A 112,108-nucleotide genomic window follows, 5' to 3' on the forward strand; every position below is an offset into this window, starting at 1 on the left:
CCGCCAGCGCCGACGTCGCCCCCGCGGCCGACGGCGGGGAGTACTACAGCATTTCGCCGGACGATACGCTTCAGGTCGGTCTGACGCGGCTGCTGAGCATCGATCACACCACACTGCCCGTGGTGGAGGGCGACGACGTGGTCGGGTACCTCACCGAAGAGCACGTCCGGTCGTACTTCGACTCCGCGGGGGAGCCGTAAGATGGCCGGCGTCGTCTCGACGTCCCTGAGCGGCATCAGGTACCTGCTCGATCACCTCCCGGAGTTCTGGCAGCTCCTGGCGGAGCATATGGTCTTGGTCATCGTCTCGGAGATGATCGCGGTATCGCTCGCGATCCCGCTCGGGGTGATCGCGGCTCGCCACGAGAAGCTGAAGAGCCCCATCCTCTCGGTCGGGAACGTGGCACAGACGGTGCCGCCGCTGGCCGTGATCGCGCTGATGTTCCCGATCCTGGGGCTCGGCTTTCTGCCCTCGTTCGTGGCGCTGTTTATCTACGCGCTGCTTCCGGTGATGGTCAACACGATCACGGGGCTGGAAAGCGTCGAAGAGGGGACGATCAACGCGGCCAAAGGGATGGGAATGACCCGGAACGAGCGGCTGACGAAAATCAGATTCCCGCTGGCCCTGCCGGTCATCTTCGCCGGCATTCGGACGAGCACCGTGATCAACGTCGGAACGGCGTACCTGGCGTTCTTCATCGGCGGCGGCGGGCTGGGTGCCTGGGTCATCAGCGGCATCAATCTATTCAATATGCCACAGGTGTTCGCCGGGGCGATCTCCGGCGCAGTACTGGCGATCTCGTTGGACCTGATCCTGGCGGCGGTCGAAAGCCGACTCGGAAACACCGGTCCGGCGTCTGCGCAGGTCGCCGCCTGATCCTCGACGTGGCTTTAATTTGATGGTTTGAAAATAGATATTTTTGTTATCGTATCATTTAGTGTAGGATTTCTTGTCCAGTCAATTTTAGAATTACTTCCATATTAGAGCAACTGAAGCCAATTGAACTTGACGTCCAAAAATAACTATTTTATTATTGATTATTAATCGCAGGCAGAATAAACGCGAAATGACTGACCGAAATTCGCGGAAATGACGGCCCCCACTTATACACGTGTGGTATTCCTCTCTCACCTCTTTCCATATCTGTCGAATGTAATGCGATATGACGCGATGGGACGATGATCGTGTCGAAATACACGGTGTTAGTGCCGACATCACCGACGAAACGAACGCATTACCGACGAAATATTTTACCGACCCTGGCGTCCACGAGATGGAAAAAGACCAGATTTTCGGACGGTACTGGGTGTACGCGGGCCACGAAAATCTGATCCCGGAGCGGGGCGACTACTTCACCCGAACTATCGCCGACAGACAGATAATCGTCACCCGCGACGACGGGGGAGACGTCCGTGCGTTCTACAACGTCTGTGCGCATCGTGGCTCGAAGATGCTCGACGACACGCCGATGACGGATCCGGGGAGTCTCAACCGGATCACCTGCCCCTACCACCTCTGGGCGTACGAACTCGACGGCGACCTCGCGAGCACTCCCGAGAGCTTCGAGGAGGCCACTCTCAATCCCGACCTCGACGACGACGACGCCGTCCCCGAACTCGACTCGGAGGCCAACGGACTGCTGGAAGTCACTACGGACTCGATCGGGCCGCTAGTCTTCGTCAACTTCGCCGACGACCCGGACCTCTCGCTCGCGGAGCAGGCCGGAGAGATGAAGACGGAACTCGAAGCGCTTCCGCTCGGGGAATACGAACACGCTCGCCGCTACGTCTCCGAGGTCGAATGCAACTGGAAGGCGTTCGGCGGGAACTACTCGGAGTGTGACCACTGCCATCCGAACCATCAGGACTGGGTGACGGGCCTCGAACTCAGAGACTCCGAACTCGAACTCAACGACTACCACTGGGTGCTCCACTACAAACACAAAGAGGACGTGGACGACGAGATGCGCATCCACCCCGAGCACGAGGCGAAGTTCTACTACTTCTGGCCGAACTTCACGGTCAATATGTACGGGACTGCCGACGGCTACGGAACGTACATCATCGACCCCATCGACGAGGGCCGGTTCCAGCTCATCGCGGACTACTACTTCCGCGACGCAGACCTCTCCGAGGAGGAAGAGCAGTTCGTGCAGACGAGCCGGAAGCTCCAGGAGGAGGACTTCGAGTTGGTCGAACGGCAGTACGAGGGCCTCAAGTCGGGTGCGCTCGGGCAGGGCCAGCTCGGTCCGAACGAACACACGGTTCACAAACTTCACCGGCTCGCACAAGATGCCTACAACGCCTGAAGGAATGGCCGCACAGAGCACCCGAGCGGGCGTCGTCACGTGTCCCGACTGTGACCTTTCGGTGCCGATCGACGACCCCAACGAAGCAATCGAACTGCATCGACGACACGCGAGCGTCACCGCTCACAGCGTCGTCTGGAAGAGCGTCGGAATCGATGCCGCCGTCTCCGAAGCAGATGTGACTGGGGCGCTCTACGAACTCGAAGACGCGTATCCCGACGGCGTTCCGTTCGGGACTCTCACCGCATCGCTCGCTGATCACGGTATTTCGATCGGGGAAACGCTTGAGATCGTGTCCGATCTCCGAATGGACGGAAAGATCTACGAACCGCGAGACGATCACATACTGTCGGTTTGAGTGAGTTTCTCTACGCATTATTTCGTTTTCGGAGACAGCGTTCCAGTGCGAAACTACACCATACGAAGGTGGAGTTCCGGGAGTTTTACTGCCCGAACTGTGCCACGCGCGACGACTGAAATCGCAAAGGAGGATCAGACCTGATCGCAGACTTCCGACTGTAGGTGGCCTGCTTCGTGATCTCTGTCATCACTCGGAATCAGACAGAACCGGTTTTATTATCAGTAATACATTATTTATTGTGTTCATAAATTATAATTATTTATATATTTGGTAATTATTCCCCATTACTATTCCTAATTCGAGAAAATAGTGGCGGATTGGGTCCTAAAGGCCGATAGCCTCAACGTTCAAAATCCGGCCATTAACACACGTTTCGATCCTCAATGACAGATTAATCTACGATCATCCTGACCCGTGCTGTTCAGAATTTGGGAGATGAGCAGTGTTTATCTCCAGACCGATTCGATCAGTTTTGCTGCTAAATAATTTCTAATTGATATAATTAGAATATTGGTGTTTACCGTTAAATTCGCTTCGAAGAACTTACCGCCAACGTAGGTGCAGTCTCATGGACACCACCAGGTCGGTATGCTGATATGCCGGGGCCATTCACACGAGGACGATGTGGCCTTGGGGACACGCAGCGGTTGGGTATTTGCTGTATGCCTCGTTCACGTATCTCTCTGATCGGGAAGCTCCGAGCGACGTCGCGACGGTCGTGTTAGCAATCGGGACTCAGTTACCGGACCTGATCGACAAGCCGTTGGCGTATTCTGTACAGGTACTCCCTGAGGGGCGCTCGCTCGCGCATTCGGTGCTGTTTGCGGTACCGCTTTGTCTTCTCGTCTGGCGGGTCGCACGATCGGCCGAACAGTGGCAGGCATTCGGCATTGGGTACGGATCGCATCTGATAGCCGATAGTTACAATTTCATCCTGGCGGGGCGATTTGAGATGGTGACGTTTCTGCTATGGCCGGTATTGCCATCTCCCGATTATCCGACCCAAAGCTTCGCTGGCCACTGGGTACGACTGTTCGAGTCGATAACATCGGTATCGATCAACGGTGCGATACGCGGAGAGTTGCCGGGAGTCGTCTATCAGGGCCTACTCGCTGTCAGTATCGGAATTCTGTGGTGGTCTCACGGGAGACCCGGGACGCAGTGGGCGTATCGGTGGCTCCAGAATCAAGTCTCGTAAGCCCCATACTCAGTAAATTTGGAGAATAGCGAAGAACCACAGAGAGACGAACATCAGACTCGCTCGATTCCAGTACCGGCCGCATACAGATCGATGTCGTCTAATTTCGGACGAGCCAGAACAGCAGCCCGAGTGATTCGCGGAGCGTAACTCCAGCAGCGAACACGTACACTGTCTCCAACGGCAGCGGAAGAAAGTCGATAGTCGCGATAGCCAGCGACATCACCAAGGCCATTCCGACCCACCCGATAGCAAACCGTCGATCCGCACTCGTGGACTGTGCGCCCAGCGTGGCCATACCTATGCTACAGGAGACACCATCAAATAATTTGATCCGATGATTCGAGTCGGCATCTGTGAGTTGTGGATGGGACTAGACGTCGATTACGAGAACCACTCTGTGTACTCATCACACTGGCGGCATTCGGCCTGTGTAAGCCACTCTTCGCCCTGGTCGTGTTGCCAAGGCGGGACACGCGCGATTCGTATCGACAGAGATCCGCACTCAGGGCACCCAGCGGGGGGATTTCCGGCCATACTGGATTGTTCGGGTCAACTCGAATAGTTGTCTCTCAGACGGCTCTATTGAATCCGCATACAGCGACGGGATTCACTGTTTGATGGCTCGTTCGACGTTGTAGACTGCCGCGGCGAGAGTGATCTCTCGGAACTGACGGTACCAAGCACGCGCTCGGACGGCGGAGCCGTACGAGCGCTTGATCACCGAATTCACGGTCTCACAGACCGAACGCTGATTGTAGAGTTCATCTTTGATCCGCGCGTTGTGCGCGTGGTCGTAGGGTGCAAAGACGCGGTGTTTAATCAACGGTCTCACGCCTTCTGAGCGAAGTTCTTTTCGAAAGCTCATATCGTCGTAACCCTTGTCGGCGGCGAGGCTCCGCAGGTCGCCCTGCGGAACGCAGGCGACCTGCGGGCCGACGTTCGTCCCGTTCGGCCACTTCGTGCTACAGTGAACGTCGATAACCGCGCCCTGCTCGGTATCGACGAGGAACGTCGCTTGGACGGTCTGTACCTCACGATCACAGCGGCTGAGATAGTGACTCGACGCCTGACGGCGGTCGAAGTAGGTAGCGTCGATGGCAGCGTGTCCCGACTGATCGAGCTGCTCCGACGAGAGTCGGAGCAGCTCACGCCAGATACGCATCGGAGCTCGGTCAAACGACTTACAGAGCGCCGACGGGCCGGGGAACTCGCCGCGCTCTAAGACGAGCGCGGCTCGTACCCGCTCCATCTCTTCAGCCCAGTCAAGGACTTCTTCGAGTGTCGCTTCCATATGGAGCCGGAGAAAATGCAAGACAGCGTGCTTCCAGCCGGCAACTCCGTTGCCGGCAGGATCGCTGATCTGCATCAGCGCAGCATCAGTAAGTTTTCGTGCTATCGAGACGGCTTGTTTGACGAAGCGGAAGAGGGTCTTCTGCACAAAGGCACTTCTTCCGCTTCATCTCAATCGTTCTGACGACTTACCCCGACGCAGTCCGTGGATTCAATAGAGCCCTCTCAGACATTAGCATAAATATAGTCACGGCACACGCCCGTATGTATGAAATTTTATATTTATAATGTTATAAAAGAAGTGACTGACGAGAGAAAGACTGTGACGATCGTTCACTTTACTGATCCTCTGAATCGGCCTCGGTAGTCAATCGTGATACGCTGGGTCCGATGTGGTGTTCATATTCTCCTCCGAACCGGGGCGAACAAGTAGATAGTCCTGCTTAGCTTCGATCCGGTCGGCCGGGACGAGGAGCTGTCCGTCGTCGATTTCGTGGAATCCGCCGGCCCCACCGTTGTGTCCTCCTAACCGGAGGTATTCGAGGTGCCCTGTTTTTGGGTCTATCGTGATAGTCTTGACTCTGCCGAGTTCCGTACCTTCGGTCGTCATTACCTCACAGTCGCGGAGGGTGGATACGAGGACCGATCCCATAGTCGAAGATGGATTCGTCTCCGCTTAACATTCAAGATAGATGAAATCATCACTGTACCAATGATCATCCTACGTATCAATACTAGTCTCGTGAATAGCTACCACAACGCTAGAGTCAATGTCTCGGAATTCGTCGTTTAAGATGCAGAAATCACTCGGCTCCGACTCACTCGATCCCGGCACGGATCTCGCGGACGACAGAGAGGATTGATCGCCACTGTGCAGCCGACCCAGGGACTCTTTCGTCGGCGCTTGCGGTCCGGTCCATAATCGCTGTCTGTACGGACTCCGGATCGTCGATCCGCCGAAACTGCAGATCATCCCCGCCCGCGACTTCAACGGTGACGGTCCCGTACCCGAAAGCCGATCCGGTGATGGATCGACTATACCCCGTGTTCTGGACTTTCTGCAGTCCGACTCGGCGGACGGTGCGACCGGCCACGCCGCGTTTCAGCCAGAGCGCCCGCGTCGTGAGCAGGTACTCGGTACGTTTCACTCGGAGGAGAGCCCACGCTATCAGGCCGATACCGGGGACGACGCCGACGACCGCTCGTGGGTCCGCGAACACCGTCGCTGCGGCCGCGAGAGCGCACACCACGACCCCGACACCGACACCAGGGAGCGCAGCCGAAATACGTGGCTGTCCTGCCCAGACGATGCTCTCGTCGCCGCGGCGGAACCACCAGTCGTCGCTCATCGCTCCTCAGTGGCTGATCCGTCACCGGAGTTCTGTACCCCGGCAACTGAGGTGTCACCCTCGTCGTCGCTCAGTTCCCGACGGATCGCCCGGAGTTCGTGGAGAATCTCGTCCAGTACGTCGTCGGCGTGGGCTCCCGCATCCGTGTCGCCTTGCTCTCGGTCGTCGACCTCCCTTGCGATCAGTTCCTGCACCGACGCCGGATCCGGGATGCTGCGAAACTTGAGTTCGACGCCCGACCCACCGGCTGTGCTGACATCGACCGAGCCGTAGCCGAACGACGAACCGAGGGCCGACTGCGAGTAGGAGATGTTCTGCACCTTGTCGAAGCCGATCTGTTGTACGTCCCGCGAGAGGATCCCGCGCTTGCTGTAGAGCCCGCGGTTCGTGACGACGTAGTTCGTGTTCGTGTACTGGAGGTACGAACCGACGAGGATCGGAATCCCAACGAGGACCAGCGAGAGCGGGATCCCGATGATGAACGCAGGAACGATACTGTACTTGTGGGGCGTACTCGCCCATTGAATCGATTCGCCATCCTCGAGTGTGAGCCAGTCGAGGTCGAGGTCACCTGTATCAGCCGAATCGGGCTTCGGCGTGTCCTGGAGGGCGGCATCGGACATATGTCCAGGAACATAGCCGAGTCACAAAACCATAGCGGCTTGCGAAGTAGCGATCGAAGCGGGATCTCCGCTGAGCGGCCGAGCAACGGTCGCTACTACGATCCGATTTCGTTCCCAACGAGCGATGAGAACCGGACGGTATGTGGCCTCTCTGAAGAGGTCGTCCCCGATGTATAAGGTAACTCCAAGCGGTGCAGACGAATATGGTTGCGGCGGTAAGGACGATCTTCGGGGTGATTCTATTTGTTTGCTCCTTGTGGTTCGGCTACCGAGCGATCACTGCCGGGATGCTTTACCAATCGATGGCGGCATCCGAAGACGGGATTCCATCAACGCTCGTCGATGGCGAGACAGTCGCCATAGAAGGAACAGTAAACGTCAGGGACTCACCGCCGCTAAGTGATCTTTTTGAGATTGACGCGGAGGGCCCGATCGGTGCATACGTGTGGCGACTCAAGGAATCCGAGTCGTATAATTACAATCTCGATGCCGACGAGTCCGGAGCGGATACGAATATGATCACGTATGCGTCCGGGATTGAGTCTGGAACGTTTGCCGTCGACGACGGTCGTCGCGAGATTCGGATCGACACGGACTGGCTAGCCGAGACCCACGACAGCGACGACATCACGACCGCGTCTCCGGACTGGACGGTAACGACTCGGCTGTCGAAGCGGAGCTGGAGGTCCCAGTACATCCACCTGGAGGACCACTGGATCGTCAACCCCGTTGCCGAAGTGGACGGCTTCGATGCAGACGCCGCCGACGAGAGCCTAGACGACGAGTACGTTGAGGCGAAAGCGATCCTCGACGGCGAGACGCTGGCCGTCTGCGGGGAAGTCACGGTCGAGCAGGGCACTCCCGTGCTCCAAGGCAGCGACGAGACGCCGCTGGTACTTTCCGATCAGGGGTTTGATGCATTCGGCGGGAGGCTTCGTCGGCAGAGCCTGAAGTACGGACTGGCCGCGGGTGGATGTGCGGTCATCGCCAGCCTCGCGTTGGTAAGCGGACTGGGAATTGGATGAAACGCGCCGATGTCAGTTGCTCAGCAATGCGATCTGGAGGCGCGGCACACGGAGACGAGGGACTTTCTGTGTCACCCTGAAAACCGACATCTGCTATATCGGAAGTACGTGGAGCAGTATCTCGTGGACTGAGACGGTCCAAACCATCGCGTGTGTGACCGCCGTGACCGCGAGGTTCTCCGTGCGTTCGTACGCGTAGCCCCACGCTAACCCCGGAAGTATCGTATCGATCCCCCAGTAGAGGCTGCCGCCGAAACTCACGCCCTGGGTCATCAGTCCGACGAGGAAATGCAGCACACCGAACAACAGGCCGGCAAAAACCACGACGCCCAGCGTGTCGAAGGCGGCGCGAAGCCGACCTTGAATGAGTCCCCGGTAGACGAGCTCTTCCGCCGGTGCAGCGAACAGATACATCCCAACGAACGCGACCGGCCAGAGCAGGGGCCGGGTCTCCAAGGCGAGTTCTTCCATCCCGGTTCCCGGCTGTGGATGGGGAAGTCCGACCGCAGCTAACACCGGTGGGAGCACGACTCCCTGGGCCGCAAAGAGGAGCGGCAGCCCGATGATCCAGCCGACGTCTTCGAGTGTCGGCCGGCGGACCTTCACGTACCGCTCCCAGTCCCCCTGCCACGCCAGGTACGCAGCGGCGAAGCCGGCGAAGCCGACTTGGATGTAGTTCCCCTGGAGCACCCGAACGACAGGTGACGCAGCGAGATCGAGTATCGACACGAGACCGTTCGTCGAGATGACGCCGATGAGTCCGGCGAGCAGCGCGCCGACGGTGATTCCGAGTCCAGCGACGACCGCACGAGCCTGGCGTCCGCGTCTCGTCTCCAACGCGACCGAAAGGTCGGACGAAAGGCTCACGGCGAATCACGCCTCGATACGACGGCCGAGCCGTTCGAGAGGCGCTGCCTACGGAGGGACGGCGACCAGTCCCGGTGGTCAAGGCCTGACGTCGGGGAGTGGAGGGCTGACATAGTTGCTCCGTAGCGATCAGGAATGCAGGGTGATTTCGCGCGATATCTCGTATCCACCGCGGGACGGGTGGTCGGGTACGGCTTGTTGGGAGGGCACATCCACGACTCGAATAGGAGCGAGAAAAGTGTACCTCAGACTGAAAAATTGGTTTTAGACAGTCTGGAGCCGCTGGCCGTGGGTCACGAGTCGGGAGCTGTGCGAAGCCGGTCGATACGATCCCCGAGCGCGACCTTGACCGAGAGCGGATTCGGAATGCGCCGTCGTGTTGGCTCCAGGGTATGCGCGTCGGCGTACTCGGAGAGCGCATCGGCAACGGTCACCCGTCCGACCTGCTCGGCAGCGTACTCGTCTGCGGCACGAATTTGCCGTCGGGCGAGCCAAAAGCCGACGACGATCGATCCGAGTGCGAGCCCGAGTAACGGCCACCGGGGGCCGATGCCGCTGACGGACGCGGTCAGAGAGATGCCGGCCACGAGAACCGTCCCGACCCTGATCTCGAAGACGTGGGTTCGAAGTTTCCCGGCTTCAATCGCTAGCAGCGCTGCGGCGGTCTCGTCGTCGAAAGCGTCGAGAAACGTGCTCGTCACGAAGAGCCGCCGGTAGGTCGGCGGCCCGCGGACGAGCGTTTCCGCTCTCTCCTCGTTCTCGGTGTCGAGAAGCCGTACGTCTCGAACGGTGAGTCCGGCGCGGTCGCAGAGTCGCGCCACTCGATCTGCAGTGTCCCCCGTTGGCTTCGACGTCGAGCGAAGGACAGCAATCACCCACGGTGCCGCGTACAGCATCCCGACCAGGAGCGCTGCGATCCCGACGGCAAGGACGAGCGGTGAGGACTCGATCGTGAGGACTTGGAGTGGAGCCAGCACGACGGTGAGAAGCGCGCTGACGCCGATCACGTACCGCGTCATCTTCCAGATCGACGTACTGGTGGCGAGGTCGACGTCGCGCACGTCCCGGATGCCCCGTACCGTGGGGAGATACGAGACGATCCAGACACACCCGGCCGCGAGGAACGTGACGAAATCAGCGAGAACTCCTGTCACAATGCCCGGAGCGGCGGGCAGCGGTGTGAGGACGGCGGCGCCGAACCCGGTGAGGGCGAACACGGCGTAGGCGAGCAGCGTGTACGGGAAGAGGACGGCTGCGTACAGCAGTCGGTACTTTCCGACGGGGTTCCCGAGGCGGCGAACGACAGCACTCCCGGTCGCTCCGAGGAGACCGCCGACGATCGCGAGTCCCACGAGCGCGGCAATCGCAACACTGACTGAGGGCGGCGTCGTTTGGAGGGCAGCCATAGCTGCGTGTTGCCGAAACACGCACTAAAATCATCGCGTCGTACGGCGAAACGCCGACTGAGGATCGCGTCGGTCGGACAGATGCAGTTTTCACTCTCCCGGATTTTTAATACATCACTGACCGAACTACTTCCTATGCCCTCCACCACTCGACGACACACCTCGCCTCCACTCACGGGAAGTGGCAGACACCGAGCGACTTGTGGTCCGGTAGCACGCTCGATGTGCGACACTCCCCGGCTTGTTCGTGACCACTCGACTGGAGGTCAGTCGGGATGACCTCGAAATACCGACGCGGATTCGAGATCACCCGCGACAGCCTCCGCATCTTCACCCAGCGACCGACGCTTCTGGTCCTTCCGGCGTTGAGCCTGCTCGCTGTCGGGAGTGCCTTCGCCGTCCTCGGCGCGATCGTCGTCCAGCGAGGCCTCGTCGCGTCGCTGCTGACCAACGACCTCTACAAGTACGGCGCGTTGTTCTGTGCGATCGCGATCTCCTCGAGCGTGGCGACGTTTTTCAACGCCGCGGTGGTACACTGCGCGGCGCAACTGTTCGACGGGAACCCGACATCGGTTCGGGATGGTCTCGCTGCGGCGTGGGGCGCGCGCCGGCAGATCGCCCTGTGGGCAGTCACCGCTGCCACGCTCGGGACGGTCTTGTACATCCTCGATGAGAAGTTCGGCGTGGTCGGAAGCCTGACGCGGATGGTGTTCGATCTCGCGTGGGCGCTCCTGACGTTCTTCATCGTGCCGGTCATCGTCCTCGACGAGCGACGGAGCCTGCGTCGGCAACTCCGCCGGAGCGGGTCGCTCTTCCGGGATACGTGGGGCGAAAGCGTCTCCGCCACGCTCGGGGTGAGTTTCGCCTTCCTGCTCGTTGCGCTCCCCGGCGTCGCGCTGGCTGCGGCTGGCTACTTCGCTCTCGATGGCGCGGTCGCCGCCGGCGCGCTCGTCGCTGGCGGCGGGATCGTCGTTGCGGCTATTGTCGGTTCGCAGACGGTGTCCGCGGTCGTCCGGACCGCGCTGTATCGCTACGCGACGACGGGTGCGCAAGTCGGCCCGTTCGACGCTCGGGACCCGGACGCGGTCTTTCCCGACGGCTGACGATGCCGATCTACGACCGTCGCTCCTCCGCAGAGTACGAGATCGTCGATCGCTGGGACGGCGGGATCGGATGGCTCGCACACCCTGACGAATTGGTTTTTGGACAAGGATCCGATACAGGCCCTAAATAGATTAAATCTGGTTTTGATACTCCAGTCGATCTAATATGTGACACCGGTAAGTGGGAGATGCGATGGTCCTCGTCTCCGCGTTCAAAGACGGATACACTGCCCTCCGATCGAATCCGATCCTGCTCGTCGCCGGTCTCCTCGTGGGGGTCGGAAGCCAACTCCAGTACGTCGAGCACCTGACCGATTCACCGGTGGTCTCCGCAGGCGCATCGCTCGCGTGGCTGGTCGTGTTCCCGTTCGTACTCGGTGGCTTCCTCGGAACCGCCCGCGCCGCCGTCGAAGGGACAGACGCCTCGGTCTCTCAGTTCGTTACTGCCGGACGGACGCATTATCTCACGCTGCTACTCGGCACTGTGGCGTTCGTGCTTCTCGTTCTCGGAACGGTCTTCGGGCTCGGGTTCGCTGGACTCGTTCTCGGAATCGGATCGATCGCCCTCGGAGCGATTCACGAAATGGCCGCCTTCGCCGCCGGCGTCGTCTCGCTACTCCTCTGGCTGGTGGCCGTCCTTGCCGTCATAATGTTCGTCCAGTTTTACGATGCCGCGATCGTCATCGAAGACCAGGGCGTCGTTGACTCGTTCCGCAGAAGTGTCGGGCTCGTCCGCTCGAACCTCAAAAGCGTAGCCGGATTCTCGCTAGCGTGGCTCGTGCTGATGAACGGCTTCCTCGTCCCCGAGTACGTGCTGCAATTGCTGCTGACGGATGCGGGGGTGACGGCCGTATTACCGATCGGCCGCGGGATTCCGACCGTCGTCCTACTCCCGATCGGAGTCGTCCTGTCGGCGGTCGGCTTCGCGTACTTTTATACCGTGTATACGGCGTACTACCTGCGCTTGATCGCCATCTCACCCATCACGACCGAATCAGTATGATTACTCACTAACAACTACGTACGATGGTCTCGAAGAGTCACTAATCAGCGCCGACTCACAGCCCCCAAAGCACCAAACACACCGATGCCACGACTCCTGCCAACCCAAACGGACGCAACAGTGGAACGAAGCGACACCCCTGCCGTGTTGAGTCTCGACGACGAGGCGACGAGGGACGTGATCGAAGCGCTGTCGTCGGAGACCGCCTACGAGATCTTCCAGTTGCTCAACGAAACGCCGGCGACGCCGGCGCGGATCGCCGAGGACCTCGACCAGAGCGTCCAGAACGTTCACTACCACCTGCGGAACCTCGAATCGGCCGGCGTGATCGAAGTCACCGACACGTGCTACTCGGAGAAGGGTCGCGAGATGAGCGTGTACGTCGTCTCTGAAGATCCGACGCTGCTCTTTCTCGGCACCGAGGACGACCGACCGAGCCTCAAACGCGCGTTCAAGTCCTTCGCCTCGCTCCTGGGGCCACCATCGATCCTGCTTGCCGCTGGTGAATCGGTCTCGCACTTCATCACTGGGGAATGAGTCGTACCGAGACACCGATTCGAAGAGCTTCTACCGTCGACGAGACAACGTCGTGTGACGTGGTACCGACGATCAAGATCCGAGACGACGTCGACGGGTGTGGGTGCCTCGAATGCCGGAACGTCGAGACGACCACCACCAATCGGACCGTCCTCGACGCTCTCGTCTGGTCTATTGGCTTGTTTCGGTCGTACCCGTCGATCGTCGTCTTCGCCGGCGTGATCATCCTCGCTAATCGACTCCTCGAAACGGACGCCGTCACCGCACTCCCGACGCCCGCAGTCGGCGTGGTCGAAGCCGTGACGGCGTTCGCGTTTATCATCTCGATTCGCGCCTACGTGGGCACGATCGTCGCCGGCGAACTGACCGGCGAGGCAGTCACGATACGTGAAGGGCTGCGTCGAAGCGGTGCCCGGACACCGGCGTTAGTCGGTCTCGTCCTGCTCGTCGTATGTTCCGTGATGATGATTCCATTCTTCCTGTCGCTGCCACTCGTGCTTCTGGCCGGCGTTCTTCCGGTCAACCCGGTGGAAGCGGTCGGATTTCCCCTCGTTGCAGCCGTCGGTGGAATTTTTTTCGTAGTACCGTTTCTGCTGCTCATTTTCAAATTCTGGTTCGCCCCCGAGGCGTGCGTCATCGGGGAGTACGGCCCGATCGAATCACTACGGGTGAGCTGGCGCATCACGACGAACTACCGCGGGAAGTTCCTGCTCCTCGTCGCGATCGCGATCGGGAGTGCGCTCAGTCTCTACCTGCCAACAGTCCTACCCGAAGTGGGGACGGGGGTGACTCCGATGGAACCCGTACTACGTGGGGTCTCATCAAGCGTCAGTGAACTTCTCTCGATCGTCTGGGCAAGTGCGTACGCGCACATCTACGTCCAGGGCGTCGTTTCGTGACGACTTCCCAGAGGAGGGAGGGATCTGCGATCTGCACCGGTCCTTCACGTCGACTTAGACTCACCCATCCCAGCCATCATTCAAGCAGTTGAAGGCCACCCGTGCAGCCGAGATCCTACTCGACCGCATACGTGACGCCTCTTCGAGGTGTTGCGTGGACTGATCGTCTTGGCGGGGCTGCTCAAAGGTTCCCGTTGACGATATCGGCCACGCGCTGGCGGTCGAACAGCTGTTCGTCGGCCGGAATTTCGGGATAGGGATTCCCGTCGACGTAGCCCGGCCACTCGCCGAACTGGTCCGGATAGAGCTGTTTGGCCGTCATCTCCAGTTGGAAGAGGTTCATAATCGGCCCCTGGTAGCGTGCGCCCTGGGCGTACACCTCGCCGTTCCGAACCGCACTGAGCTCCGATGCGACGGCGTCGGCTTCCAGCCCTGCACGGATGTCTGCGATGCTGTAGCTCGATGCCAGCGTGAACAGCACGAGGACCACGTCCGGATCTGCGTCGAGCATCGCCTCGTAGTCGACCTGGGTCTGCGGCCCCTCGAACTCGGTGTCGCCGAAGGCGTCGATGGCGCCGAGTGGCTGGGTGTGGGCGTTCAGGAATCCGTCGGCGTTGAGATGATACACCCAGAACGTGTCGTCCTGCCCCTTGAACGTCAACGCGACCGAGGGGCGTTCGCTTTCCGGGGGCAGCCCTGCTTCGATCTCGGACCGCATCGACGAGTGAATCTCCCGAAGCGCACGCGCACGGTCGCCGGCACGGAACACTTGCGCGGCGCGCTCGTAGATCCCCCACAGCGAGTAGTACTCGTAGTCCTCGGCCCACGCTTCCGGTGGATCGCGTCGACGGTCGCTGTAGTAGTTGCCGAACCACGGCCCGATTTGGGTCCGGATCTCTACCACGTCGTCCCGGCTGAGGGTCTCCAGGGTCGACGCGTACGCCGGATCCGAGAGGTGGACGTCGCTGTCGAGTTCGTAGAATCCCTCCTTGCCGAGGTTCCACGAGTCGGTCAGCCCTTCGTACTCGAAGCTGACGCCGTCCAGCCGGTCGTAGAAGTGGTTCATCAGCGTCCCGTGGTAGTCCGGATAGTAGATCGAATTGATGGCGTCGGCGGCCCCGGACGCGATGGCCATATCCGCGCCATACGGGAGCCCGGTGTAGACCGACTCCGGAACGGCCTCGAACTCGACTTCGCCCATCGGCGCCATCGACACGGTGTAGCCGTCGCCGGCTCCAGCCTCGGTCGTGGTGTCGGCCGTCGCCTCAGTCTCGGGAGTCGCGGACGCTGTGTTCGTCGCCGGTGTCGCCTCGGATTCGGATTCGGATTCAGACTGACTCGAACACCCAGCGATCAGTCCACTGCCGACGACTGCCGCGCCGTACTTCATATAGTCACGTCGCGTCGGTGCGTGATTCGAATTGGCGTCGCCGTCGCTCATACTCAGATTTCTCCGTTGATGATGTCCGCAACGCGCTGCCGATCGAACAGCTGCTGGCTTTCCGGCGTCTCTGTCGCGCCTTGGAACTCCCCGAAGGCGTCGGGGTAAATTTGCTGTGCCGCGTTCTCCAGTTGGAAGAGATTGAAAATCGGGCCCTGCATCGGCGTCCCGCCGACGTACACGCGGTCGTTCTGAATCGCGGTGAGCTCTTTGCCGACCGGATGGTCCTCCAGCGCGAGCAACGCGTCGAACCGTTCGGAGGGCTCGATATCCCAGTGGTGGATGATCACGTCCGGGTCGATTTCGAGCATCTCTTCGAGGTCGATCGCGCTGTAGTTCCGCGCGTACGTCTTGTCGCTGTCAGCGAACGCGCCGTTGGGCTCCAGCGGGCGGTAGTGCGCTTTCGCGAATCCGGGGCCGTTGATCTCGTACGTCCCGAAGGATCTCTCGCTCGGGTTGTACACGACCAGCGCGACGGTCGGCCGCTCGCTCCGGGGCGGGAGCCGCTCCTGGATCTCTGTGACCATCCCGTCGTGGACCTCCCGGAGCTTCGCTCCGCGGTTCGCCACCCGGTAGACCTGGCTGATCTTCTCCGCGAGCTCCCACAGGGAGTAGTACTGATACGCCTCCCGGCACTCGCCCTCGGGTGGCTGGCTGTGCGCCCGACTGAATCGGTTGGCGAAGAAGGGCGCGACGTTGTCCGCCACCTCCTCGAAGTCTCCCTCGTCCCACCCGGAGTCGAAGGAGAGCCACCGGCACGGGTCGAGGTGGTGGATGTCGGCGTCCAGTTCGTAGAACAGTTCCTTCGGGAGGCCGTCGCTCCACAGACCGGTGAGGTCGTCCGTATCGAACTCGACGCCCGGGAGTTCGTCGTAGAACCCCGTGAAGTACCCGCCGGGACGGCCAGACGCGATGAGCCGATCTTGCTGTCCGATGGCCACGAGGTGGTCCGCCCACACGTCGTCGAAAATGACCGCCGTCTCGGGTACGGCGTCGAACGTGACCTCCCCCATCGGAGCCATCCTCACCGAGTAGCCTCCCTCGTCCGCTGCCGTCTCCGTCGTCGATTCCGACTCGAACCCGTCTTCTGTGCTCGCCTCGGACGGCGTCGGCTCGGTCCCAGAGCCGCCCGTACACCCGGCGAGTAATCCGCCGCCGATGACTGCCCCTCCGAACTTCACGTACTCTCGCCGCGTCGGTGCCGCCTGGCCGTCGGAGTCGTCTGACATACTTTTAGGCTAGCCTAAAAAATTTAGTGGTTCCGGTTTTAGGATTGCCTAAATTATCGCTCGAAGCGACTCCCCGAATCTGGTGAGGCACGCATCGAGTATCACGAGGGTCAGTTGTCCGCCTCGTTCGAGTGACGTTCGGCCTCGATCTCGCGCGCCGCATCGAGGATGAGGTCGTCGTCGATGTGATCGAGCAAGCGCCGCTGTCCGCGCAGACCACGCGCCGCGATCTGGTCCTCCGAGAGGTACGTCTCGAACCGCCGGTCGATATCTCGCTCTCGCAACGCGACGCGACGGTCCTCGTCTAAGTCGTGATCGGCAGGGAGCCGCTCGTCGAACCACTCGCGCCACCGGTCACGATCCCTCCACTCGCCGTCGAGCGTGGACTCCTCCCGCATCCAGTCGTAATGGTCGGCGACCCTCTCTGGATAGCCGCGTTCTTTGCGGAGGTCCTCGATCACCCGAAGCCCGACGCGGGCCCCGCGTCCGGCAGCCACAATGGCCTGTCTGTCGGCTTCACTCGACGGTGAGGCGACGTATAGTCCCTCGACGGGGGTCGTGCCGTCGTGGTCGGCGTAGTCGCCGTCGAAGGTCTCGCGTGTCTCGCCGTCGTGTTCGTATTCCTCGAACATCGCCGCGTCGTCGTCGAGGCCGCGCAGATACTCACCATCGTAGCGCGTCGCGGCGACGACGCGCCGAGCCGTGAGGACGTCGCCCTCCTGCGGTTCGACGAGAAGTCCCTCGGCGTCGTCGACGCGCTCGACCGACTCGACGAGGTCGGGAACGATCTCACAGCCCGTCTCCGCTGCGTGGTCGTGCATCAGCTCGTACAGCGTCTCGATGTCGATGCCCGCCGGGAAGCCGAGGTAGTTCTCGAGGTGGGCACACCGTTGGATCGAGGACCGTCCGCAATCGAAGATGACCGTATCGAGCCCGTAGCGGGCGCAGAATATGCCCGCCGAACAGCCCGCCGGTCCTCCGCCGACGACGACCACGTCGCGGTCGCACTCGTGTGTTGGTTCGAGGTCCGTTCGGCTCATATCCAGGTGGCGACTCTACTGATACTGCGGATGCGCTGGCGGTCAGACTGGAATTCGGCCATATTTTTAGGCCAACCTAAATAATCAAAAGCGTTCCGGAACGTATAACGGCCGAAATTAGCGGGGCGCCCCGCACTGCGGACACATCGGTGGTCCCCCCTCGGGCAGATCGAGCCCGCAGTGCGGACACGACCCGTCGTCCGAGGCAGTCATTTCCTCGACCACGTCGTCGATCTCGTCTCGGATCGATGCGATCGTGCCCACCTCGTCGGGAGCCTCGCCGGACTGCTCGGGAGCGAGCTGCTGTCGGCAGAACGACAGCCGGTCGATCAAGAAGGCCGGTGGGTCCTCGTGGTCGGTCTCGATATCGTCGAGAGATCGGTCCCACTCAACGCTCACCGGGGACGTTGCGAGTAACCCGATCGCTTCGGCCGCTCGCCCCACCACGTACGGGTTCGCATCGTCGAGTCGCGCTTGGAGCGGTCCCGCTGCTCCGGCCAGTTTATCAGGATATGCACACCCGACAACGACCAGGGCCGTACAGAGATAATACCGGACGAGTTCGGCCTCGTCATCGAGGTGTTCGGCGAGCGAGGACGCGTGGTGGCGGAGTCGATTCGGATCGCCGAGCGCCACGTGTGCCAGTGCCTTCGCGAGCTTCTCTTTGACCTCCGGTTCGTCGAACGCCAGTCCGAGACGGAGGTCGGCGAGCGTCTCCGGGTCGGCGACTTCGTCGGGCGCCTCGATCGCGACGTATCCGAGCGCCTCGGCGCAACGCGCCCGGACGAAGTAGAACTCGTCCTCGTCCGCAAGACGCCCAGCGAGCGCGTCGACAGCGGAGAGGACGACCGCCGGCTCCGACGCGCTCAACGCGACGAACAGTTTCGCCGCCGTCAGCCTGACAGCGCGGTCATCATCGGTCAAGAACGCCGAACACTGGTCGGCGAGGTCCTGGAAGGAGTGTGGCCGCTCTTCAGCTATCTCCCGAGCCGCCCGCAACGCGTGCTTGCGAGTTTCAGCGTCAGCCGTACCGAGCCGATCGAGACACGTGGCCGCCTTCTCGTGGTTCGCTTCCTCGAGAACGGTCCTCAGGCGGTCGGGCGTTGGTGGCTGGTCTGGATCACTCATCGACGTAATTGGGTATGGGATTGACTTCCACGACGGGTCGCTTCAATCCGGTGGTTCCACCCAACCCGGGGGATCTCTACGGGGTATCCATCGAAGAACGACGCATCGAAAAAGAACGAATCGAGGTCGTTAGGATTCGACCGCGTTCTGGGAATCGAGGTCCTCGCCTCCTTCCTCCAACAACGCTTCGGCCTTCTCTCGGTCCTCGGGATAGCCGACGTCCACGCGCCAGCCGTCCAGCCGAATCGCGTCGATCGTCCGTCCGCTCTGAATCAACAGGTCGATCGCCTCCGAGATCTCGTACTCGCCCCGATTCGAGGGTTGCACCAGATGACACGCGTGGAAAATCGCCGGCGTGAACGTATAGAAGCCAGTCATCACTAGATTCGATGGCGGATCCTCGGGCTTTTCGACCACGTCGGTGATCTCGCCGTATTTGTTCGTATCACAGACGCCGTATCGGCTTGCATCTTCCCAGGGCACCTCCTCGACGAGGAACGCCGCATCGGCCCGATCCTCGCGCTGGCGTCGAACGACGTCCTCCAAGTTCGCCTGGAAGATGTTGTCCCCGAGCATCAGCATAAAGTCGTCGTCGATGTGCTCTTCGACGGTCAGAAGCGCGTGTGCCAGTCCCTTCTGTTCGCGCTGGTGTGCGTACGTGATCGGGACGCCTTCGTACTCGTCGCCGTAGTGTTCGATGATTCTCTGTTTCAGGTAGCCCACGACGACCACCAGTTCGTCGGCCCCTAACTCGACGAGCTGATCGAAGCAGTGTGTCAAGATAGGTCGTCCCGCGACCTCGACTAGCCCTTTGGGCTTGTCCTCCGTCAGGGGCCGGAGCCGCGTTCCCTCGCCGGCCGCCAGCACTACGGCTTTCATTGTACACGACCGATTGCGACCTATCGTGATATCTTTTTTCACTCAGACGGCTGTCGTCTCTGAGAGGTTCGATATTCGAATATTCTACGGATCCGTACCAGTTAGTCACATCCTGTGTTCGAGACTGAGATACGTCGGCTCGTCGTTGGCTCTTTTCGGAGACCTGACGAGAAAGTGGATATAATGAACGGGAATGGAACCTATGAAAACCGCGATCGGATCCGCTCGACGGTCTCCGAGTCGTGCGCCTCCGGTGTGAAGTAATAGCGCGCGACGGCGTCCCGTGCGGCGATGATGTCCTGGCTTCGATCGACGAAGCGACAGACGTCATCCACCGAAGCGTACTGAAGCATCAAGGAGATCGAATCGACGCTGACGACCGCCGGAGCGTTCTGGGGGACTCGTTTGAAGAATTTGACCAGTTCCAGGCCGATCTGGACCAGATCGCCGGGCTCGGAGACGTACGAAAACGTCGTCGAGAAGCCGAGCGAGTCACTGACGTCGCCGATAGCGCCAGCGTCGGGCACGGCGTAGCCGGTGTGGACGATCCCGATTTCGGCCGGGCCCTCCTCCGCGTGGTCGGACCACTGCTGAAGTCTGGCGGTAGGCGACCACACATAATCGATGTGGAAGGCCCACGTCTCTGGGGACAGCGCGGGAAGTATTTGGGCGAGGGCCTGGGAATCACCCCGGAGCGGCGTTCGTTCGATCAGGCGCACGTCCGGACCCTGTAAGTCGTTGACGGCCATTGATCTCACTACCGACTGTTGAACGTGTTAGGTAGATATACTGTTCGATTGGCTATCAAGTAACGTGGCAGCGACTGTCGTCAGAAGTCCCGTTCGATTCTTGGGGGGACTACTCTCCGGCCACGGCGCTGAGGAAGAACGCGTTAAAGATGGTCTGGATGCCGAGGACGATGGCCGTGAACGCGAGCACGTCACCGACGACCATCGGCAGTCTGGTGAAGCCAGTCTGTGCCCACTGGACGACCAGCCACCCGGCATACAGGAGGCCGGCGGTGTAGATCACGAGCCCGATAGTCGCGATGTGTTCGAGGTTCAGTTGCTCGATGAGCGCGTCGGTGATCGGATCGTTCGGTCGCTGGATCGGATCGCTGGCGACGGTCGCAAACACGCTCAGGCTCCCGACCTGATAGCCGACGAGGACGAAGAGCGAGCCCGCGATCGCCGAGTGGATCCCGAAGGAGACCCCCGAGATCGAGATATCAAGGAACGCCAGCATCATCACCATAACGCCGAGTGCGCCCATCACGGCCCCAGGGACCGAGAACAGGTAGCCCGGCGCGTTCAGGAGCATAAAGCGGACGTGCCGCCAGCCGTCCCGGAAACTGTCCAGCGTCGCGTCGCCTTCGCGTTCGTGGTAGGTGATGGGAATCTCCTCGATCGTGAGGTCGCGCGCGCCGGCTTCCATAATCATCTCGGAGGCGAACTCCATTCCCGTAGTGCTGAGGTCGAGCTCCGGCAGCATATCGGCTCGAAACGCCCGGAATCCCGAGTGCGCGTCACTGACGCCGGCGTCGTAGAAGAGATTCAAGAAGCGGGTGAGCAGCGGATTGCCGACGTACTGGTGCAACGCCGGCATCGCGCCCTCTTTGATTTCGCCGTCGAGTCGGCTCCCCATCACCATATCGGCGTCTCCGCGGACGACCGGATCCAGAAGTTTGGGGAACTGCTCGAAGTCGTATGTGGTGTCGGCGTCGCCGATGATGATGTAGTCGCCGCGACACCGCTCGAACGCGTATCGATAGGCGTACCCGTATCCCTGATCGTCGGGTTCGACGACGATCGCGCCCAGGTCCCGTGCGATCTCAGGCGTCCGGTCGGTCGAGTCGTCGCTGATGATCACCTCCGTGTGGTATCCCGATTCCCGTACCGCGTTCCGCACCCGTTGGATGCACTCTGCGATGCCGTCCTCTTCGTTCATCGTGGGCATCACGACGCTGACCGTCGGCGCGATGTCACTGTCTGGGCCGAGTAGGAGACTTTCGCCCTCTCTCTCGGGCCCGTCGATCGATTGGTTTCCTTGGATGGTTCGTGTAGAGGTCATCGTGGCCTCGTTGCCCGCTGTGCGGTGTGTTCCGAACGGAGGGCCCACCGCAATCCGCGACCCTCTATAGCGCGACTTCCCGACGCGCTACCCACAGGAAACATCGCCATTCTGGCTGAGAGCCTCCCTAAGAGGTACCGTACGCGGCGCCCCACTTGACCGCGAACACTCCAGATCCTGTGGTTCGCGTGTCACTACCGAAGTAGATACATTTCGGTCATAAAATACTTTCCTCGTGAGAAGATAACGAGTATAATCGATACTAGGGGATCATAACAGTCCTCTATAGATCGCTTCTAGACAGTAGTGACTCGAAAGCGCCGACATCGCTACGCTCCGCGAATAGCGTCACGTCAGCATAACGAGTACCTGCTGTCGAGAATGAATTTGAGGATACCGTTCACCATCGTCGCGTAGCCACCGGGCAAATCAATGAGATCCGGTGCGACTGATGTCTTACCCACGCCGCGTTCGAGGAGGGTCAGTTACACAAGACTTTTAATTTCCTCGCCAAATCATCTCGTACGGTTAACGGACGCCGCCCCGACGGGCGCCCGGGTAGGGGTACACGAGCGAACGTCGGCGCGCCGTCCGATGGACATTTTTCGAGAGCAAATCGAACAGCGGCAGTGCTGACACGCTAGAGCGTGATGTAGACCGCCGTGTACCCGAACAGCGCGATAGTGACGCCGCTCAGTGCGATCACTGCATACGAGAGACTGGCCCGTAGAAGGTGGGACCGCCCCGTCGACAATCGGCGGAAATTCCCGTCCCCGTCCGATGCGAGCAACGACCGCGCCCACGCGACGGCGCCACAGGCCAATCCGACCGCCAGGATCGAGAACACGAAGTGGTACGACACGTCGAGCGTCGGCGGGACCAACAGCAACGGCGCAACACTGTACGCCGCACCGAGGGTGACACTCCGATCGAAGACCGGGCCGACGGAGCCGTCGGTAAGCCGCACTACGACCAGGACGGCGAGCCAGATCGTCGCCAGTTCGACGGCGAACGCCCCCAAGAGGTGCAGCGTCGGATCGGCGTGCAGGGCCACGCGCCCGTCGAACACCGCCAGGCCAAACGGATACAGCAGTTCCGGAGGTTCGCCCGTGAACAGATCTCCCCACGGGTGAGTGGCGAGACCGATCACTGCCGCGGCCGCCAGTGCGCGCGGCGAGAGATCGGCGTACTGCCGCACGGCGGCCGCGAGCACGACGCCGGCGACGACGAACGCGCCCATCACGAAGCCGCCGAGCGCGCCGCTCACGGCCAGCGCGACGCCGACCAAGCCGATCAGTAACGCGACGCCGACGCTCCGGGCGAGTCGCGTGCGCCCGGCCTCGCCGGCGCGGAGCGTCGCCAGCGCGACGGCGGGGGCGACGACGGCCGCGACGACGAGCGAGTGGGTCATCGAGCGGTGGACGCGGTTCGCCGCACTCCAGAACGCGTCGGCGTCGGCAGCGGCGACGACCGCGGACCCGTCAACTGCGAACAGGGCGTACGCGACGTCGATATCGGGCAGGGCCGCGAAGGCGCCGGCCGCGACGCCGACCGCCAGAGCGCGGCGCGTCGGCCAGCCGCGCCACTCTGCGGCCAGAGCCGCGAGGGCGAACGCGAGCATCGCGTGGCCGACGAACACGCGTAATACTGCCGCGCTCAGCGAATATAAGCGACTCGCCCCGTTGCGAGCCGTGATATCACGCCGGGATCGACTCGGCGGCCGAGGCCACCACCGACTAAGTGACGGCAGCGCGATGCGGAAGTGATGGATACGCCAGCCGATATCCGCGAGGCGGTCCCGGCGTTCGACGACGTTCGGTATCTGAACACCGGCGCCAGCGGCCCCAGTCCCCGTCCCGTCGTGGAAGCCGCACAGGCGGCACTGGAAGCCCACGAGTGGGACGCCGCCGGCGATCCCGGGCCGTATCCCCACGCGTTCGAGCGGTACGACGAGGCCCGCGGCGACGTCGCCGCCTTCGTCGGCGCCGACGAAGACGAGATCGCGCTCACACAGAGCACCACCGACGGCATCAACCGCATCGCCTCGGCGATCGACTGGGAGCCCGGCGACGTGATCGTCCGCACCGATCTCGAACACCCCGCCGGAATCCTCCCGTGGCAGCGCCTCGAACGCGACGGCTGCGAGGTCCGGGTCGCGCCCACTATCGAGGGGCGCATCGATCGCGACGCCTACCGCGACGCCGTCGCCGACGCGAAGCTCGTGTGTCTGAGCGCGCTCACCTGGAACTACGGCACGCACCTCCCCGTCGCCGAACTCGTCGCGGACGCCCACGACGCGGGGGCGCGCGTCCTCGTCGACGCCGTGCAGGTCCCCGGACAGACCGATGTCGACGTCTCGGCGTGGGGCGCAGACGCCGTCGCGATGGCGAGTCACAAGTGGATGCTCGGGCTCTGGGGGGCCGGCTTCCTGTACGTGGACACGGATGCCGCACCCGACTTCCACCCCGGCCAGATCGGCTACCGCGGCATCGAGCGCTTCGACGACGCTAGCTACGAGCTCAAGCCCGGCGCGGCGCGGTTCGAGGTCGGCACCACGAGCCCCGCGCCGTACGCCGCGCTCTCGAAGTCGATCGACGTCCTCGAAGGCGTCGGTCTCGACACGATCGAGGCCCACATCCGTGAACTCGCCACGCGGTTCGTCGACCACGTCCCCGACGACCGGCTGATCAGCCCGGCGGAGCCGGAGTCGGGCCTCGTCACCGTCCGCGTCGACGACCCCGAGACCACCGTCGAGCGACTCAACGAGGAGTACAACGTCGCTATCAGATCGCTTCCGAATCCGGCGGGCGCCGTGCGCGCTTCGCTCCACGTGTACAACACCGCAGAAGACGTCGACCGACTCGTGACCGGCCTCGACGAAATCGGGTGGTGAGGCTCAGCGCTGCAGTACGGCCCGGATAAGCCGCCGCTCTTCGTCTTCGGTGACCTGCTCGGCGTCCATACACGCGTGGACGACCTTGTGGACGAACTCGGGATCGTCGAAGGGCGACGCCTCCGGGTCTTCGCGCTTGCTCTCCCGCTCGCCGGCGTCGGCTTCGATCGCGTCCAGCCGGCGTTCCACGGCCCCGAGCCGGTCTGAGAGTTCCTCCACGGCGTCGGTGAGTCGGTCGACATCTTCGGCAGCGATGTCTGGAGCGTGACTCGCTTCGGCCTCTGCGCCCGGTTCGGATATGGTGTCCGTGGTGGGGGTGCCATCCGGCTCCGAGGCGATCTCATCCGGCGATTCCGACGTCGCATCATCTTTCGCGATCTCCGCTTCGCGGGCGGAGTCCGCGTCCGTACTGGAATCATCCTTGTCTGTTGTTGAGGCACCGTCGTCGTCGGAACCGAAGAGGGCAGCCGTCAGCGACGCCCGATCAGCCCACTCGAAGCCGTCGATGTCGCGGATGCGGTTGCTCACCGTCGCGCGCGAGACGTCCAGAACGTCGGCGATTTCCTGCTGGGTCGCGGACGGATGCTCGTAGATGGCGCGCAGCGTCTCGCGGTCCTTCGCCGACAGCGAGTCCAAATCGACCCGGGCGGGTGTGGCCTCCGCGTCCGAGTGGCCGGACGCGTCGCCGTCCTGATTCGGGGTTTCGGATTCGGTGTCGTCCTCCGACTCGTCCACATCGCCGTCGGCTGGAGCGGGCATCGGCGGCGCCGGGTCGCCGTATTCTTCGAGGACGCGTTCGACCAGATCCGCCGATGCGCTCGGGACGCGCTCGGCGATGTCGGCGTACGACGCGTCCGGTTCGTCGGCCGCGAGATCGAGGATCCGCCGTTGACGGATCGACTTCGGAGCGTTCGATCGGTTGTGTGATTCACTCATCTGCCATCCCTATCCAGTTGGATAAGAAGTATTTACACTACATTAACAGTTCCGCGGTACGGGTGAACGTTGCCTGGTGGGCCGAACCAGAAGGGGAGCCGAATCGAGAACGAGAAGATCGACTATCAACCACGCGTGGGAGCGACCATCCGAGATGTACAGAATTCGTATATCAGGATAGAATTTATCACGACGGTCGCCCGGAGTTGGAGCCCGATTTCACCCGCGCGACGCCGGTGAAGTGATACGTCTCCCCGCTGTATCCCCTCGACAAGATGGCAGACAGTTCCGAGACCGTTCGGCTCCCGCTCGAACCGCTCCGGCGCCGGGTCGCCGACGCGACCGGCGAATCGGCCTCATTCGTCGAGCTCACGGGCGTCGACCTCACGGCGAACACCCTCGAAGTCACCTACACGATCCCCGACGAGGACGTGCCCGTCGTCGAGGTGATCGTCGAGGGGCCGAACGGCGAGACGGACACGACGCCGGTTCGGCTCGACGCGCCCGCCGGCTTGAGAGTCTACGGCGAACTCCTCCGTATCGAGTACGCCGGCCGCGACGCCGAGACCGACGAGATCCTCGTGTCGGTCTCCCACCGCCGCGGGGACAACTGGCACACGCTCCTCGGTTGCGGCCAGATGTGGGCCGTCCCGACCGAGCGAAACGGCGAGTCGATTTCGCTCACCTGCCACGTCGAGACCCCGTCGGTCCCCGAGGAGGAAGACGACGAACCGGATGCGGCAGTCGACGACGAACCCGAAGCCGACCAACCAAATGAACTCGATGCCGACTTCTCGGACGACGCGCGCGAGAGCGACGAGGGCGGCTTTTTGAGCGGTCTCGACTGATATCGCCGTTCGATAAATCGTATATCGAGATACGAAATTCCGTGACCGCACAAATGGATCGAAGCATCCCGGGCGGGAGCGGACGCATCATCTTACTTTTCCGATACAACTTTATCGAGTGAGCGGCGCCCGATACGTATGCAAGGAAAGCGGGTACTCGTCACCGGCGGTGCGGGGTTCATCGGATCGAACCTCGCCAATACGCTCGCGGCGGACAACCACGTCATCGCGCTCGACAACGGCTATCTCGGCACGCCCGCGAACCTCTCCGACGACGTGGAATACGTCGAAGCCGACGTCCTCGACGACGGCCTCCCGACGGACGTCGACGTCGTCTACCACCTCGCGGCGCTGTCCTCCCGACAGATGCTCGAAGAGAACCCCCGGCAGGGCGCACGGGTCAACATCGAGGGCTTCGTCAACGTCGTCGAGCAGGCTCGCGAGGACGGTTGTGACACCTTCGTATACGCCTCGACGTCGTCGGCGTACGGGAGTCGGACCGAACCGAGCCCCGAGGATATGGACCTCGAAGCGTCGACGGGCTACGACGCGTCGATGCTCGGGCGGGAGCGCTACGCGGAGTACTACAACGACTTCTACGACGACCTCTCGCTCGCGGGAACGCGGTTCTTCTCCGTCTATCAGGGCTACGGCGGCAACGAGGAACACAAAGGCGAGTACGCGAACACGGTGTCACAGTTCGCCGACAAGATCGCCAGCGGCGAGTCGCCGGTGCTGTGGGGCGACGGCACCCAGACGCGGGACTTCACGCACGTCGACGACATCGTCCGCGGTCTCGTTCGCACGGCCGAAGCGGAACTCGCCGGCGTCTACAACCTCGGGACGGGCGATCCGTACTCGTTCAACGAGATGGTCGAGATGATCAACGACGTCCTCGGGACCGACGTCGAACCGGAGTACGAGCCGATCCCGCTGGAGAACTACGTCCACGACACCTGCGCGGACATCACGCGGATCCGCGAGGCCACCGGCTGGGAGCCCCAGATCGACTTCGAGGAGGGCGTCCGGCGGGTGTGTGAGCCCTATTTAGACGACTGAGGCGCCGATCCGACCCTGTTGCGCTCGTCGTCGTCACCACACGCGGACGGCTGGCGTCCCGCAGTCCTCACAGAGGATCGCCGCGGAGTCCTTGTACTCTCCGACGTCGAGGTCGCCGTCGCAGTAGTGACAGTCCGCAGTCTCCATTCGATCGAGTAGCTGTTCGGGATCCCGCCGCGTCGACTCCTGATCCGACATACCTCGATCGTGGTGGGCAGTCGACATAATTCTACCTCCGAGACCGACGTCCGGCCCGGGCTATGCCGCTTCGTGCTCGGCGCGGAGTTCCTCGACGAGGCCCTGCGCCGCGCGACGGACCGCCTCGTCGCTGGACTGGCTCGGCTCCCAGCCGAGGGCCGAGAGCTTCTCGATCGACAGCCGCATCTTCGGCACGTCGCCCGTCCACCCGCGGTCGCCGCCCGTGTAGGTGTACTCGGGATCGAGGCCCATCTCGTCAGCGACGATGTCGGCGATGCGGTTGACCGACGTCGTCGTCCGCGTGCCGAGGTTGTAGATGTTCAGCGCCTCGTCGGCGTGTTCGACGACGTGGCAGATGGCGTCGACGCACTCCTCGACGTGGAGGTACGACTTCTCCTGGCGGCCGTCGCCGAGGATTTCGAGCGTCTCCGGATCTTCGAGGAGTTTCTCGATGAAGTCGGGGATGACGTTGCCGCGCTGGCGCGGCCCGACGATGTTGGCGAAGCGGAAGCACCACGCCGTCATCCCGTAGGAGTGCGCGTAGGTGGACAGCAGCGACTCGTCGGCGAGCTTCGACGCGCCGTAGATCGAGATCGGCTCCAGCGGCGCGTAGTCCTCGGGCGTCGGTCGCGGCGCCTCGCCGTAGACGGTCGACGACGAGGTGAAGACGACGTGCTCGACGCCGACCTCGTCTATCCGTTCGAGGACGTTGTAGGTCATCGCCGAATTCTCCTCGAACAGTTGGCGGGGCTTGTCGTAGTTGGTGTCGGTGTAGGCCGCGAGGTGGAACACGACGTCGACGTCGTCGGTGACGACGCGCGCGACGTCGGATTCGTCGGTCAGGTCGGCCTCGACGAACTCGACGCCGTCGGGAACGCGGTCGCGCGTCCCCTTCGAGAGGTCGTCGGCGACCACGACGTCGTTGTCGGCGCGGAGGTGGGCGGCGAGGTGCGACCCGATGAGGCCCGCACCGCCCGTCACGACCACGCGCTTTTCGGTCAGATCCATACCGGTAGTGTGAGAGAACCGAAAAAAGGGGTTGCGATGCGGCAGTGGATAGATCTCCCTGGGCTACGACCGCGTCGTGACGACCTCGACGGAGCGCGTCCGCGGCCCGTCGCTCTCGACGAACAGCACGGACTGCCACGTCCCGAGGTCCAGGGAGCCATCGGCGACCGGGATCGAGACGCTCTCGCCCAACAGCATCGCCCGCAGGTGCGCGTCGGCGTTGTCGTCGATGGCGTCGTGCTCGTAGCCGTCGCCGCGCGGGACGATCGAATCGAGCGCGCGCGTGAGGTCGGCGCGGAGCCGCGACTCGTTCTCGTTGACGACGACGCCCGCGGTCGTGTGCGGGACGAACACCGTACAGACGCCGCGTTCGACGTCCGCCGGGACCGCCGCCGCGACCTCGGCCGTCACGTCGCGGACGTCGACGCGTTCGCCCGTCTCGACTTGGAACGACATACCGGCCGTTTGCCACCCAGCGTGATGAGTGTTACCAGTGGTTTTAATCTCGTTTGACAACTCCAGGGGATATGACGCTTCACCTGCCGCGGCTCGGGCTCGGGACCTCGGATCTCGGGATCACACTCGGCGACGGTGACGACGACCCGGAGGAGTGTGTCACCGCGGTCGAGACGGCGCTCGATCTGGGCTACCGCCACGTCGACACGGCCCAGATGTACGGGAACGAACACCTGGTCGGAAAGGCCATCGAGCGGTCGGACGTCGGCCGCGACGAGGTCGTTCTCGCCACGAAAGTCCACCCGCAGAACCTCGCGTACGACGACGTCATCGAGACTACGAAGGAGAGCCTCGACAGACTGCGGACCGACTACGTGGACCTCCTCTACGTCCACTGGCCGATCGACGCGTACGATCCCGACGAGACGCTCCCCGCTTTCGATCGACTCCGCGAGGAGGGCTACATCGACCACGTCGGCGTGAGCAACTTCACCGTCGAGACGCTGGAGGTCGCCCGCGGGGTCCTGGACGCGCCGATCGCGGCGAACCAGATCCAGCTCCATCCGATGCTGCCGCCGACCGAGGGCGAGCGGGCCGAACTGCTCCCCTACGCCGCCGAACACGACATCGAGGTCGTGGCGTGGTCGCCGCTCGCACGGGGCGAGGCGCTCTCGCTGGCGCCGGTGCGGGCGGTCGCAGAGAAACACGGGGTGAGCCCGGCGCGCGTGATCCTGGCTTGGCTCTCGGATTTCGACGTGAGCGTGGTCGCGAAGGCCTCGACGCGCGACCACCTGGAGGACAACCTCGAAGCGCCGTCGCTGTCGCTCGACGACGAGGACGTCGAACGGATCGAGTCGATCGAGGAGCGAAAGCGGCTGTTCGACCGCGAGGACGCGCCCTGGAATCAATAGCTCGGCCGGCGCGGCGGGAACTGCCGGTCCGTCGGGAATACGGGCTGTTTGTGTCGAGTCAGCGATCGAATCCGTCAGTAACTGTCGAATAGACAGATGCACTCACGATACTGCATATTTTGGACATTCGTATTTCAAAATTCGAAATGAGAAAACAAATGGAGAAGACTTAACCGTATACCCGGTCTGTGTCTAATCGCAATGGCAAACGGTAAGGTTGATTTCTTCAACGACGCAGGCGGTTACGGCTTCATCTCTACGGACGACTCCGACGACGACGTGTTCTTCCACATGGAAGACGTTGGCGGCGAGGATCTGACCGAAGGGACGGATATTGACTTCGACATCGAACAGTCCCCCAAGGGACCGCGCGCGACGAACGTCGTCCGCAACTAACGTAGCGTTCGCGTCGCCGCGCGGCGACACGACGACACCACTTTTGCAGTAACTCAGCCGCAGAGAGGCGTCACGGGCGACCGTCCCGCCGATACGTACTGGATACGCACGAAGTGATTCGATGAGTGATTCGGACGAGGCCATCGACGACCGCGAAGCGCGCACCGAGAAACGGCCCGACCGATCGCGCCGCAATACTTCGAGCGCGCCCGATCAGTCGTCGCCCAGGACCCCCTCGGCGACGGCCATATCCTCGACGTCGGGGTCTTCCTCGGAGTGCCGGAGGACGAACCGCTTTCTGAGGATGTCGGCGGCGTAGATGACCGTCCCGACGATGATGAGGGTGTCTCCCGGCAGCCGCGCCCAGAACAGCGTCTGGATGATCGGCTGCTCGTAGAACGCGAGGCTACGCGCGGCCGCGTACGTCCCGGTGAAGGCCGTCTCCAGCTGGAGGAAGCCCACCGGGAGCACCGAGACGAACACCATCAGCGCGAGGCCGACGTTCCAGCACCAGAACGCCGCCCGGAGCCAGGAGCCGTCCCAGCGTGCCGGCTTGATGGCGATCTGGAGCATATACGCGACCATCCCCAGCGCGAGGAAGCCGAACGCGCCGAACATCGCCGCGTGGCCGTGGCCGACCGTGAGGTAGGTGCCGTGCTCGTAGTAGTTGATCAGCGGGAGGTTGATGAAGAACCCGAGCACGCCGGCGCCGACGAAGTTCCAGACGCCGCTGGCGACGATGAACATAAAGGGGATGCGGTAGGGGAACTCGCCCGCCGACATCGCGCGGTACTGGCCGAGCGCCTCATAGAGGATGAACACGAGCGGGATCAGCTCCAGCGTGGAGAAGACGCTCCCGATCGGGACCCACATATCGGGCATCCCGATCCACCAGTAGTGGTGGGAGACCCCGATGACGCCGGTGCCCATCACGAGGAGCGCCTGGAGCATCACGGCCTTCTCGGCGCTGCGGCGCGAGAGGAGGTTCATCGACACCAGCGTCAGGCCGACGATGGCGACGATGAAGAACTCGAAGGCGCCCTCGACCCACATATGGACGACCCACCACCGCCAGAACTCCGTGACAGCGATGTTCGTCGAGGGGGTAAAGAGGAAGCCCGCGGTGAACAGCAGGGCGATCGAGCCGCCGGCGTAGAGGATCATATGCGCGAGGCCGTACGGCGGCTCGCGGTCCAAGAGCGGCTTCAGCCCGCGGATCGCCAGCACCGCCCAGATGCCGAAGCCGGCGAGGATGCCGAACTGCCAGACCTTTCCGACTTCGAGGTATTCGAGGCCCTCGTTGCCGAGGAGCCACCACAGCTGGCCGTCGAAGTAGCCGTTGGCGCCGAGCCAGATGCCGCCGAGGCCGCCGACCACGACCACGACCAGCGCGCCCAGGAGGCCGTTCACGTAGGTGGACTGCCGCGTCGGCTCGTGGCCCGTCAGGAGCGGCGGGAGGAAGAGCCCGGCGCCGAGCCACGTCGTCGCGATCCAGAGGATCCCCAGATCGATGTGCCAGGTCTTCGCGATGGCGAAGGGGAGCAGCTGGAGGATGTGGACGCCGAAGACGCGTTCGATGCCGAAGAAGCCGGCGCGCTCGATGTAGAAGTGCGCCAGCAGGCCGCCCAAGAGGACCTGCGCGAGGAACAGCCCGGCGGCGATTGGAATGAACCGCAGGGCGGAGCGCTGGCTCGGGAAGACGCTCATCTCGCCGGGCTTCGGCACCGAGATGCCCTCGGCCTTCGGCTCCGGGAGTTCGACCGCGCGGTAGAGCCAGATGCCGGCGCCCGCGCCCGCGACGAGTAAGACCATCGCGATGACGCTCCAGGTCATCGCGGCGCCGGTGGCGTCGTTACCCGCGCCGGGCTGGTACGGCCAGTCGTTGGTGTAGGTGTGGCTGCCGCCCGGGCGCTCGGTGTGGGAGAACCACGCGGTCCACATCGCGAAGTCCGCGAACTGCCGCGCCTCCTCGGAGGACTCGATCATCCCCGCGGGGACGCCGCGGTCGTGTGAGCCGTCGTGGTAGCGCTGGACGTACTCCTGGCGGACCTGCCGGTGGGCGTACAGCTCGGCGGCGGAGTACTGGATCGCGCCCCCGTCGTAGCCCGAATCGAGCTCCTGTTCGACGACGTCGGCGACGGCAGCCTGCTCGGACGACGCGAGGTCGCCGTAGGCGCTCCCGTAGCGCTCCTGGGCGTAGTACTCCCGCATGTACTGGACCTTCAGGTCCAGGGCGTCGGCGGTGTAGTCGGTGCCGTAGTACGCGCCGTTGCCCAGGATCGAGCCGTGGTTCATCAGGCCGTTCTTCTGGAACACGCGCTTGCCTTCGCGGACCTGTTCGTCGGTGGCGACGACCTCGCCGTCGGGTCCGACGACCTCCTCGGGGATGGGCGGCGCCTCCTGATAGGCGAACCAGGCGCCCGCGCCCATCACGACGAGGTTGAACACGAACACGACGACGATCGCCTTCGCTATCGTCTTTCGTCTCAGCTTCATAGGTGACACTCTAGAGCGGACGTATCAAAATCCGGAACCCGGTTTTCGGATCCGGTCGGTCGGTCCGAATATGTTCGTTCTGCCCCGTTGCTCCGTTCGTTCCGTTCCTCAACGGAAACCGCGGGACGCCGTCAGCCCTCGTAGCCGGCGTACTCCATCAGCTGTGCGAAGATGTCCGTGTCCATCGCGGACTCGTAGACGACGCCGCCGAGCATCCCGCCGGGGTAGAAGCCGCCGTTCATCACGTGGTTCACCTTGTGGCAGTGCATCAGGTAGATGCCTGGGTCGGCGTCGGCGGTGAACTCGATGGTGTGCCGCTCGGCGGGGGCGACGTTCGTCACGTCCATCTCGTGGCGGGCGGCCTCCGGAATCGTCCCGCCGTCCTTTTCCACCCGCTGGAAGCGGTGATTGTGGATGTGCAGCGGGTGGCTCATATAGCCGCCGTTGACGAAGTGAACTCTCACTTGGTCGCCCTCGCTGACGATGATCGGCGAGCCGTCCTCGGGGTGGAGCGTCCGCGGCGCGCTCTTGCCGTTGACGGTGAAGACGTCGGGCTTGCGGTTCTGCGGGTCGTAGGTGGCGTCCTGGCCCGCGGCCATCCGCGAGAGCCGGGAGTCCCAGTCCTTGACCGTCATGAAGTACTCGCGGTCGGCGCGCTCGTAGCCCTTCGGATCGACGCGGAAGATGCCGAACATCCCCATCTCGACGTGCCGGTGGGTCTGGTAGTGGCAGTGGTACAGGTGCGTGCCGGGGACGTTCGCGGGGATGGTGTAGGTGTGCTTCTCGCCGGGACCGACGCGGATGCCGGTCGTCGTCGGGACGCCGTCGTCCTCCCAGGCCTTCCGGACGCCGTGGAAGTGGAGGGTATGGGGTCGCATTCCGTCGGTGTTGTCGAGGGTGACCTCCATGTCCTCGCCTTCGGTCGTCCGGAGGATCGGTCCGGGGACGCTGGGGTCGCCGTCGTCGGCCTGGAACGCCCACACGCGCGGCAGTTCCACGGGCCCGCCCATCGTCTCCAGCGGGTGGACGGCGTGGCGTGCGGGCGTCGACTTCAGCGTCACCGACCCGCCCTGCTCGTCGACGTCGACGACCTCCGGCGGACTCGTCGAGGGAACCGAACCATCCGTCGTCGCCTGATTCGCCGTCTGCGACGCCTGGACGCGCTCTTCGGTCGGGGCCGTACAGCCGGCGAGACCGAGCGCGCCGGCGGAGCCGGTGGCAGCGAGGAATTCGCGACGCGACATCGTCGAACCGGGTGCGCCTACGGGTGTGCTCATTACACTCGGTGCTGGGGGCCAGACGGCGGTATAAGGTGAACTCGCTTCCAGCCGGTCCGGACGGCGTCGAACATATTCGGAGGATCCGCGCGGGAGCTCTTTCGGGAATGGGTCCGAAGACGAAAGGAAACTACTTCCCGTCCGCGCGTGCGCTCCACGAGTAGACGGCGCACCGGCCCACGCGCGGTCGTGGCCGGCCGCGTCGACGCCCCGAGAATCGATGTCTTCGAACCCCCTCTCCGACGCGCTGACGCCCGATCCGGAGTCCGTCTTCGCCGCGCTCGCGGACCCGCAGTGTCGGGCGCTCCTCCGCGCGCTCGACCGGCCGAAGACGGCCACGGAGCTCGCAGACGCCGTCGAGATGCCGCGGTCGACGGCCTACGAGAAACTGCGCCGCCTCGCCGACGCCGGGCTCGTCCGGAAGCGGGAGACCGCAGATGAGGTCCGGTACGCGATCGACTTCGAGACGGTCGTCGTGCGCACCGACGACGACGATGACCTGTCGGTGTCTGTGTCCCGGCCCTCGAAGTCGGCCGCCGAGCAGCTGACCGGGATGTGGCGCGAGGTGCGGTCGGAAGCCAGCGGCGACTGATAATCACGGTGACGAGGCGTCGGCGGCTTCCGTGCGGACTTATGGGGCTGGCCGGGATTTTGGGAACTGATGGCCAGAGCCACTCTCGTTCTCGACCTCCCCGAGCAGGTGTGGGTCTCGACGCTCTCGCGGGAGTACCCCGACGCGGAGTTCACCGTCCTGGCGGCGATGCCCGCCGACGACACCGGCGTGGGGCTCGTCGAGATCTCCGCCGCGGACATCCAGGCGATCGTGGCGACGATCGACGGCTACGAGACCGTCTTCGACGTCACGGTGCTGGAGGCACAGCCCGACCGCGCGCTGGTGCAGTTCGAGACCACGGAGCCGCTCCTCCTCCGTTCGCTGAGCGAGGCCGGGATCCCGCTGGAGCTTCCGATCACCATCGTCGACGGCGAGGTCACCGTCGAGGTCACCGCCTCCCGGGAGCGCCTCTCGGAGCTCGGCGACCTCCTGGAGCAGTTCGGCATCCCCTTCGATCTCGTCTCCGTGACCCAATCTGTCGACACGCAGTCGCTCCTGACCACAGAGCAGCACGAGCTCCTGGAGACCGCGATCGAGGAGGGGTACTACGACACGCCCCGGACGTGTACGCTGACCGAACTGGCCGAGTCGGTCGGCCTCGCCAAGTCGACGACCAGCGAGAAGCTCCACCGCGCCGAGAGCAAGGTGATAAAGGAGTTCGTCGGCGCCGACGACGCGGAGTAGCGGCCGCCGCGAGAGCCGCCCCCCGGCCGATCAGCGGGACGCCGACCCCGGCCCGCTCGCCACTTCGCGTTCCGACAGCCGCCGCTCGACGCGCTCGACGGCGCGGGAGAGCGCCTCCAGCGCCGCGTCGCGCCCGTCGTCGACGAGGTCGCGCGAGGGGCTGGCCAACGACAGCGACCCGGCCACCTCGTCGAGGACGACGGGCATTCCGATGGCGTAGATCCCCGAGATATCCTGGCCGCGGTTGATCGCGTAGCCGCGCGAGCGGATCCGGTCGAGGTCGGTCCGCAGTTCGGCGGGCGTGACGCCGTCGCCGCTGGCGGCGGTCTCCACCAGGATCTCGTCGAGGCGGTCGTCGGGGAGGTACGCGAGGATCGCCTTGCCGGCGGCCGTCCGGGTGATGGGCGACCAGTCGCCGACGAGCAGGTCGGGGTTGTGCGTCGGGTTCGACCCCGCGCCGTTGACGAACATCAGCCGGCCGCCCTCCTCGATGGCGGCCCAGGCCGTCTCCCCGGTCCGATCCGCGAGGTCCCGCAGGGGCTGTTTGGCGGCGACGTAGAACGGCTGGCGGGACTTGACGACCGTGCCGACGTGGAACCACTGGTGGGAGAGCCGGTAGGTGCCGCCGTCGTTGATCGCGTAGCCGTGGGCGGCGAGCGTCTTGAGGTGGCGATGGGTCGTGCTCTTCGTGAGGTCGAGCCGCTCGGCGAGTTCGGTGACGCCGGCGGGGCCGCTCTCGGTCAGCGCCTCGACGATCCGCAGGAGCGTCTCGTCGGCGCCGACGAGGGATCCGTTCCCGCTCATATCACTGGAAGCGATCGGGGCTCGATAAATCCCCCGGCACGATCGGCGAGCCGTCCCACCACGCCGGGCTACGGGGCCCGCCGGTCGCCGACGTGGACGACGCCATCCTCGACGACGACCTCGTAGGTGGGCAAGACGATGTCGTCGTTGCCGAGGTGCTCGCCGGTCTCGATATCGTAGGACCACCCGTGCCACGGGCAGGAGATGACACACTCCTCGTCGGTGTAGGAGCGCTCGACGCGCTTGCCGGGCTCTTCGAACTCGCCGACGAGCTTGCGGTGGGTCTTCCCGCTACAGACCGGGCCGCCGTCGTGGAGGCAGTGGTTCTGCAGGGCGTAGAACTCGCCTTCGACCCGGAGGACGCCCACCTCGGCGCCGTCGATCTCGACGAACGCCCGGTCGCCGTCCTCGAAGTCGTCGGCGGGGCCGACCGCCACGAGGTCGCCGGCCGAATCGCCGCTCACAGGCCGAACACCTCCGCGGCGTTCTCGCCGAGGATGCCACGTTTCTCCGCCTCGGAGAGGAACGGCAGGTCGATGACCGTCGTCGGGCGGTCGTAGTCCCAGTGGGGGTAATCGGAGGCGAAGAGCAGTTGATCGGGGCCGACCATCTCGATGCACTTCCGGAGGTACTCGGGATCGGCGGAGACCTCCAGCGGCTGGGTGCCGTAGTAGAAGTCGGTGATGTACTCGCCGGGCTGTTTTTCGAGGAGCGGCGCCTCCTCGGGGCGCTTGAGGTATTCCTCGTCGAGCCGCGTCATCAGCGAGGGGAGGTACGTCACCCCCGACTCCATGAAGGAGATGTCGAGGTCGGGGAACTTCTCGGGGACGCCCTGGACGACGAGGCTGACGATCTGGGACATATTCGACTCCAGGAAGCCGAGCGTGTGAGTTTCGAGCATCTCTTGGTAGCCGCCGCGGACGTACTCGTCGAGGCCGGCGCCGCCGGTGTGGAACACCGCGGGCAGGCCCATATCCTCACAGCGCTCGTACAGCGGGTCGTACTTTCGATTTCCGAGCGGCGGCGTCGCGCCCGCGGTCACGAAGCAGGCGCCGACGTACTCCTCGCGGCCCTCGATCTCGTCGAGGATCTCCAGGGAGGCGTCGACGTCGTAGTATGGGATCGGCGCGAGGCCGAGGATGCCGTCGTCGGGGTCGAGCACCTCCTCGCTCATGTACTCGACGTAGGCCTTCGCGAAGGCGGCCTGGCGAGTGTCGTCGGCGGTGGTGCCCGCGCCGGCGAGGATGAGATGCGAGATCAGGAGCGTCTGGTCGACGCCGATGGCCTCCATCCCCTCGCGGATGCGCTCGGGCGTCTCGGGGTCGTCGGGGTACGAGGAGTGCTCGCGGGTGATCTTCCCGTGGGCCTGGCGGTCGCCGGTCGAGAAGGGGAAGAAGGAGCTGAGATTCTGCTTTGCGCCCTTCTCGTCGAAGTTGCTGCCCTCGAACTGGGTCTTCCAGGGCTCGTCCATGTACTCCGCGACGTCTTTGAACGACTCCATATAGTGGCAGTCGCAGTCGATCACGTGGTAGGCGTCGAGGTCGTCCGCGCGCCTCGGTTCCGCGTCGGGCTGAGACATACTCCTCACCTGCGATCAGTTGATATTAAAGACGTCGCAGCAACCGATCGATCGATTGTATCTGAAATCGTATGTAGATGCTGTACATCGATTATATCGAGACACATCGGGGATAGAATAGACTATCCCGTATTACGAGACAGTTTATATACAATGTCGGATCCCGAAACGGCGCCGGCCGTTTCGCGCAAGTGTCCCGTATCACGGGACGACTGAACCGCGGATCTGCGTCGCCGTCGGTTCGATTGTTACACTCCCTCCGGTCCGACTCGATTCGCGCATCCACCCGGCATCGAATCCCTTTTGACTGACCGGACAGTCAGTTCGAACAACGAGATGGAGCGCACAGTATGACCGAGGATACGCCGACCGAGATCCTGCACGCGACCCACAGCGCCGTGTGCAAGCACGGCTACGCGGACGTGACGATGCAGGACATCGCCGACGAGACGGACCTGTGCAAGGCGTCGCTCCACTACCACTACGACGGCAAGCACGACCTCCTCGTGGCGTATCTCGACCACCTCTACGACCAGTTCGAAGACCGCATCGCCGACCCGCCCGGCGACACCCCCGCAGCGCGCCTCCGCGGCCTCGTGGACGAGCTCCTCACCGAGCGCCCGGACGCGCCGGCCTTCCAGACCGCCCTGTTGGAAATCAAGGCCCAGTCCCCCTACGACGACGCCTTCCGCGAGCGGCTCCGCCGCTTCGACGACGCCTTCGCCGACGCCGTCCGCGAGGTCGTCGAAGCGGGCGTCGACGATGGGACCTTCCGCGCCGACGTCGACCCCGACGCGGTCGCGTCGTTCCTGACGACCCACGTCAACGGCGTCCAGACGCGCCACGTCGCCGTCGGCCACTCCCTCGACGAGGCGGCCGACGCCGTCGACGCCTACATCGACGAGGCGCTGCGGGCCGCCGCGGAGTCGTCCGCCGCGGGTCCGAAAGCCGAGGGCGTCGGCGCGGGAGGGGCGACCGAATGAGCCTGCTCGACCGCCTCGGATCGGTGTTCAAGGGGCCGGAGGAGCTGAACCTCACGAGCGGCGGCATCGGCAAGCCGCTCTTCTTCCTCTCGCTGCCGATCGTCATCACGAACCTCCTCCAGACCGCGTACAACCTCGCGGACACGTTCTGGCTCGGGCAATATAGTACAGAGGCGCTGGCGGCGATCAGCTTCGGGTTCCCGATGGTGTTCCTCCTGATCTCCCTCGGGATGGGACTGTCCGTCGCGGGCAGCGTCCTCGTCGCCCAACACGTCGGCGCCGGCGAGGAAGAGGAGGCCGAGTACGCCGCCTCCCAGACGGTGAGCTTCGCCACGATCGGCTCTGTCATCCTCGGCACGGTCGGCTTCCTCGCGGTCGGCCCGTTCATCCGCTTCCTCGGCGCGTCGCCGGACGTGCTGCCGCTCGCGACGAGCTACATGCAGGTGATCGCCGCCGGGCTGCCCTTTATGTTCGGCTTCTTCGTCTTCATCGCGCTGATGCGCGGCTACGGCGACACCGTCACGCCGATGCTCGTGATGTTCGGCTCGGTCGTCCTCAACATCGCCCTGGACCCGATCCTCATCTTCGGGTTCGACGGCAACCCCCTGTTCGGGATGCTCGGGCTCCAGGACCTGCAGGCGACGCTCTTTGCGATGACGGGCTACACCGGCTCGGGGATCACCGGCGCGGCCGTCGCGACCATCTTCTCGCGCGCGCTGGCGTTCCTCGTCGGCATCGCGGTGATGATCGAGGGCGTCCGCGGCGTCCGGATCCGGCCGAGCCAGATGCGCCCGGACTTCACCTACCTCCGCCGCCTGCTCGACATCGGGATCCCGGCCTCCGTCGAGGGGACGGGCCGCGCGCTGTCGGTGAACCTCCTGCTCATAGTCGTGGGGATGTTCCCGACGACCGTCGTCGCGGCCTACGGGATCGGCGTGCGGGTCTTTTCAGTTATTTTCCTTCCCGCGATCGCGGTCGCCCGCGGGGTCGAGACGATGACCGGCCAGAACATCGGCGCCGGAGAGCCCGACCGCGCCGGCCTGGCCGCGGACTTCGCCGCCAAGTGGACGCTCATCATCCTCACGGGCGTCGGGCTCGCCACGCTGCTTTTCACCCGGCCGATCGTGGCGATCTTCACCAACGACCCCGAGGTGATCCGCGTCGGCGCCGACTTCCTCAGCTACGTCGCGCCCACCTTCGGGTTCATCGGCGTGATGCGCTCGTACTCGGGGAGCTTCCGCGGCGCGGGGAAGACGCTCGTCGCGGCGGCGATCTCGGTGATAATGCTCGGGCTCATCAGGATCCCCGTCGCGTACGTCGCGTCGCTGTCGTACGGCTCGACGGGCATCTGGATGGCGTTCCCGATCTCGAACGTCGCCGGCGCGCTCATCGCGTACGCCTGGTACCGGCGGGGCTCCTGGCGGACAGGCTCTGTCCGACGCCCCGCGCCGGCCGACGACTGACGCGAAAAATCCCGGCGGTTACAGCGTGTCGTCGTCGATGTTGCCCGGATCCGACGCGGTGTCGAAGAGGTTGTTCTCCGCCCCGTCCATGAAGTCATCGCCGGGCTCGCTCTCGTCGACGACGTCGACGTTGTAGGCGTCGATGCCCATGCTGATCAGTTCCTCGGCGGCCTGTTCCTCGGAGACGAACTCCTCGTCGACTAGCTGCTCGAACTCCGAGAGGAGCTCGTCGGGGAGCGTGACTTCGACTATCGGCATTACCTCCGGGTTCGTCCTCCGGGTACTTGAGTGGCGGGCTTCACCCGGCGCGGCCGCCGCGGAGGGCTCGCGACTCAGAACGGCGCCTGCGGCCCGTATCCGGCCTCCTCCGACTCGCCGAGGTCGCCGAGATCGCCGAAGTCGCCGCCCTCACCGCGCCCCGGCGCGGGCTCGCCGCCCGCCGGCTCGCTCGGCACCGAGCCGACCGCCCGATACGTCTCTTCCAGCTCCCGCAGCTCCTCGTTGATCGACTCGGCCTCGTGGTGCATCGGGTGGACGCGCACTCGCACGATGTCGTACTCGTGGCGCTCCGAACAGCCGTTCCACGCGCGGAAGGCGCCGACGGCGAGCGTGTGGCTCTGCGGGCAGAACTCCGTCGTCGGCGTGAACTCCGCCCGCAGCGCGTCGCCGTCGCCCTCTGCGGCGTAGCGGAAGCCCGCGTCGGGGTGTCGCGTGTCGAGGTTCAGCCGCGCGAGGTTGTAGCCGAAGGTCATATCGTAGACGCCGCGGTCTTCGAACACCTCGCGCGTGAGCCGGTGGAAGGCGCGGTGGGCGTCGCCGTCGAGCACCGCGGCCTCTTCCAGGAACGGCCCCGGCTCGGGGTTGTGTTCGGGCACGAACGCGTCGTAGCCGTCGAAGTGGGCCGCGTCCGCGCCGCCGTCGCTGCCGCCGAACGGAGACGGGATTCCGACCATACCGTCGCTTCGATCCCCGGAGGGGTAGCCGTGGCCCCGAATACGTTCGTCCGGTGGCTACGTGTAGACGCGAACGACGTGGCCGCCGCAGCCGCACTGGTCGACGTACTCCCACTCGAGGTCGTCGTCCGCCGATTCGAGCGCGTCGTAGAGGTAGGACTCGGGATGGCCGTGGGCGCCGTGGGTCACGAGGTTCACGTGGTTGCCCGGCGCGGTGTGTTCGATCGCCGAGAGGGCCTGCTCGACGACGAGCGCGCGGTCCTCGGCGTGTTCGGGCCCTTCGAGGTTCGCCGACCAGGAGTTGTCGTGGACGCGGTCTGTCACCGGATCGGCGTCGAGGTCGTGTTCGTGTCCGTGCTCGTCGTCCGCGTCGGCCGTGTCTGTTGCCATACTCAACGGTAGCGGGCCGACGGGAGGGACGGTTTCGCCGAATATGTTCGATCGGTCCTACTCGGCGAGGAAGTCCAACTGCGCCGTCAGCTCCCGGCGCCGCTGGGCGCTGATCACGGTCGCATCGAGGAATGACCCGACCACCGCGACGTCGAGTTCGAACTCGGTTTCGGCCTCAACTCTCGTGCCCGCCTCCGTCTCGGTGACGTAGTAGCGGGTGATCATCTCCTCGAAGATGCCCTCGCGCTGGCGGTAGGCCAGTTCGGCGTCGGCGTCGCCGAGCAGTTCGAGGGTCAGTTCGATCCGGACGGGGCCGACCTCGTTGGCGAGGTGGAGGGTCGTTCCCTCGTGGGTCACCTCGTCGAACCCGGCAGCGCGCATAAACGGCCCGACGTCGGCCATCCGCGACCGGACGGTGGCGGCGTCCGTATCGAGGGTTCGATCGACGGCAACGCGGCGCATACTACTGCTTGGGGAGTTTCGCGACGAACTCCAGCGGGCCGCGGCGTTCGACCTCGTAGCCGTCGGCGTCGAAGGAGTCGACCTCCGCCTGCATCTCGTAGAAGAGGGGCTTTGGCTCGTGGTCGTTCACGAGCTCGAGGGTCTCGCCGCTGTCCAGTTCGGCGAACGCCTCGTGGATCTTCGGGTGGCGCTCGGCCGGCGGTACGTCTCTGAGATCGAGCGTCGTCGCTGCCATATCTACCACATCCCCGCCGACGGACGAACCCCTTTGGACGAATATGTTCGCCCGACGCGCGAGCGATCTGGAACCGCACTCCCGGATTATCCGTCGCAGGAACCATCTCCCGACTGTACTATGACCACGACTGGCACTTCCGCCGGCGGACGGAGCGGCAGCGAATCAGCGGCGGATTCCGACGACGGCGCGCCGCGGGTCTCACGCCGCGGGGCGCTTCGCGGACTGGGCGCGGCGGCTCTCGCCGGCGGCGCACTCGGCGGCGCGGCGACGGGCGTCTCCGCGCAGTCGGGCGGCGTCGAATCGTGGCTCTCGGACACCTCGAACTTCGACGGCGTCGTCGACCGGACCGGACAGTCCTCCGTGACCGTCGAGGTCGGCGTCGAGGCCAACGGCGGCGCCTTCGGCTTCGGCCCGGCCGCGATCCGCGTCTCCCCCGGGACGACGGTCTCCTGGGAGTGGACCGGAAACGGGAGCGCCCACAACGTCGTCGACGCCGACGGCGCCTTCGAGTCCGAACTCACGGACGCCGCGGGCCACACCTTCGAACACACCTTCTCCGAGACGGGAACGTACGCCTACTCCTGCACTCCGCACGAGGCGATGGGGATGAAAGGCGCCGTGATCGTCGAACGCGGCGGTGGCGGCTCCGGCGACGGCGACTCCGGGGACGGCGCCGACGCGGGACAGGACATCGACCCCGGCACGGGAGGCCTCCTCCTGGCGGGCGCGTTCGGCGTCGCGCTCGCGTCGCCGGGGCTGTTCGGCGCGTTCCTCTGGCTCACCGGCCGCGACGGCGACGCGCGGGACCCGGCGCCGGGTCGGCGCTGACCCACGGGCTACCGCTCGCCGCCGGCTTCTGCCTGGACTTCCGACCAGAGTTCCGAGAGCTGTTCGGCCGCAGACCGCGAGGGATCGCTGACCTCCAGTTCGAGTTCGCCGTCGGTCGCGCGGACGATCACCTCCTCGAAGTCCACCGCGTAGGTGGCCGCGTTCTCTCCCTCCTGTTTCCGGAGGAGCCCCGCGGTGACCATCCGTTCGAGCGCGCGGTAGGCCGTCCCGTTCGAGAGGTCGCAGTGCTCGGCGACCTCCGAGGCGGTCTGTGGCCGGTCCAGCGCGCGGAGGATAGCGCGACACGGCTCGCTCGTGAGCGCGTCGAATACGGGCCCGAGGTCGGGCTCCATCGCGTCCGAGAGCGGATTCGCACACATCGTATGATCGCAGCGGCGTGGTCAGTCGGCGGCGCGGTCCCCCTGTGCGACACGGCGGTCGCCGAAAGCGACGCGTCCTCGCCGTGCAGTCGGAGGTTACGGAGGGGAGGGGATGACTCCGTTCCCGAACACGTTCGCGTGTCCCATTGCGGACGTGGCGAGATATCCGGACGGCGCGCCGCATCGACGGAGCCCTCGGTGCGTGTGCGGACTGCTGTGGGCGAGATCGGGACACACGACGGAATTCGTTTGTCCACCGCAGACGGATTTCAGTCCGCACACATCGAATGAATATGTTCGCGTGGTTCTGTTCGGGATAGTAACCGCGCCCGCTTTATATGGAATACCGGTGCCATCGTCCAAGTGGGAGATGACGACCAATGTTCGACACTACTCGACGCCGGACGCTCGAATGGCTGGGGATCGGCGGCGCGGCCTCGCTCGCGGGGTGTTCGGGCGCCCCGACCGCTGAGACGGTCGAAGAGACCCAGGCGGCGACCGAACAGGCGACCTCGACGCCGAAGCCGACCGACGTCGACCGCGTCGCGGCGGATCCGACCGACATCCCGGGCCCGATCTCGCGCTCGGAGCCGGAGCACCACGACGTCACGCTGACCGTCGAGGAGGTCACCGCCGAGATCGAGGAGGGCGTGACGTTCTCCTTCATGACCTTCGACGGGCAGATCCCGGGGCCGATGATCCGCGTGCGCCAGGGCGATACGGTCTCGTTCACGATGGAGAACGCCCCCGAGAACGCGATGGGGCACAACGTCGACTTCCACGCGGTCTACGGGACCGGCGGCGGCAACATCGCCACCACCGCCGCGCCGGGCGAGGAGAACTCGATGGAGTTCAAGGCGATGTACCCCGGCGCCTACATCTACCACTGCGCCGTCGCGAACCTCGATTACCACATCTCCAGCGGGATGTTCGGGATGATCGTGGTCGAGCCCAAAGGGGGCCTGCCGGAGGTCGACCGGGAGTTCTACCTCGGGCAACACGAGATCTACACCGACAAGGCGGTCGGCGAGACGGGCCACCACGGCTTCAGTATGGAGAACATGGCCAACGAGCAGCCGACCTACGTGGTCTTCAACGGCGAGAAGTACCCGTTCACGCCCGACAAGTACGGCACCCTCACCGCGGAGCAGGGCGAGAAGGTCCGGGTGTTCCTCGTCGATGGCGGCCCGAACTACTCGTCGAACTTCCATCCGATCGGGAACGTCTGGTCGAAGGGCTACCGCGACGGTTCCCTAGAGCCGCCGGTCGAAAAACACCTCCAGACCGCGAAGGTCCCGCCGGGCAGCTGTTTCGTCGGCGAGATGGAGACTCCCGTCCCCGAGCGCATCAAGCTCGTCGACCACGCGCTCTCGCGCGTCGCCCGCCGCGGGCTCCTCGCGGAGATCGACGTCGAGGGCGACAAGCGGCCCGAGGTCTTCGACCCGAGCCCGGACACGCCCGCGAGTGAGGACGAGGAAGGGCCGATCTACTAACCCATCTTTCTCCGCCTCGGGTGCGCTTCGCGCACCACTCGGCGCAAAAAGCTGGACCGAAAAGCGTCCGACTCCGCCGCCTTCGGCGGCTCCGTCGGTGACCCGCTCGCTCGCGGATTTCGGGACGGCCTCTCTCATAGTGATTACTCTCGTCTCTTACCGCCGAACGCCACCCCCGGTAACGTCGTTCGGCGGTAAACAGTGAGAGCAATCACTATCAGAGTTCGACCTGAGCGTCGCTGAGAAGCTCCTGCTTGGCCCGTTTGGCCTCGGGTCCTTCGGCGACGAGACCGGGCGTGGCCGGGGCGTCGTCGAACCGATCCCGGTCCGGTCGGAGCGAGTCAAGCACCTCTTTGAACACCGGTCCCCGCCGCCCGGTCACGTGAACGAAGCCGCCGTACCGGCGCTCCGCGAACGGGGTCGCGTCGGGGTCCGGGAACGCCTCGTAGATGCAGTCGACGGCCTCGCGGATGTACTCGGCGGCTCGGTGCTGTGAGTGCTGACAGTCGCCGTAGAGCTGTTGGCGATGGCTGTCGTCGAGGTCGGCGTCGACGTGTGTGGCTGATTCGTATCGAACCCCCTCGCTGATCTCGCCGGAGAGGAAGCTGAGGTTCACGGTGACGCTGTCGGGGTAGCGCAGGATGACCAGAAAGAAAATCTGCTCGTCGACCGTGTAGCGCTCCTGAAGCCGGTAGTAACACTCCAGGTAGTACACCGCGAGCGCCCCGATCCAGTCGTCGCGCTCCCCGTCGACGTACGCGGTGGCGACGTCGTAGTAGTCCTCGCCGGCGACCTGGTGCAGGCGGTACTCGAAGCTCCGCTGCATCTCCTGGAGTTCGTCCTCGTACACCTCCGTGAGGGGAACGTCCGGGTCGTCCAGCAGTTCGCTCTTCCGCTCGCCGGCGGCCGCGATGCGCGACATATTCTCGTGGAGGTCCCGCTCGGCCTCCACGTCCGGGAGCGGAATCCGAACGGCCTGCTGGCGCAGGATCTCTTTCCCCGAATCGAATCGCGCGCGCCGTTCGGTCACACCGCTCGATAGACCGAGCGGCCGCATAACGGTTCACATTCGTCCGCCTCGTTCGCGTCGCCGGGCCGGAGCCGATCGACGAATCCGCGATCAGTCGGCGCCCGCGCGGCCGCTCGGCATCGCGCCCTCGTACCCGTCGGGGACGTACGCACACAGCGGGTCGCTCTCCAGCGGATCGCCGGTGTGGGCGAAAGCCCGCGAGCGACTCCCTCCGCAGATGTGGCGGAACTCGCAGGCGCCGCACTTCCCGCGGAGCGCGTCGGGATCGCGGAGCGACCGGAAGAGGTCGCTCTCGCGGTAGCGCTCGACGAGGCTGTCCGACCGGACGTTTCCGGCCGACTGCGGGAGGAACCCGGAGGGGTAGATGTCGCCGGTGTGGCTGACGAAGGCGAAGCCGTCGCCGGCGGTGATGCCGAGCCGGCGGCCGATCCCGTCGTCGCCGGGCGCGTCGCTGGCGTCGCGCTTGCGCTGGATGGCGACCCGGCGGTAGTGCGGCGCCTCGGTCGTCTTCACGCCGAACGGCGCCGACTCGCTCACCTCCGAGAGCCACGCCATCGTCTCTTCGGCGCGCTCCGGCGACACCGGATCCAGCACGCGGCCGCGACCGACGGGGACGAGGAAGAACACCGACCACAGCACTGCGCCGAGATCCGCGACCAGATCGCGGATGCTTTCCAGCTCGTCGACGGTCGCGGCGCAGACGGTGGTGTTGATCTGGAGCGGGACGCCGGCCTCCTGCGCGGCGCGGGCGGCCGCGACGGTCTGGGCGAAGCTCCCGGACTCCCCTCGGAAGTCGTCGTGGGCCTCGGCCGAGGCCCCGTCGATGCTCAGCGCGAGGCGCTCGATGCCCGCGTCGGCGAGGTCCGCGACGACGTCCGGCGTGAGCGAGTTCGTCCCGCTGGGCGTCAGCGTCATCCGAAGTCCGCGGTCGGTCCCGTACTCGACCAGTTCGAGGAGGTCCGAGCGCGCCAGCGGGTCGCCGCCGGAGAGGACGACGAGCTGGCCGTCGCCGAACGAGCGGGCCTCGTCGAGGAGGCGCTTGCCCTCCTCGGTGGTGAGCTCGTCGGGGTGGCGCTCCGGCCGGGCGTCCGCGCGGCAGTGATCGCACGCGAGGTCGCACGCCTGGGTCACCTCCCAGACGAGGACGAACGGCCGCCGGCTGGTGTCGATCGCGCTCGGGTCCGGCGGCCCTCCCGGTTGGCCGCCGCGCTCCCCTCGCTCGGGTGCGACACCGTCGGGGCGACCGCGGGATCCGCGCTCCGATGCGGCGTTCGGACCGTGGGACGGCGAGTCCGTGTCGGGCATAGGCGATCGTTCGATCCCGTCCCCCCAGGATCACACGCCGAACATCTTCGACCGACGGACCGAGGCCGGCGTGAGCGAACATCTTCGGCGTCGGATACCTACTCCGGCGGATCGAAACGTGGAGTATGCACCCCGAAACACACCTCGCGGAGTTCGACGCGCCGAGCGACCGGGCGATCGACTTCCTCGACGCGCGCGATCTGCCGCCGCCAGAGCCGCTCCAGGAGACGATGACGCGGCTCGCGGACCTCGACGGCGAGACGGTGTTCGTCCAACTGAACGACCGGGTGCCGCAGTTCCTGTTCCCGAAGCTCGACGAGCAGGGCGTCGCCTACGAGACGAAAGAGACCGACGACGGGGTCCTCACCGCGATCTGGGACCCCGACGAGGAGTAGCGGTCACCGGGTTTCGGCGCTCTTCGCCAGGACCAACAGCGCGGTGCTCGGCTCGTCGGCGACCGGCGAGATCTGCTGGTCGCCGTCGAACCGGGCGACGTCGCCCGCCTTCAGGGCGTGTGTCTCGCCGCCGAGCTCCAGCCGCAGCGCGCCCTCGAGGAGGTACAAAACGATCTCGCGGTCGGGATGGTCGTGCGGCGGGACGCGCTCGCCGGCGTCGAGGCTGAGTTTGACCGTCTTCGGCTCGCGGTCGGGGAAGACGTTCGCGTGCGGAGCGGCGTCCAGGTCGGGGAGGTGTTCGATTCGGGTCATCGGTCGGACTCCTCTTCGAGGGTCGGTTCGAACTCGTCGGCCGCGAGGCCGCGGCGGACCGGCTCGTGTTCCGCGTCGGTCGGCGGCGGCGCGGTGACGAGCAGCGCCTCCAGTCGCTCGTCGGCGGCGGCGCGGATCCCGCGGCGCGTCCCGGCCTCGATCGCGACGGCGTCGCCGGGGCCGACCGCGTGGGCCGTCTCGCCCTCGCGGACGGTGCCGCGCCCGGCCCGGACGTCGACGACGACGTCGCTGTCGGGCGCGTGGACCGGGATGTACTGGCCGGGCTCGAAGCGCGCGACGACGGCCTTCGCCGAGTCGCCGCGGAACGCCTCGGCCGCGTCGAAGCGCTCCTCGCGGTATCCGCCGGTGGCCTCGAAGTCGATTCGTGGCATCGGTCGGGAGAAGACGGTCTCGACCGATCGGTCTTTGCGCGAACATCTTCGTGTCGGGCCGCGCTGTGACGGGACATGTCACGGCGGACCGCACCGGGACGGTGGGGGCTACTCGGCGACGTAGGAGCGGTGCTCGCCGCGCGTGCGCTGATCGACGAACTGGTACCGCGTGGCGTCGCCGAACTCGCCGGCTGAGGAATCCTCGCCGTCCCAGTCGTACACCTCGTCGGCGCCGTAGCAGTCGTGGCTCGTGAAGAGCGTGACGAGCTCGCGGGGCAGCGACTCGCCCGCTTCGAGGTCGACGACGACGAGCCGGTCGGTGAAGCTCTTCGCCAGGAAGGCGTCGGCGACCGCCTCGTGTTGGCGCGCGCGCTCGACGAGTCGTTCCAGTTCGGCTTCCCGGTCGGTCATCACCGGAAGGAAGCGTGGCAGCGGCCTAACCCTGTCCGCGAACATATTCGCGCTCAGACACACGGGCTCACAGACGCTACCGACGCGTATGGGCGCGATCCCCGCCGACATCGAGACCGACACGCAGCCCCCGATGACGGTCCCCCTGCGGCACTTCGTCGTCGCGCTGGGGTTCCTGCTCGCGGGGGTCGTCCTCGGCGTGCTCGCGCCGCTGGGCGTCGCTCCCGGCCGGGCGACCCTCGCGCACGTCCACCTCCTGCTCGCCGGGTGGGTCTGCGTGACGATTATGGGCGCGATGACGCAGTTCGTCCCGGTGTGGTCGGGGACGGCGATCCACTCCGAGCGGCTCGCCGCGGCCCAGCTGTGGGGCGTCGGCGTCGGGCTCGCGGGGTTCGCGGGCAGTCTCCTCGTGAGCGCGTACCCCTGGCTGCCCGCGTTCGGAGCGGTCCTCTTGGCGGGCTTCTGGGTCTTCGTCTACAACCTCGGCCGGACGCTCCTGGGCGTGCGGCCGTGGGACGTCACCGAGCGGCACTTCGCGCTCGCGCTGGGCTTTCTCGTCGCCGTCACCGGCCTGGGACTGGCGCTCGCGGTCGGGTACGTCCGCCCGGTCTTCGCGGACGTGCCGGTCGTCCGGGGCGACGTGCGGGCCGCGCACGCGACGCTCGCGGTCTTCGGCGTCGTGTTGACGACGGTCTTCGGCGCGCTGTACCAGCTCGCGACGATGTTCACGCAGTCGGACCTCGACCGGCTGGACGCCCCGCTGCGGACCGTCGAGGAGGTCGGGTATCCGATCGGCGTGGTCGCGCTGGCCGGCGGGCGGCTCCTCGGGAGCCCGCTCGTGGGACGGCTCGGGGCGCTCCTGGTCGTCGCCGGCGTCGTCGCGATGGCGGTGATCCTGGGTCGCCGGCTCCGGCAGCGGACGGTCGAGTGGACGCCGATGCTCCGCCGCTACGGCGTGGCCGCGGCGGCGATGCTGCTGTGGGCCGTCCCGACCGCGCGGGCGTGGCTCCTCGCACCGCTCGACCCCGCCCACACGTTCGGCGCGCCCGCGGGCGTGCATCTCCTGCTGTTCGGCGTCGTCGGGTTCGTCGTCGCGGGGACGCTGTACCACGTCGTGCCGTTCATCGTCTGGGTCCACCGGTACAGCGACCGCCTCGGCTTCGAGGCCGTGCCGATGATCGACGACCTCTACGACGCCCGCCTCGCGCGTGTCGATCTCGCGGCGCTCGTCGCGGGCGCGGCGGCGCTGACGCTCGCGGAGTCGGGCGTGTTTGCGGCCCAGGCGGTCCCGTGGGCCGGGATGGGCATCGAGACCGGAACCGCGGCGGCGACGCTGTTCGGCGGCGTCGCGAGCGGCGTCGGGTTCGCGGGCTTCGCCGCGAACCTCGTCGGCGTCGTGCGCGAGCACGGGACCAAGTCGCTCGCGGGGCTCCTGCTTCCCGCGCTCGATCGCTCGGACGGGCCGGCTCAGTCGCGGCCAGTCGAGGAGCGGCCCGAGAACTGATATTTTCTCACGAGTCGCGATCGACTCCGGGCTCTGAGAGGCATCTGCGACTGAATCTTCCCGTTCGGTCGACCGGGAGCGACCTCGTCCGTCAGCCATCCTCCCACGCTTCACGCCGCCGCTGGTACTCCGGGTCGGACTCCACTCGGTCCAGGTACTCCCGATACACCTGCGAGATCCGGTACTTCTCCTCGTCGTACCACTGCTGGGGCTCGCGTTCGGTCCCGTCGTCGTCGTACTTCCGTCCGCCCGGGTACTTCGCGTACCGGAGGCTCCGCGTCCAGCCCATCTGGAGGTACTTCCGCGCCATATCCATCCCGACGAACTCCTCGCGCGCCTTGTACTCCCGAAACCGCTCGTAGATGGCTTCGGCTCCCTCCTCGGCGTCTTCGAGCGTTTTGATCCCCCACAGCGGCAGGAGTTCGTCCTTGTACGGCTGGACCTTGAACGCCCCCTCTTCGCCGCGGCCGATCTCGTACTCCTCGGGGTGCTCGCGGAAGTCGACGTCGTACTCGGGACCGTCGCTCATCGGTGCTGGCGAGCCGTAGGCGTCCTCGCCTGTTGACTCCACCGGCCGATTTCGGGTTCCTCTACCCTTTTATTCGCCGCGTCGAGAACGGGTGGTATGGCGGAGCGAATCAGGCTCGGGGCCGACGTCGGGGGGACCTTCACCGACGTGGTGCTGGCGACGGGCGACGAGCTCGTGACGGCGAAGGTCCCGAGCACCGAGGATCAGAGCGTCGGCGTCGTCGAGGGCGTCCGCAAGGCCTGCGACGCCGCGGGCGTCGATCCGGCCGACGTCGAGGAGTTCACCCACGCGATGACCGTCTCGGTCAACGCCCTCTTAGAGCGGGCGGGCGCGAAGACCGCGCTGGTCACGACCGAGGGCTTCCGCGACGTCCTGGAGATCGGGCGGCAGGACCGGCCCTCACTGTACGACCTCTCGGCGACGCGGCCCGAGCCGCTGGTCCCGCGGCGGCGACGCTTCGAGGTCGGAGAGCGCGCGGCGCCCGACGGCGTGACCGACCCGATCGAGGAGCACGAAGTGCGCGAGGTCGCCGCGCGGATCCGCGAGTGCGACGCCGAGAGCGTCGCCGTCTCGCTGTTGCACGCCTACGCGGATTCCGAAAACGAGGAGCGCGTCGTCGAGGTGCTGGAGGAGGAACTCGACGTCCCCGTCTCGGCCTCCCACGAGGTGCTCGCGGAGTTCCGCGAGTACGAGCGGACCTCCACCACCGTCGTCGACGCGTACGTGACGCCGGCGATCGACCGCTACCTCGGCCGGCTCGCCGAGCGCGCGGCCGACGCCGGACTCCCCGCGCCCCTCGTGATGCAGGCCAACGGCGGGATCGCGTCGGTCGAGACGGTGCGGGAGCACGCGGTCACGACGGCGATGTCGGGGCCGGCCGCCGGCGTGGTGGGCGCGAACGCCGCCGCGGGCGGCGTCCCCGACGAGCGCGGGCTGCGCGGCCTCGTCACGTTCGACATGGGCGGGACCTCCAGCGACGTGAGCCTGGTCCGCGACGGCGAGGCCGAACGCACCACCGACGCGGCGATCAACGGCCAGCCGATCCGGACGCCGATGGTCGACGTCACCACCGTCGGCGCGGGCGGCGGGTCGATCGCGTGGGTCGACGAGGGCGGCGCGCTCCGGGTGGGGCCGCGCTCGGCCGGCGCGGAGCCGGGCCCCGCCTGCTACGGCAAGGGCGGCACCGAGCCGACCGTCACTGACGCCAACCTCGTGCTCGGCTACATCGGCGAATCGACGGCGCTCGGCGGCGAACTCTCGCTCGACGCCGACGCCGCACACGACGCGCTCGCCGGGCTGGCAGAGGAGGCGGGACTCGCGGGCCCCGCCGCGGCCGCCCGCGGCGTCTACCGCGTCGCCAACGCGAATATGGCGCGGGCGATCCGCTCGGCGACGGTCGAGCGCGGCCACGACCCCCGGGAGTTCGGGCTCGTCGCGTTCGGCGGCGCCGGCCCGATGCACGCCGTCGCGCTCGCGGACGACCTCGGGATCGGAACGGTCGTCGTCCCGCTCACCTGCGGGGTGCTGTCCGCCTACGGCCTCCTCTCCGCCGACGAACAGCACGACGCCGTCCGGACTCACCGCGCGTCGCTCTCGGAGGTCGATCCCGAAGCGATCGAAGACCGATTCGCGGATCTCGAAGCCGCGGTCCTCGCGGACGCCCGCGACCCCGAGGCGGCGACCGTGCGGCGCCGCGCGGACCTCCGGTACGCCGGCCAGAGCTTCGAGCTCACCGTCGACGTCGGTGACGCCTTCGACCCCGAGTCGGTCCGGGAGCGGTTCCACGCGGCCCACACATCGACGTACGGCTACCGGATGGACGACCCCGTCGACCTCGTGAATCTCCGCGTCGCGGCGACCGCGGCGCGACCCGCGCCGCCGACGCGGTACGCGGCCGACGGCGAGGGCGCTCCCACCGAGACGCGGGAGGCCCGATTCGGCGACGGCGAGCGCTACGAGACGCCGGTGTACGACCGATCGGGGCTCGCGCCCGGGACGACCCTTGGCGGGCCGGCGGTGATCGAACAGGCCGAGAGCACCGCGGTCGTGCCGCCGGCGTGGGACGGGCGCGTCCGCGACGACGGCGCGCTGGTGCTCACCGAAGCGGACGACGCGGAGGCCGACCGATGAGCAGAGAGGAAGACGGAAACGCGGTCGATCCGGTGACCCTGGAGATCCTCCGGAACCGGCTGGAGGGGATCGCCGAGGAGATGGGCGAGGTGCTCATCCGCGGGGCGTACTCGCCGAACATCAAGGAACGCCAGGACTGCTCGACAGCGCTGTTCGACAGCGAGGGCCGGATGGTCGCCCAGGCCGAGCACATCCCGGTGCATCTGGGCGCGATGCCGCGCGCGGTCGAGGCCGTGATGGCGAAGGGCCCCGAGCCGGGCGACGTCTGGGCGCTGAACGACCCCTTCGAGGGCGGGACCCACCTCCCGGACGTCACGCTCGTCTCGCCGATCGCGCCCGACGTCGCGGGACGGCCCGAGAGCGGCGGGGAAATCGTCGGCTACGCGGTCTCGCGGGCGCACCACGCCGACGTCGGCGGGGCGACGCCGGGGAGTATGCCGGCTGGCGCGCGCGAGATCTACGAGGAGGGCCTGCGCATTCCCGGCGTCAGGCTCGTCCGCGACGGCGACCTCGTCGACGACGTCTTCGCGCTCCTCCTGGCGAACGTGCGCACGCCCGACGAGCGCCGCGCGGACGTCCGCGCCCAGCTCGCCGCGCACGAGCGCGCCGAGGACCGACTCGGGGATCTCCTGGCGCGCTCCGGGGATGTCGTCCGCGACGCCTTCGACGCCGTGATCGAGTACTCCCGCGATCGCATCGAGGCCGAACTCGACTCGATCCCCGACGGCGTCTACACCGCGCGCGACGTCCTGGAGGGCGACGGGACGGGCCCGGACCGCGACGTCGCGATCGAGGTGACCGTCACCGTCGACGGCGCGACCCTCAACGTCGACTTCGCGGGGACCGAAGAGCAGGTCCCCGGCAACGTGAACGCGCCGCTGTCGGTCGCCGAGAGCGCCGTGTACTTCGTCGTGCGCTGTCTGACCGACCCCGAGATCCCGCCGAATCAGGGGTGTTACGATCCCGTCTCCGTGTCGGCGCCCGAGGGCTCGCTCCTGAATCCGACCTCGCCCGCGGCAGTCGTCGGCGGCAACGTCGAGACCAGCCAGCGCGTCACAGACGTCGTGTTCGCGGCGCTCGCGGAGGCCGTTCCGGACCGCGCGCCGGCCCAGGGCCAGGGCACGATGAACAACCTCATCGTCGGCTCCCGCGAGGGCGGCTTCACGTACTACGAGACGATCGGCGGCGGCGCGGGCGCGACCCCGACGACCGACGGCATCGACGGCGTCCAGGTGGGGATGACAAACACCTTGAACACGCCCGTCGAGGTCCTGGAGGCCGAGTACCCGCTCTACGTCGAGCGCTACGCCCTCCGGCCGGGCACGGGCGGCGACGGCGCCCGCCGCGGCGGCCTCGGCCTCGAACGCGTGCTCACCGTCGAGCGCGACGCCACCGTCTCGCTCCTGACCGAACGGCGCCGCCACCGGCCCTCGGGCGTCGCCGGCGGCGGACCGGGCGCGCTCGGCGAAAATCTGGTCGACGGCGAGCCCGTGCCGGCGAAGACGACCGTCGACGTCGAAGCCGGGACGACGGTCACGGTTCGGACGCCCGGCGGCGGCGGACACGGCGATCCGGCCGACCGCGACCCCGACGCGCGCGAGGCGGATCGCCGCGACGGGAAGGCCGAGACCGAGACCGAGGAGTGACCACCGGGACCGAGCACCGCCGGAGCACGCTCGCCGGCACACCAACCCGAATACTCCGCCAGTCCGTCGAAGCGAGGCCGACACTCGTCCGGGGCGGCAACCGTTTTGGTCCCGCCGCGACACCCCCCGGTATGGATCTCGGACTCGACGGCAACGCCGCACTGGTGACGGCATCGAGCAGCGGCCTGGGGAAGGCCTCGGCGCGGGCGCTCGCCGCCGAAGGCGCGAACGTCGTGCTCAACGGCCGCGACGGGGACCGACTGTCGGAGGCGGTCGAAGACGTCCGCGCGGACGCCGCCGCGGACGCGACGGTCCTCGGCCACGCCGCCGACATCACTGACCCCGACGCGGTCGAAGAGCTGGTCGAGCGCCCGGTCGAGGAGTTCGGCCGGCTCGACCACCTCGTGACCTCCGCGGGCGGCCCCCCGGCGAAGCCCTTCCTGGAGACCTCAGACGAGGAGTGGTACGAGGCCTTCGACCTGCTGGTGATGAGCGTCGTCCGCACCGTTCGCGCGGCCGCGCCCCACCTCGCGGCCGACGGCGGCGGGACGGTCGTGACGATCGCCTCGGTGAGCGTCAAGGAGGCCGTCGACGACCTCGTGCTCTCGAACGCCGTCCGCGCGGGCGTGATCGGCCTGGAAAAGACGCTCTCGAAGGAACTCGCCCCGGAGATCCGGGCGAACGCCGTCCTCCCGGGAACTCACGAGACGCCGCGCGTCGAGACGCTGATCGAGAAGGGCGTCGAGTCGGGGAAGTACGACTCCTACGAGGCGGGGTTGGACGAGTGGGGCGGCGACATCCCGGCCGGCCGCATCGGCGAGCCGATGGACCTCGGGCGCGTGGTCGCGTTCCTCTCCTCGCCGCAGTCGTCGTACGTCTCCGGGACGGCGCTACCGATCGACGGCGGCGAGAGCTCGTCGAATCTGTAGTTTAGGCCGGAGTTCCCGCGTCGACGACGCCGACGAATCGGAACCCACGTTACGGTGGCCCCTCGACGTCGAGACGTGACCGAAGCGACGGCGACGACGGAGTCGGCGACCGAGATGACGGCCTACGCCCGGCGGATGCTCTACACCGTCTCACTGGGCTGGGCACTCCTCCAGACCGGGCGGTTTCTCCTCTCGCCGCTCCTGCCGACGATCATCCGCGACCTCGGGATCACGGAGGCGACTGCGGGGATCGCGCTGGCCATCTTCCAGGGCTCCTACGCGCTCGTCCAGTACCCGAGCGGCGAGTACTCCGACCGCTGGAACCGGACGACGCTGATCGTCCCCGGGCTCGTCGTCCTCGCGGTCGGCTTCGCGCTCTTCGGCCTCGCGCAGGGCATCGTGCTGTTCGTCGTCGCCTCCACGGTCGTCGGCGTCGGCAAGGGCCTGTTCGCCATCCCCTCGCGGGCGCTGCTCTCGGATCTCTTCACCGCGAACCGCGGGCGCGCCCTGGGGATCTACGCCGCCGGCACCGACATCGGCGGGCTGGTCTCCTCCGGCGTCGCCGTGCTCGCGCTGACGTACTTCACCTGGCGGACGCCGTTCTTCCCGGTCGCGATCGCGCTCGCCGTCGTCACCGTCGTCTACGCCACCGCGACGCGGGAGGGCTACCGCGTCGGGAGCGCGTCGCTGGACCTCGGCGGGACCGTCGGCCGACTCGTCCAGAGCACCCAGCAGCGGCGGACGCTCGTGGCGTTCACGCTGTTTTACTTCATGGTCGGCGGCTTCATCAACTTCGCACCCACCTACCTCGCGCAGGCGAAGGGCTTCAGCGAGAGCCTCGCCGGGCTGAGCTTCGGGATCGTCTTCGCGGTCGGCTTCGCCGTCAAGCCGGCCGCGGGCACTCTCGGCGACCGCTTCTCCCGGCGGGGGATCGCCGTCGCCGGCCTCCTGATCGCCGCGGCCGCGCTCGGAGGACTGCTCGTGGTCTCGACGAACCTCGCGATCTGGGTCGCGATCGGCGTGCTGGCGCTCGGCTACAAGACGGGCTTTCCCCTGGCGGACGCGATCATCATCGACGGCGCGCCCGACGACGGGATGGGCGCCGACCTCGGCGCGGCCAGGGCGCTGTTCCTGAGCGCGAACGCGCTCGGCCCGGCGTACGTCGGCGTCGTCGCCACCTACGCGAGCTACGACCTCGCCTTCGTCGGCTTCATCGCCTGCCTCGTCGTCGCGGCGGCGCTCTTGGTCGTGAGCGACTGATCGTGATTGCTCTCGTCTCGTCCCGCGGAATGCCGTCACCGCGGGGGTAGCGTTCGGCGGGAGACAGTGAGAGTAATCACTATGAGCGGAAGGGGACCTACCGCGTCGGCTCGGGCGCGCGCCAGGCCAGGCCGACGCCGACGACGGCGAGCGCGCCCGCGAGCAGGAACGCGAGGTCGAAGCCGAACCGGGAGACGACGGCGCCGCCCGCGATCGGCGAGAGGAACGCGCCGGCGAGGCCGACGCTCGTCTGGAACGCCACCGCGGTCGCGGCGACGCGCTCTGTGACCACCTCGCGGACGTACGTGAACGACAGCCCGAGCGTGAGCTGGATGGCGAACCCCGAGAGCAGCAAGGCGCCGACGAGGAGCGGCACCGACCCGAGGCGGGTGAAGACCAACACGAGCGGCGCCGCGAGCCCGAACGAGCCGAGGAGCACCGGCTGTCGCTGCCCGCCGAAGACGACGTCCGAGAGGAGCCCGCTGCTCACCCGCGAGAGCACGCCGACCGCGGGGAACAGCGACACCAGCAGTCCGCTGAGCGCCAGCGAGAGGCCGATCTCCTGATTCAGGTACGACGAGCCCCAGCTGTTCATAAACAGGTACAGCGCGTAGCTGAGAAAGCCGAGGACGCCGAGGTGCCAGACCGTCGGATTCCGCAGGACGGTTCCGAACTCCCGCAGCGACGGCGCGTCGCCGCGGGCGGCCCCGAGCCCGCGGCTCGACGGCCAAAAGAGCACGAGCCCCAGGAGCGCGACGCCGGTGAACGCCGGGAAGATCGCCGGCCAGCCGAACCGCGCCGCGATCACGGGCCCGGTCGCCTGCCCGACCGCGAAGCCGACGGGGCCGCTCGCGGTGAAGATCCCCACGGCCGTCGCGCGGATGTCCGGGCTCACGGCCCGACTGACGATGTCGATGCCGGCGTTCCAGACGACGACGTACGCCAGCCCGCCGACCGCCCGGGAGGCGATCACCGACCGGTAGGAGCCGCCGCGCGCCGCGATCCACCCCCAGACGCCCGCGACGAACAGCGCCAGCACCGCCAGCGCCATCACGCGCCGCGAGTCCGTCCGGTCGAGCACGACCCCCGCGGGGAGGCTCCCGACGACGGCGGTCCCGAACATCACGCCCACTAATAGCCCCGCGACGGTCGGGCCGATCCCGAGCGACTCCCGGATGAGCGGCGTCACGCTCGCCGGCACGATCTCGTAGGCCGCCAGGCTCACCGAGATGAGCCCCGCACCGGCCAGGAGTCCGTAGGTGCGCAGTTCCCACCCCGACTGCCGCGTCGCTGGCGACTCCGCCGGGTCGCGCGCTTCGGGTGGCGTGGTCATCGTCCCGACGTGCCGCCCGCCGGATATAGAAGGCAGCGATGTGACCGCAGTCCCGGAGATCCCGGACCGTGTGACGCCCTCTCGATCGTACGCTTTTGTACTCGCGCGCCCTACTGGCTGGCGATGGAACTCGTCTCCGTCGCTGCCCTCGCCGAGAACCGCGTGATCGGACGGAACGGCGAACTCCCTTGGGAGAGCATCCCCGCCGACAAGCGCCAGTACCGCGCCCGCGTCGCCGGCGCGCCGGTGATCCTCGGCCGCCGGACCTTCGAGTCGATGCTGGAGGATCTCCCCGGCAGCCACCAGATCGTCCTGAGCCGCAGCGAGCGCGACTTCGCGGTCCCGACCGCGTTCCGCGCGGGCGACGTCGACGACGCGGTCGCGATCGCCGAGGGCCTCGGCGCCGGGCGCGCGTACGTCCTCGGCGGCGCCGGCATCTACGACCTCTTCCAGCCGCACGTCGACCGGATGGTCCTCAGCCGCGTCCCCGGCGAGTACGACGGCGACGCGTGGTATCCCGAGTGGGACGCAGACGAGTGGGAGCTGGTGTCGCGGTCGGACGAACCGGGGTTCACGCTCGAAGAGTGGGTGCGGCGAGCGGCGTCGTAACGCCGCGTCAGGTACATACGAATCCGGGCCCAATTCGGAGTGATGACGACCGAAACGGCCACGTTCGGCGGCGGGTGCTTCTGGTGTACCGAGGCGGCGATGAAGGTCCTCGACGGCGTCAGCGCCGTCACCTCGGGCTACGCCGGCGGCGACGTCCAAAACCCCACCTACCGGCAGGTCTGCTCAGGGTCGACCGGCCACGCCGAGGTCGTCCAGGTCGAGTACGATCCCGAGGCGATCGGCTACGATCAGTTGCTGGAGGTGTTCTTCGCGACCCACGATCCCACGCAACTGAACCGCCAGGGCCCCGACGTCGGCACGCAGTACCGCTCGATCGTGCTCTACCACGACGACGAGCAGCGCCGGCAGGCCGAGGCGTACGTCGAGGCGCTCGATGCGGAGTACGACGACGACGTCGTGACCGAGATCGAGCCCTTAGAGCGCTTCTGGGCGGCCGAAGAATATCACCAGGACTACTTCGAGAAGAACCCCTCGGACGCCTACTGCCGGATGCACGCCCAGCCGAAGGTCGAGAAGGTGCGCGAGAAGTTCGCGGAACTGCTCGACGCCGAGGCCGCGACTTCGGACTGAGTCCGCGCCCGCGCCGGGGCCGCCGCGCGAACGCAGGCGGCGCTCACGCTTTCGGCAGGCGGATCCGGACGCTGTTGCCGCCGCGGTCGCTCTCATCGAAGAGCAATTCGCCGCCGTAGCTCTCGGCGACCCACTTCGCCAGCCACAGCCCCAGCCCGCTGCCGTGGTGGGTCTGTGTGGCCTCCAGATCCCCGGTGAGGATGTCGCGTTCGTCGGCCGGGATCTTCGGCGCGTCGTCCTCGACACGGATCTCCGCCCAGCCGGGGTCGAAGCGCAGGACCGACACGCGGACGAACGGTTCGGGCGCGGGGTTGTGCTCGATCGCGTTTTCGACGAGGCTGTTGACGGCCGAACTGAGGTGGCCGTTGCCGCGGACCCGCAGCTGGTCGGGCAGCTCGGCCGCGATGGTGGCCGACGGCGCCCGCTTGCGGTGGTCGTCGACGATGCGGTGGACGAGCGGCACGCTGTCGACCACGTTGGCGTCGTCGGTGGCCGACAGGACCGCGTCGATCTCGCCCGCCTCCCGCGACAGCGACGCCAGATTGTCGGCGGCGCGCTCGATCGTCGCCGCCGCGCCGGTCGTCTGCCCGGACCCCTCGGGGAGCTGATCCAGGAGGCGAGCGGTGTGGCCGAGGATGACGTTCGCCTCGTTGCGGAGGTTGTGTCGGAGCACCCGATTCAGGACCTGGAGGCGGTGTTGCTGTCGGACGAGGTCCGTGATGTCGGTGTAGACGGCGAAGCCGTCGATCGGCCGGTCGTCGCGTGCGTAGGGGATGCCGCGATAGAGGAACTCCCGGAGCCCGGTTTCGGTCTCGCGTTTCACCCGCTGGTAGTTGACCTCGCCCGTGCCCGTCTGCTCGTCGAGCCGCTCGGCCTCGTCGAGGAGCCACTCGGGGACGATCCAGTCGTTGAGGGAATCGCCGCAGATCGCCGCGGTGGCGTATCCGAAGATGTCCGCGAACGCCCGATTGACGTCCCGTACGATCGGTTCGCCGTCCACCAGCTCGAACTTGACGACCGCGTCCTGGACGTGTTCGATGAGGTGTTCGTAGGGGTCGTGGGCGACCGCGTCCGGCTCCCGGGGCTCCATCTATAGACGCCCAATTCGCGCTGTTCAGAATATATGTTTCGGAAGAGAATCAAATTTGATTTCAGCGTGTGAACTATTATTCGATACAATAGCCCTCATTCAGGAATTTCTGAGGAAAAATATCGAAAGATATGATCAGAGATCCGATCGTCCGCCGCGACGCCTACTCCTCGGAGAGCCGCCCGGGGGCCCACTCGCCGTCGAAGTCCTCGTGGAGGTACGGCCGGGCGCCCTCGCCGCTGTACGTCGCGACGAGCTGGCCGTCGCCCTCCAGGTGGTACTTGTACGTCGTCAGCCCGTCGAGGCCGACGGGCCCGCGTGCATGGGTCTTGCCCGTGCTGATGCCGACCTCCGCGCCGAGGCCGAAGCGGTAGCCGTCGGCGAAGCGGGTCGAGGCGTTGTGGAAGACGGAGGCGGCGTCGACGCCCCGCATGAACTTCTCGGCGTGCTCGGCGGTCTCGGTGAGGATCGACTCGGTGTGCTTCGAGCCGTGGGCGTTGACGTGGCGGATCGCCGCCTCCAGGGAGTCGACGACCTTCACCGCGAGGACGAGATCGCCGTACTCTGTTGTCCAGTCCTCGTCGGTGGCGGCGTCCATCTCGGCGATCTCGCGGGCGCGCTCGTCGCCGCGGAGTTCGACGCCGGCCTCGCGGTAGCGGTCGGCCATCGCGGGCAGGAACTCCTCGGCGACGGACTCGTGGACGAGCAGCGTCTCGACGGCGTTGCAGACCGCGGGGTACTGGACCTTCGCGTCGAAGGCGACGTCCTCGGCCATCGAGAGGTCCGCGTCGGCGTCGACGTAGACGTGACAGACGCCCTCGGTGTGGCCCAGGACGGGGATCGAGGTGTTGTCCTGGACGTACTCGACGAACGCCGAGCTCCCGCGGGGCATCAGGAGGTCGACCGCGTCGTCCCGCTCCAGGAGTGTCGCGACGTCCTCGCGGGCCTCGATGAGCTGGGCCCATCCCTCGGGCACCTCCTGGGCGGCCTCGCAGATGATCTCGTAGAGGACGCGGTTCGATTCGGCCGCCTCGCTGCCGCCCTTGAGGATGACCGCGTTGCCCGACTTGAGGCTGAGCGCGGCGATCTGCACCAGGGCGTCGGGGCGGGACTCGAAGACCGTGCCGAGGACGCCGATCGGGACCGACAGCTTGTACAGCTCCAGGCCCTCGTCGAGGCGGCGGGCTTCGAGGGTCTTCCCGAGGGGGTCCTCCTGGCCGGCGACGCTGCGGACCATCTCGGCGATACTCTCCAGTTTCGATTCGGAGAGCTTCAGCCGGTCGACGAACGCCTGGGTGTACTCGCCGGCTTCGAGGAGCTTCTCGGCCTCCTCGACGTCGGCGGCGTTGGCTTCGAGGATCTCCTCGCTGTGGGCCTCGATGGCGTCGGCGATCGCGTGCAGCGCGTCGTTGCGCGTCTTCTCGTCGAGGTTCGCGAGGTCCAGCGCCGCGGACTGTGCTTGCGTGATCTTGGTTTCTGTGTCGGTCATCGGCTGTTGTGAGAAGGTAGTCGGCGGACGGTCAATACCTGTTACGCTATCGTAGCGTTCGCACGTCTTCACTCACTCGATCACACGCTGGCGTGCGATCGGATGAGAAATCAGGTGCGAACGCTACGATATTCGCGGGCTATCTGTGGCTACTCGGGATCCTCGTGGCCGTTGATCGGCGTGAAGATGGTGCCGACCGCCTGCGCGGTCGCGACCTTCTCCAAGACGTCGGGCTCTGTCGAGCGCGCGATGATCGCCGGGATGCCGTGCTCGCTGACCCGGCGGGCGCCGCTCACCTTCGTCCGGATCCCGCCGAAGGAGCCGCTGGCGCTCGATTCGATGATGCGCTCGACCTCGTCGTAGTTCCGGCCGACGGCCTCGATCAGCTCCGCGTCGGCGTCGCGCTTTGGATTCCCGGTGTAGACGCCGTCGACGTCGGTGAGCGTCACGAGCAGATCGGCCCCGACGCCGATGGCGATCGACGAGGAGATCATATCGTTGTCGCCGATCCGGATCTCCTCGGTCGCGACGGCGTCGTTCTCGTTGACGATGGGGACGACGCCCCAGTCGAGCAGCGTCTCGACGGTGTTCTTGAAGTTCGTGAAGCGCTCGGGGTTCTCCAGGTCGTGTTCGGTCACGAGGATCTGGGCGACCGTGACGCCGTAGCGCTCGAAGCTCTCGGTGTAGCGCCGCATCAGGTGGCTCTGGCCGATCGTCGACAGCGCCTGGGACTCCTCGACGGTGTCGTCGCTGGCGAAGCCGGCGCGGCCCTTCCCGGCGCCGATCGCGCCCGAGGACACGAGGATGACCTCCTTGTCGCGCTCGATCAGGTCCGCGACATCGTCGACGAGCTTGTCGAGCTTCCCGTCGTCGAGATTCGAGGTCTCGTCGGTCAGGGAGTTGGTGCCGGCCTTGACGACGACACGGCCGGCCTCGGCCGCGAGCGTGCGGGCCCGGTCGATCTCCGCGTCCGCGACCGCGCCGCTCATTGCTCTCCGCCTTCGGCGTCGTCGGCCAGCTCCTCCGAGCGGCGCCGCGCGGCGGTCAGCGCGTCGCCGACGACTTCCTCGACGTCGCTGTTCCACAGCACGTCCATCCCCTCGATGGTGGTGCCGCCGGGCGAACAGACCGCGTCGATCAGCGTCTCGACGTCCCGATCGGAGCGGAGCACCGTCTCGGCCGCGCCCTTGAACGTCTGGGCCGCCAGCACCTCGGCGTTGTCGGGAGCGAGCCCCTCGTCGACGGCGCGGTCGGCCATCGCGCCCAGGAGGTAGAACACGAAGGCCGGGCCGCTGCCGTTGAGCGCCGTGGCGACGTGCATCAGGTCCTCGTCGATCACGACGTACTCGCCGAGGTCGTCGAGCATCTGCGCGACGTGTTCGTTCGGCTCGTCCCACGCGACCGCCGCGGCCATATTCCGCGTCTCGGCCGCGAGGTTCGGCATCACGCGGACGACCTCCGCGTCGGTCTCGGCGGAGACGACGGCCCGGGAGACGCCGGCCGCGATGGTGAGAAGCGTCCGGTCAGCGTCGAGTTCGAGGTCCTCCAAGACGAGCGGCACGATGTCGGGCTTGACCGCGAGCACGACGACGTCCGAATCCCGCACGTCGTCGAGGTCGGTGGTCGTCCGGTCGGCGTGCTGTTCGATCGCCTCGAAGGCCTCGGGGTCCACGTCGTAGGCCGTGATCCGGTAGCCGCCGGCCTCGGCGAGCCCCGTGATCAGGGCGCTCCCCATATTCCCGCAGCCGATGACGCTGACGTCGATCATTCTGTGTCCCACTACGCGATGCCGCCGATATACGAACTTTGGTTTCGGCCGGCGGCGCTCACATCCGCTTTCCGGCGTCGCGCGGAACGGCGACGCGCTCGCGGATCCCTCGGAGAAGCGCTCGCGACTCGGCTCGGAGGCCCGCAGTCACACCCGCGGTCGCAACCCTCATAATCCATAGTTCGAAACGTGCGCTCGGTGATGCTCCGATGACCTCGCCGCTCGAAGACCTCGGCTACCCGCTCGCGTTCCCGATCGAGGAGTCCGTCGCGGGGCTCGACGCCCCCGAACCCGCGCTCGGCCAGGCGCACCGCGCCCGCGTCCGCTCGCTCGGCGGGATGCAGAAGGAAGCGCTCGTGACAGACGCCCGCACGGGGACGACCTGGCGGCTCGCCAGCGACGAGGGCGAGTACCTCGAAGGCGACGACGTGGCGCCCGCGCCGCTGGCGCATATGACGACCGGGATGGTGAGCTCCTTCGCCAGCGAGATCCTCGCGCTCGCCGACGAGCGCGGTATCGACGTCCGCGACCTCGAAGTGACCCAGGACAGCTACTACACGATGACCGGCTCCGCGCTGGCGGGGACGATGACCGGCGGCGCACTCCCCGTCGATCTCGACGTGACCATCGACGCCGACGCCGACGAGGGGACGCTGCGGGACCTGGTCGGCGACGCCGTCCGGACCGCGCCAGTCTACGGCCTGATCGACGGCGTCCACGACAGCACGTTCACGCTCGTCGCGAACGGCGAGGAGGTCGAGCCCGATCGGGTGACGCGGCTCGACGGCCCCGTCGAAGCCGACCCCGAGGGCCTGTTCGAGTCGATCCCGCGGGACGCCGACGAGCGGCAACCGCCGATCGTCCACCGCACGGGGCGGGAGACCGAACCGCTCCCCGACGGCGACGAGAAGTACACGAGCGGCGCGGGCTCCAGCCTCTCCGAAGACCAAGACCGGATCCTCCACCTCCGCGGGACCTGCACGCTCCGAGCGGACGGCACGAAGCACGTCGCCGTCGAGCTGTTCAGCCCGATCGGGACGGTCTTCGAGTTCGTCTCGGACGACCCGCCGGGGCGCGGCGGCGAGGGACGCGCGCCCGATCCGATGACCTACGTCGCCGCCGGGATCGGCTTCTGCTTCATGACGCAGATGGGCCGCTACGCCGACATCGTCGACGCCGACCTGGACGCCTACCGGATCGTCCAGGACACCCACGTCGCCCGCGGCGACGCCGGCGGGAGCGGCGAGCGCACTCCCGCCCGGTCCGCGCCCGTGGAGACGCACGTCTTCGTCGACACCGGGGAAGACGAGTCGTTCGCGCGGGAACTGCTCGATATGTCCGAGCAGACGTGCTTCCTCCACGCACTCTGTCGGACCGACCTCGACGGCCCGAACGCGAATTTATCGGATTAATTATAAAATAAACCGAACGGCTCTCGGACGTACCCGTCGGCTCAGCGCACCTCGCAGGTGTCGATGCCGACGAGCGAGTACACGCCGCACCGACCCGTGAGTCCCGTCCCGAGCATCAGCAGCGCGACGATCCCGAGGACGAGCGAGAGGATCCCCGGGCCGGGAACGACGCTCCCGAGGATGCCGAGCGAGACGAGGCCGGCGAGCGCGCCGACGACGATCCGCACGATACTATCAGTCTGACCGACGTTTTTCTCCATACCGTAATATTGGAGCAAGCACACATAATTGTTCCTGCCGTTTCCGACTCACTCCCGGATCGCGCGGCGCCGCGATTCGATCAGGTCGAAGTCGCTCTCGGTGTCGCCCAGGACGAACAGCGCGTGGTAGCGGAGGTACGTCTGGGCCGGCACGCCCGCCAGCAGGCCGAAGGCGAGCATCGCCAGCACGAACACCGCGACGGCGACGGCGATGACGGCCCAGCCCGCGACCTCGGCGACGCTCAGGAGGCCGACGCCGACGAGGCCGACGACCCCGAGCGGGATGGCGGCGACGACCGCGACGAACACCGTGACGATGCTCACGGCGATGCCGATCGCGAGCTGGAGCACGAATCCGACCACGGCGTAGGCGGCGTACTGCTTCCACTGGCCCGAGAGCGTCGGCCAGAAACGCCGCCACGCGGAGAGCAGGCCGCGTTCTTCTTTGAGCATAATCGGGACGACGAACATCGTCGTGAACCCCGAGAGCAGGCCCGTGACGATCGAGACGACGAGGAACACCGGAATCGCCAGCAGGACTAACGCCACGGAAATCCCGCCGTATCCGAGGAACGCCGGACCGAAGACCGCGAAGGCGAGCGCCGCGAAGACGGCGAGCGACAGCAGCCCGACGACGAGGCGGAACCCGAACAGTCGGAGGCCGAGCCGCCAGTACCGGCTCCAGTAGGCCCGCACGCGGACGGTCTCTTTGCGCAGCGATTCGACGAAGACGAACTCCATCACCGACCCGACGAGCAGGAACGCGAGCACGACGAGCACGATCGCCGCGGCGATGGCGCCGATCAGGAACAGTTCGGCGCCGCCGGGGAGTGCCGCCTCGGGCGTGCCCGCGGGGACCGACGGCGCCTCGCCCCCGCTGGGGACGCCGCCCGTGGACTGGAAAGGGAACCCGACGCCGGAGCTCCCGACGAAGAACACCACGAGCGCCAACCGCGCCCACCGACCGAGGTCGAACGGCCACAGCAGGTCGCGGGCGGCGGCGCCGGCGTCGTCGACCGCATCGAGGGCGTACAGCGTCATCGACGGCCCTCCAGGGACCTGGCGGGGCGTCGGTCTGGCGGGGTGTCGCTACGACTCGGAGGGAGGGGACCAATTCTGCACATCGCGAGCGACATATCAGCACGAGTAAACAAAGTCGTTGCGGTCGCTACGGCGCCAGTCCACAGATCGGGGCCGCGGATCGAATCGAATCAGATCGGACAGTTCGGATCAGACCGGACCGAATCGAATCAGATCGGACAGTTCGGATCAGACCGGACCGAATCGAATCAGATCGGACAGTTCGGATCGATCAGATCGAGATCAGAACGATCGCGAGGACGCTGAAGAAGATGCCCGCCACCTTCCGCGGGGTGAGCGCCTCGTCGAACGCGACGATCCCGATCACCGAACTCACGACGATGAACAGGCCGTAGATCGGCACGACGATGCTCACCGGACCGAGCGCGAGCGCGCGGTAGTAGGTCAGGAGGCCGACGGTGAGGAGCACGCCGAGCGCGACGACGTGCGGCGTGTACCGGTGGCGGAGGTACGGCACCGGAGACTGGCCGCGGGAGGCCAAGGCGACGCCCACGACGACCAGGAGGACGGAGTTCGAGAGGAACACCGCCGGCGTGCTCGGGATCGTCTCCATCGCGATCTTCAGGAGCGGCGCCACCAGGCTGTAGGTGAGGAAGGCCAGGAGCGAAAAGCCCAGATACCGTCGCATATCACTCGGCCCCCGAACTCAGATAGACCGCGACGATCGCCGAGGCGATGCCGCCGATCCGCGTCGGCGTCACCGACTCCCCGAGAAAGAGGATGCCGATCACCGAGCTCCCGACGATGAACATCCCGTAGATCGGGACGACGACGCTCACCGGTCCGCGTTGCAGCGCGTAGTAGTACGAGAGGATGCCGACTCCGAGGAACACGCCGCCGACGTAGATGTAGCCCGCGCGGGGTTCGGCCACGTACGACAGCGGATTCAGGCCGGTCGCGACCATCACGCCGAGCGTGAGCACGAGGAAGACCGCGGTGGCGAGAAACAGCGAGACGGCCGGCGGGACCTCCTCTGTCACCTTGCTCGTCAGCGGTGCCAACGCCCCGTACGACACGAGGGCGACGATCACCCACGGGAGATAGTCCATAGGCGGCCATTTTCCCGTTCGGTATAACGGTGTTACGTCCGCGGCCGACCGGCGCTCAGTTGGGCGTCGTGACGCCGTCGGCGGGGCCGCCGGCCGACAGGTGGTCGAACGCCGCGATCGGCGCCGTGCCGTCGGTCCAGGCCAGCCGTCCGTCGACGGCGACCTCGAGGCCGTCGTAGGGTTCGAACCGCGCGGACGCCGAATCGAGGAACCGCCGCAGTTCGCCGCTTTCGGCGGTCTCGGCGTCGACGTAGGTGTTCGCGAAGGTGAGCCGTGCCGCCTCCGCCGAGAACCGCCACGCCTTCAGCTGGCCCGTGATGTCGTCGGCGCGGAACCCCCGCGAGGTCGACCCGTCCATCGCCTCGGGATAGCACCAGAGCGCGTCGGGCGAGTCGACGCGTCCGAGCATCGACGCCACGTAGTCGTTTCCGTCGGCGTATTGGCCGGTATCGGGACTCGGAGCGTCGATGATCGCCTTCGCGCAGGCGACGGCGTCGCCGTCGAAGAACGGGTGGACCGCGAGCACCGCGTCCGGCGAGACGGCGTACACCCGCTCCCGCCCGTAGATGTCGAAGTCGCCGTACCGCTCGGGCTCCGGCCACGGCGTTCGGGTCGCGGTCGTCGGCGTCCGCGTGGCCGACGCCGGGGAGCGATCGTCGCCCGTCAGGTCCGCCGCGAACGCGTCCGGATCGAACGAGCCGAAGGCGAGCGAGGCGACGTAGTCGAGGCCGAGGGTGGCGGACACCGCCTCGACGCCGTCGAACACCGCCGGAACCGGACGGCGCATCTGTCGCCGGAGCCGGTCGTAGGCGTTCGGATGCATCGCGTCTCGCCGGGCGCGGATCCCGTCGACGTCGAAGTACCGGACGCCGTACCCGTCCGGCAGCGGCGTCGCCGTCGGATCCGGGAGCCACTCTCCGAAGTCGACCTCGGCGCTCGAATCCGAATCGGGCGGCGTTGCGGGCGACGGCGACTCGGTCGCAGTCGCGGGCGAGCGAGAGGCGCCGAGACAGCCGGTCGTCGATGCGAGCGCGACGCCGCCGAGCGTGGCGGCTGCGGCTTCGAGGAGGGATCGTCGCGAGCGGGGCATAGGGACGGACGGCCGTACGCGGAGGAGAGGAAAAAACGTGCGCACCTCCGCGGTGCTGGACCGGGGGCCGCACCCACAATTGTTAGGCACCCGGGGCCGAATCCACAACGCACGATGCCCTCCACGAACGGCGACGCGGCGATCGAGGCGACCGACCTGCGGAAGGTCTACGGGTCGGCCGTCGCGCTCGACGGCGTCTCGCTGTCGATCCCGCCCGGGACGGTGTACGGCTTCCTCGGCCCCAACGGCGCCGGCAAGACCACGACGATGCGGATCCTCACGGGACTGACTCAGCCGACAGACGGGTCAGTCCGCGTCGTCGGCGTCGACGTCGGCGACCGCCGCGCGCTCGCCCCTCGCGTGGGCTACCTCCCGGAGACGCCGCCGCTCTACGAGGAGTTCAGCGCGCGCGAGCAGCTCGACTACGTGGCCGACCTCCGCGACATCCCCCCGTCGGTCGCCGACGAGCGGATCGAGCGCTACCTCGACCAGTTCGACCTGACCGACGACGCCGACAAGCGCATCGAGGCGTACTCCAAGGGGATGAAACAGAAGACCGCGTTCGTGCAGGCGGTCCTCCACGACCCCGACGTCCTCTTCCTCGACGAACCGACCTCGGGGCTCGATCCCCGGGCCGCGCGGCGGATCCGCGAGTCGATCGCGGGCTTCGCCGACGACGGGACGACGGTCTTCCTCTCGACGCACATCCTCTCTGTCGTCGAGGCGGTCGCCGACGAGGTGGGCGTGCTGCTCGACGGCCGCCTCGTCGCCGAGGGCACGCCCGAGGAACTCCAGTCGCGCGCCGAGACCGGCGAGTCGGGATCGCTGGAGGACGCCTTCCTCGCGGTCACGAGCGACGGCGCCGCAGACGTCGACGCGGCGTCCGCGTCCGCGGAGAGTCCGACGGCCGAGCCGCGATGACGCTCCGACGCGACGCCCGCCACGGCCTGCGGATCGCCCGCGCGGAGTTCCGCCGGAGCCTCCGCGCCTACTCGCGGGACTGGCGACGGCTCGTCGGCCTCGGCGTCTCCGTCCTCTTTTTCGGCGGTTACCTGCTGTTCTCGCTGCCGGCCGCGTTCGTCCTCGGACGGACGGCCAGATCGGTCGAGGCGATCCCGTTCCTCGGCCCCGCCGGGACGCTCCTCCCGCTCGGACTCGTCGGGATCGCGACGTTCCGAACGCTCGAACGGATCGGCAGCGCCGAGGGCGAGGCGCTGCTCCTCACGACGGTCCACCCGCGTGCGGTCGTGATCGGCCTCATCGGCGCGGAGCTCGGCCGGCTCGCCGCCTGGTTCGGCGTCCCGATCGCCGCGCTCGTCATCGCGTTCGCGGTCGGGCTCGGCACGCCCGTCGTCCTCCTGACGGCGGCGCTCGTCGCGATCCCGCTCCTCGCGTGGAGCGCCGTGTGGGGCTACGCCGTCGGGCTGGCCCTCCTCCGCGTCTTTCGCTGGCTGCCGACGTTCCGTCGGGTGCTGAAGGTCCTGGGCGTCGCGGCGTTGATCGCGGTAGTCCTCGGCTCCCAGGCCGTCGGGCAGCTCCTCGCCGAGGGATCGATCTCGGTTGGAGGGGTCCTCGCTGCGATCACGGTCGGCCCGCTGACGGAGTACGTCGCGCTCGCGGCACTCGGGACGCCGCTTCAGCGACCCCCCACGCTCGCCGCCGTCGCCGTGTTCGTCGGGCTCGTCGCGGCCGTGCCGATCGGGCTCGCCGTCGCGACCCGCCAGGCCTCGGCGCTGTGGTTCGGTGACGTGCCGGCCGACGGCGTGACGTCGCAGGCGACGGGTCGGGAGGGCGGGCTGTCCGTCCCGCGGCCGTTCGCCGCCGCGAAGAGCGGACGGATCGCGTGGCGTCACCTGGTCCGAGCCGTCCGGAAGCCCCAGGAGTTCAGCCACCTGGTGATGGTCGTCTTCTTCCTCGGACCGATCGGGACGACGGCCGTCCAGGGATCGAGTGGCGCGCTCGGCCCGCTCGCGGCCGGCGTGGGAGTCGGCCTCGGAGCGTACCTCGCCGGGGGCACCTTCGGGCTGAATCCGCTCGGCGACGATCGGCCGCAGTTCCCGCTGTTGCTCCTCAGCGGCACCGACGCCACGACGCTGGTGCGCGGGCGGCTCGCGGCGGGAGTCGCGCTCGGCCTCCCGTTCGCGCTCGGCCTCCCGGCCGTCGGCGTCGCGCTCGGCCTGCGCCCGGTCCGGGCCGTCGCGTTCGGCGCCCTCGGGGCCGGATCCGTTCTCGCCGCCGCGGCGTTCGCGCTGGGGCTCGGCGCCGCCTACCCCATCTACGAGGAGCGGGAGTTCTGGGGGACCGAGACGGTCGTGCCCTCGACGCTCGTGATGCTCGTCTACCTCGCGGTCGTCGGGATCGGCACGGCCATCGCCCTGATCGGTACGTGGTTCCTGCTCACCGGCGGCCTCGTCCCGACACCGGTGTTCGGCGTCGTCGCCGGAATCTATCTCCTGTTCACGGCCGGCGTCTCGTACGGATCGTACCGGTACGCGATCCGGCGGTACCGAAACTACCACCTCGAATGAGTCGGGCGACAGACTCAACCCCGAGGGCGGTCGCGTCCCGATATGGTCCCTTCCCGACGAACCCTCCTCCGTAGCGCGGCGGCGGCCGGACTGACCGCGGTCGCTGGCTGTGCGGCGCTCCCGTCGTTCGGCACCGACGACGCGGGGCCGGAGTACACCCTCACCGCCGACCGAATCGACGCCTCGCCGGTCGAACACGCCCTCTACGAACCCGACGAGGACGACCCGTTATTCGGCGCTCCCGCACGGACCGCACTCGATTCGATCCTCCCGGACGGCCGATACACGACCTACGGCTACGAGTCGCTACCCGCGGGCGCCTACGTGCGACACGACGGGATCTACTACCGGACGGAGTCGGTCGTCACCGGACGGGAACGGATGACGCGCCCGCTCGTCCGCGTCGAGGAGGTGGCCGAGGAGTCGGTGCCGGAGGACGCGGTCCTCGTCGACGACCTCGACCGGCCCAGCGCGCGAGTGGTGAAAATCCTCCACGCCAACGCGCAGACCGACGGCGAGTCGGGGTCCGCGGACCTGCTGCGCGGCGAAGCGTACGTGCTCCGCCGACCGGCCGAACTGGAGAGTAGACTCGCCTCCGACGACTTCGACGGGCGCGTCGTCACGATGACCGAGAGCGACACCTGGGCCTACCGGGTGCGGGTCACACGTCGGCCGATCCTCGAAACCGCCTACACCGCGCTGGCGATCGAGGTGGCGGACTCCGAATCGGCGTTCCGCGAGGTGGTCTTCGGATCACGGATCGACGCGGAACTGGCACCCGGCGACCTCGCTGGCGACGCGCGAGAGGTGCTCGAACGGTGCCTCTCCCGGGGGCGACACGCCGAGACCGCGCCGCTTTCGCCCGGTTTCGACGCGGTCCTCGAAGCGCTCGGAGTCGACACCGTCGAGACGGCCGCGACGGGACGGCTCCTCTGGTACGACGGCGAACTGTATCGATACGGGCTGTACGTCGACGAAGGCGAATAGTATGATATAGAACTATTACTGTAATTTACAGATAAAATTAGAGTCATCACAAACTGATTTTCTACACCAAATTGGGTTTTGGGGCCGTCTAAATCCACTTCAAAAATATCTTACAGAGATACCCAATATTAGATATTAAATAATATATTTGATAGTACTGCCACGAGCCAAGATCTGATCAGCTATCCGAGGCCGTTATACACCCATCAGACCAGTTCGACTTAATGAAACTGGTATGCATCCCGAATTTGGTATAAGTCAGTAGGGCCCGAGGAAGACCTCACTATCGGCCGCTACACTTATCAAATATTGCCGCCCACCGTCGTGAGATCGGGCGTATCTGCGGAGAGAGCAGAGAAAGAGAGTTCAGAGATCTCCTGATCGAACAACCACACCATTTCATAACAAGCGTACGCTTGTTAGTCGAATTGGCAACCGAGCTCAAACCACACCACAGTTTCGTTCAGTCGAACTAGACGTTAGGCCACCACTAGAAATTACACATTGGATTTCTTTTTCAGAATATTGTCGACTTTATGTTTTTATTCTCTGATTTGAGTTCTTTCTTGTGATTTTTCACTCCCGAAATCCAATCAATCCTCGGTTTCACACTCGACCATCGGTCTCGATCTCGTCCGACGATCCGATGCCAGGACTCTCGTGACACTCGATACCGATATCCCCGAGTCGTGTTATCTCGGCTCGTTATCGACCACTGAGTTCGATTCTGCGAAACTATTAATTGCCCACTCCGAGTTGTGTGGTGTAATGCCAGATGGCACACTCACAGTGGAGACGACGCAGACGTCCCTCGACATCCTGTCGACCATCCGGGACCGAGACGGCGCGAGGCTCCACGACATCGTCGAGGAACACGGGATCGCGAAGAGCACGGCGCACAAGCACCTGGTCACGCTCGAACAGGCCGGATTTCTCCGGAAGTCCGGTGACCGGTACCACATCGGATTCAAGTTCCTGAACTACGGCGAGTACGCCCGAGAGCAGTGGTACTGGTTCTCGGCGGTCAAAGGCGCCGTCGAGGAGCTCGCAAAGCGCACCGAAGAGGAGTGTGACTTCGTCGTCGACGACCACGGGCGCGTGATCACGATCGTGGAGTCCTACCACAAGTGGGCGAAGTACGAGGGCGACGAGGGATCGAAGCGCTACCGGGCGTACATGGGGACCTACTACCCGATGCACGCGACCGGCTCGGGCCTCGCGATCCTCTCGACGTACGCGCCCGAGCGGGTCGACGCCGTCGTCGACAAGTGGGGGATGCCCGAGCTCACAGACCAGACGATCACGTCCCGCGAGGAGCTGTTCGCCGAGCTGGACCGCGCCGAGGAGCGCGGCTACGCCGTCGGCGATCAGTACTACACCGAGGGACTCCGGAGCATCGGCAAGCCGGTGTTCGGCCCAGACGGTGCGGTCATCGGCGCCCTGAGCGTGTCGGGACCGACCTATCGGATCGACGGCTCCGTCCTCGATCGGGAGATCCCCCGCGCGCTGTCCGAGGTGGTCGAGTCCCTCGAAGCGGAGCTGGCGGCGACCGCGCCCGGCGCGTAGGAATCCGTAGAACAATAACTGGGAGGAGGCGCCGAAGGTCAGTAGGCGTCGCGTGCGACGTCCAGCAGGTCCTCGGCGTCGGCCTCGCGGGGGTTGTCGTGGATCTCGATCGTCTCCATCGATTTTTCCGCGATCTCTCGGAGGTCGTCCTCTTCGACGCCGAGTTCGCTGAGGCTCGACGGCAGGTCGACCTCGTCGATGAGGGATTCGACCGCCGCGACCGCCTCGTGTGCGGCCTCCGTCTCCGATAGCCCGGACGTGTCGACGCCCATCGCCTCGGCCACCTCCGCGTAGCGAGCGGGGTATGCTTCGAGGTTGTACCGCATCACTGGCGGGGTGAACACGGCGATCGCCTCGCCGTGCGGAATCTCGGGGTACATTCCACCGGTCACCTCCGCCAGCGAGTGGATCGCGCCGAAGCCCGCGAAGTTCTCACAGAAGCCCGCCATATGCGAGCCGAACAGGAGTTGCTCGCGCGCCTCCATCGCGCCCGACTCGTAGGCCTCGGGGAGGTACTCCGGCACGAGCCCCATCACGTGCCGCGTGTAGGGCTTGACCAACTCGGGCGCGCCCGCCGCGACGTGGTTTTCCAAGGCGTGGGAGAACGCGTCGAAGCCCGTCGCGGCGGTCTGTCGCGGCGGCAGCGACGCCGTCAGTTCCGGATCGACCAACGAGACGTCCGCGCCCAGGTAGGGCCCGTCCGGGTAGAGCGGCGGTTGGCCGATCGCCATCTTGAACTTCCGGTCCGGCGCGGTGATCACCGCCCAGTAGTCCACCTCGCTGCCGGTCCCCGCGGTCGTCGGAATCGTGATCAACGGGTGGGTGTGGTTCTCGATGCTCCCCGACGTGACGTCCTCGGGGACGTTCACCTCGTACTCCGAGAGGTCGCCCGAGTTGGTCTTCAGGAGCGTCGCGCATTTGGCCGTGTCGATGACGCTGCCGCCGCCGACCGCGACGACCACGTCGAACTCACCGGCCTCCAAGGTCTCTAGGGCGTCGTGGACCATCGCCGTGGTCGGGTTGGGCTCGACGTCGTCGTAGATCTCGTAGTCGATCCCCTCGGCTTCGAGGGAGGCTTCGACCCCGTCGAGTATCCCCGCGGCCCTGATTCCCTGATCGGTGACGACGAGGGCGGTCTCCCAGCCTTTCGCGGCGATCACCTCGCCCGTTCGCTCGCTCGTGCCGTTGCCGAACTCCACGGTGATCGGGAACGACAGCGAGTACTCCCCGAGACTCATCGTTTTGAGACCCGAGGGCGACCGTCCGTACACTCTGCACTAGACCGGTAGTCGCGGCTGTACTGTGGCATCCGTCCCCAAGTCGGAGCAGTCAGCATAAAAAAGAAAATGTAACAGAAATATTTGCCATAAGAGTCGGAAGCGCGACCGGAAGAAGATTTTTGCCCACGTGCCAGGGAGTGACAGTATGAGCAGTTCCCGATCAGGCGCGAGTCCAGTGATCGAGCGGCATCGCTCGAAACACGAGGAGGCGACGACCGACGTCGAATTCGGCGCGTGGATCGACGGCGAACTCCACACTCACGGACAGAAGAGGGAAGTCGAAGATCCCGTGACCGGCGAATCGATCGTCGAGATTCCACAAGGCGACACCGCAACCGTCGACAGCGCGGTCGAGGCCGCCTGGGACGCCTTCGAGCGCGAGTGGGAGGCCGCGAGCGTCCGCGACCGCTCGGCGCGCCTCTTCGAGTGGGCCGACGTCCTGGAAGACCACACTGAGGAACTCACGCTCTTGGAGTGTCTGGACTGCGGCAAGCCGATCTCGCAGGCTCGCGGAGAGGTCGAGGGCGCGATCGACACCCTAGAGTATTACGCGTCGGTCTGCCGGGCCCAGCGGGGAAGTGAGATTCCGGGCGGGGAGGACGTCCACCTCTACACGACCCAGGAGCCGTACGGAGTCGTCGGCCAGATCGTCCCCTGGAACTATCCCCTGTGGGCGGCCGCCTGGAAACTCGGCCCCGCGCTGGCGGCCGGCAACGCCTGCGTGCTCAAGCCCGCCAACGACACGCCGCTATCGACGCTTCGAGCGGCCCAACTCTCGGAGGGCATCTTCCCCGACGGCGTCCTCAACGTCGTCCCCGGCCCGGGGAGCGAGGTTGGGCAAGCCATAGCCGAACACGACGACATCAGAAAGATCTCTTTCACCGGGAGCACGGCCGTCGGCAGCGGCGTGATGCGCGCGGCCGCGGACCGAGTCGCGCCCGTCACCCTCGAACTCGGCGGCAAGTCCCCCTTCATCGTCTTCCCCGACGCGAATCTGGAGAAGGTCGTCGAGGCGGTGGCCGATGGGATCTTCTACAGCACGGGCGAGATCTGCGACGCGTTCTCGCGCGCGCTCGTCCACGAGTCCGTCGCCGAGGAGTTCACCGAGCGCTTCGTCGAGAAGGCCGAGTCCTACGTGCTGGGCGACCCCCTCGACGAAGAAACCACGATGGGCCCGCTGACCTCTCAGCGCCAGTTCGAGACCGTACGGGAGTACATCGAGACCGGTCGGGAAGAAGCGGACCTGCTCTGCGGCGGCGGGGTGCCCGACGATCCGGCACTCTCCGAGGGCTGGTACGTGGAACCGACGGTCTTCGGCGGCGTCACCAACGAGATGACGATCGCTCGCGAGGAGATCTTCGGGCCCGTCCAGACGATCCAGACCTTCTCCGAGTACGAGGAGGCGATCGACCTCGCCAACGACACCCAGTACGGCCTCGCCGCCGGCATCGGCACGGAGAAGACCTCCCTCGTCCACCAGACCGCGGACGATCTCGAAGCGGGCCTCGTCTACGTGAACGAGTACGGCCCGATTATGCCCGACGCGCCCTACGGCGGCTTCAAACAGTCAGGCTTCGGGAAGGACCTCGGGCTTGAGGCGTTAGATCACTACCAGCGACAGAAGAGCGTCTACGTCAACCTCGACCGGCCCGAACTCTGAATCGGACCGCTTTCCACCCAAGATTTTTATATCGCAATCGAGAGGTTGAGACCGCTTATGGGAGTCATCTCGTCGATCAAAGAGAAGCTCAATCAGGAGACGACCTCCGGCGAGGCGGCGGGAATGGAGAAGGACCCGGGCGTGACGCGGCTGTTCTTCGCGACGGACGTCCACGGATCGAGCGCCTGCTGGCGGAAGTTCGTCAACAGCGCGGACTTCTACGACGCCGACGTCCTGGTCCTCGGCGGCGACACGACAGGAAAGGCGATCTTCCCGATCGTCGACGAGGGCGACCGGTACACCTACACGCGCCAGGGCGACGAGCACACGATCGACGACGACGAGGAGCTCGATGAGTTCCTCGATTCGCTGGAGGACACCGGCTACTACCCGTACGTGATGGACGAAGCCGAGTACGAGCAGCTCCAGACCGCCGACGACGCCGAGGAACGGCAGAACGAGATATTCCTCACGAAGATGCAAGAGCGGATCCGCGAGTGGATCGAGTTCGCCGAGAGGAAACTGGACGACACGCCGGTGTACGCCTGCCCCGGCAACGACGACCCGTTCGAGATCGACGAGGTGTGGGAGTCCTCGGACGTCGTCGACCTCGTCGAGGGCGAGGTCGTCGACCTCCCGCAGGGGTACCAGATGGCGAGCACGGGGTGGACCCACCCGACGCCGTGGGACACCGACCGCGAGGAGCCCGAAGACGAACTCCGCGAGCGGATCGAGGGAATCGTCAGCGGCATCGACGACTACGACCGCGCGATTTTCAACTTCCACGAGCCGCCGTACGACTCCCAGCTCGACGAGGCGCCCGAACTCGACGAGGACCTCCGGCCGAAGTTCGGCGCGCAGTCGACAGAGCCCGTCGGCAGCGAGGCGATCCGAGAGATCATCGAGGAGTACCAGCCGCCGCTGTCGCTGCACGGCCACATCCACGAGTCCCGCGGGCACACGAAGATCGGCGACACCGACGCGATCAATCCGGGGAGCGTCTACTCGGAGGCGTCGCTCCAGGGGGCGATCGTCGACCTCCGGCCCGAAGTCGACGTCGTCGGCCTCGTGCGGGGATAGAACTAAATGCCGTCACGAGGTGCTACCACCTAGCAAGGTGATTCCGCCGTGAGCCAGACCGAACCGCTGTCGGATCCGATCGAAGAGGGCGAGCGAGTCATCGAGGCCGCGGACGACCGCGGGCTGACCGTGCGACTCATCGGCGGCACGGCGATCAATCGCCACGCCGAGACCGCCCGCGAGGAGCCGTTCAAACGCGGCTATCGCGACGTCGACTTCGTCGCCACCCGCGAGGAGGAAAGCGCGGTCGAAGAGATGATGGCCGACCTGGGCTACGAGGCGAACGAGCGCTTCAACACGATGCGGCGCTTCCGCCTGGAGTACTTCGATCCGGTCAACGAGCGCAAGGCCGACTACATCATCGACCGCTTCGACTTCTGCCACGCGTGGGACCTGCGCGAGCGGATCGACGTCGACTACCCCACCGTCCCCATCGAGGACCTGCTCCTCTCGAAGCTCCAGATCGTCGAGGTCAGCGACCGCGACGTCCGCGACATCCTCGCGATGCTCGCGGACCACCCGGTCGAGCCCGGGGACGATACCGAGAAGATCGACCCCGAGTACGTCGCCGACCGCTGCGGCAGCGACTGGGGGCTGTGGCGCACCGTGACCTACAGCCTCGACCGCGTCGAGGAGTACGTCGAAGACGAGGACCTGCCGATCGACGAGGGCGAACTCGCCGACAGGATCGACGCCCTCCGAACCGCGATCGACGACCACTCGAAGTCGCTGCGGTGGAAGCTCCGGTCGATCGTCGGCGAGCACAAGCAGTGGTACAAGCGGCCCGAGCTGGGCTGAGCCGGATTTTTTGATCTTCAAGTTGCGATCGCGACGCCCGTCTCGACGGCCTGTTTCGACTCCCTCGAGTAGCGGGTAGCGGATCGTCGGCTGAACGCGAACGGAGCGAGGAACCGCGAGAAAAAAGAACGGCGCGGCCGTCACCGACCGCGTCGGGCGCCGCTCAGTCCTGCGGGATCTCCGAGTGGAGGTTGTCGAGGTCGACGCCCTGCTGGGCGCGGTAGTACTTCATTCCGAAGTAGATGACCGCCGCCAGCAGGTAGAGGACGCCGAGGAACGTCATCGAGGTGACGTTGTTGAGCCCGTAGACGCTCTCGGTCGCCCAGAGGTAGAACACCGAAAGCAGGATCACGGTATAGACGCCGGCGACGATCGAGACCACCGGGACGCCGGCGATCTCGTACTTCGAGACCGGGTTCTTCGAGAACAGTTCGGGGCGGCGCCACGGGAACAGCAGGCACGCGATCGTCGTGCCGAAGAACGTGACCGCGATCGCGAACGTCGCCGCCAGCGTGAGCGTCTGGAAGCCCGGCGCGAAGAAGTAGATGACCGTCAGGATGGCCGCGGGCACGACCATCAGCAGGATGGCGTAGATCGGCGTGTTGTAGCGGCCCTTCACCTCGGAGAAGACCTCCGGGATGGTCCGGTCGAACGCCGTCGCGAAGATCACGCGGGTCGACGAGAGGAAGACGGTCCCGGACCACGCGAAGAACCACCCGCCCATCAGGATCGCCATCAGCTTCGCGAGGACGCCGTTGCCCATCGCGATGGCCGCGATCGTCGTCGGCGAGGAGAGCCACTGCTGGGCGCCCGCGCCGACGAAGTAGTTGTAGTTCAGCGCCTGGTAGAAGGTGTATCCGACCGCGGAGTCGAACAGCGGCCAGAGGACGATCGCCAGCGCGGCCGCGGCGAGGAGCGCGCCCTCGAAGACGCCGAACATCTTCTTGAACTCGCCCGCCTCGCGGACCTCACCGAACAGGGTCGAGCCCCAGACGGTCCACATTATCCAGAACAGCAGCATCGGGAAGAGCTTGTAGGACGCGCTCCAGTTGAGGTTCCACATCGGAGCGAAGCTCACCGACGTGCCCTCGATGATTCCGTTGTACGTGAGGTCCATCCCCCACGCGTTCATCTGGCCGTTGAACGCCGACTGGAACCCCGAGGGGTTCGTCGTGAGCAGCCCGCCCACGAAGATGAGCAGGCCCGCGACGCCGACGTAGAACAGCACCTGTTGGATCCGCGCGTACCACTTCATCCCGAGGCTGACGTAGATGAACGCGAAGGCGACCACGATCATCGACGAGGTGAACAGCCCGAGGCTGGAGTTCCAGAAGTTCGCCAGTTCGACGAACCCGAACAGCGCCGAGACCGGACCGAGCACCAGCCACGAGAGGATCGATCCGTAGATCGGTACCCACAGCCACAGGATGAACACCCAACCGGGCCACGAGAGGAAGAAGCCCCAGAACCCAGACAGCAAGCGGCTCTGCCAGACGTAGTCGCCGCCGACCCGCGGCATCGACGCCACGAGCGTCGCGTAGACCACGTTCTGGAGCGTGATCGCGACGACTGAGATGATGGTCGCCAAGATCGGGCTTCCCTGCGGGATGAACGCGTTGAACGTCCAGATGTAGAAGCCCAACGTGACGATGTTCACCGACAGGAACGCGTAGATTCCTGCGTCATACGAGGACCAGTCTCTGACTAGCCCCGTCGCTTCTCGGACGAATAGGGTATCGTCTCCTGACATGGCACACACCCGTGTTAGCAGTACTCACACAACTTCACTTAGTAGTACCGGTCGTCGGCGGGTCGAGCGCGGGGATCGACGGTCCGACTGAAGAACGACAGCAGACGGAGCCGACGGAGAAGCGTCGTGCCGGGCCCTACGCGTCCCGGCACAGGGCCGCGTGCTCGCAGTCGTCGATCACGACGCCGTCGACGCCGCGGTCGCGGAGCCGTTCGATCTCGGACGCGGACGTGGCCGTCCACGCGTTCACGTCGAAGCCGCGCGCGTGTGCGTCCGCCACGATGTCGGTCTCCAGACAGAGGCTCACGTGCGGATGCACGCTGGAACACGCGTGCTCGGCGGCGACGTCGAGGGCGGCCCCGACGTCGAACTCCGCGGGGGTCGTCTCCTCGGACGGGAGGAGCAGCGCCGTCTCGGCGCCCGCCTCGGCGGCCGCGGCGAGGTCGCTCGGGTGGAACGAGGAGACGAGCACGTCGTGGTCGTGGTCGGCGGCCGCCTCGGTCACCTCCCGGGCGACGTCCCGCGCTTTCAGTTCGAGATTCAGGCCGACCGCGGAGGGGACGACCTCGAAGAGCTCCCGCAGGAGCGGGATCTGTTCCCCGGTGCCGAGGACCGACGCCTCTCTGAGCTCCGACAGCGGCGTCTCGGCGACCACGCCGGTCGCGTCGGTGACGCGGTCGAGCGTCTCGTCGTGGAAGAGCACCAGCTCGCCGGACCCACAGCGCCGGACGTCCGTCTCGATCATATCGACGGCGGGCGCGGAGTTCCGGAACGCTTCGAGGGTGTTTTCGGGATACTGCGCCGGACAGCCCCGGTGGGCGATCGGACGCACCGATCAGGCCTCCGGCGTGTTCACGCGGTCCTCGCTGGCGGCCTCCCGCGGCGAGGAGTGATAGATCGCCTCGCCCGCCGAGTCGAACACGTGGAGCCGCTCCTCGTCGACCGTCAGCTCGACGACGTCGCCCGGCGCGATCGTGCTCCGCGCCTCGGCTTTGACGTGGAGTTCGTCGTCGCCGATGAGACAGTGCAGCAGCAGCGACTCGCCGAGCGGTTCGGTCACGCTCACCTCCGCCTCGAACGTCTGTGCGACGTCGTCGGCGTTCCGAGCGAGCGAGATGTCCTCGGGCCGGACGCCGAAGACCCCCGACGTCGGACGCTCAGTGAACGACTCGGGGTTCGGCAACGACAGCTCGAAGTTGTCGTGGACCGCGTCGACGCCCTCGTCGTCCCACCGGAGCGTGACCGGGACCGTGTTCATCGCGGGGCTCCCGATGAACTCCGCGACGAACCGCGTCTCCGGGTAGTCGTACAGCACCTGCGGCGGATCCACCTGCTCGATCCGGCCGTCGTTCAGCACGGCGACCCGATCGCCCAGGGTCATCGCCTCCGTCTGGTCGTGGGTCACATACAGCGTCGTCGCGTCGATCTCGCGGTGGAGCTGCAGCAGTTCGGCCCGCATCTGCACTCGGAGCTTCGCGTCGAGGTTGCTCAGCGGTTCGTCGAGCAGGAAGACGTCGGGCTCGCGGACGATGGCCCGTCCGATGGCGACGCGCTGTCGCTCACCGCCGGACAGTTCGCTCGGGCGGCGTTCGAGCAGCTCCGGAATGTCGAGGATGTCGGCCGCGTGCTGGACGCGCTGGTCGATCTCCTCGTCGGTGTAGTCGCTGACGGACTTCATCCCGAACTTCATATTCTCCGCGCCCGTCATATGCGGATAGAGCGCGTAGTTCTGGAACACCATCGCGATGCTGCGCTCTTTCGGCTCCAGGTCGTTCACGCGCCGGTCGCCGATCCGGAGTTCGCCGCTCGTGATGTCTTCGAGGCCGGCGATCATCCGGAGGGTGGTCGACTTCCCACACCCCGAAGGGCCGACGAGAACGAGGAACTCCCCGTCGTCGACGTCGAGGGAGATGTCGTCGACCGCCGTTACGTCGTCGAACTCTTTCGTGAGACCGTCGATGTGAATGTCAGACATATCGTATCACTTCTGTTGGATCGCGAGCGTTTCGAGGAGCGGCCGGTGCAGCACGATGAGCACGGCGAGCGGCGGCAACAGCGCGATCACCGCGCCGGCCATAATGATTCCCCAGCGGGTGAGCCCCGATTGCGAGGCCGCCTGGAGGAACCGAAGCCCGACCTGCACCACCTGTTTGCTCTGGTCGCTCATAATGATGAGCGGCCAGAGGTACTGATTCCACGCGTAGATGAAGGTGATCACCGAGACGCCGGCGATCATCCCTCTCGACATCGGGATCAGCACCTTCCAGAGGAACGTCAGCGGGCCGACGCCGTCGAGGTGGGCGTTCTCGACCAGCGAGTCGGGGATCGACATGAAGTGCTGGCGGAACAGGAAGACCGCCGTCGCGCTCGCGATGTACGGCCCGGTGATCGCCATCAGGGTGTTCCCCCACCCGAGCCGCGCCATCAGATCGAACAGCGGAACGATCCGGACCGGGACGGGCAACAGGAGCGTGAGCAGGATGAACATAAACACGGCGCGTTCGTAGGGGAGTCGGTAGTAGACGAGCGCCAGCGCCGCGAAGAGCGAGAGCGTCACCTTCCCGATGACGATGATCACGGACATCACGACCGAGTTGAGCATGTACTGCCCGAAGTTGTACTCGCCCAGGACCGTCCCGTAGTTGGAGAGCCCCTCGCTGCCGATGCCGACGTTGGTGATCTGATACACCTCGGTCGTGTTCTGGGTGCTCATAATCAGCGCCAAGAGCAGCGGGAGCCCCATCAGGAAGATCGACAGCACGAGCCCGCCGTGGATGAGTACCTGCTCGGTGTCGACGTCCTCGGGGAGGAGCCGTGCGAGCCCGGGCTCCGACGTGGACTGTGTCGCCATCTGTCACACCTCACGAACCGTGCGGGCTGGGATTCGGTCGGAACTCGACACGGGTCTGCGCTCCGATCGTCGACTCGGCTGTGGGTCTCTCTCCATCGTATCAGGCATAGGTGGTGTAGCTCTCGGACAGTCGCAGCTGGACGTACATCAGTATCGCCACGACGGCGAACAGCACGACCGACTCCGCGGACGCGAGACCGAGGTTACTAAACTCGAACGCGTCGCGGTACAGTTTGAAGATCAGCAGATTCGTTGCCTCGTTCGGGCCGCCGCTCGTCATCAGGTCGACGAGCGGGAACGTCTGGAAGAACGAGTAGATCGTGTTCATCACCACGAGGAAGACGAGCGTCGGCGACATCAGCGGGATGTACACCCGATACAGCATCTGCAGGTGGCCGACGCCGTCCAGTCGCGCAGATTCGGTCAGCGTCTCTGGAACGTTGTTCAACGCCGCGACCATAAATATGATATTGTACCCCAGCTGCTTCCAGATCGCCACGACCGCGACGACGGCGAACGCCTGCGGACCGTTCGTGAACCACTCCAAGGAGGTCCCGGTGAGTGCTTCCAACACGTAGGTGATGATACCCAGAGACGGGTGAAGGAGGAACAGGAGCACCGACGCGGCGACCGCCGTCGGGAGCGCGTACGGCCAGATCGCCGCGATCAGGTACGTCGACGACCCGACATCGACCTGGAAGAGGAGGTACGCGACGAACAGCGACGCCGCGAGGGTCCCGACGACGACGACCGCGGCGAAGGCGACCGAGATCGCGAAGCTCCAGTGGTACGTCGACGAGGTGGCGAGCGTCACGTAGTTCTCCAGTCCCACGAACGTCTTTCGCGTTCCCAGGAGAATCGTCTGTTGGAGGCTCAGCCTGAAGGTCTCCACCCCCGGGTAGTAGAGGAAGGCGATCAGCACAGCGAACGTCGGAAGCAGCAGCAGGAAGGCCTGCCACTTCGACTCGTACGGTTTGGTGAGTTGTGACATACGCTTGCGGTGGATGCCCGATTACGAGACCCGGTCGTTGTAGCTCTGAATCGCCGAGTCGACGTCGCTTTTGACCTGGGAGAGCCCTTCGGAGACGCTCGGCCCGCCGTCCTGGATCATACTCACGTAGCCCTCCTCGATGATGGTCCGGACCTCGGGGAACGGACCCATCAGGGCCCCGCTTGTCGCGGGGGTACTCTCGGTCTCGTTGAGCTGATCGATCGCCGTCCGGAAGGAGGGATTCTCCTCGTAGAAGCCGTCTTCTTCGAGCAGCGTGATGGACTCCTCGCGAACCGGGAAGTACCCGGTCCCGCGGTGCCACCGCGCCTGCTGTTCCGGCTGCGTCATGTAGAGCAGGAGTTCCCCGGCGGCCTGCTGCTGGGCGTCCGAGAGGCCCTGGGGGACCCACAGCGACGCCCCGCCGATGGGGAGCCCCGTGCGGTCGCCGCCCGGCGCGGGCAGGTACGCGGTGTCGAGTTCGAACCCGTTGTCGGCGGCGCCCTGCTTCATCGGCGCGATGCTCGACGTCGAGTAGATGATCATCCCCGTCTGCTGGGTCAGGAACGCCTGCTGGGCCTCACCCCACGCCTCGATCCCGGGGTTCAGGTACTGATCCTGGTCGTAGAGGTCGACCCACCACTCGAAGATGTTCTGTGCGGCGTCGGTGTCGAGGTTCGATTCCGTGGCGCGGCCGGCCCGTCCGTTCTCGTTGTTCACGAGGGTGGTGTTCTGGTGGGCCATCCACCCCTCGACGAACCACGAGTGGTTCGGGAACGTGATTCCGGTCTCGACCACGCCCTCGCTGGTGAGCGTGTTCGCCGCGTCCGTGATGCCCTGATACGTCGTCGGGGGCGAGTCCGGATCCAGTCCGGCCTCCTCGAACGCGTCCCGGTTGTACATCATGATCGCGTTGCTCGAATTGAACGGCATCGAATTCAGCTTGCCGTCGATCCGGTAGAAGTCGAGCACCGGGTCGAGGAAGTTGTCGAAGTTGATCCGATCGCTCGGAATGATGTCTTCGACGGGGACGAACGCCTGGCTGTCGATCGCCAGCTGCGTCCCGATCTCGAAGATCTGCGAGAGGGCCGGCGGATTGCCCGAACTCACCGCCGACGTCGTCGCGTTCAGGTTGTCACGGTAACTGTTTCGCGACGTCGTCTCGACGGTGATCCCGTCGCTCTGCTCTTCGAAGCTGTTCACGATGTCGTCGATGCGCTGTGCGAGGTCGCCCCCCATCGCGTGCCAGAACTGGATCGTGACCGATTGGCCCCCGCCGGAACCCATCGTGGTCCCGTCGGACCCACCGCTGTCACCACCGCTGCTGCCACCGTCGCCGCCGTCGCCGCTGCTCCCGCCGTTGCTGGAACAGCCCGCGAGGCCTGCGACAGTCGCTGCGCCCGCTCCTTGGATAAACTTCCGTCTGGTGTGACGTCCAGTCATATGGACTCGCTTTTGGCTCATTTTCTATGATAATAAATTTTTGGTTAGATACCGTGAGTAAAGAATTCTATTCTCGGACGTTCCGGTTTCTCGACCGGGTTTTCGCCCATATCGGGCCGAAACGACGCGGACATCTGCCTCGGATGATCTCGCACCATCACTGACATCCTCGGGAGGCCGGCAAAAGAACCCGACTATGAGCGATCCATCGTGGACCGTATCGATCTGAGAGCTCAAGACCGGTATTGATCGCTCCGTTCGATATATAGGACACAATCGGTCGTACCGGGGCTGAAAGCCCGATTGCGGGAGAATCAGCACTCCGCGTCGTTGCGCCGGGTTCGACACGACGAACGCTGTCGTCGAAACTCATCATTTCGAGCCCTCGGTACGATCGGTTTCATCTCTTACTGCCGCTGGCCGTTCGGCGATGAATTGTTCGCTCGCTGATGTCCGCCCGGCGAGAGCGACGGTGATCGTTTCTCGGACACGGATCCGACCCTCTCGGTTCTCTTCCCGTCGTCGACGCCGTGGACACCGCCAACCCGTCACGGATCCGGTGGAGTGAGACTCCGCAGTTCAGATCATATTTCAGGTACTATACGATAAATATTATTTTTCTTACTGTTTTCTGGACGAGAGTAAAGAATTTTTAGTTCGATAATTTCGCATTCTGAAGGGATTCTGCGACCTCAGATCGAATCTCAAGTCTATATTCTGTACATTACTTTCTTTTTATATCACTAACGCTATCTGATGAGATTCGTCACGCCCACCGTCTCGGCGACGACCCACACGACGAACAGCAGATAGGTGAGTGCGAGCAGGTACGCCTCGTTATGTGTGAGCGAGAGGTCGGTCCGGAGCGCTGCGAAGAGGAGGATCGTCGCGAAGGTCAGAACCCCCATCATCGGGACGGCCGTCGCGAAGTCGATCGGGACGCTCCCGATGATGAGCACCCCGACCGGGATCGCCACCAGGAGGTCGAAGGTGTTCGAGCCGAAGACGTTCGCGAGGCTGGTGAGGCTGTTGCCGCCGCGGGCCGACCGGACGCTCACGATGAGGTCCGGGAGGCTCGTGGCGGCCGCGACGACGGTGACCCCCGCGAGGAAGTCCGGCACGCCGAACGAGTGAGAGAGCGCCTCAACGCTGCCGACGAGCTGTTCGACGGCGAGCAGGATGACGACGAGCCCGGCCGCGAGCAGGAGCCACCGCCGAATCACGGGAACGCCGTCGTCGACGCCCGCCGTCTCGGAATCGGCGACGTCCTGCCACTGGATGAAGATGTAGAGTCCGTAGAGCAGGAGCGGCAGCATCGCCAGCGGACGGGTGATGTAGCCGACGAGCGTCGCGTCCGGCGCGGGCGCGTAGATGACCGCCAGCGCGAAGGTGACCACGAGGACCGAGACGGCGATCATATAGAACTGCGCCTCCTTGTAGACGAGCGTGCGGTTCGTCTCCAGGGAGCGCTCGGAGACGAGTCCCGAGAGCGCGGGGATCACGAGGATGTTGAAGATGGCCGAGCCGACGATCGCGCCGACGCCCATATCGAACACGCCCGCGAGGGCCGCGAAGACGACGCTCGACAGCTCCGGGAAACTCGATCCGATCGCGACGACGATCGATCCCTGGACCACCGGCGGCAGGCCGTAGTACGCCGAGAGCCGCTCGGCGGACGTTTCAAGCCACCCGCTCCCGAGCCAGATGAACCCCGTCGCGACGAGGACGACCACGGCGTCGACCGCCGGCGAGTGAGGGAGGAGGCCGAACAGCGGCATCTATCCGGGCCGATTCGCCGCCGAGGGGAAAGAGCCACCGATCGGGCCGGCCTCAGAGATTACCCTCAATTTACCGCCGAACGCCACCTCCGGTGACGGCGTTCAGCAGTAAGAAACGAGAGTAACCACTATCAGCCGCTCGGCGCCCGGTAGAGCAGGTCGTACTGATGGGCGACGTAGGTCAGTTCGCCCGCCGCCAGTTGCGCGCGGCGCGCCGCGAGCCACGAATCCGGATCCGGCGTCGCAACCGGCGAGGACGGCACCGCCTCGGCGACGAACTCCAGGATCCGCGAGAGGAAGTACCGCTCGTCGGCCGGGTACGCGCCGGCCCGCGGCCGGACGATCCAGTCGGAGCTCCCGACCGCGAGGAGGTCGCCGTCCCGCCGCCGGAGCAGGTCCGCGAGGTGTCGCCCGGCGCGGACGTCGCGGCCGACGCGGGCGTCGATGGCCGCGTGGTACGCGCGCTCGATCGCGCCGTCGTCGGGGTGGTCGGGCTGGAAGATCGTCCCGCCGTCGAAGGTGATCGGGAAGTACGCCAGCCCGCCCGGCCGCAGCGCCGACTCCGCGGCGGCGACGAGCCGCGGGAGCGGGACGAGGTCCGCGAACGCCTGGGCGACCACCAGGTCGACGTCCGCGGCCGCCTCCAGGGCGTCGAGTGCGTCGCCGACCTGGAACCGAACGTCGAGGTCGGCGACGGTGAAATCCGGCGTCCCGTCGTCGGCCGGGCGGCACTCGTTCTCGATGTCTTGCCCCGCGCGCTGAAGGGCCGCCGGCCGGACGTCGCGCGCGAACGCGACGATGCGAGGATCGGCGTCGACGCCCCGATAGCGCCCCGCGTCGACGCCCCACGAGCACAGCCGCGGGACCGTCGCGCCCGTCCCGGAGCCGGCCTCCAGGATCCGCGGCTCCGCCGGGAGCGCCGCCAGGAGCCGGTCGCGGACGCGCGACGAGAGCGCGCGGTCGTCGACGGTGCGCTTCGCTTCGAGGTACCGCGGCCGGGCGTGGTTCATCTCACTCCAGCGAGCGGCGGTGGCTCGCCCACGCGACGTCGTCCTCCCAGATCCGGACCGACAGCCCAGTCGGCGTCGCATCCCCGAGCGCGTCGGCGACGCGGTCGCCGAACAGCCGCGCGAAGTGTTCGACGCTGGGGTTCAGTCCCTCGAACTCCGGGAGGTCGTTCAGGAGCGAATCGCGGTAACGCGCCTCCAGGTCGTCGAGGATCGCCTCGACCGCGTCGATGTCGACCAGGTAGCCGTACTCGCCGAGTTCGGGCCCCGAAAAGCGGATCTCGACGGTGAAGTGGTGGCTATGGACCTCGCCCTCGGGCCCCGGGTCGGGCACGGTGAGGAAGTGCTGGGCGACGAAGTCGCGGGTGACGGTCAGTTCGTAGGCCGGCGCGTCGGCGGATGGGCGTTCGTGTGTCATCGGTGGGAAAGTTCGCGCGGGAGCGCAGTCGCCTCACGGATACGTCAGGAGGACTTGGAGGGCGCCGTCGGCGCGGTCGTCCAGGAGCCGGTACGCCTCGGGCGCGTCGTCGAACGGGATCCGGTGGGTGACGAGCGACTTCGCGTCGATCTCACACAGGCGATCGAGCGCGGTCTCGGCGCGGCGGGCCTTCGTCCAGCGGCCGCGGGTCTCCGGCGCGAGCGTGCTGACCTGGCTCGACTCGAACGAGATCCGGTCGCGGTGGAAGTCCGCGCCGAGGTCGAGCATCGCCGGCTTGTCGCCGTACCACGATCCGACGACGACGCGGCCGTCGTAGCCCACCGCGTCGACCGCGTCGTCGAGGGTCGCCGGGCGGCCGGAGAGTTCGTACACGAGGTCGGCGCCCTCGCGGTCGGCGTCGGCATCGAGCGCCCCGTCGAACTCCGCCGGCGGCACGGCGACGTCGGCGCCGAAGTCGCGGGCGCGCGCCCGTCGCTCGGGGATCGGCTCGACCGCGATCAGGCGTCCGAGCGGGAACGACGCGAGGACGGCGATCGTACACAGTCCGACGACGCCGGCGCCGAAGACGACGACGTCCTCGCCGATCCGCGGCCGGCCGTCGAGGACGAGCGACGTCGCGGTCTCCACGGAGGGAAACAGCGCCATCTCCTCGGCGTCGACGCCGTCGGGGAGCGGGACGGCGAGGTCGGTCGGGACGGAGAACCGCGTCTCGTGGGGGTTGAACGCGAAGACCGTGCGGTCGGCCCAGTGGTCGTCGACCGCCTCGCCGACCGCGACGACGTCGCCGACGGCCGCGTAGCCGTAGCGCAGCGGAAACGAGAGGTCGCCCTCCAGGGTATCGAGGGTCTCGTCGGCCGGGAGGTCCGTCGGCGCCTCACCCCGGTAGATGAGGAGTTCGGTCCCGGCGCTGACCGCCGAAACGCGGGTCTCGACGCAGATCTCGTCGGGGGCCGGCTCGACGCTCGTCCGTCTGACGCTCGTCTCGTACGGCCCGGTGAAGTACAGCGATCGTCTGTTCATCGTGGGCTGGACGCCGGCGGTCCGATCGCCGGACGCGCGGGCGGCGAGTAACGTCAGTCACACAGGACTACGGTGTAATCAGCCTATCGGCCGCGCGGATCGCGTCTCGGGGCCGTCCGGACCGCGTTCGGACGCCGCGGTCGTCAGGACGTGCTCGCGGGCGCCTGCCGGAGGTCGTAGAGGCGGCTGAAGAGCCGCGCGGGAAACCGCAGTTCGAGTCGGCTCGGGGGCCGGCCCTTCCCGCCGTGGCCCTCGGCCTGCACCCGATCGAGGACGCCGACCTCGGCCAGTTCGTAGAGGAACCGCTTGACCGTCCCCCGAGAGAGGTCCAGGTCCGGGCTGTCGCTGATCGCGTCGGTGGTGTCCGCGACGGACGCCCGCGCCGCGCCGTCGAGGTCGACGAGCTCCCGGAGCACCCGCTGTTTGTTCTCCGGGAGCGACTGCATCCGCGCCAGCGACACCGACGGACGCGGGATCTCCTCGATCGCGACCTCGACGTCCTCGTCGCGGAGGCGCGTCCGGTTCGCCCGGTCCGCGCGGTCGGCCGCGAGGAACAGGGCCGCCAGGGCGTCGTGGGCGTTGCCCTCGGCCCACTCGGCGATCCGGCGGGCCTGGTCGTGATCGAGCCCCTGTCGGGTGAAGCCCGCGGAGGCGCGGGTCATCAACACGTCCACGAGCATCTGTCGCTGGTAGCGGCCGATCTCGATCGACGTCGCGGTGTAGGTGGTCAAGTCCGTCTCCGCGGGCGGCGTGCGGCTGATCGCGAGCCAGCTCACGTTGCTCGGCAGGCCGGAGAGCCGATCGAGGAGGCTCTCCGTGTCGACGCCCTCGGGCTCGCCCACGTGGTCGATCGCCACGACCGCGCCCGCGGTCCAGCCGCTGAGGGCGCGGTGCAGTTTGTCCAGGAGCTCGTCGGTGCTGATGCCGTGCTGGGGGATCGACTCCTCGACGCAGCCGTCGAGGATCCGGTGGTAGAAGGCGAACTCGCTCGCGGTCTCGCGCAGGTCCAGATAGACGAACTCCGGGATCGAGGGCGAGCGGGCGCGCGTGCTCGTGTGGATCACCGCGCCCGACTGCGTCGAGAGGCGCCTCAGGCGCGCGAAGAGCGCCGTGATGATGGCCGACTTTCCGGCTCCATACGCACCGTGGACGTACGCGTTCGGCGGGAGCGTCCCGTTGAAGACGGGATCGAGGTGATCGAGCAACCGCTCGAAGACCGGGCCGCGGTCGGAGGGCTCTTCGATGTGGGCGGCCGGCGACAGCGCCTCGTAGTCCTGGATCAGCCGCTTTTCGCCCTCGCCCCGCTGCCGTCGTTTGATCCGTGCGTCCAGGTCCATACTTCGGTCGGCCCCGGGTCAGGTGCCCGACCGCGTCCGCGCTCGGGCGGGCGTCGCCTCCGGGGACCAGCGAGCGACGCCGTCGGCCATCGGTTCCGTCATTCATTATTGTCGATGAGGCCTATACAATAAAAATCACCCGGTCACGCGGACCGACGGTGATCGGAGGCGTCACAGAGGCTACAGCGCGAGATATCCTGCGTTCGGGAAGAGCCCGAGCAGGTAGAGGATCCCGACGAAGAGCATCGCGATGACGATCGCCATCGCCGGCGGGTCGACGTGCGTCCCCGAGTGGGAGTACATGATCCGCTGGGTGAACTCCCCGAGGAGGCCGCTGATCCCGCCGAAGAGACCCGCCGCGACCAGCGCGATGAACTGGCTGCCCGTCGCGGGCAGGAAGAGCACCGCGCCCACCGCGCCGATCAGCGTCATATGGTGGGTGACCGGGATCTTCTCGACGCCGAGTTGGAGGAACAGGAGGCTGACCGCCGAGATCGCGTAGCCGAGGAAGATGCTCTGGGTCTGTAGCCAGATGTATCCGGCGAGGACCCCCGCGACGAGTCCGATCGCGGTGACGCCGGACCACTTGTACTGGTGCGGGAGCCACGGTTCCGTCGCCAAGCGCCCGGCGTGTTCGGCCGGCACCTCGCCCCCGTCGGTCGCGGCGCGCTTTTCCTCGCGCTCGAAGGGCGACATATCCAGGAGGCTCGAACCGGCCGCCTTCCCGACGAGCGGGTAGCCGAAGGCGACGCGGGCGATGACGGCCGTGAGGACGACAGACAGCGCGATGCCGTCGGTCGGGAGCCCGATCGCGCCGGAGACCCGCGCGATGAGCATCCCGAGCCCGCCGAAGACGGCGCCGACCGCCAGGATATCGGGCTTGGTCCCGAACGCGTAGAGGATGTTCTTCCCGAAGTGGTAGTCCCAACCGTCGGGCTCCATCTCGGGGTACTTCTTGCCCGCGTAGGCGGAAGCGGCGACGCCGCCAGCGAAGGCGATATGCGGCCCGGTGATCGCGCCGAAGCCGATGACGCCGGTCACGCCCGCGGCGAGTTCGCCCTTCGGGACGGCCTCCAGGGTGCCGATCTGGCGCTGGAGGATGGCCAGCCCCTCGCCGAGGAAGACGACGAACCCGGTGAAGATGAACGCGGGAAGCGCTCCGATGGCCGCCCCGAAGGCCCCACCGGCGAGCGCGGTCAGGAGGAGCACGAGAAACGGCTCGACCTCCATCCCGATCAGCGGGATCTGGAGAAGTGCGTCCACCATCGGTCACTCCTCCTGGGCCCAGTCCAGCGAGCGCTCGACGGCGTCGTCCCACCGGCTGTACAGCCCGTCGGCTTCGTCCTGGCTCATCTCCGGGGCGAACTCCTTGTCGACCTGCCAGTTCGAGCGGAGCTGGTCGAGGTTGTCCCAGTAGCCGACCGCGAGCCCGGCCGCGTAGGCCGAACCGAGCGCGGTCGTCTCGTCGACCTCGGGACGGGCGATCTCGGTCTGGATGATGTCCGACTGGAGCTGACAGAGGAAGTTGTTCTTGACCGCGCCGCCGTCGACTCGGAGGGTCGTCGTCTCGACGCCGGAGTCGGCCTCCATCGCCTCCGCGATGTCGCGGGTCTGGTAGGCGATCGACTCCAGAGTCGCGCGGACGAGGTGTGCCTTCTCTGTGCCGCGGGTCATCCCGACGATCGTCCCGCGTGCGCGGCCGTCCCAGTGCGGCGCGCCCAGGCCCGTGAACGCCGGGACCATATAGACTCCGTCGGTGGAGTCGACAGAGCGCGCGAGTTCGGCCGTCTGGGCCGCGTTGTTGATGAGGTCGACGTCTTCGAGCCACTCGATGGCCGCGCCGGTGACGAAGATCGACCCCTCCAGGGCGTACTGGACGGGCTCGCCCGATCGTTGGAAGCCGATCGTCGTCAGCAGGCCGTGGTCGGACTCGACGGCCTCGTTGCCGGTGTTCATCAGGTAGAACGACCCCGTGCCGTAGGTGTTCTTCGCGTCGCCGGCGTCGAAGCAGGTCTGACCGAACAGCGCCGCCTGCTGGTCGCCGAGCGCGCCGGCGACCGGGACCGCCTCGCCGAGGAACCCGTCGGGGTCGGTGTGGCCGTAGTAGTCGGTGTCCGAGGACGGCCGGACCTCGGGGAGCATCGTCTCGGGGACGCCGAACTCCGCGAGGAGCTCATCGTCCCACGCGAGGTCGTGGATGTTGTATAGCATCGTCCGCGAGGCGTTCGTCACGTCCGTGATGTGGTTGCCGGTGAGGTTGTAGATGAGCCAGGTGTCGATCGTGCCCATCAGGAGCTCGCCGTCGGATGCGCGGGTGCGCGGATCGTCCGAACGGACGTGGTCGAGCTTCAGCGGTTCAGCGTTGTCGAGGATCCACTCGGTCTTGGTCGCCGAGAAGTACGCGTCCGCTTCGAGTCCGGTCTTGCCGCGGATCCACTCGATCTTGTCCTCGGCCTCCAGCTCCTCGATCCGGTCTGTGGTCCGGCGGTCCTGCCACACCAGGGCGTTGTGGACCGGCTTGCCGCTGTCTTTGTCCCAGACGATCGTCGTCTCCCGTTGGTTCGTGATCCCGAGCGCCTCCAGTTGAGAGGCGTCGATGCCCGCCTGCTTGAGCCCGTTCGTGACGACGTCTTTGGTGTTCTCCCAGATCTCGACCGGATCGTGTTCGACCCAGCCGGGATTGGGGTAGATCTGTTCGTGCTTCTCGTAGTCGTTGGCGACGACCCGTCCACTGTGGTCGAAGACCATGAACCGCGTGCCAGTGGTCCCCTGGTCGATCGCGCCGACGTATGTGTCTGCCATTGTTACGCTCACCATCCGGCGACATTTTGACTGCCATTGCCGCCTTGGTAATGAATAATAGACCAGGATACAATAAATGTTATCCAAGATACGCGACTAATAGTAAAGATAATTTAGAGCGGCCGAAAACCGAAGAATCCGGCGTTACTTGTGACGCTATCCTGACGCCGCCCTGCGGTTTCGCCCCGTCGACTGTGTCGATTGCGCCGAAAATCGGCTGCGGCTGGGTTCGCTGGGCGCGGTCGGCGGCAGGGACGCTGAGACCCTGGCGTTCGGCCGATCGATTCCCACAGGGACGATCTTTATTTTTACTACAGGGTCCGATTCACCGATGAAATAAAGTAGGGCGACCCCAAACCGTGTGGGTACGAATGGCATCGGCACCACACATCGTCGTCGTCGGCGGCGGATCCACCGGGACGGGCATCACCCGGGATCTGGCGATGCGAGGGCTCGACGTGACGCTCGTCGAGCAGGGGAATCTGACGCACGGCACGACGGGCCGGATGCACGGGCTGCTCCACAGCGGCGGGCGGTACGCGGTCTCCGATCAGGCGAGCGCCGAAGAGTGCATCGAGGAGAACCGGGTCCTCCGCGACATCGCCAGCCACTGCGTCGAGCTGACCGGCGGGCTGTTCGTCAAGCGCCCGGAGGACACAGAAGAGTACTTCCAGGCGAAGCTGGAGGGCTGTGAGGCCTGCGGCATCCCCGCGGAGGTGCTCACCGCCGAGGAGGCCCGCGAGCTGGAGCCGCACCTCGCGCCCGACATCGACAAGGCGATCTCGGTCCCCGACGGCGCGGTCGATCCCTTCAGGCTCGTCGTCGCCAACGCCGCCAGCGCCCAGGAGCACGGCGCGCGCATCGAGACCCACTCGGAGGTGACGGACCTGCTCGTCGAGAGCGGCGAGATCGTCGGCGTCGAGGTTGAGCACGCCTCCGGCTCCGGGAAGCGCGTCCACGGCACCGCGGGCGGCACCGAGGAGATCCGCGCCGACCACGTCGTGAACGCGACGGGCGCGTGGGCGGGCCAGATCGGCGAGATGGCCGGCGTCGACATCGAGGTCCGGCCCTCCAAGGGCGTGATGACGATCATGAACGTCCGGCAGGTCGACACCGTCATCAACCGCTGTCGGCCGAAGGGCGACGCCGACATCGTCGTCCCCCACGAGACGACCTGCATCCTCGGGACGACGGACGAGGAGGTCGACGACCCCGAGGACTACCCCGAGGAGGGCTGGGAGGTCGACCTGATGATCGAGACGCTCTCGGAACTGGTGCCGATGCTGGAGGACGCGCGGACGATCCGCTCCTTCTGGGGCGTCCGCCCGCTGTACGAGCCCCCCGACGTCGGCAGCGACGACCCGACCGACATCACGCGGGACTACTTCCTCCTCGACCACGAGGAGCGCGACGACCTGGGCGGGCTGACGAGCATCGTCGGCGGGAAGTTCACCACCTACCGGATGATGGCCGAGGAGATCGCAGACCACGTCTGCGGGAAGTTCGGCGTCGACGCCGACTGCCGGACCGCCGAGGTGCCCCTCCCGGGCAGCGAGGACTTCTCGGTCCTCCGGGACTACATGGACGAGTTCGGCCTCCGCTCGCCGATCGGGCGGCGGAGCGTCGAGCGCCTCGGCTCGCGCGCCGACGACGTGCTCGACGTCTCGGGCCCGAATCCCACGATCTGCGCCTGCGAGGGCGTCACGCGCGCCGAGGTTCAGGACGCCATCTCCCAGTCCGGCACCGATCTCAACGCCGTTCGGATCCGCACGCGAGCGTCGATGGGCAACTGCCAGGGCGGCTTCTGTGCCCATCGGCTGGCGAGCGAACTCCACGGCGACTACGACGAGTCCGCGGCGCGACGGGCCTGGGACGAACTGCTCCAGGAGCGCTGGAAGGGGCAGCGCCACGCGCTGTGGGGCGAACAGCTCTCACAGGCGATGCTGAACTACGCGCTGCACGCGGCGACGCAGAACCGCGACCGCGACCCGGCCGACCGCGGCGGAAGCGGGGGCGAGGCCGAAATCGACTACGGCGCGTTCGACGCCGGCGGGTCCGACGACGCTCGGGCCGGCGGCACGGACGGCGAAAGCGCCGTCGCCGACGGGGGGAACGAGCGTGGCTATTGACTCCGAGGTCCTTGTGATCGGCGGGGGCCTCGCCGGGATCACGAGCGCGCTCTCGGCCGCCCGCGCGGGCGCCGACGTGCGCCTCGTCTCCTACAAGCAGAGCACGCTCCGGCACGCCTCCGGGCTCGTCGACCTCCTGGGCTACGCGCCCGACGGCGAGGGCCCGCTCGTCGATCCCTACGCGGCGATCCCGGACCTCCCCGAATCGCACCCGTACCGGACCGTCGGCGTCGACGGGGTGCGAGAGGCGATGGCGCTCTTCGACGACGTCGCCGGGGACTATCGGGGCGGCCACACCGACGCCAACGCGCTCGTTCCAACCCACGGCGGCACGGTCAAGCCGACCGCGCGCTACCCCGCGAGCGCGGCCGCCGGCCTCGCGAGCGACGACCGCGACGTCCTGCTGGTCGGCTTCGAGTCGCTCTCGGACTTCGACGCGCCGCACGTCGCCGCCCACCTCCGCGCGGCCGGCGTCCCCTTCGACGTCCGCGGCGTCACGGTCCGCTTCCCCGGCGACCTCAACGCCGACGCGAAGGTCACGCGCTACGCGAAACTGCTCGACACCGACGGGTCGGTGACCGTCCGCGGCCGCGAGCGGCCCGCCCGCGACGCGCTCGCCGAGCGCGTGAACACCGAACTGGAGGGCGAGGCGCGCGTCGGCTTCCCGGCGGTCCTCGGCGACGACGCGGCCCGAGACGTCCGGGAGTCGCTCGCCGACCGCCTCGGCGCCGACGTCTTCGAGGTGCCGATGGGGCCGCCGTCGCTGCCGGGGCTCCGGCTCGAAGACGCGCTCTTCGACGCGCTCGACGCCGCGGGCGCGCGCTTCGAGACCGGAAACCCCGTCGTCGGCTACGACGCCGACGGCGACAGCGTCGCCAGCGTCTCCGTCGAGAAGAACGGCGCCGAGATCCCCTACGCGGCCGACGAGTACGTCCTCGCGACCGGCGGGCTCGTCGGCAAGGGCGTCGAGTCCGAGCGCGACCGCGTCTACGAACCGATCTTCGACTGCCACGTCTCCCACCCCGAGGACCGCTACGAGTGGTCGGACTTCGACGCGTTCGGCGACCACGCCTTCGCGCGGTTCGGCGTGCGCACCGACGGCGACCTGCGGCCGCTGGACGGCGACGGCGCGCCGGAGTTCGAGAACCTCGCGGCCGCCGGCGCGGTGCTCGGCGGCCACGACTTCGCGGCCGAGAAGTCCGGGAGCGGGGTGTCGATCGCGACGGGCCACGCCGCGGGCCGAAACGCGGCGCGGAGGGCACGATCACGATGAGCGACGCAGAGCGACCATTCGAACCCATCGAACCGAACGCGGGCGAGGACTTCGAGCCGGTCGACGTCTTCCCCGACAGCACCGACTTCGACCTCCGCCCCGGCGCGGACTCCTGCTACAAGTGCTCGGCCTGCGATACGAACTGCCCGGTCGCGGAGGTCGACGACGACTTCCCCGGGCCGAAGTTCCAGGGCCCCGAGCAGTGGCGGCTCAAGCAGCAGGACGACGACTACGGCGTCGACGAGTCCGTGATGGACTGCTCGAACTGCATGCGCTGCGACAGCGCCTGCCCCTCCGGCGTCCCCCTCTCGCAGATGCACAACACCGCCCGCGGGGAGTACGTCGAAGAGGAGATGTCCAAGCTCTCCGTCGAGTACTGGCGCAACCGCATCCTCGCGAACTACCGCACGTCGGCGTGGCTGGCGAGCAAGGCCCCCCGACTGGCGAACGTCGCGATGAACTTCGGGCCCGCGCGGTGGCTGATGGAGAAGACGATGGGGATCACGAGCGAGCGCGACTTCCCCGCGTTCGCCACCGAGACCTTCCGGGAGTGGTGGGAGCGGAAGGGCGCCGCCGCCGGCTCCCGCGAGCGCGCACAGGAGCACCGCGAGCGCCGCGGCGAGCCCCGCGACGCCGACAAACGGGTCGCGTACTTCCACGGCTGTTACGCGAACTACAACACCCCCGAGGTGGGCAAGTCGATGGTCCGGGTCTTCGAGCACTTCGGCTACGAGGTCGTCGTCCCCGAGCAGGGCTGTTCGGGCACGCCGATGTTCGCCAACGGGATGCTCTCCGACGCGCGCCGCCACGCGGAGGTCAACGTCTCGTCCTTCGCGGACCTCGTCGACCAGGGTTACGACGCCATCGCCTCCTGTACCTCCTGTTCGATGGCGCTCCGCCAGGAGTACCCCGAACTGTTCGACATCGACGGCATCGACGACGTCGCGAAACACACCTTCGAGTCCGTCGAGTACCTCCGGATCCACGAGGACCTCCGCGAGGAACTCCGAGAGGCGGACGTCGACGGCGACCTCGCGCGGGAGTTCGCCTACCACGCGCCGTGTCACGCGCGGAATCAGGGGCTCGAACGCCAGGCGGTCGAGCTCTTCCGCGACCTCGACGGCGTCGACGTCGCGGACGTCGGCGACTCTTGCTCGGGCATCTCCGGCACCTACGGCTGGAAGGACGAGAAGTACGAGAAGTCGATGGCGATCGGCGAGGAGATGTTCGAGCATATGGAGGCCACAGAGGGCGAGACCGGGATGACCGAGTGCCCGACGTGCGCGATGCAGATGGAACACGGGACCGGCTACGAGATCAGACACCCGCTGGAACTGCTCGACGCCGCGCTCGTCGAGTGATCCGGTAGAGATCGGAGGCGACGGGGCCGGGAAGATACCGGCGGGCGCTTCCGAGCAAGCCGGAGCCGCCGAAAAATACAATGTGAATTGTCTGTACCGTGGCTGTGTGTGTTCCGATCCGGCGCGGACACGGGGCCGACCGACGGCGGCCGGGCGTCCGTCAACGGCGGCGCGTGCTCGCGTCCCGACCCGGACGACGACAGAACAGGGCGGACGAACAGCCGACGACCCACCGGTGACCGATGAGTAGCCACGACGAGCGCGCCCCGGAGGCCGAACTCGGCCTGCTGGACGCGACGATGATCGGGATGGGCGCGATGATCGGCGCGGGGATCTTCGTCCTCACGGGGCTGGCCGCCGAGATCGCCGGCCCCGCCGCGATCCTGGTGTTCGTCCTCAACGGCGTCGTCACGGCGTTCACCGGGCTCTCCTACGCCGAGCTGGCGAGCGCGATCCCGAAGAGCGGCGGCGGGTACGCCTTCGTCAACGAGACCTTCGAGGCGCTGCCCTCCTTCCTGATGGGCTGGATGCTCTGGTTCGCGTACATGATCGCCGGCGCGCTCTACGCGCTGGGGTTCGCGCCGAACTTCATCGAGCTCCTGCACGTCTACGGCATCGTCCCGCCGCCGGACCAGGTCGGCGCCGTCGCCCTTCCGATCCTGGACGCCGCCGTCCCGCTCGGCTTCGGGCTCGCGCTCGTCGCGGTCGCGCTGTTCGTCGGCCTCAACGCCGTCTCGACCGCCGCCAGCGGGAGCGTCGAGACGATCTTCACCGCGACGAAGGTGACGATCCTCCTGATCTTCGTCGGCTTCGGCGTCGCCTCCCCGATGTTCTCGTCCGCGGAGTTCCAGCCGCTCTTTCCCGAGGCCTCGGGCGCGTTCGCGATCCTCCCGGCGATGGGCCTGACGTTCATCGCCTTCGAGGGGTACGACCTCATCACGACCGTGACCGAGGAGGTCAAGAACCCGAGGGAGAACATCCCGAAGGCGATCTTCGTCAGCCTCGCGGCGACCGTCGTGGTGTACATGGCCGTCGTCACGGTCGCCATCGGGACGCTCGGCGCCGACGGGCTCGCGGCGGCCGGTGAGGCCGGCATCGCGGCGGCCGCGACGGAGTTCATGCCGACCGGGATCCCCGTGATTATGAACGGCGGCGCGGTGATCGTCTTCGGCGCCGTCTTCTCGACGCTGACCGCGCTGAACGCAGTCGTGATCGCCTCCTCGCGCGTCGCGTTCTCGATGGGCCGCGAGGGGCAACTGCTCCCGTCGTTCGGGCAGATCCACCACCGCTTCGGGACGCCCTTCGTCGCCATCCTCGCGAGCGCGGTGGTGATGCTCGGCTCGGTCGCGCTGCCGACGAAGAGCGCCGGCAACATGTCCAGCCTGTTCTTCCTGCTCTCCTTCGTCGTGGTCAACGGCGCGGTGATCAAGCTCCGGCGGGAGCGGCCGAACCTGAACCGACCGTACGAGATGCCGTACTACCCCGTGCCGCCGATCCTGGGAATCGTGCTGAATCTGGTGCTGACCGGCGTGCTGGTGGAGTACCTGGTCCGGACCGACCCGACGGCGCTGGTCCTCAGCGTCGCGTGGATCCTGCTCGGCGCGGTCGTCTACGTCGCCCTGGACCGATACCGGACGCGGGGGACCGAGGCGGACGCGGAACCGACCGCCGACGGCGAACCGATCGCGGAGGACTGACGCGCGGATGCTGAAGATCGCAACCCCGAACCCAAACTCGAACTCGAATCCGAACCCGAATCCAAACCAATGACGAGCAAACAGGACATCATCGTCGCCGGCGGCGGGCGCGTCGGACTCCAGACCGCCCGACTGCTCGCCGACCGCGACAACGACGTATCGATCATCGAACCCGATCCGGACGTCGTCGACGAGATCGCCGACGAGTGGATCGCGACCGTGATCCGCGGGGACGCGTCGACGCCGGACATCCAGAAGCAGGCGGGCGTCGAGGGGGCCGACGCCATCGCCGCGCTGACGGGCCACGCGGGGCTGAACCTCGCGATCTGCCTGGTCGCGAAGGAGCTCAACCCCGAGATCAGGACGGTTACCCGGATCCAGGAGGCGACCGGCGAGGCCTACGCGGAGTTCGTCGACGGCGTGGTGTTTCCCGAGCACGCCGGCGCCCGCGTGGCCGCGAACGAGATCGTCGGCAGCGACGTGCAGACGCTCGCGGACGTGACCGGGCGGATCGACGTGATGCAGATCCGGGTCCAGGAGGGCGCGCCGGCTGCGGGCAAGACGCTCTCTGAGGTCCGCTTCCCCGCGGGCGCGCTCGTCGTCTCCGGCGAGGAGGGCGAGCAGATCGCCCAGCCGGAGACGGTCATAGAGCCCGGCAAACGCTACGTCGTCGCCGTCGATCCCGACGTCGCCGACGAGGTGATGAATCTGCTCCGCGGGTAGCCGCCGCGGGAACCGAACGAACGCCGCTCCGCCCGCGGCGGCGCTACTCGCCCTCCGGTCCGAGGTACCCCCACGCCAGGAGGCGGTCGCCGTCGCCGTCGATCCAGCGCTCGCCGATGTCGTCGCGGTAGTAGAGGTTCGGGATGACGACGTCGTCGACGCGCTCGTAGGCCCGTTCTCGCGCGCGCTGCATCGTGTCGCCTTTGCCGGTCACGACAATCGGCATCCCATTGTCGCCCGCGGACCGCCACTGCCCATCGACCTTCTTCGCGTCTTCGAGGTGGATCCCTTCGCGGCTCTCGGTTTGGAAGACGACAGCAGCGTTCCGGGAGTTCTCATCGTACGTCTTCTCGTCGTCGAACGGGAACGGTGGCAGCACGACCCGAACACCGATTTGGTAGCCGTTGTGCACCTCCAGTTCAGGATCGTTTCCGTGGGCGAGATCATAGAAGAACTCGCCGGTTGACGACTCGATTGACTCTTCCTGCAGTGCGATGGTCGGGTACCCGAACCGCGGCGTGAACTCCAGTGGGTAGATCCCGTTCTCGTTCACGATGCAATTCAGGTCGATACTCCCGACGTAGCCCTCGTTGGCGAGCCAGTCTTCGATTTTCCCGAAGGTCTCTTTGAACAGTTTGTTCTGCCCCGCCCAGAACATGGACGTCCCCATCTCACCGGTCTGCGGGCCGATGTTTCCTGGGAATAATTTCTTATGCTCAAAATTAAAGTTGACCTGGTCAATGAACTCGTTGCCGTTGAAGAACCCGCAGATAGCGACTTCAACACCCTCGACTTTCCGCTGGAGTTGGAACCCCTTCATCCGGTGGCCCCACGCTTTCTTGTAGGCCCGCAGGACATCGACAACATCGCTCCCGTCATCGTCGTTCCCAACGTAGAGGAGTCGCTTGACGTTCTGGACTTCGCCGAGTGGTTTGATCACGTACGGGGCAGGGTTCTCTTGGACGTGCTGGATGCCGGCATCGAAGTCGTCGAAGATGTGGTGCTCGACGGTATTCACACCATGTTCTTCGAGGATCTCCATCGCATACCCCCGGTCCTCTTCGAGATGATCAGTGTTTGGTGTCCCGCCGACGACGGCTTTCCCGTCCTCGCGGAGTTCCTTAGCGAGCGCGCCAGTCCCGATGTCGGAGCCGACCCAGATGTCGTCGAAGATGATGACATCGGCCCACTCAACTTCGGCGCGCCAGTCATCCGTCTTTGGGACGAAGCCGTCGCCGATCTCTTGATCGCTTTCGGCTTCGATGTAGTACTTCACGTCGTGGCCCTCGCGGTGAACTTGCCAGGCCAGGTCAGTGATCAATGCGGCGTCGGCGGAGACGAACAGGAAGTGTTTGGATTCCATAGTATAATATTTAAGTTTGGGTCTGTAGTGTTTACGTAGCCACATTTAATGGACAATTGTGCACTAAATCACACCTTTTGTGCCCGAAGTTGAAGTTGACCTGGTCAATGAACCGCTCGCCGTCGAAGAACCCACAGATGGCGATTTCGACGCCCTCGACCTTGCGCTGGAGCTGGAAGCCCTTCATCCGGTGCCCCCAGGCTTTCTTGTAGGCACGGAGGACGTCGACGACGTCGCTGCCGTCGTCCTCGTTGCCGACATAGAGGAGGCGCTTGACGTTCTGGACCTCGCCGAGCGGCTTGATCACGTACGGGGCGGGGTTCTCCTGGACGTGCTGGATGCCGGCGTCGAAGTCCTCGAAGACGTGGTGCTCGATCGTGGTGACGCCGTGCGCTTCGAGGACGTCCATCGCGTAGCCGCGATCCTCTTCGAGCCGATCGGTATTCGGCGTGCCGCCGACGACCGCCTTCCCTCGCTCGCGGAGCTCCTGAGCGAGCGCACCGGTGCCGATATCGGATCCGACCCAGATGTCGTCGAAGACGACGACGTCGGCCCAGTCCACTTCCGCCCGCCAGTCGTCGGTCTTCGGGACGAAGCCGTCGCCGATCTCCCTGTCCGATTCGGCCTCGATGTAGTACTTCACGTCGTGGCCCTCGCGGTGGATCTGCCACGCGAGGTCCGTGATCAGGGCGGCGTCGGCGGACACGAAGAGGAAGCGTCGAGTCTCCATACCGGCACCAGGGGGCCGACGGACTTCCCTGTACGGGTGTCTTTTTATGCGATCCACGCGGCCATCGTAGTATGGCGACCTACGTACTCGCGACGAACCACGTCGACACGAGCGCACAGCTGTGCGACTACCTCCTCGATCGGGTCTCCCGCAGCGACGAGATCCACGCCGTCAACTCCCTCCCCGGCGGCGACGACACCTCGAGCCAGGACGTCCGGGACGGCGAGGAGGCCCTCAACGTCATCTCCGCCCGGCTCGCCGGCGTCACGACCGTCGAGACCCATCAGTTCGTCCGCGGGAACGACCCCCATACCGACGTGCTGGAGCACGCCGACGACGTCGACGCCGACGAGATCGTCATCGGCATCCGCAAGCGGAACCCGACCGCGAAGGTGGTCTTCGGCAGCACCGCCCAGCGGATTCTCCTCCACTCGAATCGCCCCGTCGCGGTCGTCCCCCTCGTCGAGGTCGAGTAGTCACTCGCCGACCGCGCCGTCGAGGAACGCGAGCCCGTGGCCGACCGCACGCGCCCTGCCCTCTCCGGAGTAGAACTCGAAGTGATCGACCGGCAGGCTGACCAGCGTCGACTCCGGGATTCCGTCGGCCGCGTCCTCCACTGCTTCGATGGGGACGATGTCGTCGCGCGTCCCACCGACGAACAGGACGGGACAGGACGGACGCGGCGGGTCGTCCGGCGCGTGCCGCGCGAGCGCGAGCAGCGACCGCGCGGGCAGGCGGTTCTCCCAGTCGGCGTCGTCGGGGACGACCTCGCGATAGCGGCGGTGCGCTCCCGGCGTCGACACGAGTGCGAGTCCGCGCTTCTCCGCGCGGTCGGCGGCGACGGAGACGGAGTGGACTCCGAACAGCGGCGACTGGAGGCGGTCGCGGACGCCAGCCAGAACGCCCCTGGCGAGGAATCCGAGGCCGCGGGCGCGCAGGAACGCCCGCCCCGAGAGGACCGGCGCCTGTGAGACGACGCCGCGGATGCGCGGATCGGCGGCGGCGACGTCGAGAACGATCCCGCCCGCGAGACCCGCACCCCAGAGGACGGTCCGATCGCTCGCGACGTCTGCCCGACCGCGAAGCCCCGAAAGCGCCGCCTCCCAGTCCGCTCGCTGTCGGGCGGGGTCGACGAGGTTCCGGGGCTGTCCGTCGCTATCGCCCGTGTGTCGCGGATCGAAGTGGAACGCGGCGTAGCCCGCCGACGCGAGCCGCTCGGCGTACTCGTCGAGTCCGAACGCGCTCGCGCCGACGAGCCCGCCCGACAGCACGACGAGCGCCGGATCGGCGGGCCGGTCGGGGCGGTACAGCCGGCCGACGCAGCGCTCGCCGCCGCTCCGGAACGTCATCCGCACGGTCGAGAAGTCGTAGCGCGAGGGCCGATCGCGCCGTCTCTTTGGTCCTGAACCACCCTCGTTCCCCGCCGCGCTCCGGGTCACGGCTCGTCCTCCGCGAGCGTGTCGATGACGCGCTCGGAGAACTCCTCGCCGCTGATGTCGTAGCCGACGTACGCCCGGAACCACTCGGGCTCGGCGTACCACGTGCCCTGGATGTCGTCGTCGTGTCGGAGCACCGTCGCCTCGACGCGCTTCGGCTCCCACTCGTCGGCTTCGAGCGCGTCGATGAAGGTGTTGAGCGCGCGGCCCATCTCCTGGTGGTTCACCGAGACGTCCGGGAACGCGGTCAGATAGACCAACTCGACCGTCTCGCCGCTCGTGTCGAGCGACTCGACGCTGATCCCGTTGGAGCGGAGCTCCCCTTCCAGGCCGGAGATGACGTCGTTCATACACGGGGGTTCCACGCCGGGGGAGTAAACAGTTACCGCGGTGCGGCGCTCCGCCGGCCGGGCGGTCCGGTCCCCGGCACGACGACGCCGGCGCGCCGACCGCCCTCATAGTGGTTACTCTCGTCTTTTCCCGCCGAACGCCGTCACCGGGGGTGGCGTTCGGCGGTAAACAGTGAGAGTAATCACTATCAGACCTCGATCCGGAGGCCGTCGCTCGCGAACCGGACGTCGCCGTCGTAGCGGGCGGTTACGGAATCGAGCATCTCCTCGTGCCGACCCCTGGTGTGCGGGTACAGGTGCGTCAGGTAGACCCGGCCGATGTCGTGCCCCGCGAGGGCCTCGCCCAGCAGCGACGGCGTCGGGTGGTTCGAGACGTCGACGTCGTCGGGGAACGAGCAGTCGTGCGCCAGGACGGCGGCGCCGTCGGCGAAGCGCGCGGTGCTCGCGGCGGCCTCGCCGTCGCCCGAGAAGACGACGTCGCCGTTCCCGTCGCCGGCGAAGCGGTACGCGAGGCAGTCCATCGAGTGCCGCATCTCGGTCGCGGCGACGTCGAAGCCGGCGACGGAGAACTCCGTCGGGCCGATCTCGCGGACGCTCAGGTCGACGCGGTCGTCGAGGTAGTCGTGGACGTCGAGCAGGCCGTCGAGCAACGACTTCGTGCCCGCGGGCCCGACGACTTCGAGGTGTTCCTCGCCGGCCAGCCAGCGCGCCTTCAGGAGCGGGAGGAGGTCCGCGACGTGGTCCAGGTGGTGGTGAGTCAGAAGCACCGTCGAGACGCCCTCGTAGCCGATGTCGGTGCCGGAGAGCCGCTGGAGGACGCCGCTCCCGCAGTCGACGAGGAGCGCGCGGTCGTCGGACTCCAAGAGCAGTCCCGTCTGCGCGCGGTCGGGAACGGCCATCGCGCTCCCGGTCCCGAGGAAGGTCAGTCGCATCGGCGGCGGTACGACTGGCCCACGGATAGGGATTCTGGAGGCCGAGCCGACGGCTCCGGAGCGATATTTCCGGTCGTTGCGAGCAGCCGACACGGCGGTTTCGCTCGGCCCGCGTCGACGTGTCGGGCAACCGCTGCTCGACGCGGGGCAGACCTCAGCGCACGGGGTGGCTGGTCCCGGTCTCGAACATAAACCTTCGGCGCCGGAGAGCGAACGTCGTCGAACGGACAGAACCCACTTACCCGTGCGGGCCAAGCCGTATACGATGGCGACCACCGGGCGCGACCTGCTCCGACGCCTCGCCGAGGAGGGACGCGGGCCCGAGAGCGAACGCGGCGACGCGGCCGAGTCCTCGGACGGAGTCGAACTGGACTTCGATCCCGACGCGGTCGAGATCGGCGACGGGGACGTCCTCGGCCGGCTGGAGCCCGCGGTGCGGGAGTGGTGGGTCGATCAGTTCGGCCCCTACGTCGCGCAGAACGGCGGCTTCTTCACGCCGCCGCAGCGCGAGGCGATCCCGCTCGTCGACGAGGGGACGAACGCCCTGGTCTGTGCGCCCACGGGGTCGGGCAAGACGCTCGCGTCGTTCACCGCGATCTTGAACGACCTCTTCCGGCGGGGCCGCGAGCGCGAGGACGGCCTCGACAACTCCGTGTACTGCCTGTACATCTCGCCGCTGAAGTCGCTCGCGAACGACATTCACCGCAATCTCACCGTGCCGCTGGAGGGGGTCCGCGAGCGGATGGAAGCGAAGGGCGGCGACGTCGAGGTCAGACACGCGATCCGCCACGGCGACACCGACTCCGCGGCGCGCCAGCGGATGCTGGAGGAGACGCCGCACATCCTCAACACGACGCCGGAGACGCTCGCGATCCTGCTCAACGCGCCCAAGTTCAGGGAGAAACTCAGGACTGTCGAGTACGTGATCGTCGACGAGATCCACAGCCTCGCGGAGAACAAGCGCGGGACGCACCTGTCGGTCTCCCTGGAACGGCTGGAGGACCTCGCGGACGCGTCGCCGACGCGGATCGGCTGTTCGGCGACGGTCGAGCCGCTCTCGACGATGGCGGAGTACCTCGTCGGGCGCGACGACCGGGGCGTCGTGCGGGACCACGAGATCGTCGACACGCGCTTCGTCCGCGACTTCGACCTCCGCCTGGAGTGTCCGACCGACGACCTGATCCACACGCCGCGCGCGGAGATCCAGTCGGGGTTCTACGACCGGCTGCACGAGCTCATTTGTGATCACGAGAACACCCTCGTGTTCACGAACACGCGCTCGGGCGCCGAGCGGGTGCTGGAGAACCTCCGCGAGCGCTTCGACGCCTACGACGACGCGAACTCCGGCTGCCACCACGGGAGCCTCTCGAAGGAGAAGCGCCAGGCGGTCGAGGAGGGGCTGAAGTCCGGCTCGCTCGACGTCGTGACGACCTCGACGAGCCTGGAGTTGGGAATCGATATGCCGCACCTCGATCTCGTGGTCCAGGTCGGCTCGCCCAAGTCGGTCGCGGCGCTCCTCCAGCGCGTCGGCCGCGCGGGCCACAGCCTCGGCCAGACCGTCGAGGGGCGCGTGCTGGCGCTCGACCGCGACGAGCTCGTCGAGTGCGCGGTGATGCTGCGGAAGGCGGAATCTGGCTTCGTCGACCGCGTGTTCGTCCCCGAGAAGCCCCACGACGTCGCCGCCCAGCACGTCTACGGGATGGCGATCAACGCCGTCCGGCGCGAGGCCGACGTCCTCGCGACGCTTCGGCGGGCGTATCCGTACCGGAACTACACGGACGACGACTGGGAGCGGCTCTGTCGGTACCTCACCGCCGACTATCAGGGACTTGAGGACAAGAACGTCTACGCGAAGATCTGGCGCGACACCAACGACCCGCCCGCGGGCGAGCACCACTACGAGGAGTTCGACGTCGGCGAGCCGCTCGTCGGCAAGCGCGGCCGGATGGCCCGCGTCATCTACATGACGAACATCGGGACGATCCCGGATTCGTTCACCTGCGAGGTGCGGCTCAGGGAGAGCGACGAGTGGGTCGGCACCCTCGACGAGGACTACCTCGACACCCTAGAGAAGGGCGACGTCTTCGTCCTCGGCGGCGACCGCTTCGCCTACCGCTACCGACGCGGGTCGAAGGTCTACGTCGACCGGACGACCGCACAGCCGACGGTGCCGTCGTGGTTCTCCGAGCGCCTGCCCCTCTCGTACGACCTCGGACGCGAGATCGCCGCGTTCCAGGGCGCCCTCCTGGAACGGCTCCGCGCCGGTGGCTCCCCCGCGGTCCGCGAGTGGCTCCGCGAGTTCCCGATCGACGAGAACGCCGTCCGCGCGATCGCCCGCCTGTTCGACGAACAGCGCCGCTACGCCGGCGAGGAGAGCGTCGCCACCGACGGGCGGCTCGTCGTCGAGGAGGAACTCGACCGGCAGGACTACCGCCGGCACTTCTACGTCCACTCGACGTACGGCCGGCGGTTCAACGACGGCCTCTCCCGTCTCGTGGCCGCGAGGTGCGCCAACAGGGCGAACGCGAACGTCCAGATCGCCGTCGCCGACAACGGCTTTTCGCTGTCGATGCCGCTCAACAGGAAGGTTGACGTCGAGGCCGTCATCCGCGACCTCGATCCCGACGCCGTCCGGGCGGAGCTGCGTGACGCCATCGACGGTACCGACCTCCTGAAGCGGTACTTCCGCATCGACGCGACGCGCTCGCTGATGATTCTCAAGCGCTACAAGGGCTACGAGAAGTCCGCGGCCGAACAGCAGGTCTCCGCGGAGATGCTGCTGTCGTTCGCCGACGACTTGGAGGATTTCGCGGTGATGGAAGAGACCTACCGCGAGATCATCGAGGACAAGCTCAACGTCGCCGCGATCGAGGAGGTCCTCCGCGACGTCCGGGCAGGGAACATCGAGGTGTCGTCGATCAGCGTCGACTCGCCCACGCCGCGGGCGTTCGGGCTGGCGACGCTGCTCGCGAGCGACGTCGTCCTCGCCGAAGACGAGAGCGCGGTCCTCCAGGAGTTCCACGCGCGTGTGCAGGCCGAAATCGGCGAGGAATCGGAGGGAGACGAAGCCGCCACACCCGCGGACGCCCCGGCCTCATCGTCGCGCCCAGTCGAGTAGGCGCGCATAGAACGGCTCCGACCCGAGGGCGTCGGCGTCGCCGACGAGCGCGAGCGCCTTCTTCGCGCGGGTGAGCGCGACGTTCACCCGCCGGTAGTCCTCGAAGAGCGGGCCCTCAAGCGAACCGGTCGCGACGAACGAGACCACGATCACCTCCTTGGCCGACCCCTGGAAGCGATCGACGGTGTCGACGGTGACGTCCGTCCGCTTCGATATCTCGGCGACCTGGGCGCGGAAGGGCGCGATGACGCCGACGTCCCCGGAGTCGACGCCCGCATCGACGTAGGCGTCGACGATCTCGGCCACGCGATCCGCCTCGGTGGGGTTGGTGTTGCCGACGCCGTCGCCGTCGGGATCGACGAACGCGACCGGGTCGCGGAGTGCGGGCGGGAGGTCCGCCTCGTCGACGCCGAGGTCAGAGAGCCGCTGTGCCGCGACCGCGCCGTTCGCCGGGCGGAGCGCGCCGTCGTAGAACTCGGTGGAAGAAAAGGCCTGGATGCGCTGGGCCATCCGGTACTGGCGGTCCAGCAGGACCGACGCCTCCGGGTGAGCCTCGATGAGGCGCTCGAACAGCGAGGTTTGGAGGTCGCTACCGTTGCCGACTCCCCCGCCGTCGCCCTCGTCGGACCCGCTGGATCCGCCGGACCCGCTCGCGCCGCCGGATCCCCCCGACTGCACGACCGGCGGGAGCTGCTGGTGGTCGCCGACGAGCACGAACCGGTCGGCGCGGTTCACGGCCGCGAGCGTCCCCGGCTCGGTGAGCTGGGACGCCTCGTCGACGAGCGCGACGTCGAAGTCCTGCTCGCGCAGCACTCGCGACCCGCAGGCGGCCGTCGTCGCGGCCACGACCGGCGCCTCCCGGAGCGCCGCCGCGCGCTCGTTCGGCTCGCCGCCGCGTTCGAGCCGCACGTCCAGCATATCCTCGCGGACGCCGTTTTCGGTGCCCACGCGGACGACGTCGCCGACGCCGGCGTCGCGGACGGCTTCGAGGGCGTTGTCGACCGCGCGGTTCGTGAACGCCGACAGGAGGACGCGCTCGCCCGACTCGACGAGCGTGCGGACGATCCGCGCGATGGTGTGGGTCTTTCCCGTCCCCGGCGGCCCGTGGACGAGCGCGAAGTCCTCGGCGTCGACCGCGCGGCGGACGGCCCCGTCCTGGGCCTCGTTGTTATCGACGTAGGTGCCGGGCGCCCCCGATCGGTCCGCGAACGCGGGCTCGCGCCGCCCGAAGAGCACGTCTTTCATCTCCGGATCGCCCTTCAGCACGAAGTCGTGGAGCGCGGTGAGCATCCGGTCGACGCCGATCTCGGAGGGGTAGACGTCGAGCCGGCGGACCGAAAGCGGCTCGTCGGCGCGGACGACGACCTCCTCGCCCATCTCCCGGATCCGACAGAGTTCGGCGTATCCCGAGACGGGATCGCCGTCGCTGGCGAGGGCGACGTCGCCCTCGCGGAGCTTCGAGACGGCGCCGCCCGGCTTCCGCGCCCGGAGCTCCCACCGGCCGTCGTCGAGTTCGGTTCTCCCGAGCGGTTCGAGGCCGATCAGCGCCCGGTCGTCGTCGGCACGCTCTTCGGCGGACTGCTCCCAGAGCTTTCGATATTCGGCGTGGACCGCGCGGCGCTCGGCCTCGATCGCCTCGTAGAATCGCTCGAAGTACTCGCGCTCCTCGGCGGGCACGGCACTGCCGATCTGACCCGCCTTCGACTCCTGGTCCAGGCGGCCGGAGACGACCATACACGCGTCCTGCTCGAAGCAGTACTCGCATTTCGCGTCGGCCTCGTAGCCCGTCGGGACCGAGGCGTCGTACTCCATCGCGGCGATCTCGTTTCGCGTTCGGACGACGAAGTCGAGTAGGCCGTCGCCGATCGAGAACTCCTTGGCCGGCGAGAGGTCGCCGCTCTCCTCGTGGCGCTCCAGGGCCGTGTTCTTCGTGTACAGGAGCGTTCCCGTGTCGGCGGGGACGCCGCGTTCGGCCAAAATGAGCGCGTAGGCGGCCGCCTGGATCTTGTCGTGGAAGCGCGGCTCCCGCTTCGTGTTCTTCCCCGTCTTGAGTTCGACCGGCATCCCCCGGCGCAGGGCGTCCGCGCGGCCCTTGATCCCGAACGTGGGCGAGATGAGCGTGTACTCCGAGCGCCAGGCGTCCTCCTCGGTGAGCGTGCCCTGGGCGAGCCAGCCTTCGATCGCCGCGGCGTTCCGCCGGACCTCGTCGCGGACCTCGTCGGCGTCGCGGCCGAGCAGGCCGAGTTCGAGGCCCGCCTCGCCGACGCGCTCGTCGATCGCAGAGTCCAGGTCGCGGTCGCGCAGGAGGTCGCCGAACACCTCGTGGACGATCGTCCCCTTGACGACCGGATAGTTGAGCGGAATCCCCGAGAGCTTGTTCAGGTAGTACATCCGCGGGCACTGGACCCACGAGCGGATGTCCGTCACGTCGACGAGGAACCCGGGTTCGAGGACGACGCGCGAGTCGCCGGTCGTCCCGTAGGTCGTCTCCCCGCGGAACTCCGAGGGCTCGACGTCCGTCGCCAGCAGTTCCATCCCGGGCGCGGCGTGCTCGGCCGTCTCGGTCCACTTGCCCCAGAGCGTGAGCCGGACGACGTCGCGGTCGATGCCCTCGGCCGACTCCTCGCCCGCGGCGTTCGCGGTCCCGGAGCCGTCCGCCGTCCGCAGCGTCACCTCCGCGAGCGACCGCGTTCCGTAGGAGGTCTCGACCTCGCGCTCGTCACCCACGTCGACGAGTCGACCGCGCAGTTGCACGTGGCGTACCTGCGGGTCGCGGGGTAAGACGCTATCGGTCGGCAGGAAACGATGACGAAGTCGGACGACTGCGGCGGGGCGTCAGCCCTGATCCGTCGGCTACCGGCGTCCGCGTCCGGGACCGGGGTTCGGCAGGAACTCCGCCCACCACCGCAGGAGGAACCAAAGCAGCGCGCTCCCGAGCGC

The 112,108-nt window shown here is 66.6% G+C and carries 109 protein-coding genes and 2 pseudogenes (2 of these 111 cut by a window edge); 44 read left to right on the forward strand and 67 right to left on the reverse strand.

Annotated features, from left to right (window positions below; genetic code table 11):
* From OS889_RS12290 to OS889_RS12310, 5 genes are all read left to right on the forward strand, one after another.
* A protein-coding gene (locus tag OS889_RS12290; protein ID WP_372390162.1) for an ABC transporter ATP-binding protein crosses the window boundary here: on the forward strand, positions 1-200 show its end. 784 nt of this gene lie to the left of the window's left edge; only the last 200 of its 984 coding nucleotides appear in the window; its start codon lies beyond the left edge, outside the window; it ends in the stop codon at positions 198-200.
* Position 201: 1 nt separating this feature from the next.
* On the forward strand, positions 202-876 hold the full coding sequence (locus OS889_RS12295) for an ABC transporter permease (RefSeq protein ID WP_372390164.1): 675 nt from the start codon (positions 202-204) through the stop codon (positions 874-876).
* 286 nt (positions 877-1,162) lie between these two features.
* Positions 1,163-2,308 carry an aromatic ring-hydroxylating oxygenase subunit alpha gene (locus OS889_RS12300; protein WP_372390165.1) on the forward strand — a complete coding sequence of 382 codons (1,146 nt, stop codon included), beginning with the start codon at positions 1,163-1,165 and terminating at the stop codon, positions 2,306-2,308.
* 4 nt (positions 2,309-2,312) lie between these two features.
* Entirely contained in the window at positions 2,313-2,666 is a 354-nt protein-coding gene (locus OS889_RS12305) for a hypothetical protein (RefSeq protein WP_372390166.1), read from the forward strand.
* Between the two features lie 625 nt (positions 2,667-3,291).
* Positions 3,292-3,867: a metal-dependent hydrolase gene (locus tag OS889_RS12310; RefSeq protein WP_372390167.1), complete on the forward strand. Its 576-nt coding sequence runs from the start codon at positions 3,292-3,294 to the stop codon at positions 3,865-3,867.
* A gap of 100 nt (positions 3,868-3,967) precedes the next feature.
* Here the strand turns inward: OS889_RS12310 and OS889_RS12315 are convergent, their stop codons facing one another.
* From OS889_RS12315 to OS889_RS12335, 5 genes are all read right to left on the reverse strand, one after another.
* The gene (locus OS889_RS12315; protein ID WP_372390168.1) at positions 3,968-4,165 is read right to left on the reverse strand and encodes a hypothetical protein; all 198 of its coding nucleotides are present in this window, start codon (positions 4,163-4,165) and stop codon (positions 3,968-3,970) included.
* 312 nt (positions 4,166-4,477) lie between these two features.
* Positions 4,478-5,308, reverse strand: coding sequence for an IS5 family transposase (locus tag OS889_RS12320; RefSeq protein ID WP_372390169.1), 831 nt, complete (start codon positions 5,306-5,308; stop codon positions 4,478-4,480).
* Between the two features lie 219 nt (positions 5,309-5,527).
* A complete protein-coding gene (locus OS889_RS12325) occupies positions 5,528-5,812 on the reverse strand; it encodes a PRC-barrel domain-containing protein (protein WP_372390170.1) in 285 nt (94 codons plus the stop codon).
* A gap of 166 nt (positions 5,813-5,978) precedes the next feature.
* Positions 5,979-6,509, reverse strand: a complete 531-nt coding sequence (locus tag OS889_RS12330; protein WP_372390171.1) for a PH domain-containing protein — start codon at positions 6,507-6,509, stop codon at positions 5,979-5,981.
* On the reverse strand, positions 6,506-7,132 hold the full coding sequence (locus OS889_RS12335) for a PH domain-containing protein (protein ID WP_372390172.1): 627 nt from the start codon (positions 7,130-7,132) through the stop codon (positions 6,506-6,508). The genes OS889_RS12330 and OS889_RS12335 overlap by 4 nt, the downstream gene beginning before the upstream one ends.
* A 203-nt stretch (positions 7,133-7,335) precedes the next feature.
* Here OS889_RS12335 and OS889_RS12340 point away from each other — a divergent pair, with 203 nt between their 5' ends.
* On the forward strand, positions 7,336-8,157 hold the full coding sequence (locus tag OS889_RS12340; protein ID WP_372390174.1) for a hypothetical protein: 822 nt from the start codon (positions 7,336-7,338) through the stop codon (positions 8,155-8,157).
* Positions 8,158-8,250: 93 nt separating this feature from the next.
* On the opposite strand, the gene OS889_RS12345 is transcribed toward OS889_RS12340, so the two are convergent.
* The gene (locus OS889_RS12345) at positions 8,251-9,024 is read right to left on the reverse strand and encodes a CPBP family intramembrane glutamic endopeptidase (RefSeq protein ID WP_372390175.1); all 774 of its coding nucleotides are present in this window, start codon (positions 9,022-9,024) and stop codon (positions 8,251-8,253) included.
* Between the two features lie 293 nt (positions 9,025-9,317).
* Positions 9,318-10,430: a peptidase gene (locus tag OS889_RS12350; protein WP_372390176.1), complete on the reverse strand. Its 1,113-nt coding sequence runs from the start codon at positions 10,428-10,430 to the stop codon at positions 9,318-9,320.
* Between the two features lie 275 nt (positions 10,431-10,705).
* On the opposite strand from OS889_RS12350, the gene OS889_RS12355 reads away from it, so the two are divergent.
* The 4 genes from OS889_RS12355 to OS889_RS12370 all read left to right on the forward strand — a co-directional run bounded on the left by OS889_RS12355 (position 10,706) and on the right by OS889_RS12370 (position 13,972).
* Positions 10,706-11,533, forward strand: coding sequence for a DUF6159 family protein (locus OS889_RS12355; RefSeq protein WP_372390177.1), 828 nt, complete (start codon positions 10,706-10,708; stop codon positions 11,531-11,533).
* 193 nt (positions 11,534-11,726) lie between these two features.
* The gene (locus OS889_RS12360; protein WP_372390178.1) at positions 11,727-12,536 is read left to right on the forward strand and encodes a DUF7847 domain-containing protein; all 810 of its coding nucleotides are present in this window, start codon (positions 11,727-11,729) and stop codon (positions 12,534-12,536) included.
* Between the two features lie 84 nt (positions 12,537-12,620).
* Positions 12,621-13,073 carry an ArsR/SmtB family transcription factor gene (locus OS889_RS12365; protein ID WP_372390179.1) on the forward strand — a complete coding sequence of 151 codons (453 nt, stop codon included), beginning with the start codon at positions 12,621-12,623 and terminating at the stop codon, positions 13,071-13,073.
* A 59-nt stretch (positions 13,074-13,132) separates the two neighbouring features.
* Complete coding sequence (locus tag OS889_RS12370) at positions 13,133-13,972, forward strand: DUF7847 domain-containing protein (RefSeq protein WP_372390180.1); 840 nt, start codon at positions 13,133-13,135, stop codon at positions 13,970-13,972.
* Between the two features lie 181 nt (positions 13,973-14,153).
* Here the strand turns inward: OS889_RS12370 and OS889_RS12375 are convergent, their stop codons facing one another.
* The 8 genes from OS889_RS12375 to OS889_RS12410 all read right to left on the reverse strand — a co-directional run bounded on the left by OS889_RS12375 (position 14,154) and on the right by OS889_RS12410 (position 23,398).
* Positions 14,154-15,413, reverse strand: a complete 1,260-nt coding sequence (locus OS889_RS12375) for an ABC transporter substrate-binding protein (RefSeq protein ID WP_372390181.1) — start codon at positions 15,411-15,413, stop codon at positions 14,154-14,156.
* 2 nt (positions 15,414-15,415) lie between these two features.
* Positions 15,416-16,642, reverse strand: a complete 1,227-nt coding sequence (locus OS889_RS12380) for an ABC transporter substrate-binding protein (protein ID WP_372390183.1) — start codon at positions 16,640-16,642, stop codon at positions 15,416-15,418.
* A 110-nt stretch (positions 16,643-16,752) separates the two neighbouring features.
* Complete coding sequence (locus OS889_RS12385) at positions 16,753-17,682, reverse strand: FAD-dependent oxidoreductase (RefSeq protein WP_372390184.1); 930 nt, start codon at positions 17,680-17,682, stop codon at positions 16,753-16,755.
* Between the two features lie 117 nt (positions 17,683-17,799).
* Entirely contained in the window at positions 17,800-18,810 is a 1,011-nt protein-coding gene (locus OS889_RS12390; RefSeq protein WP_372390185.1) for a HEAT repeat domain-containing protein, read from the reverse strand.
* A 129-nt stretch (positions 18,811-18,939) separates the two neighbouring features.
* A complete protein-coding gene (aglF, locus tag OS889_RS12395) occupies positions 18,940-19,689 on the reverse strand; it encodes a UTP--glucose-1-phosphate uridylyltransferase AglF (RefSeq protein WP_372390186.1) in 750 nt (249 codons plus the stop codon).
* A 200-nt stretch (positions 19,690-19,889) separates the two neighbouring features.
* Positions 19,890-20,438, reverse strand: a complete 549-nt coding sequence (locus OS889_RS12400; RefSeq protein WP_372390187.1) for a DUF7504 family protein — start codon at positions 20,436-20,438, stop codon at positions 19,890-19,892.
* A 109-nt stretch (positions 20,439-20,547) separates the two neighbouring features.
* A complete protein-coding gene (locus OS889_RS12405; RefSeq protein ID WP_372390188.1) occupies positions 20,548-21,759 on the reverse strand; it encodes a glycosyltransferase family 2 protein in 1,212 nt (403 codons plus the stop codon).
* 640 nt (positions 21,760-22,399) lie between these two features.
* The gene (locus tag OS889_RS12410) at positions 22,400-23,398 is read right to left on the reverse strand and encodes a metal-dependent hydrolase (RefSeq protein ID WP_372390189.1); all 999 of its coding nucleotides are present in this window, start codon (positions 23,396-23,398) and stop codon (positions 22,400-22,402) included.
* Between the two features lie 126 nt (positions 23,399-23,524).
* Between OS889_RS12410 and OS889_RS12415 the strand changes: the two genes are divergently transcribed.
* Entirely contained in the window at positions 23,525-24,652 is a 1,128-nt protein-coding gene (locus tag OS889_RS12415) for an aminotransferase class V-fold PLP-dependent enzyme (RefSeq protein ID WP_372390190.1), read from the forward strand.
* A gap of 3 nt (positions 24,653-24,655) precedes the next feature.
* Here the strand turns inward: OS889_RS12415 and OS889_RS12420 are convergent, their stop codons facing one another.
* Positions 24,656-25,588 carry a winged helix-turn-helix transcriptional regulator gene (locus OS889_RS12420; RefSeq protein WP_372390192.1) on the reverse strand — a complete coding sequence of 311 codons (933 nt, stop codon included), beginning with the start codon at positions 25,586-25,588 and terminating at the stop codon, positions 24,656-24,658.
* A 275-nt stretch (positions 25,589-25,863) separates the two neighbouring features.
* Between OS889_RS12420 and OS889_RS12425 the strand changes: the two genes are divergently transcribed.
* Complete coding sequence (locus OS889_RS12425) at positions 25,864-26,436, forward strand: hypothetical protein (RefSeq protein WP_372390193.1); 573 nt, start codon at positions 25,864-25,866, stop codon at positions 26,434-26,436.
* A gap of 138 nt (positions 26,437-26,574) precedes the next feature.
* On the forward strand, positions 26,575-27,495 hold the full coding sequence (locus tag OS889_RS12430; RefSeq protein ID WP_372390194.1) for an NAD-dependent epimerase/dehydratase family protein: 921 nt from the start codon (positions 26,575-26,577) through the stop codon (positions 27,493-27,495).
* 33 nt (positions 27,496-27,528) lie between these two features.
* On the opposite strand, the gene OS889_RS12435 is transcribed toward OS889_RS12430, so the two are convergent.
* The 3 genes from OS889_RS12435 to OS889_RS12445 all read right to left on the reverse strand — a co-directional run bounded on the left by OS889_RS12435 (position 27,529) and on the right by OS889_RS12445 (position 29,157).
* On the reverse strand, positions 27,529-27,693 hold the full coding sequence (locus tag OS889_RS12435; RefSeq protein ID WP_372390195.1) for an HVO_A0556 family zinc finger protein: 165 nt from the start codon (positions 27,691-27,693) through the stop codon (positions 27,529-27,531).
* 60 nt (positions 27,694-27,753) lie between these two features.
* Positions 27,754-28,701 carry an NAD-dependent epimerase/dehydratase family protein gene (locus OS889_RS12440; protein ID WP_372390196.1) on the reverse strand — a complete coding sequence of 316 codons (948 nt, stop codon included), beginning with the start codon at positions 28,699-28,701 and terminating at the stop codon, positions 27,754-27,756.
* A 63-nt stretch (positions 28,702-28,764) separates the two neighbouring features.
* Positions 28,765-29,157 (reverse strand): secondary thiamine-phosphate synthase enzyme YjbQ, encoded by a 393-nt coding sequence (locus tag OS889_RS12445; protein ID WP_372390197.1) that lies wholly within the window; start codon positions 29,155-29,157, stop codon positions 28,765-28,767.
* A gap of 71 nt (positions 29,158-29,228) precedes the next feature.
* Between OS889_RS12445 and OS889_RS12450 the strand changes: the two genes are divergently transcribed.
* A complete protein-coding gene (locus tag OS889_RS12450; RefSeq protein ID WP_372390198.1) occupies positions 29,229-30,068 on the forward strand; it encodes an aldo/keto reductase in 840 nt (279 codons plus the stop codon).
* 201 nt (positions 30,069-30,269) lie between these two features.
* Entirely contained in the window at positions 30,270-30,464 is a 195-nt protein-coding gene (locus OS889_RS12455; protein WP_372390199.1) for a cold-shock protein, read from the forward strand.
* A 213-nt stretch (positions 30,465-30,677) separates the two neighbouring features.
* Here OS889_RS12455 and OS889_RS12460 read toward each other — a convergent pair whose 3' ends face one another.
* A complete protein-coding gene (locus OS889_RS12460; RefSeq protein WP_372390200.1) occupies positions 30,678-32,960 on the reverse strand; it encodes a nitric-oxide reductase large subunit in 2,283 nt (760 codons plus the stop codon).
* Positions 32,961-33,091: 131 nt separating this feature from the next.
* A complete protein-coding gene (locus OS889_RS12465) occupies positions 33,092-34,237 on the reverse strand; it encodes a multicopper oxidase domain-containing protein (RefSeq protein ID WP_372390202.1) in 1,146 nt (381 codons plus the stop codon).
* Positions 34,238-34,457: 220 nt separating this feature from the next.
* Between OS889_RS12465 and OS889_RS12470 the strand changes: the two genes are divergently transcribed.
* Both OS889_RS12470 and OS889_RS12475 read left to right on the forward strand, forming a co-directional pair.
* Positions 34,458-34,829, forward strand: a complete 372-nt coding sequence (locus OS889_RS12470) for a helix-turn-helix domain-containing protein (protein WP_372390203.1) — start codon at positions 34,458-34,460, stop codon at positions 34,827-34,829.
* A 69-nt stretch (positions 34,830-34,898) separates the two neighbouring features.
* Positions 34,899-35,534, forward strand: a complete 636-nt coding sequence (locus OS889_RS12475) for a helix-turn-helix domain-containing protein (RefSeq protein WP_372390204.1) — start codon at positions 34,899-34,901, stop codon at positions 35,532-35,534.
* Between the two features lie 30 nt (positions 35,535-35,564).
* Here the strand turns inward: OS889_RS12475 and OS889_RS12480 are convergent, their stop codons facing one another.
* The 3 genes from OS889_RS12480 to OS889_RS12490 form a co-directional block, all read right to left on the reverse strand.
* The gene (locus tag OS889_RS12480; RefSeq protein ID WP_372390205.1) at positions 35,565-36,338 is read right to left on the reverse strand and encodes an IclR family transcriptional regulator; all 774 of its coding nucleotides are present in this window, start codon (positions 36,336-36,338) and stop codon (positions 35,565-35,567) included.
* A 68-nt stretch (positions 36,339-36,406) separates the two neighbouring features.
* The gene (locus OS889_RS12485) at positions 36,407-36,802 is read right to left on the reverse strand and encodes a Rieske (2Fe-2S) protein (RefSeq protein ID WP_372390206.1); all 396 of its coding nucleotides are present in this window, start codon (positions 36,800-36,802) and stop codon (positions 36,407-36,409) included.
* On the reverse strand, positions 36,799-37,917 hold the full coding sequence (locus OS889_RS12490; RefSeq protein WP_372390207.1) for an amidohydrolase family protein: 1,119 nt from the start codon (positions 37,915-37,917) through the stop codon (positions 36,799-36,801). The genes OS889_RS12485 and OS889_RS12490 overlap by 4 nt, the downstream gene beginning before the upstream one ends.
* Before the next feature lie 350 nt (positions 37,918-38,267).
* Between OS889_RS12490 and OS889_RS12495 the strand changes: the two genes are divergently transcribed.
* The gene (locus tag OS889_RS12495; protein ID WP_372390208.1) at positions 38,268-38,900 is read left to right on the forward strand and encodes a TetR/AcrR family transcriptional regulator; all 633 of its coding nucleotides are present in this window, start codon (positions 38,268-38,270) and stop codon (positions 38,898-38,900) included.
* Positions 38,897-40,363: an MATE family efflux transporter gene (locus tag OS889_RS12500; protein WP_372390209.1), complete on the forward strand. Its 1,467-nt coding sequence runs from the start codon at positions 38,897-38,899 to the stop codon at positions 40,361-40,363. The genes OS889_RS12495 and OS889_RS12500 overlap by 4 nt, the downstream gene beginning before the upstream one ends.
* A gap of 18 nt (positions 40,364-40,381) precedes the next feature.
* Here OS889_RS12500 and OS889_RS12505 read toward each other — a convergent pair whose 3' ends face one another.
* The 5 genes from OS889_RS12505 to OS889_RS12525 all read right to left on the reverse strand — a co-directional run bounded on the left by OS889_RS12505 (position 40,382) and on the right by OS889_RS12525 (position 42,403).
* Entirely contained in the window at positions 40,382-40,621 is a 240-nt protein-coding gene (locus tag OS889_RS12505; RefSeq protein WP_372390210.1) for a DUF7120 family protein, read from the reverse strand.
* 74 nt (positions 40,622-40,695) lie between these two features.
* Entirely contained in the window at positions 40,696-41,316 is a 621-nt protein-coding gene (locus OS889_RS12510; RefSeq protein WP_372390211.1) for a DUF7998 family protein, read from the reverse strand.
* A gap of 57 nt (positions 41,317-41,373) precedes the next feature.
* Entirely contained in the window at positions 41,374-41,706 is a 333-nt protein-coding gene (locus OS889_RS12515) for a CGCGG family putative rSAM-modified RiPP protein (protein WP_372390212.1), read from the reverse strand.
* 57 nt (positions 41,707-41,763) lie between these two features.
* Positions 41,764-42,168: an SRPBCC family protein gene (locus OS889_RS12520; protein WP_372390213.1), complete on the reverse strand. Its 405-nt coding sequence runs from the start codon at positions 42,166-42,168 to the stop codon at positions 41,764-41,766.
* Position 42,169: 1 nt separating this feature from the next.
* On the reverse strand, positions 42,170-42,403 hold the full coding sequence (locus OS889_RS12525) for a DUF2249 domain-containing protein (RefSeq protein ID WP_372390214.1): 234 nt from the start codon (positions 42,401-42,403) through the stop codon (positions 42,170-42,172).
* A 312-nt stretch (positions 42,404-42,715) separates the two neighbouring features.
* On the opposite strand from OS889_RS12525, the pseudogene OS889_RS12530 reads away from it, so the two are divergent.
* Positions 42,716-43,234: pseudogene (locus tag OS889_RS12530) on the forward strand (halocyanin domain-containing protein); the annotation flags it as partial.
* Positions 43,235-43,242: 8 nt separating this feature from the next.
* Here the strand turns inward: OS889_RS12530 and OS889_RS12535 are convergent.
* Positions 43,243-43,614 carry a DUF7342 family protein gene (locus tag OS889_RS12535; RefSeq protein WP_372390215.1) on the reverse strand — a complete coding sequence of 124 codons (372 nt, stop codon included), beginning with the start codon at positions 43,612-43,614 and terminating at the stop codon, positions 43,243-43,245.
* A 380-nt stretch (positions 43,615-43,994) separates the two neighbouring features.
* Between OS889_RS12535 and nirK the strand changes: the two genes are divergently transcribed.
* Positions 43,995-45,107 (forward strand): copper-containing nitrite reductase, encoded by a 1,113-nt coding sequence (nirK, locus tag OS889_RS12540; protein ID WP_372390216.1) that lies wholly within the window; start codon positions 43,995-43,997, stop codon positions 45,105-45,107.
* A 217-nt stretch (positions 45,108-45,324) separates the two neighbouring features.
* On the opposite strand, the gene OS889_RS12545 is transcribed toward nirK, so the two are convergent.
* Positions 45,325-46,137, reverse strand: a complete 813-nt coding sequence (locus OS889_RS12545) for an HVO_2248 family motility-related protein (protein WP_372390217.1) — start codon at positions 46,135-46,137, stop codon at positions 45,325-45,327.
* A gap of 90 nt (positions 46,138-46,227) precedes the next feature.
* On the reverse strand, positions 46,228-47,442 hold the full coding sequence (locus OS889_RS12550) for a TIGR04053 family radical SAM/SPASM domain-containing protein (RefSeq protein WP_372390218.1): 1,215 nt from the start codon (positions 47,440-47,442) through the stop codon (positions 46,228-46,230).
* A gap of 125 nt (positions 47,443-47,567) precedes the next feature.
* Between OS889_RS12550 and OS889_RS12555 the strand changes: the two genes are divergently transcribed.
* Positions 47,568-47,837 carry a DUF2249 domain-containing protein gene (locus OS889_RS12555; RefSeq protein WP_372390219.1) on the forward strand — a complete coding sequence of 90 codons (270 nt, stop codon included), beginning with the start codon at positions 47,568-47,570 and terminating at the stop codon, positions 47,835-47,837.
* Positions 47,838-47,840: 3 nt separating this feature from the next.
* Here the strand turns inward: OS889_RS12555 and OS889_RS12560 are convergent, their stop codons facing one another.
* The 3 genes from OS889_RS12560 to OS889_RS12570 all read right to left on the reverse strand — a co-directional run bounded on the left by OS889_RS12560 (position 47,841) and on the right by OS889_RS12570 (position 48,952).
* Positions 47,841-48,149: a cupin domain-containing protein gene (locus OS889_RS12560; RefSeq protein WP_372390220.1), complete on the reverse strand. Its 309-nt coding sequence runs from the start codon at positions 48,147-48,149 to the stop codon at positions 47,841-47,843.
* The gene (locus tag OS889_RS12565; protein ID WP_372390222.1) at positions 48,146-48,541 is read right to left on the reverse strand and encodes a cupin domain-containing protein; all 396 of its coding nucleotides are present in this window, start codon (positions 48,539-48,541) and stop codon (positions 48,146-48,148) included. The genes OS889_RS12560 and OS889_RS12565 overlap by 4 nt, the downstream gene beginning before the upstream one ends.
* Before the next feature lie 108 nt (positions 48,542-48,649).
* Complete coding sequence (locus OS889_RS12570) at positions 48,650-48,952, reverse strand: hypothetical protein (protein WP_372390223.1); 303 nt, start codon at positions 48,950-48,952, stop codon at positions 48,650-48,652.
* Positions 48,953-49,040: 88 nt separating this feature from the next.
* On the opposite strand from OS889_RS12570, the gene OS889_RS12575 reads away from it, so the two are divergent.
* Positions 49,041-50,456: a hypothetical protein gene (locus OS889_RS12575; protein WP_372390224.1), complete on the forward strand. Its 1,416-nt coding sequence runs from the start codon at positions 49,041-49,043 to the stop codon at positions 50,454-50,456.
* Between the two features lie 91 nt (positions 50,457-50,547).
* Here OS889_RS12575 and OS889_RS12580 read toward each other — a convergent pair whose 3' ends face one another.
* Positions 50,548-50,985 (reverse strand): DUF4385 domain-containing protein, encoded by a 438-nt coding sequence (locus tag OS889_RS12580; protein WP_372391611.1) that lies wholly within the window; start codon positions 50,983-50,985, stop codon positions 50,548-50,550.
* Between the two features lie 96 nt (positions 50,986-51,081).
* Between OS889_RS12580 and OS889_RS12585 the strand changes: the two genes are divergently transcribed.
* The 4 genes from OS889_RS12585 to OS889_RS12600 all read left to right on the forward strand — a co-directional run bounded on the left by OS889_RS12585 (position 51,082) and on the right by OS889_RS12600 (position 56,950).
* Positions 51,082-53,115 (forward strand): hydantoinase/oxoprolinase family protein, encoded by a 2,034-nt coding sequence (locus OS889_RS12585; protein ID WP_372390225.1) that lies wholly within the window; start codon positions 51,082-51,084, stop codon positions 53,113-53,115.
* Complete coding sequence (locus tag OS889_RS12590) at positions 53,112-54,761, forward strand: hydantoinase B/oxoprolinase family protein (protein ID WP_372390227.1); 1,650 nt, start codon at positions 53,112-53,114, stop codon at positions 54,759-54,761. The genes OS889_RS12585 and OS889_RS12590 overlap by 4 nt, the downstream gene beginning before the upstream one ends.
* A gap of 131 nt (positions 54,762-54,892) precedes the next feature.
* Positions 54,893-55,690, forward strand: a complete 798-nt coding sequence (locus OS889_RS12595; RefSeq protein WP_372390228.1) for an SDR family oxidoreductase — start codon at positions 54,893-54,895, stop codon at positions 55,688-55,690.
* A 135-nt stretch (positions 55,691-55,825) separates the two neighbouring features.
* Positions 55,826-56,950, forward strand: a complete 1,125-nt coding sequence (locus tag OS889_RS12600) for an MFS transporter (RefSeq protein ID WP_372391613.1) — start codon at positions 55,826-55,828, stop codon at positions 56,948-56,950.
* Positions 56,951-57,047: 97 nt separating this feature from the next.
* Here the strand turns inward: OS889_RS12600 and OS889_RS12605 are convergent, their stop codons facing one another.
* Positions 57,048-58,283: an MFS transporter gene (locus OS889_RS12605; RefSeq protein ID WP_372390229.1), complete on the reverse strand. Its 1,236-nt coding sequence runs from the start codon at positions 58,281-58,283 to the stop codon at positions 57,048-57,050.
* Positions 58,284-58,406: 123 nt separating this feature from the next.
* Here OS889_RS12605 and OS889_RS12610 point away from each other — a divergent pair, with 123 nt between their 5' ends.
* Positions 58,407-58,892, forward strand: coding sequence for a dihydrofolate reductase (locus tag OS889_RS12610; protein WP_372390230.1), 486 nt, complete (start codon positions 58,407-58,409; stop codon positions 58,890-58,892).
* A gap of 42 nt (positions 58,893-58,934) precedes the next feature.
* Positions 58,935-59,483 carry a peptide-methionine (S)-S-oxide reductase MsrA gene (msrA, locus tag OS889_RS12615; RefSeq protein ID WP_372390231.1) on the forward strand — a complete coding sequence of 183 codons (549 nt, stop codon included), beginning with the start codon at positions 58,935-58,937 and terminating at the stop codon, positions 59,481-59,483.
* Positions 59,484-59,526: 43 nt separating this feature from the next.
* Here msrA and OS889_RS12620 read toward each other — a convergent pair whose 3' ends face one another.
* The 4 genes from OS889_RS12620 to proC all read right to left on the reverse strand — a co-directional run bounded on the left by OS889_RS12620 (position 59,527) and on the right by proC (position 63,830).
* Entirely contained in the window at positions 59,527-60,573 is a 1,047-nt protein-coding gene (locus tag OS889_RS12620) for a sensor histidine kinase (protein WP_372390233.1), read from the reverse strand.
* Positions 60,574-60,736: 163 nt separating this feature from the next.
* On the reverse strand, positions 60,737-62,098 hold the full coding sequence (locus OS889_RS12625) for a glutamate-5-semialdehyde dehydrogenase (protein WP_372391615.1): 1,362 nt from the start codon (positions 62,096-62,098) through the stop codon (positions 60,737-60,739).
* A gap of 113 nt (positions 62,099-62,211) precedes the next feature.
* A complete protein-coding gene (gene proB, locus OS889_RS12630; protein ID WP_372390234.1) occupies positions 62,212-63,051 on the reverse strand; it encodes a glutamate 5-kinase in 840 nt (279 codons plus the stop codon).
* The gene (gene proC, locus OS889_RS12635; RefSeq protein ID WP_372391617.1) at positions 63,048-63,830 is read right to left on the reverse strand and encodes a pyrroline-5-carboxylate reductase; all 783 of its coding nucleotides are present in this window, start codon (positions 63,828-63,830) and stop codon (positions 63,048-63,050) included. Before proC ends, proB begins: the two co-directional genes overlap by 4 nt.
* 209 nt (positions 63,831-64,039) lie before the next feature.
* Here proC and OS889_RS12640 point away from each other — a divergent pair, with 209 nt between their 5' ends.
* Positions 64,040-65,242 (forward strand): OsmC family protein, encoded by a 1,203-nt coding sequence (locus OS889_RS12640; RefSeq protein ID WP_372390235.1) that lies wholly within the window; start codon positions 64,040-64,042, stop codon positions 65,240-65,242.
* A 41-nt stretch (positions 65,243-65,283) separates the two neighbouring features.
* Here the strand turns inward: OS889_RS12640 and OS889_RS12645 are convergent, their stop codons facing one another.
* The 5 genes from OS889_RS12645 to OS889_RS12665 all read right to left on the reverse strand — a co-directional run bounded on the left by OS889_RS12645 (position 65,284) and on the right by OS889_RS12665 (position 68,742).
* Entirely contained in the window at positions 65,284-65,502 is a 219-nt protein-coding gene (locus OS889_RS12645) for a YgaP family membrane protein (RefSeq protein ID WP_372390236.1), read from the reverse strand.
* 48 nt (positions 65,503-65,550) lie between these two features.
* Entirely contained in the window at positions 65,551-66,543 is a 993-nt protein-coding gene (locus OS889_RS12650; protein ID WP_372390237.1) for a DUF7544 domain-containing protein, read from the reverse strand.
* A gap of 271 nt (positions 66,544-66,814) precedes the next feature.
* The gene (locus OS889_RS12655; protein WP_372390238.1) at positions 66,815-67,231 is read right to left on the reverse strand and encodes an EamA family transporter; all 417 of its coding nucleotides are present in this window, start codon (positions 67,229-67,231) and stop codon (positions 66,815-66,817) included.
* A gap of 1 nt (position 67,232) precedes the next feature.
* On the reverse strand, positions 67,233-67,652 hold the full coding sequence (locus OS889_RS12660; protein WP_372390239.1) for an EamA family transporter: 420 nt from the start codon (positions 67,650-67,652) through the stop codon (positions 67,233-67,235).
* Positions 67,653-67,707: 55 nt separating this feature from the next.
* Positions 67,708-68,742, reverse strand: coding sequence for a hypothetical protein (locus OS889_RS12665; protein WP_372390241.1), 1,035 nt, complete (start codon positions 68,740-68,742; stop codon positions 67,708-67,710).
* Positions 68,743-68,856: 114 nt separating this feature from the next.
* Here OS889_RS12665 and OS889_RS12670 point away from each other — a divergent pair, with 114 nt between their 5' ends.
* From OS889_RS12670 to OS889_RS12685, 4 genes are all read left to right on the forward strand, one after another.
* The gene (locus tag OS889_RS12670) at positions 68,857-69,663 is read left to right on the forward strand and encodes an ABC transporter ATP-binding protein (RefSeq protein WP_372390242.1); all 807 of its coding nucleotides are present in this window, start codon (positions 68,857-68,859) and stop codon (positions 69,661-69,663) included.
* Positions 69,660-71,270, forward strand: a complete 1,611-nt coding sequence (locus tag OS889_RS12675) for a hypothetical protein (RefSeq protein ID WP_372390243.1) — start codon at positions 69,660-69,662, stop codon at positions 71,268-71,270. The genes OS889_RS12670 and OS889_RS12675 overlap by 4 nt, the downstream gene beginning before the upstream one ends.
* A gap of 42 nt (positions 71,271-71,312) precedes the next feature.
* Positions 71,313-72,257: a hypothetical protein gene (locus OS889_RS12680; protein WP_372390244.1), complete on the forward strand. Its 945-nt coding sequence runs from the start codon at positions 71,313-71,315 to the stop codon at positions 72,255-72,257.
* A gap of 768 nt (positions 72,258-73,025) precedes the next feature.
* Complete coding sequence (locus OS889_RS12685; protein WP_372390245.1) at positions 73,026-73,823, forward strand: IclR family transcriptional regulator; 798 nt, start codon at positions 73,026-73,028, stop codon at positions 73,821-73,823.
* A gap of 38 nt (positions 73,824-73,861) precedes the next feature.
* Here the strand turns inward: OS889_RS12685 and OS889_RS12690 are convergent, their stop codons facing one another.
* Positions 73,862-75,061: an iron-containing alcohol dehydrogenase gene (locus OS889_RS12690; RefSeq protein WP_372390246.1), complete on the reverse strand. Its 1,200-nt coding sequence runs from the start codon at positions 75,059-75,061 to the stop codon at positions 73,862-73,864.
* Positions 75,062-75,248: 187 nt separating this feature from the next.
* Between OS889_RS12690 and OS889_RS12695 the strand changes: the two genes are divergently transcribed.
* From OS889_RS12695 to OS889_RS12705, 3 genes are read left to right on the forward strand one after another with little or no spacing between them, the layout of a single operon-like run.
* Complete coding sequence (locus OS889_RS12695) at positions 75,249-76,763, forward strand: aldehyde dehydrogenase family protein (protein WP_372390247.1); 1,515 nt, start codon at positions 75,249-75,251, stop codon at positions 76,761-76,763.
* 57 nt (positions 76,764-76,820) lie between these two features.
* Positions 76,821-77,843 (forward strand): metallophosphoesterase family protein, encoded by a 1,023-nt coding sequence (locus OS889_RS12700; protein WP_372390249.1) that lies wholly within the window; start codon positions 76,821-76,823, stop codon positions 77,841-77,843.
* A 48-nt stretch (positions 77,844-77,891) separates the two neighbouring features.
* Complete coding sequence (locus OS889_RS12705; protein WP_372390250.1) at positions 77,892-78,641, forward strand: hypothetical protein; 750 nt, start codon at positions 77,892-77,894, stop codon at positions 78,639-78,641.
* A gap of 163 nt (positions 78,642-78,804) precedes the next feature.
* On the opposite strand, the gene OS889_RS12710 is transcribed toward OS889_RS12705, so the two are convergent.
* From OS889_RS12710 to glpK, 13 genes are all read right to left on the reverse strand, one after another.
* On the reverse strand, positions 78,805-80,391 hold the full coding sequence (locus OS889_RS12710) for an APC family permease (protein WP_372390252.1): 1,587 nt from the start codon (positions 80,389-80,391) through the stop codon (positions 78,805-78,807).
* A 136-nt stretch (positions 80,392-80,527) separates the two neighbouring features.
* Positions 80,528-81,223, reverse strand: a complete 696-nt coding sequence (locus tag OS889_RS12715) for a glycerophosphodiester phosphodiesterase (RefSeq protein WP_372390254.1) — start codon at positions 81,221-81,223, stop codon at positions 80,528-80,530.
* 3 nt (positions 81,224-81,226) lie between these two features.
* On the reverse strand, positions 81,227-82,366 hold the full coding sequence (locus tag OS889_RS12720; protein WP_372390256.1) for an ABC transporter ATP-binding protein: 1,140 nt from the start codon (positions 82,364-82,366) through the stop codon (positions 81,227-81,229).
* A 6-nt stretch (positions 82,367-82,372) separates the two neighbouring features.
* Positions 82,373-83,242, reverse strand: coding sequence for a carbohydrate ABC transporter permease (locus OS889_RS12725; RefSeq protein WP_372390258.1), 870 nt, complete (start codon positions 83,240-83,242; stop codon positions 82,373-82,375).
* Between the two features lie 100 nt (positions 83,243-83,342).
* Positions 83,343-84,233 carry a carbohydrate ABC transporter permease gene (locus OS889_RS12730; RefSeq protein WP_372390260.1) on the reverse strand — a complete coding sequence of 297 codons (891 nt, stop codon included), beginning with the start codon at positions 84,231-84,233 and terminating at the stop codon, positions 83,343-83,345.
* A 21-nt stretch (positions 84,234-84,254) separates the two neighbouring features.
* A complete protein-coding gene (locus OS889_RS12735) occupies positions 84,255-85,673 on the reverse strand; it encodes an ABC transporter substrate-binding protein (protein WP_372390262.1) in 1,419 nt (472 codons plus the stop codon).
* A gap of 749 nt (positions 85,674-86,422) precedes the next feature.
* Positions 86,423-87,451 (reverse strand): sodium:calcium antiporter, encoded by a 1,029-nt coding sequence (locus OS889_RS12740; protein ID WP_372390264.1) that lies wholly within the window; start codon positions 87,449-87,451, stop codon positions 86,423-86,425.
* A 131-nt stretch (positions 87,452-87,582) separates the two neighbouring features.
* Positions 87,583-88,461: a methyltransferase domain-containing protein gene (locus tag OS889_RS12745; RefSeq protein ID WP_372390267.1), complete on the reverse strand. Its 879-nt coding sequence runs from the start codon at positions 88,459-88,461 to the stop codon at positions 87,583-87,585.
* Position 88,462: 1 nt separating this feature from the next.
* Positions 88,463-88,876: a 6-pyruvoyl trahydropterin synthase family protein gene (locus tag OS889_RS12750; RefSeq protein WP_372390269.1), complete on the reverse strand. Its 414-nt coding sequence runs from the start codon at positions 88,874-88,876 to the stop codon at positions 88,463-88,465.
* Positions 88,877-88,909: 33 nt separating this feature from the next.
* Positions 88,910-89,917 (reverse strand): zinc-dependent alcohol dehydrogenase, encoded by a 1,008-nt coding sequence (locus OS889_RS12755; protein WP_372390271.1) that lies wholly within the window; start codon positions 89,915-89,917, stop codon positions 88,910-88,912.
* A 143-nt stretch (positions 89,918-90,060) separates the two neighbouring features.
* Positions 90,061-91,254 carry a Cdc6/Cdc18 family protein gene (locus OS889_RS12760; protein ID WP_372390273.1) on the reverse strand — a complete coding sequence of 398 codons (1,194 nt, stop codon included), beginning with the start codon at positions 91,252-91,254 and terminating at the stop codon, positions 90,061-90,063.
* A 180-nt stretch (positions 91,255-91,434) separates the two neighbouring features.
* Positions 91,435-92,520: a DUF7973 family transport facilitator gene (locus OS889_RS12765; protein WP_372390276.1), complete on the reverse strand. Its 1,086-nt coding sequence runs from the start codon at positions 92,518-92,520 to the stop codon at positions 91,435-91,437.
* A 3-nt stretch (positions 92,521-92,523) separates the two neighbouring features.
* Positions 92,524-94,056 carry a glycerol kinase GlpK gene (gene glpK, locus OS889_RS12770; protein WP_372390278.1) on the reverse strand — a complete coding sequence of 511 codons (1,533 nt, stop codon included), beginning with the start codon at positions 94,054-94,056 and terminating at the stop codon, positions 92,524-92,526.
* Between the two features lie 371 nt (positions 94,057-94,427).
* Here glpK and glpA point away from each other — a divergent pair, with 371 nt between their 5' ends.
* The 5 genes from glpA to OS889_RS12795 all read left to right on the forward strand — a co-directional run bounded on the left by glpA (position 94,428) and on the right by OS889_RS12795 (position 101,239).
* The gene (gene glpA / locus OS889_RS12775) at positions 94,428-96,185 is read left to right on the forward strand and encodes an anaerobic glycerol-3-phosphate dehydrogenase subunit GlpA (protein WP_372390280.1); all 1,758 of its coding nucleotides are present in this window, start codon (positions 94,428-94,430) and stop codon (positions 96,183-96,185) included.
* A complete protein-coding gene (gene glpB / locus OS889_RS12780) occupies positions 96,175-97,458 on the forward strand; it encodes a glycerol-3-phosphate dehydrogenase subunit GlpB (protein WP_372390282.1) in 1,284 nt (427 codons plus the stop codon). Before glpA ends, glpB begins: the two co-directional genes overlap by 11 nt.
* Complete coding sequence (locus tag OS889_RS12785; protein ID WP_372390284.1) at positions 97,455-98,819, forward strand: anaerobic glycerol-3-phosphate dehydrogenase subunit C; 1,365 nt, start codon at positions 97,455-97,457, stop codon at positions 98,817-98,819. Before glpB ends, OS889_RS12785 begins: the two co-directional genes overlap by 4 nt.
* A gap of 242 nt (positions 98,820-99,061) precedes the next feature.
* Positions 99,062-100,516, forward strand: a complete 1,455-nt coding sequence (locus tag OS889_RS12790) for an APC family permease (protein ID WP_372390286.1) — start codon at positions 99,062-99,064, stop codon at positions 100,514-100,516.
* Between the two features lie 69 nt (positions 100,517-100,585).
* Positions 100,586-101,239, forward strand: coding sequence for a potassium channel family protein (locus OS889_RS12795; RefSeq protein ID WP_372390289.1), 654 nt, complete (start codon positions 100,586-100,588; stop codon positions 101,237-101,239).
* A 43-nt stretch (positions 101,240-101,282) separates the two neighbouring features.
* Here the strand turns inward: OS889_RS12795 and OS889_RS12800 are convergent, their stop codons facing one another.
* Positions 101,283-102,602, reverse strand: a complete 1,320-nt coding sequence (locus OS889_RS12800) for a phosphoribosylamine--glycine ligase (RefSeq protein ID WP_372390291.1) — start codon at positions 102,600-102,602, stop codon at positions 101,283-101,285.
* 73 nt (positions 102,603-102,675) lie between these two features.
* Positions 102,676-103,332, reverse strand: a pseudogene (locus OS889_RS12805) (ATP-grasp domain-containing protein); the annotation flags it as partial.
* A gap of 71 nt (positions 103,333-103,403) precedes the next feature.
* Between OS889_RS12805 and OS889_RS12810 the strand changes: the two are divergent.
* A complete protein-coding gene (locus tag OS889_RS12810; protein WP_372390294.1) occupies positions 103,404-103,808 on the forward strand; it encodes a universal stress protein in 405 nt (134 codons plus the stop codon).
* On the opposite strand, the gene OS889_RS12815 is transcribed toward OS889_RS12810, so the two are convergent.
* From OS889_RS12815 to OS889_RS12825, 3 genes are all read right to left on the reverse strand, one after another.
* On the reverse strand, positions 103,809-104,681 hold the full coding sequence (locus tag OS889_RS12815; RefSeq protein WP_372390296.1) for an alpha/beta hydrolase: 873 nt from the start codon (positions 104,679-104,681) through the stop codon (positions 103,809-103,811).
* 86 nt (positions 104,682-104,767) lie between these two features.
* A complete protein-coding gene (locus tag OS889_RS12820; RefSeq protein WP_372390298.1) occupies positions 104,768-105,118 on the reverse strand; it encodes a DUF8159 domain-containing protein in 351 nt (116 codons plus the stop codon).
* 188 nt (positions 105,119-105,306) lie between these two features.
* Positions 105,307-106,050 (reverse strand): MBL fold metallo-hydrolase, encoded by a 744-nt coding sequence (locus tag OS889_RS12825; RefSeq protein ID WP_372390300.1) that lies wholly within the window; start codon positions 106,048-106,050, stop codon positions 105,307-105,309.
* Positions 106,051-106,315: 265 nt separating this feature from the next.
* On the opposite strand from OS889_RS12825, the gene OS889_RS12830 reads away from it, so the two are divergent.
* Positions 106,316-109,168, forward strand: a complete 2,853-nt coding sequence (locus tag OS889_RS12830; RefSeq protein ID WP_372390302.1) for an ATP-dependent helicase — start codon at positions 106,316-106,318, stop codon at positions 109,166-109,168.
* On the opposite strand, the gene OS889_RS12835 is transcribed toward OS889_RS12830, so the two are convergent.
* Positions 109,145-111,922 carry an AAA domain-containing protein gene (locus OS889_RS12835; protein WP_372390304.1) on the reverse strand — a complete coding sequence of 926 codons (2,778 nt, stop codon included), beginning with the start codon at positions 111,920-111,922 and terminating at the stop codon, positions 109,145-109,147. The genes OS889_RS12830 and OS889_RS12835 overlap by 24 nt on opposite strands.
* A gap of 99 nt (positions 111,923-112,021) precedes the next feature.
* Positions 112,022-112,108, reverse strand: the 3' portion of a protein-coding gene (locus OS889_RS12840) for a DUF8527 family protein (protein ID WP_372390306.1). It continues 156 nt past the right edge of the window; the window shows 87 of its 243 coding nt (coding positions 157-243); its start codon lies off the right edge, out of view; its stop codon occupies positions 112,022-112,024.

It is taken from the genome of Halobellus sp. MBLA0158 (assembly GCF_041477585.1).
Classification (GTDB): Archaea; Halobacteriota; Halobacteria; order Halobacteriales; family Haloferacaceae; genus Haloquadratum; species Haloquadratum rubicundus.

Excerpts from the sequence above, each read along its gene's own strand:
- OS889_RS12400 (WP_372390187.1), bottom strand. The coding sequence starts at position 20,438 with ATGGCCGTCAACGACTTACAGGGTCCGGACGTGCGCCTGATCGAACGA.
- OS889_RS12520 (WP_372390213.1), bottom strand. The coding sequence starts at position 42,168 with ATGCGCCGCGTTGCCGTCGATCGAACCCTCGATACGGACGCCGCCACC.
- OS889_RS12830 (WP_372390302.1), top strand. The coding sequence starts at position 106,316 with ATGGCGACCACCGGGCGCGACCTGCTCCGACGCCTCGCCGAGGAGGGA.
- OS889_RS12475 (WP_372390204.1), top strand. The coding sequence starts at position 34,899 with ATGGCCAGAGCCACTCTCGTTCTCGACCTCCCCGAGCAGGTGTGGGTC.
- OS889_RS12585 (WP_372390225.1), top strand. The coding sequence starts at position 51,082 with ATGGCGGAGCGAATCAGGCTCGGGGCCGACGTCGGGGGGACCTTCACC.
- OS889_RS12825 (WP_372390300.1), bottom strand. The coding sequence starts at position 106,050 with ATGCGACTGACCTTCCTCGGGACCGGGAGCGCGATGGCCGTTCCCGAC.
- OS889_RS12680 (WP_372390244.1), top strand. The coding sequence starts at position 71,313 with ATGGTCCCTTCCCGACGAACCCTCCTCCGTAGCGCGGCGGCGGCCGGA.
- OS889_RS12645 (WP_372390236.1), bottom strand. The coding sequence starts at position 65,502 with ATGGAGAAAAACGTCGGTCAGACTGATAGTATCGTGCGGATCGTCGTC.
- OS889_RS12505 (WP_372390210.1), bottom strand. The coding sequence starts at position 40,621 with ATGCCGATAGTCGAAGTCACGCTCCCCGACGAGCTCCTCTCGGAGTTC.
- OS889_RS12340 (WP_372390174.1), top strand. The coding sequence starts at position 7,336 with ATGGTTGCGGCGGTAAGGACGATCTTCGGGGTGATTCTATTTGTTTGC.
- OS889_RS12810 (WP_372390294.1), top strand. The coding sequence starts at position 103,404 with ATGGCGACCTACGTACTCGCGACGAACCACGTCGACACGAGCGCACAG.
- msrA (WP_372390231.1), top strand. The coding sequence starts at position 58,935 with ATGACGACCGAAACGGCCACGTTCGGCGGCGGGTGCTTCTGGTGTACC.
- OS889_RS12755 (WP_372390271.1), bottom strand. The coding sequence starts at position 89,917 with ATGAACAGACGATCGCTGTACTTCACCGGGCCGTACGAGACGAGCGTC.
- OS889_RS12675 (WP_372390243.1), top strand. The coding sequence starts at position 69,660 with ATGACGCTCCGACGCGACGCCCGCCACGGCCTGCGGATCGCCCGCGCG.
- OS889_RS12405 (WP_372390188.1), bottom strand. The coding sequence starts at position 21,759 with ATGACCTCTACACGAACCATCCAAGGAAACCAATCGATCGACGGGCCC.
- OS889_RS12435 (WP_372390195.1), bottom strand. The coding sequence starts at position 27,693 with ATGTCGGATCAGGAGTCGACGCGGCGGGATCCCGAACAGCTACTCGAT.
- OS889_RS12390 (WP_372390185.1), bottom strand. The coding sequence starts at position 18,810 with ATGAGTGATCCAGACCAGCCACCAACGCCCGACCGCCTGAGGACCGTT.
- OS889_RS12535 (WP_372390215.1), bottom strand. The coding sequence starts at position 43,614 with ATGTGTGCGAATCCGCTCTCGGACGCGATGGAGCCCGACCTCGGGCCC.
- OS889_RS12555 (WP_372390219.1), top strand. The coding sequence starts at position 47,568 with ATGCACCCCGAAACACACCTCGCGGAGTTCGACGCGCCGAGCGACCGG.
- OS889_RS12510 (WP_372390211.1), bottom strand. The coding sequence starts at position 41,316 with ATGGTCGGAATCCCGTCTCCGTTCGGCGGCAGCGACGGCGGCGCGGAC.
- OS889_RS12595 (WP_372390228.1), top strand. The coding sequence starts at position 54,893 with ATGGATCTCGGACTCGACGGCAACGCCGCACTGGTGACGGCATCGAGC.
- OS889_RS12700 (WP_372390249.1), top strand. The coding sequence starts at position 76,821 with ATGGGAGTCATCTCGTCGATCAAAGAGAAGCTCAATCAGGAGACGACC.
- OS889_RS12575 (WP_372390224.1), top strand. The coding sequence starts at position 49,041 with ATGGGCGCGATCCCCGCCGACATCGAGACCGACACGCAGCCCCCGATG.
- OS889_RS12460 (WP_372390200.1), bottom strand. The coding sequence starts at position 32,960 with ATGAAGCTGAGACGAAAGACGATAGCGAAGGCGATCGTCGTCGTGTTC.
- OS889_RS12590 (WP_372390227.1), top strand. The coding sequence starts at position 53,112 with ATGAGCAGAGAGGAAGACGGAAACGCGGTCGATCCGGTGACCCTGGAG.
- OS889_RS12430 (WP_372390194.1), top strand. The coding sequence starts at position 26,575 with ATGCAAGGAAAGCGGGTACTCGTCACCGGCGGTGCGGGGTTCATCGGA.
- nirK (WP_372390216.1), top strand. The coding sequence starts at position 43,995 with ATGTTCGACACTACTCGACGCCGGACGCTCGAATGGCTGGGGATCGGC.
- OS889_RS12685 (WP_372390245.1), top strand. The coding sequence starts at position 73,026 with ATGCCAGATGGCACACTCACAGTGGAGACGACGCAGACGTCCCTCGAC.
- OS889_RS12605 (WP_372390229.1), bottom strand. The coding sequence starts at position 58,283 with ATGACCACGCCACCCGAAGCGCGCGACCCGGCGGAGTCGCCAGCGACG.
- proC (WP_372391617.1), bottom strand. The coding sequence starts at position 63,830 with ATGATCGACGTCAGCGTCATCGGCTGCGGGAATATGGGGAGCGCCCTG.
- glpA (WP_372390280.1), top strand. The coding sequence starts at position 94,428 with ATGGCATCGGCACCACACATCGTCGTCGTCGGCGGCGGATCCACCGGG.
- OS889_RS12355 (WP_372390177.1), top strand. The coding sequence starts at position 10,706 with ATGACCTCGAAATACCGACGCGGATTCGAGATCACCCGCGACAGCCTC.
- OS889_RS12665 (WP_372390241.1), bottom strand. The coding sequence starts at position 68,742 with ATGCCCCGCTCGCGACGATCCCTCCTCGAAGCCGCAGCCGCCACGCTC.
- OS889_RS12335 (WP_372390172.1), bottom strand. The coding sequence starts at position 7,132 with ATGTCCGATGCCGCCCTCCAGGACACGCCGAAGCCCGATTCGGCTGAT.
- OS889_RS12515 (WP_372390212.1), bottom strand. The coding sequence starts at position 41,706 with ATGGCAACAGACACGGCCGACGCGGACGACGAGCACGGACACGAACAC.
- OS889_RS12365 (WP_372390179.1), top strand. The coding sequence starts at position 12,621 with ATGCCACGACTCCTGCCAACCCAAACGGACGCAACAGTGGAACGAAGC.
- OS889_RS12725 (WP_372390258.1), bottom strand. The coding sequence starts at position 83,242 with ATGGCGACACAGTCCACGTCGGAGCCCGGGCTCGCACGGCTCCTCCCC.
- OS889_RS12660 (WP_372390239.1), bottom strand. The coding sequence starts at position 67,652 with ATGGACTATCTCCCGTGGGTGATCGTCGCCCTCGTGTCGTACGGGGCG.
- OS889_RS12650 (WP_372390237.1), bottom strand. The coding sequence starts at position 66,543 with ATGACGCTGTACGCCCTCGATGCGGTCGACGACGCCGGCGCCGCCGCC.
- OS889_RS12765 (WP_372390276.1), bottom strand. The coding sequence starts at position 92,520 with ATGGTGGACGCACTTCTCCAGATCCCGCTGATCGGGATGGAGGTCGAG.
- OS889_RS12305 (WP_372390166.1), top strand. The coding sequence starts at position 2,313 with ATGGCCGCACAGAGCACCCGAGCGGGCGTCGTCACGTGTCCCGACTGT.
- OS889_RS12525 (WP_372390214.1), bottom strand. The coding sequence starts at position 42,403 with ATGGCAGCGACGACGCTCGATCTCAGAGACGTACCGCCGGCCGAGCGC.
- aglF (WP_372390186.1), bottom strand. The coding sequence starts at position 19,689 with ATGAAAGCCGTAGTGCTGGCGGCCGGCGAGGGAACGCGGCTCCGGCCC.
- OS889_RS12640 (WP_372390235.1), top strand. The coding sequence starts at position 64,040 with ATGACCTCGCCGCTCGAAGACCTCGGCTACCCGCTCGCGTTCCCGATC.
- OS889_RS12495 (WP_372390208.1), top strand. The coding sequence starts at position 38,268 with ATGACCGAGGATACGCCGACCGAGATCCTGCACGCGACCCACAGCGCC.
- OS889_RS12500 (WP_372390209.1), top strand. The coding sequence starts at position 38,897 with ATGAGCCTGCTCGACCGCCTCGGATCGGTGTTCAAGGGGCCGGAGGAG.
- proB (WP_372390234.1), bottom strand. The coding sequence starts at position 63,051 with ATGAGCGGCGCGGTCGCGGACGCGGAGATCGACCGGGCCCGCACGCTC.
- OS889_RS12325 (WP_372390170.1), bottom strand. The coding sequence starts at position 5,812 with ATGGGATCGGTCCTCGTATCCACCCTCCGCGACTGTGAGGTAATGACG.
- glpK (WP_372390278.1), bottom strand. The coding sequence starts at position 94,056 with ATGGCAGACACATACGTCGGCGCGATCGACCAGGGGACCACTGGCACG.
- OS889_RS12350 (WP_372390176.1), bottom strand. The coding sequence starts at position 10,430 with ATGGCTGCCCTCCAAACGACGCCGCCCTCAGTCAGTGTTGCGATTGCC.
- OS889_RS12360 (WP_372390178.1), top strand. The coding sequence starts at position 11,727 with ATGGTCCTCGTCTCCGCGTTCAAAGACGGATACACTGCCCTCCGATCG.
- OS889_RS12330 (WP_372390171.1), bottom strand. The coding sequence starts at position 6,509 with ATGAGCGACGACTGGTGGTTCCGCCGCGGCGACGAGAGCATCGTCTGG.
- OS889_RS12580 (WP_372391611.1), bottom strand. The coding sequence starts at position 50,985 with ATGAGCGACGGTCCCGAGTACGACGTCGACTTCCGCGAGCACCCCGAG.
- OS889_RS12565 (WP_372390222.1), bottom strand. The coding sequence starts at position 48,541 with ATGCCACGAATCGACTTCGAGGCCACCGGCGGATACCGCGAGGAGCGC.
- OS889_RS12455 (WP_372390199.1), top strand. The coding sequence starts at position 30,270 with ATGGCAAACGGTAAGGTTGATTTCTTCAACGACGCAGGCGGTTACGGC.
- OS889_RS12620 (WP_372390233.1), bottom strand. The coding sequence starts at position 60,573 with ATGGAGCCCCGGGAGCCGGACGCGGTCGCCCACGACCCCTACGAACAC.
- OS889_RS12450 (WP_372390198.1), top strand. The coding sequence starts at position 29,229 with ATGACGCTTCACCTGCCGCGGCTCGGGCTCGGGACCTCGGATCTCGGG.
- OS889_RS12795 (WP_372390289.1), top strand. The coding sequence starts at position 100,586 with ATGACGAGCAAACAGGACATCATCGTCGCCGGCGGCGGGCGCGTCGGA.
- OS889_RS12375 (WP_372390181.1), bottom strand. The coding sequence starts at position 15,413 with ATGAGCGACGGCGACGCCAATTCGAATCACGCACCGACGCGACGTGAC.
- OS889_RS12785 (WP_372390284.1), top strand. The coding sequence starts at position 97,455 with ATGAGCGACGCAGAGCGACCATTCGAACCCATCGAACCGAACGCGGGC.
- OS889_RS12735 (WP_372390262.1), bottom strand. The coding sequence starts at position 85,673 with ATGACTGGACGTCACACCAGACGGAAGTTTATCCAAGGAGCGGGCGCA.
- OS889_RS12820 (WP_372390298.1), bottom strand. The coding sequence starts at position 105,118 with ATGAACGACGTCATCTCCGGCCTGGAAGGGGAGCTCCGCTCCAACGGG.
- OS889_RS12790 (WP_372390286.1), top strand. The coding sequence starts at position 99,062 with ATGAGTAGCCACGACGAGCGCGCCCCGGAGGCCGAACTCGGCCTGCTG.
- OS889_RS12690 (WP_372390246.1), bottom strand. The coding sequence starts at position 75,061 with ATGAGTCTCGGGGAGTACTCGCTGTCGTTCCCGATCACCGTGGAGTTC.
- OS889_RS12560 (WP_372390220.1), bottom strand. The coding sequence starts at position 48,149 with ATGACCCGAATCGAACACCTCCCCGACCTGGACGCCGCTCCGCACGCG.
- OS889_RS12745 (WP_372390267.1), bottom strand. The coding sequence starts at position 88,461 with ATGAACCACGCCCGGCCGCGGTACCTCGAAGCGAAGCGCACCGTCGAC.
- OS889_RS12310 (WP_372390167.1), top strand. The coding sequence starts at position 3,292 with ATGTGGCCTTGGGGACACGCAGCGGTTGGGTATTTGCTGTATGCCTCG.
- OS889_RS12300 (WP_372390165.1), top strand. The coding sequence starts at position 1,163 with ATGACGCGATGGGACGATGATCGTGTCGAAATACACGGTGTTAGTGCC.
- OS889_RS12730 (WP_372390260.1), bottom strand. The coding sequence starts at position 84,233 with ATGTCACAACTCACCAAACCGTACGAGTCGAAGTGGCAGGCCTTCCTG.
- OS889_RS12425 (WP_372390193.1), top strand. The coding sequence starts at position 25,864 with ATGGCAGACAGTTCCGAGACCGTTCGGCTCCCGCTCGAACCGCTCCGG.
- OS889_RS12815 (WP_372390296.1), bottom strand. The coding sequence starts at position 104,681 with ATGACGTTCCGGAGCGGCGGCGAGCGCTGCGTCGGCCGGCTGTACCGC.
- OS889_RS12655 (WP_372390238.1), bottom strand. The coding sequence starts at position 67,231 with ATGCGACGGTATCTGGGCTTTTCGCTCCTGGCCTTCCTCACCTACAGC.
- OS889_RS12750 (WP_372390269.1), bottom strand. The coding sequence starts at position 88,876 with ATGACACACGAACGCCCATCCGCCGACGCGCCGGCCTACGAACTGACC.
- OS889_RS12480 (WP_372390205.1), bottom strand. The coding sequence starts at position 36,338 with ATGAGCGGGAACGGATCCCTCGTCGGCGCCGACGAGACGCTCCTGCGG.
- OS889_RS12315 (WP_372390168.1), bottom strand. The coding sequence starts at position 4,165 with ATGGCCACGCTGGGCGCACAGTCCACGAGTGCGGATCGACGGTTTGCT.
- OS889_RS12610 (WP_372390230.1), top strand. The coding sequence starts at position 58,407 with ATGGAACTCGTCTCCGTCGCTGCCCTCGCCGAGAACCGCGTGATCGGA.
- OS889_RS12415 (WP_372390190.1), top strand. The coding sequence starts at position 23,525 with ATGGATACGCCAGCCGATATCCGCGAGGCGGTCCCGGCGTTCGACGAC.
- OS889_RS12385 (WP_372390184.1), bottom strand. The coding sequence starts at position 17,682 with ATGAGCCGAACGGACCTCGAACCAACACACGAGTGCGACCGCGACGTG.
- OS889_RS12445 (WP_372390197.1), bottom strand. The coding sequence starts at position 29,157 with ATGTCGTTCCAAGTCGAGACGGGCGAACGCGTCGACGTCCGCGACGTG.
- OS889_RS12800 (WP_372390291.1), bottom strand. The coding sequence starts at position 102,602 with ATGGAATCCAAACACTTCCTGTTCGTCTCCGCCGACGCCGCATTGATC.
- OS889_RS12550 (WP_372390218.1), bottom strand. The coding sequence starts at position 47,442 with ATGCCCGACACGGACTCGCCGTCCCACGGTCCGAACGCCGCATCGGAG.
- OS889_RS12600 (WP_372391613.1), top strand. The coding sequence starts at position 55,826 with ATGCTCTACACCGTCTCACTGGGCTGGGCACTCCTCCAGACCGGGCGG.
- OS889_RS12720 (WP_372390256.1), bottom strand. The coding sequence starts at position 82,366 with ATGTCTGACATTCACATCGACGGTCTCACGAAAGAGTTCGACGACGTA.
- OS889_RS12760 (WP_372390273.1), bottom strand. The coding sequence starts at position 91,254 with ATGGACCTGGACGCACGGATCAAACGACGGCAGCGGGGCGAGGGCGAA.
- OS889_RS12440 (WP_372390196.1), bottom strand. The coding sequence starts at position 28,701 with ATGGATCTGACCGAAAAGCGCGTGGTCGTGACGGGCGGTGCGGGCCTC.
- OS889_RS12490 (WP_372390207.1), bottom strand. The coding sequence starts at position 37,917 with ATGTCTCAGCCCGACGCGGAACCGAGGCGCGCGGACGACCTCGACGCC.
- OS889_RS12570 (WP_372390223.1), bottom strand. The coding sequence starts at position 48,952 with ATGACCGACCGGGAAGCCGAACTGGAACGACTCGTCGAGCGCGCGCGC.
- OS889_RS12695 (WP_372390247.1), top strand. The coding sequence starts at position 75,249 with ATGAGCAGTTCCCGATCAGGCGCGAGTCCAGTGATCGAGCGGCATCGC.
- OS889_RS12420 (WP_372390192.1), bottom strand. The coding sequence starts at position 25,588 with ATGAGTGAATCACACAACCGATCGAACGCTCCGAAGTCGATCCGTCAA.
- OS889_RS12740 (WP_372390264.1), bottom strand. The coding sequence starts at position 87,451 with ATGCCGCTGTTCGGCCTCCTCCCTCACTCGCCGGCGGTCGACGCCGTG.
- OS889_RS12470 (WP_372390203.1), top strand. The coding sequence starts at position 34,458 with ATGTCTTCGAACCCCCTCTCCGACGCGCTGACGCCCGATCCGGAGTCC.
- OS889_RS12465 (WP_372390202.1), bottom strand. The coding sequence starts at position 34,237 with ATGAGCACACCCGTAGGCGCACCCGGTTCGACGATGTCGCGTCGCGAA.
- OS889_RS12380 (WP_372390183.1), bottom strand. The coding sequence starts at position 16,642 with ATGTCAGACGACTCCGACGGCCAGGCGGCACCGACGCGGCGAGAGTAC.
- OS889_RS12710 (WP_372390252.1), bottom strand. The coding sequence starts at position 80,391 with ATGTCAGGAGACGATACCCTATTCGTCCGAGAAGCGACGGGGCTAGTC.
- OS889_RS12295 (WP_372390164.1), top strand. The coding sequence starts at position 202 with ATGGCCGGCGTCGTCTCGACGTCCCTGAGCGGCATCAGGTACCTGCTC.
- OS889_RS12670 (WP_372390242.1), top strand. The coding sequence starts at position 68,857 with ATGCCCTCCACGAACGGCGACGCGGCGATCGAGGCGACCGACCTGCGG.